Origin of the sequence: Bradyrhizobium jicamae (genome assembly GCF_018130215.1) — a bacterium.
GTDB classification, from domain to species: domain Bacteria; phylum Pseudomonadota; class Alphaproteobacteria; order Rhizobiales; family Xanthobacteraceae; genus Bradyrhizobium; species Bradyrhizobium jicamae_A.
In genome coordinates this window covers 1-115,343 of sequence record NZ_JAFCKQ010000021.1, presented here as the reverse complement: position 1 = coordinate 115,343, position 115,343 = coordinate 1, and the positions used below count along the sequence as shown (strand labels likewise).

The window sequence follows — 115,343 nt, the reverse complement described above, 5'->3', positions numbered from 1 at the left end:
GCGATGCTCGATCACGTGATCATCAATGCGCGTGACGACCTGGATCACGCCGCCGACACTTATCGACGGCTGGGCTTCACTCTCACCCCGCGTGGCTACCATTCGCTTGGCTCGATGAACCACCTGGCGATGTTCGGCAACGACTTTCTCGAACTGATCGCCGTGCCCAAAGGCGCGACCATTCGCCGGGACCTCCTTAGCTACTCCCTCGGACTCAATGGACTCGCGTTCGGCACCGAAGATTCCACAACTACCTACGACGCACTTTCCAAGGCGGGCCTCCCAGTTGAGCCACCTCTCGAATTCATCCGTCCGGTGGAAGTCGACGGCGCGGCGCGCGACGCCCGCTTCCGAGCGGTACGCATGAAAGAAGGCGGGGTGCCTTATGGCCGGGTCTTTTTCATTCACCACTTCACGCGCGATCTGCTGTGGCGCGATGAATGGCGTCACCACGCCAACGGCGTCGTCGCGGTCGTCCGCGCGATGATCGTCGACGCCAATCCGGTCGCCGGCACCAAGCTCTATGCCGATATGTTCGGGCCGGAGGTGGTGCGCGACATCAAGGGAGGCAAGAACGTGGTCGCGGGAAATGCGAACATCGAAGTCATTACCGAAACGACGCTAAAGGATCAGTTCGGTCCGTCAGTACCGAACGCAGAAGGACGCGGAGCCTATATGGCGGGGCTCACTTTCCGCACGGTGTCGCTAACGAAGGTGGCGCAGGCCCTGCAAGCTGGAGAAATCGAGTTCGTCCAACGTCCGGGGCAACTTGTCGTGCCGGCGAGGGTGGCGTTGAACGCTCTCCTGGAGTTCGTCGAATAGGCGCTAGGGGCGCGCGAGGGCATGCAGACTATCGCGCTCGATGTCCGGAAAGGGTATTTGCGTCGATATCGCCGCGCGTCGACTATGTCGGGCTTACGCCCTGATGCAGGCAGGTGTTGGGGTCGGTCGGAAAGGGCCATGAACCGACAACGCTCCAATCAAGCGGCGATACTTGTCAGGCTCCTCAGCGGCCGTAGGGGAAGCAGCGGTTGCGATCGAGTGTGAGACCGAAATGCACTCCCAGTGCAGCGATGGCCGTGTCCTGCTGAGGATAAGGATCGGCATTGAATGCGGCGACGATGATGATCCGGAACCCGCTGCAATTCTTGCCACCGGGGGGCAGCATCGCTGTAGTCAGTGCATTGCCCTCGCTGTCGCGCAGTGTGAGGAAAAGCGGCATCTCTCGCTGTACATGGGCCTCGAGGCCGATGTCGCGCTCGATCGCGTTAGGCCGCTCGGGACGCCAGGACTGGACCGCCTTCTCCCGCTCGCGGCGGAAATATTTCTCAACTGTGTGGCCCATCAGGCGCGACTCATGCATCGCTTCGCCTTCCGTCTCGATACGGAACCAGGTCTTGCCCTTCGGCGCGTCGCAAACATACTGCATTTCGCCTGTCCTGCGATGCCGCAATTCTAGGGCGGCGGGCCTGCAGAGCCAATATGAGACTCGCTCCCGTGTATAGCGCTGCATGATCAGAGGGGCTAGAAGTTCTTGATTGGGCGTTGAAGTTCTAGTGAGCCCAAACAATACTAGGTCGACCGGAATAAATCCTCTTCAAGGAGCGTCCCGATGCCTGACGTAAGGGAGAAGCGACGCGAAGCGCGCCGGGATCATTCGCCAATGGGCGAAGCTTCCGAAGAATAAACGGCAGTCTATGGAGGGGATTTCTGAATTCGCCAGGACCGCCGCTCAGCAGAACAAGAACGCATTCGTCGGCAGTCGTCGCGATCCCCATCAGAAGATCATGGGATGGCTATTGCCGCGTGCTCATCTCTGAACGACTGAGTCCTCTGCACATCCTTCGAAGGCGACACCGGGTTCTTCAGCTTGACACTAAGGCGGCGAACGGGCCCGCGCGATTAAGGGAACAAACCACGCAACTTGTTGCAAACCGCATTGAGCGAGATCTTGTGAATCTGGTCAGGCGGACGCCCGATTTCCTTTTAGGGTCGCTCGCGCCGCTCTTCCAGTCGCCCGGCTACTTCCGGGATGCGCGGCGAAAGCGTTGCCTTCCCGCCCGGCGGCTGCGCCACCAGGGACCGGGATTCCTGCCTGATCGAGGGCGGGATCCGCATCGACACCGCGGGCCGATCGACGTCGTATGGGCCGGGCGGCGCATGGTATGAGTCCGGCCCGGCCCCGTATTCGCCCAGGCGGTGGCCGTCCGGCCGAGCCGCTTCATCCGCGTGTTAATCTTGCCGCGCAAGCTCCGGGGAAAGGGCTCGATCCTATACGTCAACGAGGACGACAAGGCGAAGCCCAAGTCGCAACAGTACGCGGCTTCGTCGACACGCCCATTACATGCGATCCGGCCGATTGAGCGTTTCCAAATGGATGAACGAACGAGCCGTTTGCGGAACGACAGCTCAGGGCCCACAAGCCGCCCATCGCAGTCAAACCGAGGCTTTCCGCATCAGTCCAGTGAGCCGACCAAGCAATGGTCGAGGTCACGAACGTGAAGCAGAAAGTCATCTGGTGGATCCGTAGGTCATTCTGGAAGTCCCGCTTTCCGTAGTCCCTCTTGGTATCTTGCGAGGTCTTCGGCTCGGCGAAACGGGAACATCTGCTTGATCTCGCCAACCCGCAGCCCCGGAAAAATCTGGCGGTGTCGCGACATGGCCCTCTTAGCTTGATCCAGCCGCCCAGCCAGCGCATGGCTCGCCGCGGCAACACGCGCTGCGCCAGCCCAATTTGCCTGCTCACGGAGTCCCTTCTCTGCCCATGACGAAGCCTCGTCGTAGCGGCCGGCGAAGAAATGACCTGTAGCAACCAGTGTAGACGCCATAAATGAAAATGGATCGAGCGGGCTAAGCCGAATCGCGCGCGTTGAATGCTCCACCGTCAAATCCGGTTCGCCCAGATACGTTCTTATCCAGCCACTGAACAACCATCCTGCGGCCATGTTAGGATTGAGAACGAGAGCCCGATCGACCAAAGCGGCGCCGTCTTCGACCTCACCCACGACCAGTGCGAGAGCAAATCCACCCATCCCCAAAGCAATCGCATCGTCTCTGCCCAGTTCTACCGCTTGCAACGCGAGCCGCGCAGTTTCATCATTCTCTTGTTGATCGTCCATCCAGCCATTCATCTTGCGCCAAGCGTAGCACAAAGCGGCCATGCCGTATGCTGAAGCAAATTTGGAATCCAATTCAGTGGCTTTCTCGAACAGCGCCAGCGCCTCGGCCGTACTCTCCTTGGTCCAGAGGTAAATGTTTGCAACTCCGCGCAAATAGTAGTCGTAGGCATCGAGGTTTGCCGTCGGCTTGCGCTTGGCGCGCTCAATCTCCGCCTTTTCCACCGCTGGTGCGATTGCCCCGACAACCTTCGCGGCTACACGGTCCTGAAGATCGAAGATGTCGTCGAGCCCACCGTCAAATCGATCGGCCCAAAGGTGCGCACCAATGGTGCTGTCAACAAGTTGCCCCGTGATCCGCACTCGATTTCCCGCCTTGCGGATGCTGCCTTCCAGTACGTAACGCACCCCAAGCTCTCGCCCGACCTGCTTTACGTCGACAGAGCGCCCCTTGTAGACGAAGCTTGAGTTGCGTGCGATGACGAACAGCTCCTTAAAACGAGCCAGCGTAGTAATGATGTCCTCCACCATGCCGTCTGCAAAATAGTCCTGCTCGGGATCGCCGCTCAGGTTGGAGAACGGCAGCACCGCGATCGACGGTTTGTCGGGCAAGGGCAATGATCTGCCAACCTCGGGAATAAGCGCGGCGGGTGCCTTCGCCGAACGTGCAACCGAGCGCACGACATAAATCCGCAACGGCCGATCGATGTTCTTCAGCGATCTCTCGCCGAGATCATCGAAAGCAAATGTCATCTTCCCTCGTACTTGCCGATAGGCGTCGTCCGACAGGCAAACGCAGCCCGGCTCGCATTCATTTTCAATACGTGCAGCGATATTGACGCCATCGCCAAATATGTCGCCGCCATCGATGATGATATCTCCAATGTTTATTCCAACCCGGAACTGAATGCGCAGTTGGGCCGGCTCGGCGGTTCGTTCGGCCATTTTCTCTTGAATCGCAACTCCGCAAGTCACCGCATCGACGGCGCTCGCGAACTCGACCAGCATTCCGTCGCCGGTGGTCTTGACGATCCGACCGTTATGAGCGGCGATCGCGGGATCGATAATCTCGCGCCGGAGCGCTTTCAGGGCCGCGAGCGTGCTGACCTCGTCTGCACCCATTAGGCGCGAATAGCCCACGACATCGGCTGCGAGGATGGCAGCTAGCCGGCGTTCGACGCGCTCCTCGGCCACTACAATCGTCCCTGTTTGCTGACGATTGCGTTAGCTTAAGCGCCAGAATCGAAGGTGTCCATGCAGTCGACAGCGTCCGAGGTGCAAAATCCCAACCGAATGTTCGCTCGGGTCAAAAGCCGTCGATGACGATCTCGCTGAGCAATGTCCTCTATCCCGACGAGCCGACGTCCCAGATGGTCGAAGGACCGTCAGCGATGGGCTTTTAGCTAAGATTAGCCGAGCCGAAAACATACCGACAATCGCAGCGTGTCACCTTGTGGCTGCTGCGCTGGCCACTCAGCTACTATCTGCTTCGGGTCAAACCCGTCCGCGGCTTCTGAGCGACAGATGTGGCCGGCAAAGCTGGGATTGCAGATTGACGTATTTAACGTGCCGAGGCGGATGCGCACCGCGGCGTCTGGATTTCCGAGGCGCTTGGCCGTCATTGCTGCGCCGCAAGTCCCGCACAACCTCCGGACCTTGCCGGGCGACGATTCGTGGCTCTTGAGCCGCTGTTCCCCCCGCAGCCAACTCGCTGCTTCGGCCCAGAAGCCGTCATGATGTGCGGTCGACACAAGGCGCTGCGATCGCGACCGGGGGCTTCTTTTTTGCCGGTGGCCAGTGTTTGCTTCTCGCCGTGGGAGGACAGGCGATGTGCGGAGTCCTGGGAGAGAAGGTCGGCGAGGGCGTCTTTGCGGACATCCACGCCTGGGCGCCCGGTCAGGTAGTTAAGCTGTTCAAGGCTGGCATCCCGCGGCGGGTGAGCCGGTGGGAGGCGCGCATGACCCGCGCCGTCTTCGCTGCCGGCGGTCCTGCGCCGGAGGTGCTGGGTGAGGTGTCCCTGGATGGCCGTTGCGGTATTGTGCTGCCTCGCCTCGAAGGACCGACCCTGCTGCAGCTGACGAAAAGCGGCGCCATCACCTTTGAGCGGGCTGGCGCGATCCTCGCCTCGCTCTTCCTGACCGTTCACAACACGCCCCCGCCGCCGGACGTCCTCCCCCTGCGCGACCTAATGAACGGCTCATCGCTGCTCTCCGGCGGCGCTGTTCCCAGGCACATTGCCACGGGCATCCTTGCCCTGATCGAGCGCCTGAGGCCAGGCGACGGCCTGTGTCACGGCGACCTCCATCCCGACAACGTAATGATCACAGCGGATGGTCCGCGAATTATCGACTGGAGCGTTGCGGTCCGCGCGCCCGCCGCCCTGGACCTTGCACGGTGCCACGTCATGCTGTCGGAGGTCGCCGTGCAGGTCGCCGACAATCCGCAGCGGCCGCGCGCTGTCAATACAGCCGCGCAGTCGGAATACGCGCGGTTGACCGGAATGTCCGAGGCCGCGCTGACGGCCGCGATAGAGCCCTACCTGCCGATCGCACGCGTCCAGGCCCTCTTCGGACGGCCGTCGCCAACCTTGCGGGACATGCTGGTCCGGCTTCTCGAAGCGAGCCTGCGCTCGCAGGGCTGAAGCGCTGCGCGCGCGTTGCGCAGGCATCGAAGGCGTCTCTTGTTGGGCGGACGTAGGTGTCCGCGATGGTCGTTTGCGTCAATATCGCCGCCTCGACCATGCCGACATGTTGGGGTCGGTCGGTAAGGGCCAATAGCTGCTTGTTCGACTACTTTGTTGGCTTAAAAAGATCGCGACGTCGTGGCGACTTCCTGGGGAAATTGATCACGCCGCAACCGGCACGGACCATTTAGCCGTTGCTCCTACGATATCGAGGGCGGCCTCTATTGTGGCCTGATTGCTGGTCACCACTGGTACGCCGAAACGTCGCATGAGCAGCGGTCGAGCTTCGACTGCACGGAAATTGGTGCAGGACACGAACAAGAGATCATGGACCCGGCCCGCCAACTCCCGTTCCGCGAAGGCAACAATTTCTTCAGGCGTCACGCTACTGATAGCAAAGTTCTCTGTTATGCCGAGGCCCGCCATATGCACTACTGTTAGCCCACGCCTCTCCAATCCGGCCCGGATGGCCTGGTTTAGCTCGTCGACATAAGGCGTGAGCACGGCGACACGCTTTCTCCCAAGTCGCTCGATGGCGCTGCCTACCGCGTCATTGGTGCTGACGACGGGCGCTCCCGTCTCACGTGAGATGCGATCAATGAGACTCGTCTCTCCGTCTGCCCCCAGTACGGCCCCGCCGCTCGTACAGGCGAAGACGACGACGTGCGGGCGCAACGTGGCGAGGTCAGTCACGGCAACCGGAACGTGGTCGTAGATCATGCGTCGCTCGGCCTCCGCTGTGGTTTCGGCGAGGTACATGCGAGCGGCGTGAACCATTACATCAGCCGGTAGTCCCAAGATGAAGTCGGCCTCAACCGTCGTATTGGACGAGGGCACGATAACGCCGATGCGCGGCCATTCGGTACGATCACTCATCGATAGCCTCCGAAACAAACGATGTCTGAATGGCAGGCGTCGTTTGGAGTGGGCCAGACGCTGCGAGAATATCCTAATCCGCTTTGACGAGCAAAGCGAGGCGCCCCACGCAGGGCCCTGACCCCCCGAACGAGCCGTGTACGGTCCGAGAAAAACGCGACCTCGTTGGATGCCTAATGCGTGTTCGCAACGCCGCTCGAAAGCGGAAAATCTGCATGATGAGGGAAGATGTCGCTTTGGGGCCAATTCCGGACTCGTGCAGCGCGGCAATAGGCTTGGCTGTGGTACATTATGTTTGTTCGATCACGTGTTCGGCGCAGACGTGCAGCGTGGCCGCCTAGCCAGCACGTCAACTGATTGAATACGCCATTATGATCCGCCTTGGTTACGCGTCGATCATTGTGCAGTTTACCGCCTAGATGTTTCGCGTGCGGCCCGCCCAGTATTTTTCACGCAGCGGGTTCTTCGTGATTTTTCCTGATGCATTTCGCGGGATGGCCTCGATGAAGTCCACGCTCTTCGGGATCTTGAAGCCCCCCAGCTTGCCGCGGCAAAATTCGATGATTGCGTCGGGCGCCGGCGACGTTCCTGTGCGCGCGACCACGACGGCCTTGACGGCCTCGCCCCAACGATCATCGGGAACACCGATCACAGCCACGTCCAGGACATCGGGATGCCCAGAGATGACGTTCTCCACTTCTATTGGATAGACGTTCTCGCCGCCCGAGATGATCAAGTCGGTCTTGCGGTCGACAATGAAGAAGTGGCCGCTGGGTGCTCGGTAAGCGAGATCGCCCGTGTGCAGCCATCCGCCTTTCAGAGACTTTGCAGTGGCATCAGGCCGCTTCCAATAACCGGTCATCAGACTCTCTGATTTGATCGCGACTTCGCCAACCTGCCCGTCGGGGCAGGTCGAACTCTCGTCATCCACAACACGAAGCTCGTACCCGACCATTTGTCTGCCACAGGAGCGCAAGAGCGCTCGCTCAGTTGTCAGGCCACGTCTGTGATCAGCTTCGTCGAGCACACTGACGAGTACGCCGGATTCGGTCTGGCCATATGTCTGCTGAAAGCCTGCTCCTGTGAGCTCCATGGCGAGTGCAAGCCGGTCTTCTGGAATCGGCGCCGCGCCGTATACAACGCGTTGCAGGCTGCGAAAATCTGTCTTTCGGATTCGCGGCTCCTCGAGGAGCATTAGAAGCATCGAAGGTACGAAGCTTCCGATGGTGACTCGCTCACGTTCGATCAGATCGAATACGGCGCCGGCCTCCCATCGGGGCAGAATAACAATCGTCGAACCGGTCGCAAAATAGGTGAGCTGGTAAATCTGGCCACCCGCGTGAAACTGAGGGACGGCTTGGAGCTTGACGTCGGACTCGACGGCCTTGAGAGCAAGTGAGCTGTAGATGGTGCCCAAAAAGAAGCTACGATGGGGCAGCATCACACCTTTGGGGCGGCCGGTCGTGCCGCTCGTATACATCACTGTAAACAAATCGTCGGGCGACACCAGTGCTTCGGCGGGCTTGTCGGCAGCCTGCTGCACAAGCCTCTCATAGGCCTCGCCGATCGCCGGCTTATCCCCTATCGATATCCACCAGCGGACGTTCCCTACCTTTCGATCAATCTGTTCGACGGTTGGCAGTAGATCCTCGCTGTAGACGACTGCGACAGCCTCCGAGTTCTCGATGATGAACGAAAGCTCCGATGCGGACAGCCGTGTATTAAGCGGAACCCATGTCGCTCCCATCGAAGCGATGGCGAAGACCATCTCGACGTGCTCGATGGAGTTGGAGGAAAGTATCGCGACCCGATCCCGCGGGCGTATGCCAAGACCGCTCAAGGCATTGGCCATGCGCCGGACACGGCTGGCTAGCTGACCGTACGTCTGCCTTTGATCGCGGCAGATCAGCGCCAATTTTTCGCCGCGCCGCAGCTCGTTGTTCCAGAGAAAGTCCGGCATCAACATGTCAGCGCAACTCCAGGTCGTCGACAGTATTTTCTTCCGTTCGAGCCTGCCGCACGGGTACCACAACATTGGCCAGGTGGTCACCGGTGCTCTGGGTCAATACGACGTCCCAGCCCGCAACCGTCGGCGCGTCAGTGTGCGACCAGCGCGCCGGTGTCGTGAACCGCCTTTCCGCCGAACAGAGTCTGCAGCACGCGCGTCTTCTTGAGATCGTCGACCGGACAGGTGACCGGATCCTGATCGACAACTACGAGATCGGCCTGCATATCGGGCGCCAGATACCCGATATCGTCCCAACGCATCACGCGGGCTGCATCACGTGTCATCATGGCAAGCGCTTCGAGGCGGCTGATCGTCTGGTTCGGGCCGGCATTGCGATAGCCGGATTCCCCGAACTCGTGCGTCAAGGATAGCTGGAGTTGCTCCCACGCATTCTTCGGCCCCCAGTCCGTCCCGCCGCCAACCGGCATTTTCGCATCGAAGAACCGGCGCAGAGGAATAATGTCGGGAAGCACCTTGGATCCCATCGACCGCCGCATCAGTTCACCCTCGCCCCAGCAAAAGGCCATTGAGGTGGTGTGGCAGAAGTTCAGGTTCTTGAAGCGCTTAACTTGCTCGGCCTCGATCGTGGTTGCGTGTACCAGAACCCAATTCAGGGGCGGGATGTCATATTCACCGGCCACGCGCTCGACCATATCGAGGATTTCGTCGTGCGACTGCGTGCCCATGGAAAGGATATTGAGCCGCAGTTTGCGCGCGGCTGCGAAGCGCATCACATACTCGGCTTTTTCCGGCGAGATATGGCGCTGGCCATGAGTAATGCAGCCATAGACGTTCAGATACGGAGCGCGCATCATCTGCGCGCCGCCATAGCAGTAACCATCCCACATCAAACTGACGCCGTTAAACCGAAAGAGTGGGTCCTCGAGCTCGATCGACGCGGCAGCATTCTCGAGCCGATGGATGAAGTCCTGCATTTCCCGTGGCTTGCTCCATGGCATGCCGTAGGATTCGGCCTCCTGTGAGGCGAGCACCCGCATTGTGAGCCTTCCCTCCTTGCGCAGCGTTCGGTAGGCGTCGATCAACACCCGGTCCATCATGTGGTTTTCGTAGACGCCGGTGACGCCCTGCCGATGAAACAGCTCGATCGCGGTCTCCGTCCCAGGCACGAGGCATTCCCTTTTGAGAAAAGGTATATCGCGCCACAGCAGTTCGCCGTATGGGTCATAGCAGTAGTAGTTGGTGACCGATCCCGTGATGCGGCCGGTTGGCTCGCCGTTTGTGTTCTTTTCGATCCAGACATTGCCAATCCTGTCGGGCGATTGTCGATCGATGCCGAGCTTGCTGAGAGCAAGCGAGTTGAACGACATGCAGCTTGGACGCACGGGCCCCCAAGCCTGGATGACGATCGGATGCTTGGTGCTGGCTTTGTCCAGCGACCAGCGGTCCGGGAGCAGCCCCTCCGCGAGGTCCTTGTAGGAGCGGCGGTGGAAAAAGTGTGGTTCGCCGACCGGCGTCGCCTGAATCCACGCGCCCTCGGCTTCGACCGTTACCCTTTGCGCAATGCGGTCGACTATTTCGTCGTGGTTACGGCAATCCCAGATCTTCACCAGCGGCTCTTCGAGTGACCCGTAGTGCAAGAGATGCGGATGCGTGTCGAGCAGGCCCGGCACGATCGAGGCCCCCTGCGCGTCAAGGCGGCGTGTCGCCCGGGACGCCAGCGGCTCCACCTCCTTCCTGGAACCAATGGCCGCAATCTTGCCAGTGCTGACCAGGAGCGCCTCTGCGATCGAATCGTGCGGGTCCATCGCATAGATACGGGCGCCATAGATGAGTAGATCCTGGTCGTTGCCTGTGTCCACACTGTCCTCCAATTGTGAAGCGTTCGTTCGGCGGAGTTCCAGAGTCGCCAGCGTGAACGCACGTACTTGGGCTCCCGCGCGGCGATCTCGGCCGCATTGACGTAACTTGCTCGTCCGGACCGCGTGGGCGCTGAACTCGATCCAAGGGCCAGGTGAACCGCCGTTGTGCGCCACAGCAAAAACGGGCGCAAACAACCGCTCGGAGTCATTCGTGACGGACCAATCCCGGCCAGGCAGATTTGCGCTTGGTCGGATAGCAATGTTGATCTGCGTCAATGCCGCCTGTCCCACGTGCCCACGCTCCGATCACGCGGACATGACCGGAATACACTTCACGACGAATGGATGATTAGGATCAGAGAGCCAGCAATTGTTCTAACCTGTTGCTCCTAGCGATGTCTGGCCCTCGAGCGCAATCTGATCTCCCAGCTCCTCTCGTGAAAGTTGCGGGTTCAGTTGTTGATTTGTCGCGCGAGCACGGCTTCTGGGTGCTTCACTCTACGCGCCTTGTTCATGAGACGGCCGACCCGGACTTAATCGGTGACCTGCCGGTCCTATAAGCCAGGAGTCCTCTCGTAGGTAACCCAAGCGGATCATTTTCATCCCGTCGCGCGTACGGCTTTTTTTGCTTGGTTCTGAAATAGCTCTTGCCGGTCGCAGAGGGCGTAAACATCTATCATCCAGAGGCAACTCACTATCTTAGCGGTTACAAGATGGACCTGACCGAAATCCAGGACTATGCGATACAGGCAAGAATGGCGTTCATCGTGGGCGCGGGAACGTTTGACCGCGTGTTTGCTGGCATCCGCTTCGCGGAGGTCGACGGGTACCTTCTGTATGTCTACGCGAGAGACGAGTCCACCGCAGCAGAGATCGAGGACAAGTTCGCCCTGCACATCGCGATCGTCGCATCGCAGATCATTGGCCGCGAAATCGATGTTGTTGTCGTGTTGCCAAAGGTCCTTCAATGATGATGCCCCGCCGGGCGCCCGCTAATGCGGGCGACGCCCCAGTGGTTGCAGAGGAGCCTGCCGCATATCGCGGCTGTTGCCGAGTCGTGGCTCGATCCGGATTTCGGGAGAGATAGGATGGCCACAACATAATCCCTGCCGAGTCACCGTAAGTTGCGAAGCAGTTTCCACCGTTGAGGTCTTACAGGGATATTGCCTACGGACGAAAAGGACCGCCCTTCGGACGGTCCTTCTCTATTCCAAAGCAACTCGCTCGCGACGCCGCAGAGATATTTCGACTGCTGCGAGCTTTCCGCTCGATTGGGGACTGCGCACCGCGGCGGGAAGTTGTCGAGGTTGTCGAGGCAATGGCCGAAGGCGGCGCAGCCGATCAGGTACTCGACGAAAAGGGCGGAAAGCCTCATGTCTGAGCAACAGGCAACCAGGCGACGGTCCTCAAACCACCACCGTGGGATGACGAAAAGTCGATTCTAAGGTCAGTCGCCGCGTTAAACTGAGCTGAACGCCGAAGAAGGCAGTGACAGAGACGTCGCCCGGCCGGTAACAGGCGCCACCACTCCGCGATATCGAAGGTTGTGCCGAGTGTCACCTGCCATCTGTCAGGCGAGCCGTCGCTGCCCGCGCAACTGCGGGCTTGATGTTTGCCGCCCTCAGACTCATCGGGGTGTCACCAGCCGGTATTGCCATGGTCTGCGGAATCTGCTCCACAACGATCATTGGTTGCACGAGCCGGCAGCCTGGTAGGTCGACAAGGAGTTTACGGCAACCATGAAAACGGTGCGGTCATCCCTGCGTTCCGGTGACCGGTCCGGCGTAAGGTCGGCGGTGCAACGGCCGAAAGCCCCCGCCGCAAGCCGAGGGCGCAAAACCGAGCCCGACAAAGGCTCTGCTGCAGCAACACCCAAGTCCGAGCGGTCGCGAGACCTCATCCTGCATTCCGCGGCCGAGCTGTTCCGCCGTCAGGGATTTTCGGCCACGACACTGCGTCAGATCGCAGCAAGGGCCAGGATCAAGGCCGGCAGCATCTATTACCACTTCGACTCCAAGGAGCAGATTCTCGACGAAGTGCTGGACCGCGGACTCCGCCACGTGTTCGAGACCGTGAAGAACTCGGTCGAACGAGCCGGAAAAGTATCGCACCGGCGTAAGATTGGTCTTGCGATCGAGGCCCATCTCGTCGCTCTCCTCGAGACGAGCGACTTCACTTCAGCCAACATTCGAATCTACGGACAATTGCCGGAGCAACTGAAGAAGCCGCACCGGCCGCTGCGACGCGCATACGCAGAATATTGGGACCAGCTCTTCATCGATGCACGGCGCGACGGCGAGATCCGCGCCGATATGGAGGTGGTGCCACTGCGTATGTTCGTGATCGGCGCCCTCAACTGGACAATCGAATGGTTCAGGTTGGAAAACAGGGATGCCGTGCTCGAATTGGCCCGTCGCACGGAGACGCTGATCTTCGAAGGCGTCAACAAGCCCTGATCCCAATCTATCGGCCCTGCCAGACGGGCTTTCGCTTCTCTGCGAACGCCTTCGGCCCTTCGATCGCATCGAGACTGGCATAGACCTCCTTATGCAAACGCTCTGCCTCAACGAGGCCCCGTCCAAGCCCCAGGTCCATTGCGGCAAGCACGCTTGCTTTAGCCGCCTTGACCGACAGTGGAGCGCCCTCGACGATCTTCCGCGCCAGTTCAAGCGCTCGTTCGCGCACGGCCCCTGGCGTGTCCTCAAGCGAGTTCGTGAAACCCCGCTCCGCGAGCCGTTCGATCGGGATCGTCTCGCCGGTCAGAACCATCTCCATCAGGAGTGGTTGCGGCACCATCCAAAGCATCGGGACCGCCCACGGGGACCCCCTCCCCATCTTCACCTCGGTTATCCCCGCACGAGAGCCGCGTAACCCGATCCTCAAGTCGCACTTCAGCGCAAGCATCATCCCGCCGGCCATCAGAGACCCCGTCATGGCCGCAATGATGGGCTTGGAGACCTTCTGCATCGCGTGCTGCATGGGATCGCGCATCAACGTCAGAATATCCACCCCATCCCTCGCCCGGATCTCTGCGGCCTGCTTCAGATCCAGCCCAGCGCAGAATACCCCGCAATCCGCTGAGGTGAGGATGATCGCGCGGACGGAGGCATCAGCTTCGACCCTGCTCCAGGCGTCGGTCAGGCCGTTCATCGCCTCAACCGAGAGCGCGTTTTTGCGTTCGGGCCGGTCGATGGTCACGGTTGCGATGCCTTCATCGACCGAATAGCGAACTTGCTCTTTATCAGCCACGATATCTTCTTTCTTGAATTCTAACAGTTGTTAGAATACATCGCCGCACGCCAGATGCAAGAACTTGGCGCAGCTCTTGAGGCAGGAGGAAGCAAGATGGCGTATCTCTGGACGCCCCCCGCGGAACTGGTGGAGAAGAGCAACCTGAGCGCGTTCCTTCGCTCCACGAAGCAGCCGAACTACGACACGCTGGCGGCCAAGGCCGACATTGACCCCGCCTGGCTCGCGCAGGAAGTTTTCAAGTTCTGTGATGTTCGCTTCTATCGCACGCCCGGGAAGATCCTGGATCTTGCACGGGGCGAACCGTGGGCGCGCTGGTGCGTTGGGGGAACCACGAACATCACCCTCAATTGCATCGACAAGCACCGCGGAACTGAAGTCTGGGACAGGACATTCCTGGTCTGGGAAGGTGAAGACCGGCGCGAGCAGCGACGACTGAGCTACGCTGAATTTGCGTCCGCCGTCGGGCGGCTAGCCTCGGCCCTGCGCAAGCTCGGAATCGCCAAGGGTGACGTTGTTGCGATCTACATGCCGAACCTGCCCGAAACCTTCGTGGCCTTCTTTGCAACCCTGAAGATCGGGGCGATCGTGATGCCACTGTTTTCCGGCTTCGGTCCCGACCCGATCCGGACGCGACTTAACCACGGTGAAGCGAAGGCCGTCATTACCGCGAACGGCACCTGGCGCCGGGGCGCTCCTGCTCCGCTGAAATCAGTTCTTGATGAGGCACTGGAGACCGCCCCAACCGTGCAGCATGTGATCGTGGCCGACCGTGGTGGGCTTGGCATCGACACCCCCATGCGGAAGGGTCGCGACCACTGGTGGGATGAGTTTGCCCAGGAGGAAGCAAACCTTCCGACCGTCGAGATGGACGCGGAAGATCCCGCCATCCTTCTCTACACGTCGGGAACGACCGGCGAACCAAAAGGCTGCGTGTGGACGCATATCAGCTTCATTGGCTCAATGGTGACACGGGACATGATCATTTGCGGTGACTTCAAGCCAACGGACCTATTTTTCTTCTTCAGTGACATGGGGTGGATGGTGGGCGCGATGTGCGCCTGCATTCCAAGCTTCGCTGGTGGCAGGCTCCTCGTGGCCGAGGGGACTCCCGATTATCCCGATAAGGGACGCTTCTGGCGCCTGATCGCCGATCACCAGGTCACCTATCTCGGTGTTTCACCGACCATCGTGCGCGGCATGATGCGCTATGGCGAGGAAGTCGAGCGGTACGACTTCTCCAGCCTGCGGATAACTGCTTCTGGCGGCGAGGCCTGGATGGAGACGCCGTGGCGATGGTTCTTCGAACACGTCTGCAAGTCGAAGATCCCGATCATCAACATTTCCGGTGGAACGGAAGTCGGCGGTTGCATCTTCACCGGCACTCCGAACCATCCGATGAACCCATGTTCGTTCTCCCGGCCGGCCCTTGGAGTCGGCGCAGATATCGTCGACATGGCGGGTAATGCTGTCGCCGACGGCGAGGTTGGCGAGCTGGTGCTGCGTCATGCATCCATCGGACTCACCAAGAGCCTGTGGAAGGGCGACCAGCGCTATCTCGATAGCTACTGGAACACGATCCCGGGTATCTGGGTGCACGGCGACTTTGCCATGCGCGGCAAGGACGGTCTCTACTACATTCTGGGCCGCTCGGACGACACTCTCAAGATCTCGGGGAAGCGCGTTGGTCCGGCGGAGCTCGAGGGCGTGCTGACCGCAACCGGCAAGGTCGCGGAAGCTGCAGTCTTCAGCGTCCCCCATCCGGTCAAAGGCTCCACTATTGTGTGTGCTTGCGTGCCGAGCTCCGGTACGAAGGATTCCCGCGCGCTGTCGGAAGAGCTCGCCCAAGCCCTGGTGCACGGAATGGGCACCTCTTACCGCCCGGAAAGAGTGTTGCTGGTCGATGACCTCCCGAAGACGCGCAACATGAAGATCATGCGCCGGGTGCTGCGTGCAGTCCTCGAAGACAAGGACCCCGGCGATCTGTCGGCACTCGCCAACCCCGAGGCCATCGAGCATATCCGACAGAAGCTCAAGGGGTAACAGTGAGCCCGGACCGGGCGACGTCGCAATAGTGTGAAGCGCAAGACGTCAAGGCCATCACAGGTCAGTTGCCTTGACGAGAAACAGGCAAATCCAGAGCGCGTACGCTATGTCGGCTCTACCCTTAAAGCCGCACATTGTCAGGCGACCACGGCATGTCAGTTTGGGGCCATGAGCGGCCCCTTAGTACCGGAACCAAATTGGCCTATGTTAGTTTTCTTGTATTACCCAAGACCCGGTTACGCTAATCGCGCGTGCCGATGCTGCTATCTCAGAGGCGAAGCGGCTTACGGAGATTAATGCAGGTTGGCAGGATCGGGTCGCGCGGACTATGACCTATATGTTTCGCCATGGTCAGTTTTTGGGTCAAGAGCGACAGTTTGGCCGAGTCTCATTAAGGTCCGGTCTACGCCTCGCAGCGGACAGGTGGTTGGTCGGGCGCATTGCAGTGCTATTCGATCACCTCATCGGCGCGGGTGAGAACAGTCTCGGAGATACTCAAACCGAGAGCCTTGGCTGCCTTGAGATTGATGATGAGATCGTACCTTACCGGCTGCTGCAGGGGCAAGTCAGCCGGTTTCGCTCCTCGCAAGATTTTATCAGTGAATTCTGCCGCACGTACGAAAAGATCGATGAAGTTCGGCCCGTACGAAATCAGGCCGCCTGCGTCCACGAACTCTCTAAAACCGAAGATTGTTGGGATCTTTGCGGCGGTGGCCGCTTCGATGATTTTGTCCTTATTGGCATTTGTCAGGGGCTCGCTGAACACATAAAGAGCGTCTGTTCGGCCTGCCAGCGTTGCCATCGCTGCTTCAATATCCTCAGCGGTTTGGACGTCGAATACATTGGCATCTATGTTTAATTTGACAGATGCCGTCCGGATGGCGACCACTTCTTGTTGACCTAAGATATGGGTGTTTACCAAAGCAGCGAGACGGCGAACATTCGGAATGATGTCCCTCACCAATTCAAGACGCTTGCTGCTGAGTTCAACAGGCTCGATGGATAGCCCGGTCACATTCCCGCCTGGCCGAGCCAAACTTTTGGCGAACCCTTTGGCGACAATATCGCCGAAAGCGGCGGATACGATTGGAATGGTTGACGTTGCCTCCTTTGCGGCATCAACACCGAATGCCGATGTAACGATTGCGTCCACCTTTTGCTGAACGAACTCGTTGGCGTATTTCTTGGTTTGTGGAATATCTCCCGCTGCCCACCGATATTCGATCTTTATATTGCGTCCATCCGTCCAACCAAGCTCGGATAGTCGTTGCGCGAACGCAGCTACCCATGCCCCATGAGAAGCCGGCGAGCCCGCCACGAGGAAACCGATTATTGGCGGTTTCGCCGATTGTTGACCGTAGGCCGCTGTCGACGCGGCAACGCTGCTCATCAACAGCATGAACTCGCGTCGCCTCATCTATTCACCCTACATCAGCTCATTTTTGTTGATCAAACCACATGGACGGCTATTCCGCCAGTATGGCTATCCACGGACCGGCTATCCCGAGATTTCCGCAGCGGGTCATTTGCGCCGTGACGAACTTTCGTTCCGGATGACTAGCTAGATCGGGCAATCTCTGGGGAAAGCGGGCCTGCGCTTCTCGAGGTGCGATGCCAGCCCTTCGCGTGCCTCATTGCCCGCAAAGCCGAGGATTTCGAGGGCGGTCGACGTGTCGAACAGCGGCCCATTGACGCGAAGCCAGTTGTTCAACGCATACTTGGTCCAGCGGATCGCACTCTGCGCCCCGGTTGCGAGATCCTGCGCCGTTTCCAATGCAATGCTTTGCAGCTCCGCATCTTCGACGCACAGCGAAACCAAACCGATCCGTTCGGCTTCCTCACCGGACAGCGGCTTGCATGTGAGCAGATAGTATTTTGCCTTCGCCAGCCCACAGAGCAGCGGCCAAATGATGCAGGCGACATCGCCAGCGGCGACACCGAGCCTGGTGTGCCCGTCAACGATCCGCGCCGATTTGCCACAGATCGACACGTCGGCAAGGATCCCGACGACGAGGCCGGCTCCCACGGCGACACCGTTGATCGCCGAGATAATGGGCTTGTTGCAGTTGATGACGTTATAGACGAGGTCCTTAGCCTCTTTCCAGGTCGCCATCCGTGCGGCCGGATTGTCGAGCAGCGACTTGATCAACTCGAAATCGCCGCCAGCCGAGAATGCCTTGCCGGCCCCTGTGACAATGACGGCGTTGATGTCGGGGTCGCCGTCGATGTCTCTCCAAATGTGAGTGAGCTGTGTATGGGTCTCGGCGTCGACGGAGTTGTAGGTCTCCGGTCGATCGAAGGTGATCCGAAGTATCCGTTCAGCCGGATAGTCCAGCTTCAACCTCGTGTAAGCCGCGTATCGATTGGACATATTGATCTTCCCGCATTTGGCGCATAAGAAGCGCTACCAATTATTTCTAACAGATGTTAGAATTTGTGGTCGACCGGCGCAAGCATTGGTTCGAAACAAGAATGTCGAAAGACAGCGCTCGAGGAAACGCGGAATGGAAACCGGGTTCAGTATTCAGGCAGACGGAGGATCGGGCATCGGAACCGTCGGTGCGCTGTTCCATGCCTGTGCGGAGCTTCATGCCAACAGGCGTGCGATCGAATATCGCGGCCGGCACGTGACCTATGGTGAGTTACGCGACCGGGTCCGTCGGTTAACTGTCCTGCTTGCCGCGCGGGGCCTGCATCGGGGCGACCGGCTCGGCTTGCTCTCGCGCAACCGCCCCGAGTATCTCGAGATCGAGTTGGCGGCCGCCAATCTCGGAATCATCACGGCCTGTCTTAACTGGCGGTTGTCGGAGCGCGAGCTCTCCTATTGCATCGAACTGGTGTCGCCCAAGCTGCTCCTGGTCGAGGCCGACCTCGCAGCAAACCTCCTGCCGGCCGCCAGGGCGAATCCAGTCCTGGAAATCGGACCTCAATACGAAAGCGAGCTCGCGAGACAAGATGGGCGGGCACCGCCGTCTGTCGCCCAACCGGAAGACGGGCTCGTCATTCTCTACACCAGCGGAACGACCGGCCTACCGAAAGGTGCCGTGATTTCGCACCGCGCGATGGTAATGCGCGCGCTGGTGTTTTCCTCCGAGCTCGGTATCGCACCACACGACACATTCGTCGCATGGGCCCCGCTGTTCCACATGGCATCGACCGATCATGCGTTGGCCACTCTGCTGCGCGGTGGAACTGTCGTTGTGATCGACGGCTTCCAGCTGGAACCGCTGCTGGCGGCCGTCTCCCAACACTCCATCGGTTGGCTGGTCCTCATTCCCGGTATGGTGGAGGCCCTCGTAGAGGGTCTGAAGGCGCAACGTACCAATGTAAAGGGAGTGCGGGTATGCGGGGCCATGGCGGATCTTGTCGCCCCGCACGCCATTGCCGAGGTCACCCAGCTGCTCGCCGCCCCTTATCTCAACAGCTTCGGTTCGACCGAGACCGGCCTGCCGCCAGCGACGCGGGCGCTGATTGCGCCAGGCGATGTGCCAACCAGGCTGTCCAAGCGGCAAAACGCGTTCTGCCAGATCAAGCTGGTAGATGCCTCCGAGAACGAGGTCGCGCCAGGCGAGCCGGGCGAGTTGGCCATCCGCAGCCCGACACTATTCTCCGGGTATTGGTGCGCGGATGAGACCAATGCGCGTGACTTCCGCGGCGGCTGGTTTCACATGGGCGACGTGTTCAGGCGCAACGCCGACGGATCGCTCGATTTTGTCGACCGCGCCAAATACCTGATCAAGTCAGGCGGCGAGAATATCTATCCCGCCGAAATCGAGCGTGTCCTGCTTGGCGATGACCGGATCGCGGAAGTCGCAGTTGTCCGCGCTGCGGACCCAAGATGGGGAGAAGCACCTGTGGCCTTCGTTGCGTGCCGCGAAGGGGTTGTAATGACAGAGGCTGAGCTCACCGAGCTGTGCCGCCGGGAACTCGCAAGCTACAAGCGGCCGCGCGAATTCCGCTTCATTGCCTTTGGTGAATTCCCTCGCTCGACGAGCGGCAAGGTCCAGCGGCACGAACTCGAGCGCCTGTTGAAGGCTTCCACATGAGCGAGACCAGCCTCAGGGGAAAGGTTGCCGTCATCGGCATCGGATTGTCGGCGGTCGGCAAGGTGCCAGGCCGCAGTCCGTTGTCGCTTGCTGCGGAGGCCGCCAGCAACGCGCTCGCTGATGCCGGGCTCACCAAGAGCCAGGTGGACGGCGTCCTGTCGAGCCATGCCTTCGCCTCCCCCTTCCATCGCTTCAGCGTTGCCTTCAGCGAATATTTTGGAATCCGTCCGACCTTCTCGAACACGTTGCAGGTGTCCGGCGCCACGGCGGCGACGATGTTCAGCATTGGTGCGGCCGCCATCCAAGGCGGCCTCGCCAAGGTTGTGCTGTTGGTCGCAGCCGACAGTCTCATGACTGGGCTGACGCCGGATCTGGCGCTGCGCTCGCTTACCGAAAGCCGGGATCAGCAATACGAGATGCCGTTCGGCATTCCGGTTGCCAACACCTTCGCTATGACCGCACACCGGCATATGAGGGAGTACGGCACCACGCCCGAGCAGTTGGCGGAGGTCGCCGTCGTGCACAGGCGTCACGCGGCACGGACCCCCGGCGCGCAGCAGGCGACACCGATCACAACAGCGGACGTGCTGAATTCGCCGATGGTCACAACGCCCTATCACAAGCTCGACTGCTCGCTGATCTCGGACGGCGGCGCGGCATTTGTCCTCACGTCGGCCGAACATGCAAAGGCCCTCGGGATCGGGAAGCCGATTTACGTCCTCGGTTGCGGCGAATGTTACACCCACGAGCACATCTTCCTGATGCCATCCCTCACCACGACCGGCGCCGTGGAATCCAGCCGGAGGGCGTATGCAATGGCCCGCTACCAGCCCAGCGATATGGATGTCGCCGGCATCTATGATTGCTTCACAGGCACTGTAGTCATGATGCTCGAAGACCTCGGCTTCTGCCGGAAGGGTGAAGGCGGCCCGTTCGTCGCGGACGGACAGATGAGCTACGGCGGCCGGATACCTTCCAATACCCATGGCGGCTTGCTGTCATTCGCGCATTCCGGAATGCCTGGCGCCCTGTTTCACTTCCATGAGGTCATCGCGCAGCTGCGCGGCCAATGCGGGCAGCGACAGGTCGAAACCGCCGGGCTCGGGCTGGTTCACAGCCTCGGAGCGGGATTCGCCACCAACGCCACGATCATTCTGGGCACGGAGGGAACGTTGTGATGGCATCCGACGATTCCACTCGAAAGCCCCTGCCCGCACCGGATGCCGATACGGCCGCATTCTGGCGGGGTTTGCGACACGGCGAGCTCCTTCTGCAACACTGCCGCCGATGCCGGAACGTTCAGTACTACCAGCAAGCCACATGTCGCGAATGCGGCAGCGATGAGCTCGAACACAAGCCGGCAACCGGCCGCGGCAAGGTGCACTCCTTCAGCGTGGTCTATCGGGCTCCCGGCCCCGCATTCAAGACGGATGTCCCCTATGCGGTGTTGCTCGTCGAACTCGCGGAAGGGCCGCGCATGATCAGCACCCTGACCGGGAGTGATCCGGAGGACGTCACCTTCGACATGGAAGTCGAGCTAGCATTCGACCAGGTCTCTGACGACGTAACCCTGCCGCGCTTCCGGAAAGCCTGAGGAGCCGCATGAGTTCTGCTTGCATCCGCGCGCGATCAATTCTAACAATTGTTAGAATTTTGCAGTTCGATTTTGCGACACTCGCATCGCCAATCCACCGGTCGAATTACACCAGCGGCAATCCACCGAAGGGCTTGCCGCGCAGCCGCCAGGACCACCCGCAATGGCAATCATGAAATCGGACGTCGTCACCTCGACCGAGGAATACGCCCGCAACCGCAGCGCCTATGCCGAGCGCGTTGCGGATCTCAGGCGGCGCCGCGCTGCGGCAGCGCTCGGCGGCCCTGAGCGGGCGCGCAAGCTGCACAAGGAACGCGATCAGCTGCTGCCGCGCGAGCGGATCGCGGCGCTGATCGATCCCGGATCCCCGTTCCTCGAATTCTGTCAACTGGCCGGCGAAGGCCTGTACGAAAGCGTGCCGCCCGGCGGCAGCATCATTACCGGCGTCGGAATGATCTCCGATCGTCCCTGCATGATCATCGCCAACGAGCCCACCGTAAAGGGCGGCACATACTACGGTATCACCTGCAAGAAGCATGTGCGCGCTCAGCGTTTCGCCTGGCAGCACCGCCTGCCCTGCGTGACCCTGGTCCAGTCCGGCGGCGCCAACCTACCCGACCAGCCCAATATCTTCCCCGACGATGGTCAGTTTGGCTCGATCTTCTACAACCAGGTCAGGATGTCAGCTGAAGGCATCCCGCAAATTGCGGTGGTGCACGGTCCTTCTACGGCGGGGGGAGCCTACATTCCCGCTTTGAGCGATGAGACCGTGATCATCCGAAACCAGGGCGCCATGTTCCTGGGCGGGCCGCAACTGGTCTATGCGGCGACGCGCGAAGAGGTCGGCATCGAGGCGCTCGGCGGCGGCGAGATGCATAGCCGGGTGAGCGGCGTCACTGATCATCTCGCCGAGAACGATGCCCATGCAATTGCCATCACGCGCGAGATCGTCGCCAGTCTTGGCGAGATTCCGCGGCAAAGCCGGACCGTCGCCCCGGTGCGCGCGCCACAATTCGATCCCAACGAAATCTACGGCCTGATCAGTTCGGATCCGCGCATTCCCACCAATAATCGTGATGTCCTCGCGCGTCTCGTCGATGGCAGTGAATTCCATGAGTTCAAGCCTCTCTATGGCGATACGTTGCTGACCGGCTTTGCGCGGATCATGGGCTTCGAGATCGGCATCCTGTGCAACAACGGCGTGCTGTTCTCCGAAAGTGCACTGAAGGCCACGCACTTCATCGAATTGTGCTGCAAGCGCGACATTCCATTGCTGTTCATGGCGGACGTCACGGGCTTCATGGTTGGCCGTGAAGCCGAGGAAGGCGGCATTACAAAGAACGGCGCGAAGATGATTACGGCAATGGCAAGCGCCAACGTTCCAAAATACACGCTGATCATGGGCAATGCCTACGGCGCGGGCTACCTCGCCATGTGCGGCCGGGCGTTCCGGCCGAACGCCATGATGATGTGGCCAAATGCCCGTTCCGCCATCATGGGTCCCGACCAGGCCGCGACCACGCTCGCGATGGTTCGTGACGAGGTGCACAAGCGCGAGGGCACGAGTTGGACGGACGCCGAGCGCGAGGCCTACATGGCCCCGACCCGGCGAACATTCGAGGATTTCGCCAATGCTTACAACTTCGCGCGCAATACTTGGTGCGACATGGTGATCGACCCACTCGAAACCCGCAGCGTGATGGCGCTGTTGCTTGACCTCGCCGGGCGCGTCCCGCGTCAGCACACCGATTTCGGCGTGTTCCGGATGTAGAGGGAGAGACCCGCCATGTTCAGGAAGATTCTGATTGCCAATCGAGGCGAAATCGCCTGCCGCATCGCCCGCACCTGCCAACGTCTCGGCGTTGCGGCGTCCACCGTGCACTCCATCGCTGATGCCGACGCCCTGCACGTCAAGGCCATTGGTGAATCCATCGAGATCGGCGGCGCGCTGGCCTCGGAAAGCTATTTGCGGATCGATGCCGTCATCGCCGCCGCAAAAACCACCGGCGCGGAGGCGATCCATCCCGGGTTCGGCTTCCTGGCCGAAAATACGGCCTTTGCCCGCGCGGTCGAAGCAGCCGGTCTGGTATTCATCGGACCGACGCCGGAAACCATCGGGCGGCTTGGCGACAAAGCGTCGGCAAAACGGGAAGCTGTCGCCGCCGGCCTCCCCACGGTACCCGGCAGCGAAGCTCCAAGCGAGGATCGCCTCGAAGTCGAACGTATCGTCCGCAAGCTCGAACTGCCGGTCATGCTCAAGGCCGCGGCCGGCGGCGGTGGCAAGGGAATGCGGGCAATCTCGACCTACAACGCAATTGGCGACGAAATCGAGTCCGCGATGCGCGAGGCAAGGAATGCTTTCGGCGACGCAGGACTGATCGTCGAGAAGCTGATCCTGCAGGGCCGGCACATCGAGGTGCAGATCGCCGGTGACGGCAACGGTAACGTGATCCACCTGTTCGAACGTGAATGCACTCTGCAGCGTCGCCACCAGAAGCTGATCGAGGAAGCGCCAGCCGCCAACCTGCCTCCCGCCCTTCGCCAACGCATCCTCGACGACGCAGTCCGGCTCGGACGGCGGCTCGGATATCGTGGTGTCGGCACGGTCGAATTCATTGTCAGTGGCTCCGACTACTACTTTCTGGAGGTCAATCCCCGCCTCCAGGTCGAGCATCCCGTAACCGAAATGGTCACCGGCATCGACATCGTCGAGGCCATGCTCCGCATTGCCGCCGGCGAGGGACTACCCGTGAAACAGGGTGAGGTGGTGTGCCAGGGCCATGCGGTGGAGGCGCGCCTCTGCGCCGAAGATCCGAATGACAGCTTCATGCCGTCCACCGGAAAGCTTGCCCACGTCAGCTTCGCGTCTGGCGACATTCGCGTCGAGACTGGTGTCGAAAGCGGGTCGACCGTTACGCCCTATTACGACTCGATGCTCGCCAAGCTTATCGCCCACGCCACCACTCGCGATCAGGCGCTCGATCAACTTGATCGCGCGCTCGGCGAGACCTCGATCTTCGGCGTCATCACCAACCGGGAGTTTCTCCGCCGGTTGATCGCTCTGCCCGCGACCCGGGCCGCGACGTTTCATACCCGTCTGATCGACGAACGGATCGATGCACTCGCGACCACCGCCGGCGGCATTGATCCGGAAGCGCTGGCGGTTGGTGCGTATTTCTGGATGATGCGCCAGCGCGCAGCCGGTTGCAGCAACCCCTGGCAGTCCAGTAGTCTGACCGGCTGGCAGATGGCGGCGGCCGATGACGGCTTGTCACCGATCCCCATTCTGCACCTCGAGGCCGCAGGCGACAGCGCAGAGATCCGCTTTGCGCCCTCGCAACCAGACGGCTCGATGCTGATCGGTGTCGACGATGCCAGAATTCGGGTGCAGCTTTCGCCGCTTGCCAATGACATGTTCGCCGCAGCAGTCAACGCTCGTTGCGAAACCGTGCGGATCGTACAGCAAGACCAAGCAATCTTCGTGCACGATCCGCGTCGCGCCCATACCATGACCGCGATCCCCTACCTCAGATACATCAGCGCCAGCGCTGAGATCAGCGGCGAATTACGGGCCCCGATGACCGGCGTGGTGTTGAAGATCAACTTCACGGTCGGCAGTCGCGTAAAGGCAGGCGATCCGACCGTCGTCATGGAGTCCATGAAGATGGAACTGCGCATTGCCAGCGAGGTGGACGGTGTTGTGACTGCAATCCACTTCAAACCCGGCGATACCGTCGAGCGAAACGCCGTCGTCGCCATTGTCGAGCCCGAACGAGTCCCGCAGTAGCCGCCTGATGAACTATTCAGGACAACATATGTTGCGATTTGGAAGCGTGAACTACGACGTCCGGGGCAAGATCGCGACCTTGACGCTCGACGAACCGAACAAGCTGAACGCACAGACCGCCGGCATCGAATGACTGCAGCAACTATCAGGAAAGCTTCCCGGCAGGGAAGCACAGAGGCACTGGGGCTTACCGGCCTGCAGGAATAAATTCCGAATGGGTACCGTCACCACGCGCATCGCAATTATTGTGAATCCAGCCTTGCCGCTTGGGTTCATTGCGAACACAGTTGCGGCCTTGAGCATCGGTCTTGGTGCCGCAGAGCCGGACCTTGGAGGAAACCTCTTGACCGACGGCAACGGGCTCACTGTCCGGACCAGTGCGAACCGTCCGGTCCCAATTCTGCAAGCCACGCCCGATGCGCTGTCCGCGCTACTGACGCGCGCGCAGCCGTTGGCCAGCGGCGCCGTTTTGGTGCCCTTTCCGCAGTTTGCCAGGGCTCTCCACCGATTTGAGGATTATCTGGCAGAATTTCCGCTGCGCGTGCTCGCGAACGAGACTATTGACGGCCTGGGCTTCTACGGGCCTGAAAAATGGGTTCGATCGCTGACCGGCAATTTGAAGCTGTTGCGCTGAGGATGGCGGTCCGTCACGAACTTAAAGACTGACGTCGGCATGAGATGGTCGTGCCCCCTTGCACCACGACGCCATCCCCCGGACGACCACGGCATGTCAGTTTCGGGCCAACAACTGACATCAGCATGGATGGGCATCCAACTTGAGCCGTTGTACAATAGCACCCAGGTTGGATAGCCAGGCCATGGTGCAAGAGCGGCCAGTCCGGGTCGAGCGTAGGTTATCGGCGATATTGGCCGCCGACGTGGCTGGCTATTCGCGGCTTATGCACAGCGATGAAGAGCCTACGCATGCCAAGCTGACCTCACTCCTGATGGACGCCGTCAACCCAGCAATTTCTGAGCACCGTGGCCGCATCGTGAAGAACACTGGGGACGGGTTCTTGGCGGAGTTTCCGAGTGCGGTCGATGCGGTTCGGGCTGCAATGCGTTTCCAGACCCGTGTTCATGAACTTACTGCCGGAGACGCTGAAGACAGGCGTATTGCTTTCCGTGTCGGAATCAATATCGGGGATGTAATTGTTGAACCGCAAGACATTTTTGGCGACGGTGTAAATATTGCGGCACGGCTTGAGGGCGTCGCAGAACCCGGCGGTATCTGCATCTCGGCATCAGCCTACGATCAGGTCCTGGGAAAGATCGCGGCCGAATTCATCGACGTGGGCGATCAGCACCTTAAGAATATTGCGCGGCCGATCCGCGCTTTCAAGGTTATGGATCGGGCCGCAGCAGCAAGACAAACACCGACTTTAGCCCTCCCGGAAAAACCGTCGATTGCGGTGCTCCCCTTCCAAAACCTCAGTGCAGAACCGGAGCAGGAGTATTTTGCAGACGGCGTGGTGGAGGACATCACAATGGCGCTGTCGCGCTTTCCTTGGCTGTTCGTAATCGCCCGGAATTCGAGTTTCACCTACAAGGGCCGCGCTGTGGACGTGAAGCAAATCGGCCGCGAGCTTGGGGTACGCTACGTGCTTGAAGGAAGCGTGCGCAAGGCTGGAAGCCGAATTCGTATCGCGGGCCAGCTTATCGACGCTGGAACGGGGGCACATCTCTGGGCGGATCGATTTGAGGGTGCGCTCCAGGACATGTTCGAGCTACAGGATGATGTGACCTCTAGCGTGGTAGGTGCCATCGCCCCGAAGCTGCAGTATGCGGAGATCAAGCGAGCCAACCGCAAACCAACTGAAAACCTCGATGCATACGACTATTACCTGCGTGGGCTGGCCAGGGCTGGACGATGGACCATCGGGGGGAACAGCGAGGCGCTCCAGCTCTTTTGCAAGGCTATCGAACTGGACCGCGGTTTGGCCTGCGCTTACGGAATGGCAGGATGGTGCTACATGCAGCGCAAGGCGCGTGGTTGGATGACTGACCATGTGCAAGAGAGTGCCGAAGCTATTCGACTGGCCCGGAAGGCGGTGCATTTGGGCGGAGATGACCCAGTCGCGCTTTGCATGGGTGGATATGTACTCGCTTTTGTAGCCCACGAGTTCGATGATGCTGTGGCCTTTATGGATCGGGGATTGGCGGTAAATCCCAACTTGGCGCAGGGTTGGGCGCTCAGCAGCTGGTTGAGAGTTTGGAGAGGTGAGCCCGATCTCGCACTTGACCACGTTACGCAGGCGATGCGCCTGAGCCCGGTCGATCCGTCCTTGTACGCCATGCAAGGAGCGGCGGCCTATGCCCATTTTCTAGCGGGCCGCTATGAAGCTGCGTCGTCATACGCCGAAAAGGCGATGCGCGCTAATCCGAATTTCTCGCTGACGATCTATATTTTCGCAGCCAGCACTGCACTCGCCGGGCAGCTTGAGCAAGCGCAGAGAGGCATGGGGCGGGCGCTCGAATGCAATCCCGATCTGAGCGCTTCCAACCTCAAAGATCTAACACCATTTCGCCGAGCGGAGGACCTAGCCACGTTCACCGGGGCGCTCCGCAAAGCAGGACTTCCGGACTGAACACCGGTCTCTCGCCGAAGCAAACGGCATGGCTGCACACCACGTCGTTGTCCGAATGGGTCATTCTCGACCGATTTCAAGGTGGCTTCGTCATGTCGGCGTTTTCTCCGGAAGCGGACACCGGACCGCTCGCGTTTATGAGTACCCAACGTCCCGAACCCCTCAAGGGACAGCGAGCTTACATTAGCCTGCATTTCCTCAATAGCTTCGGCTCTGCGTAGAGGCGCCGTCTGGCGCCGGTGCGAGTCTATCGCGGCCGAAATGGTCGATACCGCCGTTTGGAACCGACGGTCCGAAAGCGCCGGCGGCCGCCTTCATGCGCGGCGCCGAAGTGATCGCCTGTCGAGCTTGAGGGGGTTACGGTGAGAGGCGCCAGCCGGCCGCAGCCGGCCCGATCGGGGGTTTCCGCGGAATTGCCCAATTGAGGTGCTTTGGCTCGCATGGGATCTACATTGAGGATAGCAATGAAGCCGTTAGATGAACTCGCTTTCGGCTCGGATGGTTCTCGTCACGAGCAGGACGTTTTGCGTTCGGCGACAATCGGCGAGGCTAACACGCGACTTCCGACGTCGCAATTCAAGCGGTTGATAGCGTCGCCCTGGCTCGCCCTGCTGTGCTTCGCTTTCCTGACCTTGCCCGGATCGAGCTTCCGATTGGTTCACGCTCAAGAGAGGGTTGCGCCTGATCGAGAATGGGTTGTGGCGACCAAAGCCGCGCCGCCTTTCGCAATCAAGCGATCGGATGGAGAGTGGGGAGGTATCAGCATTGCTCTTTGGAAGAGGATCGCCGACAAAGAGCACCTACATTATCGCCTGGTTGAGACCCAAAGCATCCCGGAATTGCTCGATGGCGTGGCCAATGGCACATTCGATGCCGGCGTAGCCGCTGTTACGGTCACCGCGGCTCGTGCACACAGGGTCGACTTCACCCAGCCCTTCTACAATACCGGCCTCGGAATCGCCGTCCCGATCAATGAAAATCCGTGGATCTCGATCGGACGGGCGCTCCTTTCCTTCAACTTCTTCCAGGCCGTGGGAGTACTGCTGTGCATCGCAATGACTGTCGGCTTTCTCATTTGGATGCTGGAGCGGCACAAAACGGAGCATTTTGCCGGTGGCGCCAAAGGACTTGCCTCCAGTTTCTGGTGGTCAACGATCGCTATGACCCAGGCCGGAGCCTCCCAAAACGCGCCCACTACGCTCCCGGGCCGGATCGTCGCAATGGGGTGGATGATCGCCTCGGTAATCGCCATTGCTGTTTTCACCGCCGGCATCACTTCCACGCTTACGCGGAGAGGGCTGGAGGGCGCAGTTCACGGCTTCAATGACCTGCGCTCCGTGCGTGTGGGCGCGGTCGAGAACTCTGCGACAACGGACTACCTCAATCATCAAAGGCTGTCATTTCGAGCATTTCCCGATATTCAGAGCGGCTTCTCGGCTTTGGCGCAGGGTCAAATAGATGCGTTCGTCCACGACAAGCCGCTCCTGACTTGGATGGTCCACAATGACTATTCAAGCCTAGTTCGTATTGTCGATACGAGTTTCAGCAACGAGAGTTATGCGATCGCATTGCCGAAAAACAGCGCGATGCGGTCAACGCTGGATCTCGCCGTGCTCGATCAGGTTGAAAGCGATTGGTGGCAGCAAAAGCTGTACGAGACGCTAGGAACCGCGCGATCCCCGTAGCGCGGCCGGATCAAGTGCGAAACACGCGGACGATGACAGCTCATGAGACGAAGCGGACAGCGTCTTATCCCCGCAATGGGGTGGTTTGGCTGACCCGCGAGGGACTCCGTAGACGCTGGGAGTGAGGGCTCTGGCAAAGGGCCCTCTAAGACGGCTAGGTCGCTGCGGCGTTGGTTGGCTCAGTCGCGCGCTGGCTCAGCTCTTCGACACGCGCGTCATTGCCGCTTCCAAAAGGCCAAACGGACCACCCGCTGAGGGCCAGTCGAGATGAGTGTCGTCAAGCGTCCTCGGGATGGCGTAGCGAGGTTTGGACGCCCCCTTTTCCGTGTCCATACGTCTAGGTTGCGGTCACCGGTTTAACGTGCGCGAGCGATCTAACGGGAAAGCCTCCAGGGGCATGCCGGAGGCTCTCTTCCGCATCAGCAACGAACCGCCCAACATTATAGTCGAGCACAATGCCGTGTCCGCCAAGAATTTCGCGTGCCAAGCCTACGGCCTCGCGCATTCGATAAGTGCAGACCGCCTTCGCCAATGCCGAATGTTCGTCACGATAGACGCCTTCATCCTGCGCCTGCGCCAGTCGGACGACAAGTTCGAGTGAGGTGGTGAGGTCTGTCCGCACCGGTAGATCCTGAACGAACTGAAATCCGGCAATGGGCTCTCCAAACTGTTTCCAAGTCGTTGCATATTGGAGGGCGTTCTCTTAGGCTCCCAACTTGACGCCTACTGATTGCCAGGCGACGCCGGCACGCGTGCGGCGGAGTACTTCGGCCGTATCGCGGAAACCCTCTGGTCTTCTGCAGACGGTTGGCGTCCGCAACACGGCAATCAGCGAGAACGATATCCGCGGTCTGACGCGCGCTCGTGCCAGAGCTTGACACCGATACGACTTCCGAGATGGCGCTCATGAAAACGCGGAGGGGGGCCCGAAAGTCTTAAGAATGTAACGGCACTATTCGCTTCCGACGCCTGCGCCTTCATCACCGGCCAGACGCTCGCGGTCGACGACGGGGTCACCGCGATTTGAAGCCTTAGTAGCCAAGAAGGGAGGGAGACCTTATGAACGACATGCCTTGGATCAAATCTTACCCGCCAGGAGTCAGGTGGGATGCCGAAATCCCACTGACGCCCGTTCAGCAGATTCTCGAGGAATCCGCGTCGAAATGGCCGAACAATCCAGCGGTCGATTTCATGGGTAGGAAGATATCTTACAGCGAGCTCGACGGTCTCGCCAATCGCGTGGCCAGCGGTCTCCAGAAGCTCGGGATTGGGCCTGGGGTTCATGTTGGTCTCTATCTGCCCAACTCGCCTCACTACCTTGTCAGCCTGTTCGGGATTCTCAGGGCCGGCGGCACAGTCGTCAACTACTCGCCGCTCGACGCCGCCAAGGTACTGGAGCACAAGATCGAGGACAGCCGGACCGATTTCCTCATCACGCTGGATATGGCGTCACTCTATCAGCCGATGGGCGCGTTGCTAGGCAAAACCAGGTTGAAAAAACTTATCGTCGGCAATCTCGGCGAAATGTCAGCGCAACCAGATGCCGTCAACGCGCAGATGCAGGCGGCCAAGCAGCTTTCGAGCGTCCCCAATGACGACAGGCATATCACGTTCCAGGCACTGCTGGATAACGACGCCATCTATCGCAGCTATCCGATCGCAGATCTGACGGATGCCATTGCGGTTCTCCAATATACCGGCGGCACGACCGGCTTGCCGAAAGGCGCGATGTTGACCCATGCCAATCTGACGGCCGCGACCGGTCAATGCGTCGAAACCACGCGCACCGATCCGCCAACGCTCGTTGAAGGCAAGGAGCGTGTGCTCGCTGTGCTTCCGCCCTTTCATATCTACGCGCTCACCGTCAACATGCTGCTGGGAATCCGCATCGGCGCGGAACTCGTTCTGCATACGCGGTTTGACGTCGATGCAGTCGTCAAGGATCTGACGGAAAAAAAGATCACCGCATTTCCTGGCGTCCCGACCATGTTCGTCGCGGTGATCAATCACCCCGGAGCGGCGAATGCTGATCTAAGCTCGCTCAAATGGTGCAACTCCGGAGGTGCGCCATTGCCGCTCGAAGTCCAGCAGAGTTTCGAGAAGCTGACAGGCTGCAGGTTGGCCGAGGGCTGGGGCATGACCGAGACGTCCCCGACCGGCACCTTTACGCCTGTGACCAACGAGCCGCGTGCTGGTTCGTGCGGTGTGCCGAGCCCCGGGATCACCATCAAGTTTCTCGATGTGGACGACAACAAGACTTACGTGCCGCTGGGGAAATCAGGTGAACTGTGCATCCGAGGCCCGAATGTCATGAAGGGCTATTGGAAAAATCCGGAAGCCACGGCCGAGATCATGACACCCGACGGCTTCATGCGGACCGGCGATGTCGCCTACATGGACGAGGATGGCTACGTCTACATCGTCGATCGTACCAAGGACATGCTGCTGTGCGGCGGCTTCAATGTCTATCCGCGCGTACTTGAGGAAGCCGTCTACAGGCATCCTTCTGTTGAGGAAGTTGCGGTGATCGGGATCAGGGATGAATACCGCGGACAGTCACCCAAGGCCTTCGTCAAGCTGAAGGCAGGCGCCGCCTCCCTCACGTTAAAGGAGCTTCAGGAGTTTCTAAAGGACAAACTCGGCAAGCACGAGATGGTGCAGGCTCTCGAGATTCGCGACGCATTGCCAAAGACTCCAGTCGGCAAGATGTCGAAAAAGGATTTGTACGAATAAGCCGAACGCAAGATGGCCGTGCACCGTTCTGTGCGCGGGGTTCCGTAGAGACCAAGTGCTCGTTTGCTTGGGAGGGGTACGCACAGGTGCTACGTCCGCTTTCGGCGCTGGAGCGGACGCGCAGCAGGGCCGTTCCGATTTCCGCTTTTGACTGATATTGTTGAAAAAGTCCTGTGTGGCGCGGATGCCTATTTTCTAAGGGCATCCGGTGCAGTCGTTGCCATCAGATGCGGGGGACCACGTCAATCTACGCAGGATCGCTGTGTGATCTCCCTAGGTCTACCGTGAAGGCTTTGCTTGTCGGGATTCAATCCGAGCTGATTTCAACGAGATATTTGAACCAGTATTATTTTCGACTTTTTCAACAATATCGACCCGGAGCGGACATTGACAAGTCGCCGAATGATCTATGTCGCGTCTAGCGCTCATTCCTGCGATGTCGGCATGCGCCTCTTCGATGATGTTAAAGAAAGGGTGTTCGCGCAGTTCACAAACATTCGCGAAGGCCGCAAATACTCGCATTCAGTGGCGTCGTTGGCAGGATCACTTCTGTGCCCGCATGGTCGATGCGGCGCGCACACCTGAGGGCGTGTCGCCGAAGTGCCGGCGGAACATGCGATTGAAATAAGAAACGTCACCAAAGCCGGCCTCAAACGCGATATCGATGATGGCCAAATGCGGATGGTGCGGGTCAGTCAACATCGCGAAGGCACGATCAAGCCGGCATGCTGCGAGGTGCTCGGTGAACGACTTTCCGGTCCCCTCGTCGAGCAATTGTTGCACGTATCGCCGCGACATACCGATCGCCCCAGCGACTTTGTTCAGATCGAAATTGGGATCGCTGGAGCGCCGCGCGACCTCCGCAAGGATCTCCTGAAGCTTTGCTGCCTTCACACCGCGCTCCGTAACGATGTCTGCTGCTTGGTCGGTCGGCCCGAGCGTCGCGGCTACAAGGTCGAGGAGATGTACACTGACGGTGGCGGCCAGTTTTGATGACGGCGGTTCTTTGAAGGATGTGAGCGACCGCAGGTAGCGGTTGAGGAGTTTCAGCGCCGGTCCGGAACGCACTGGCCGACCTGCCAGATCTTCCGGGTTGGCAACCAGAGACCTAAGTGCGGCAGCCTGCACGGTTACGAAAATAACGCTCCCATCACGTGGTGCAATTACTCGTAGCGGCCTTCCCCGATCAACCAAACAAGCAGAGCCAACATCATAGGCGTGCTCTTGGCCAGCATTGGCAAATTGGACCGGTCCAGCCTCGACGATGTTCAGTCCAAACTGTTCACGGCTATCCTTGAGGTGATGCTTGTGACGAATAAACTCCACTGGCGTCGCGACAAGGCGACAAACGCCAACCGCGCCGAGCGACAAGTAGGTGACGTCGATACGCGGGCGGCCGCCGCTGTGATCTATCACGTCCAAGGCGAGGTTCAGTCGCGTAAACTCCTCACGGAACGTGGTGAACCGCACACGCTCCGGCAGCATCTCGGTCGACCATTGCAAACGCTGAGACGACGTTGGCAATCTGATCTCCGTTCCGGGCGCTGCTTCTCACGTTCCGGGGGCAGCCCCTTAAGAAATCTTATCGCGCTTCGCCGCTGTGTGAAACAAACTACAAAGTGTAGACAGGCTGCACGACATGATCGAGCGGTGCTCGACGCGTTGCGCGCCACATGCGAGTCATGCCACCCGAGCAGATTGTGTCGATTTCGTAAGGGCAGCGCCGGCTTACCGAGCTATATCCTTCATCTTGGCTATAGCTTTGTCTACCTTGCTCTTGGCTTCGCCGAAAAAATCAATGGCCAAAAGCTGGCCGCCGCGAACGTTCTGCTTACCAGATCCACTAACTCGGAATCGATTGGGAGCCACCTCCTCGATGCTCAGGGAGCACGACACTCCGCTCCAGGACCCAAAGCTCATTCTGGTCTCGAAAGTCACAAGTCCGATTGCTTCGTTAGCCGCGGTGAGCTTCCACCCTAATCGCATCACAGCGCTCATCGCCACTTTGGTCATAAGCGCCATGGTTCCAGTGAAGGTGTCGGTTGAGCTATCGTAATGTGCGGCAACCCGTGCCGTCGGCGCCGCTTCGCTTGAAGGTGATCCGTTCGCCGGCGCCCCGCACAATGGACAAGCCATCGCTTTGTCAGAAATTGCGCGAGCGCATTCCCAACATTTAATCAATGCCATGTGTCTACCCCTCTGAAATGCTCTTCTCGCGGGGTATCGGTGGCGCGCGCCAGCCCTCGCGGGCCCCCTGCCTGTGCTTCCGAGGTAGGTGGCCCGCTTCCGAGGGCTGGACTAGAGGAAGTCTACTCCAGCTTTGCTCGCCATGTGCGATTAGACGGCCAAAGCAATGGGCCCGCAATTGAGAAACAGGATTACTTTTCTCGATTGCCTGGGATCGGGCGCACGCTTAGGGCGGTACTTCTCGCTAGCAGGCGAAGGGCCGCCAACCGCCGTCGTCCGTGCGGACTTCAATCGCAATGTCCCGCTCTCCGGTCTGTATTCCTGGCAAGGTCAATCAGCGAAGTCGCCGCTTCGACCCTAGCATCGGGGAGGTTTTTAAGCTCAAGCCCCTCTTCGTCGGGGTAGAGGTCGGCACCAATCCCGGATGTCGAAAAAATGCGGGTCAGCCGCGCCTTCAGTTTCTCGGCAACGGTTGGGACGAGGATACCGGTTCTGAGGGCTATGCAGTTTGTGCCAGTGGCAGATGGCCCAAATGGTTGCCCGGAGTTCTCCGCCACCGGTTGTCTCTTAAGACAGCCATGCGGGGCCGCGCGGCGCTCGACTATTGAAATGTCGTATAGGTCTGAAAGTGGTCACGCCCTCAGAACACCGGAGGCCCATTTGAGCCATGTGTGGTGGGCACAAACTGTGTGGCCGCCGAGCTCGGGCTGAAACATCCTGGAATGAAAGAACCGGTCAAACCGAAAATGAGACGAAGCATCCCACGCGCCTAGAAGAGGCACGGCGGATCATCGAAGAGTACGCCAACGACCTTCGAGAGATCATCAAGAAGCCTCGCGAGCGCAGGCCATCACGGCTCAGACCGTCCTCTTTTGCCTTGTCCTCTCCGTCGCCGCCTCTCCCAGAATCGGATTGCTGTGTTTGATTCGCGACTTGTGATGCGCATGGAAGGGCGAAGTGAAACGGCTAGACACAGGTGATCTGCCCTGGCGCGTCGCCGATTTATTTCAACGGGGTGCTGATCGCGCTGAAGGTGCTGTCGACGGATTGTGGTCTCTGGCTAAGGACGTCTTTCAGGCTCGTCGCCAGCGCCGGTTCGAAGGAGAAAAATTGAAACAAACTACGAAATCGGCGGGAAGCGGTGGACCGCCAAACACCCTATCCACACCCACGACACGCGGTAATCTCGCGCATGCCACCGAGACAGCGCTGAGGGCTTCCGTCGGACTGCCGCGGTTAGCAAATTTCGATTGACGCCGGTCGGAACCGATGTTGCGATCAGCGCAAATTCAAGTTGTAGTGCGAAAGTGACGCGACCGAAAAGTGTTAAACGAATAATTAGCTGACGTAGGGGGGGGACTATGATCTTCCTTGGTGTCCGCACCGTTGTTGTGGCGATGTCCGTTCTCGGTACTGCGTCGGCTTACGCGGCTTCGCGAGAGCCGGTAGATTTGGGCCGGCTCACAGGTCGCGTCGGCGACCAAACAATCTCGGTGACGATTACCTTGAAGCTACGGGACCTAGCCGGGGCTGAGGACATGATGCGCCGGGTCTCCACACCGAACGTTCCGATGTACATGCGCTTCATGCTTCCGGCTCAAGTTCAGGCCCGGTTCGGCCCGACCGAGGAGACCGTGACAGCCGTCATCGCGTCGCTGCGTGGACACGGACTGACCGTCGAGCGAACAACGGCGACAACCTTGCGAGCCACCGGCACGCCGACGATTATGGAGCAGGCGTTCCAGACGAGCCTGCATCAGTTCCAGCAGCCCGCGACCGACAAGGCGCCAGCCGTGACCTTCCGCGCCCCTAACACCCGACCGGTGGTGCCAGTCGAGATCGCGTCCGCGGTCGGGACCGTGGTCGGTCTCTCGACCAAGCCTGTCTTCCATTCGAATGTGCACCGAGCACGGGCCAGCCTTGCTAACGCGCACGTCCAGTGGAGCGCGGTCGCCGGCGCCGACAGTGCGCCGGTGGGTAATCCTGGGTTTCTGACCGTCCTTGATGTCGCCGCCCGCTACAATATCAACCCGCTCTATCAGCGAGGCATCATGGGCCATGGCCGGACCATCGGCATCGTCACTCTGGCGAGTTTCACTCCGAGCGATGCGTTCGGCTATTGGAACTCCCTCAATCTGAAGGTCGATCCCAATCGGCTCATCGTGGTCAATATCGATGGCGGACCGGGGGCACCAAGCGATGCATCCGGCTCAGTCGAAACTACGCTCGATGTCGAGCAATCCGGCGGCGTCGCCCCGGACGCAAAAATAATTGTCTATCAGGCGCCGAACAACTTTCAGGGCTGGGTGGACGCTTTCGCGGAGGCAATTCAAAGCAACAACGCGGATTCAATATCCAGCAGTTGGGATGCCTGGGAGGCATTTGCCAATGGCGTGTTAGCCTCAGACGTCGCAGATCCGTTCTCGGGCCAAGTCGTCACCTTTGCACAAGCGGCGCATGAACTCTTCGTGGCGGCGGCGTTGCAGGGCCAGAGCCTGTTCGCCGACAGCGGCGACTACGGTGCCTACTACTTGGCCGGCGCTATCGGGAGAGGGACATTAGGCATCGGCACGTTCACGACGCCGTTGAGCGTCGACTTTCCTGCCGCCGATACGGCCATCACTGCGGCTGGGGGGACAACCCTCCCCGTCACTATTGTCGCCGCGCTGCCGAGCGGCCCGTTGTCCATTAACGTCCGGACGGAACGCGTCTGGAGCTGGGATTATTTGCAACCGCTCTGCGGTTGCACTTCGAGTTGATCCAATCACCCGCGGCATCTTTCCGGTTGGCGGAGGCGGAGGCGTTAGCGTCTTTGCACCGGTGCCATTCTATCAGCTGGTAACCGCGGGCGTGCGGTCCAGCCAACCGGACCAGGTGCTCAGTGAGGTGGACACGGCGCCGCCGCAAACCCTGTTCGTCTTTCCCGCGCATTTCCGTGGACGCAACTTGCCCGATGTCTCCCTCAACGCCGATCCACTTACGGGATACGTCGTGTTCTATACGTCCGATACGACCGGGTTAGCAGTCCTGTCGAGAGAAGGAGGTACGAGCTTCGTGGCACCGCAGCTCGCCGGCATTACGGCTCTGCTATCGCAGAGCGCCGGACGCCGGCTCGGCCTTCTCAATCCGCTGCTCTATGGGTTGGCAGCGCTCGACGGTACTCGGGGGCCCGGCGCCGTACTGAACACCATTTCGACCGGTGACAACTGGTTCTATTCGGGACGCGATGGCTACAGCCCTGCGGCCGGCCTCGGCACGCTGAACGTAGGGAACCTGGCTTCGAGGATGAAACAACTCGTCCCGCCTGGATTGGTCGCTGTGCAGAACCGGACGAACTGAGCGGGAGCAGCGGGCAATTGGCCTGCACGGCCGGAGAGAACGGCAGCGGAAGGCTGTAACGCAACGTTGCCGCGTAGCTTCCGATGCACAAAGCGCTGGGTCACCGCGCCAGGAGTTTTGTTTGAGGGATGTCCGGATGTGGCCCTTACCGACCGACCCCAACACCTGTCTGAATATCGGCCATCGGGGGGTAGACCGGACAGGGTCGACGCGCGGCCATATCGACGCAAATGACACAAGTCGGACATTGCCGGGTGACTAACCATCACGTAACAATTTGCCATGTCCCAAGACGGCGGCCAAAAGATCCGTTTCTGCACGAGCCGCGATGGCGTCCGCCTCGGCTTTGCGACATGTGGCACGGGGCCGACCGTCATCACGGCAGCGCATTGGATCAGTCATCTACGGCTCGATTGGGACAACCCCGTTCGTCGCAGCTGGTTGTCGATGCTGTCGCGACGAAACACCCTCATCCGGTACGACCCACGTGGCACTGGCTTGTCAGATCGCGATTGCGCTGATTTCACTCTGCCGCGGCAGATCGAGGATCTGGAGGCCGTCGTCGAAGCAGCAAAGTGTGACCGGTTTGCTCTGCTGGGCCTGTGGACCGGAGGTGCAGTTGCAGTCAACTACACTGTGCGCCACCCTGAGCGGGTGACCCATCTCGTCCTTCACGCTTGCGCCACACGGGGGCGACTAGCGCGCGACCCGACTCCCGAGCAATTGCAGGAGGCCGAGGCCCAACTCAAGTTGATTGAGCTCGGCTGGGGTAACGAGAACTCTGCATTTCGTCAGCTCCACACGTCCCAGCTGATACCTGATGCAACACCCGAGCAAGCTCGCGCTTTCAACGACCTAATGCGGCAAACGACAACTCCCGCGAACGCCGCTAAGCTGCTCAGGGCACATTGGGCTGGGACAGACAATCGTTCCCTCGGTCCCAGGATCAAGTGCCCCACGCTGGTGTTGCACGCGCGAGAGGATGCGAGAATACCGTTCGAAGAAGGACGATTCCTTGCCGCACTCATTCCAGATGCTCGCTTCGTGCCCCTCGAGAGCCGCAATCACGTCCTAATCGAGAACGAGCCTGCCTGGCAGCAATTGGCCGCCGAACTGGACAGCTTCCTGCCTGCGACTGCGTCAGTGCCGATCGATGCGGGGGCAACGTTCGTCGACGACCTCACACCCCGCGAGGCCCAGGTGCTGGAGCTGATAGCGCTGGGGCTCGACAACGCCACGATCGGCTCGCGGCTCGGCATCAGCGAACGCACGGCGCGTAATCACGTGTCCGCCGTGTTCAGCAAGCTCGGCGTCAAGACGCGTGCAAAGGCCATCGTTCTGGCGCGTGACATCGGCTTCGGCACCCGGCAGCGCTGAGGGCACTCGTCGCGATCGGTTCTGCACTGCCTTCATTATGACAAACCGTGACATTTGTCCCAGCCGATGGCCGCCGAGCCTCGTTTCAGCGCATCTGTCACGATCAGAGGTAGTACCGCCGTCTCTTGGAGCTGGCGTGGCACGCTGGTATCTCTCAGTTAGGCTGACAGTGCCGAAACTGTCGTCAGCAAGACCGGGAGCAACCCATGAACGTCGTGACGGATACGTCCAAGCTGTTCGAAGCCGAGCGCCGCGTACATCACTTGGTACGGCCTAATTTCCGTATCACCGAGATGCAGATCAGCCCTACCCAGGAGGTGCCGTGGCACTATCACAATCATGTTCAGGACACCCTCCACGTTGTGTCCGGGACCATTCGCATTGAGCTGCGCGGCCCAATCGAGGAGGCGCGCCTGTCCCCTGGGCAGACGTTTTCTATTGCGCCGAAACGGCCACACCGCGTGACCAACATCGGCGATACATCCGCCAACTTCATCGTCTTGCAAGGTAACGGAGAGTTCGATTTCGCTCCTATTGCGCGCGACAAGTAATGGTGCCCGGCGGCCAGCAAGTGGAGGTGCGCGGCACCCAGCGATAGCAGTTCGCTTAGTAGCACCAATGACCACTTCTGGCACGGAGGCGAAGAGGCGGCATAGCTCGATGGAGTCCGCTCGTCGGGGTATACCGGACCAGATTTGCTGGGGTGGCGTCCTTCGCGTTTTGGACCCGATGCGGACATTAGCCGCCGACTCGGCGATCCTCCTCCTTGGCAGGTGAGGAAAGGATTTCAAGTTGACATGCTAGACCGTAGTAACCTCGTGAAATGTTAGTTAGAACGGTGCACCGTCTTGGTGTAAGATCAGCTCTAGCGGCCTCAATTCTGTATTGCTCCGCAAATCGAAGGCAATCTGTAAAGGTAAGTTCTGGTCTCCGAAGGGGCGAGGAAGATTGTTCCTAAACCAGCCATCGGAGATCAGATTGACTTGGTTCAGGGATGCCCGCCAGCGAGGGCGTTTCCGTAGTATTACGGGATAATCCCATGAGGCAAAGTCAAGAATTAAGGCCGAGATCGATCTCGCACGGAAGCGGGCCTTGTATCGCGAAGAAACATTTGCAAGCCTAGCCTCCGATCTCCAGCCCGCTTTTGTGTATATGCACCGCCTCTCAAGCTCTGTCAGAGTTGTCCTTTTTCTGCTGGCGATATCTACTGGACCGGTGGCGCTGGCCGCCGATAGCAAGCAGGTTTTGCTGCTACATTCGTTTGGTACAGAGATGAGGCCTTGGAGCGATTATGCTCGAGGCATTCGCGAGGAACTGAACCGCCAGTCGCCTTGGCCGCTGACTATTACCGACCAATCGGTGATCTCGGCTCGCTACAGCAATAGCAAATTAGAAAAACCCTTCGTCGAGTACCTCGCTGCTCTATTTGCCGAACAAACTCCCGATGTGATCGTAAGCGTAGGCGCGCCGGCTGCAGCGTTTGTGCAACGAAACCGGGGGCAGCTCTTCTTGTCCACTCCGATGGTCCTCACCACTCTTGAGTCACGTCGCATCCAATATTCCAGTCTTACGCGGAACGACGCGGTCGTACCCATTCAGATCGACTACAAGGCCGTGATCGCGAATATCCTGAAGGTGTTGCCCGACACCCGACATATCGCAGTCGTCAATGGCACATCTCCCAATGAGAAATTCTGGTCGAACCTCATTCACGAGGAAGCTGCGCGTTTATCGCACCACGTTGAATTTGTATTCTGGGACAGTTTGTCATTCGACGACATTTCGAAAGAAGCTGCTCGGCTGCCACCGCATTCCGCGATTATCTGGGAAGGAATGAGTGTGGATGCGGCAGGCGTTGTGCACGATGGCAATGACGCGTTCAAAAAACTTCATGCGGTCGCCAATGCTCCCATTTTTGGTTATACTGAGCCACTCATCGGGCAAGGCATTGTTGGTGGCCCGTTCAATGCGGTGTACGACACAAGCCGAACGGCAGCCGCCGTTGTGGTTCGAATCCTCGGGGGTGAGACTCCCAGCGACATTAGAGTACCTCCTCTACCGTTTTCGACGCCAAGATTTGATTGGCGTGAAATTAAGCGGTGGGGGATTAGCGAAAGCCGGCTACCGTTGGGGAGCGAGATCGTCTTTCGCGATCGCACCGCATGGCAGCAATATCGTTGGCAGATTGCAATGATTTCCACGGTCGTGCTGCTTCAGGCAGTGCTGATTTGTGTCTTGCTGTTTGAGCGGCGCCGTCGTCAAGTTGCCGAAGTGCAGGCTCGGCAACGCTCTGCTGAACTTGCGCATATCAACCGATACTCCATGGCGGGCGAACTTACGACAACAATCGCGCACGAACTTAATCAACCGCTCGGGGCGATTTTGACCAACGCTGAAGCGGCGGAAGTGCTTATCAAGTCGACCTCTCCCGACCTTGACGAGGTTGCAGAAATCCTTGCGGATATTCGCCGAGACGACCAGCGAGCCAATGATGTCATCGGTCGATTGCGCAGCCTGCTCCGGAGAGAGCCACTTGAGTTTAAGCGAATCGATTTCAACGATGTTGCGCGCGACACCCTCCAATTTCTCGCTGCATTGGCGATTGCTCGAAAAGCGGATCTTGCAAATCTTATCGGGCTGACGCCTCTTCCCATCAGGGGTGATGTGGTTCAACTACAGCAGGTCATCCTTAATCTAATTGTCAACGCGATGGATGCGATGTCAGACGTGTCGATTGCTGACCGTAGAATTACCATCTCAAGCGCGCGTGACGGCAACGTCGCCGAGGTCTCGGTATCGGACTTGGGGCCTGGCATCCCCAAGGAAAAACTCAAGGATGTGTTCGAACCGTTCTTCACCACAAAGCCTCACGGCATGGGTATGGGGTTATCCATCGCACGAACTATTGTCGAGGCGCATGGCGGGCGGTTATTCGCGGAGAATAGAGCAAAGGGCGGTGTGACGTTTTACGTCAGGATACCGCTCGCGGAATGACCGCAGTTGGTACGTGGCGACCGTTTGCGCGGTACGGGGAAATGTAGCGCGGTTATACCGGAAGGCGCCCTCTAGTCTAACGCTCAGTAAAACCAGCAGGCAATCTTCCAGACCAGAGGCTGGAACGATGTGACGAGAGGGAGCGTTTTACAAAGGATGCACCACTGTCCAACGCGTTGCAGAGATCAACACAAACCTCACTATCGCAAGGCTCAGCCGGCCACCGGCCACGCGATGAGAGCTGCTCGAGGTACTCGAGTGTCACAAGAGGCATTTCGGCGCTAATTGAGGAAAGCAGCGGGCGTCCATGACTCCAGATGCGTCATCTCTGCAGACGCCGGCTGCCGTACATCCCTCATGGTGAGCAACGGGTCCCTCACTTTTTCATCTTAATGCCATTTTGATCTCGATATTGATTGAATACGACATCAATGGCTTGGATGACTTTCTTGTCCTTGTTCGCTTTGCAATAAACGATGATCTCGTGCTCTAGATCCTTGGCGCGATCAACTTTCATCATGTGCTTCTTTGCAAGCCCATTATACCACCCGCTGTACCAGGCTGTGAGATGATCAGCATCCTCCTGATAAGTGTTGGCAAGCTGGGCACACGTTAGAGCCTGAACATCAATGTAGCCGTCTGGGTTTGCATACGTCTTCAACTCAACCTGCGCCTCACAAGGCGTAACGGCCGCGATCGCGAGTGCTGCCGAAACAAGGACCAATTTCATTATGCGCTACCTTTCTGACGTTGAGGACCATGCTCCTTGACGTCGGGCCAAATGTGGAGACGCGCACTATCGTGGGCTTGATATAAATCAAGGACTCAGATCGGATCTGCCGGTTGAGGCTGGCGTGTGTCAACTTCACCCGCTCCCAGCCTTCCTTCACGACCGGGTCAGGGCGTTCGCCAACGACAAGGGAGGCCAGCGGGTCTTCGAGATTTGTATCCTTTGCATAGACCGCAGAACTGGTCGTCCCTCCCCTCTCAGAACGGATCGGCCGAGCGTGGTGCTGCGTAGACGGCGCTCAGGGGCGTTTGACCGGAACAATCACGAGCTGGGCGATCGCATCGCCCGCGAGCGTGAAGTAGGAGCGGAGCTCCAGCGGATCGGGCAGACCGGTCTTGTCGTAGTCACCGGTCACCTTGGCGAGAACGTGCAAACCCCGCCCGGCTCTGCAATCCCTTCAAGACGGGCGGCAATATTGACGCCATCGCCAAAGATATCGTTGTCATCGACAATGATGTCGCCGACATGGATGCCGACGCGAAATTCGATGCGCGTGGCCTGGGGCACTGTGGCTTTTTGCTCAACCATGCCGCGCTGCACCTCGATGGCGCCTCTGGCGGCACCAACGACGCTGGCCGCCCGCGATGCGCGGCGATGGTGGGGTCCAGGAGGGACCTTCTGGTAGCCTTGAGCCGAGCCAAGACGCCTTCTTCGTCCGCGCTCATCAGGCGGCTGTAGCCGGCGACATCCGCCACCAGAATTGCCGCAAGCCGCCGTTCCACGCGATTATGGGCAACAACAGCACCCGAGATCGGTCGATTCCGTTCCAAGGATCAAAGCACAGGGCCTTGCTCTTGGGCTAGGGCCAATGCCCGAGTTGGGTCAAAGACGGCGTTCGCGGCCCGTTCGCTTGATGTTCGCTGTGCCCCTGACAGCGGCGGGAAAGCGGTCATCCTCTAACCGCCGCTTAGGGCCAGAAGCGGTAGCACGCGGCTTGTTTAACTCACGTGTCAAACCGTACGACGCCTCGCAAGTTCTTGCCCGCTTGGAGATCAGCGTAACCGAGATTAATGTCCTCAAGACGATAGGTCTGCGTGATAAGCTCGCGCAGCTTCAATGTGCCCTGACGATAAAGCGACAAAAGCTCCGGGATTTGGACCCTTGGGCTGGCAAAACCATACACCGCGCCCATAATCGCCTTTTGTGAAACGCATAGTTCGAGCGGCGGAATGCTTATTTCGGAAACGGTGTCGGGCGTCAGCGCCGTAACAACCACATTGCCCGCCTTGGCGGTCGCGCGGAAGGCCGGTAACAGCGTCGCTGGTGGGTCGATGCATACGAAAGCGTGGTTCACGCCAATACCATCGGTGAGTGCGAGCACGGCCTTGGTGAGTTCCTCGCCCTGTTGCTCGAGCGTGTCGGTCGCACCAAACTCTCGAGCCCAAACCAGCTTGGCGGGAACGATATCCGCAGCAATGATCTGTGAGGCGCCACATAGCTGCGCGCCTTGAATGACGTTCATGCCGTCACCGCCGCAGCCGACAACAAGCACGGTGTCGTTCCTCTTCACTCGGGCGCGATAGCGCGCCGCTCCTACGCCTGCCGGCACGCCGCACGCGACCAAACTTGCGAGATCGAGCGGAACGTCTTTGTCAATGACAACGACCGAACCTCTATCGACCACGGCATACTCAGCAAAGCCGCCAATCATGCAAAAACTGCCGACTGCAACTCCTTCACGGTCGCGTCTCCGATACGTTCCGTCGAGCTGCGGGCCTTGAGTTATCCGGGGACCTTGCGCGCAGAGGTGATGCAGACCTTGGCGACACCAACGGCAAACGCCGCAGCCCGGAATGAATGTCAAAACCACATGATCACCGGGATTGATCCCGACAACCTGTCGGCCCGTCCTTTCGACGATGCCGGCCGCCTCGTGACCAAGTACCATTGGTTTCATCGCGACGCGGCGTTCACCGCGCATGACGTGATAGTCGGTGCGGCAGAGTCCGACCGCCGCGATGCGCACGAGCAGCTCGGTTGCTCCCGGTTCATCGATTACAATGGGTTCGATCGATAGCGGGAGGTCAATGTCGCGAAATACGGCGGCAAGGCAATCCATATTCAGCAAGCCTACTGGTCCGGTGATCAAAGCTATCGGCGAAAGAGAGGAACTGCAACTTTCGCTTCGGGTATCAATCGCTACAGTGGCCCGGCTTCAGAGCGGACAGATGGGTGGTCGGGTGCATTGGTCGCGATGGGCCAGATGTGGTCATTCGATCACCTCGTCGGCGCGGGCAAGCAGTGATGACGGAATGCGGACTCCGATCGCCATTGCGGTGGTGCGGTTGACGACCAATTCAAATTTGGTGGGCTGCTCGACAGGCAAATCGGCAGGCTTGGCACCACACTCGAGTTTAGAGGGAAGATAACTAGAGAGATCGTGCGAAATTGGCGAAAAACTCGTCCGCGAGCTTCTTGGCCGTCCCATTGATCAATCGTTGGCCCAGCTGCGCCAGTTTGCCCCCGATCTGCGCGTCAACGTGGTAACTCAACAGCGTGCCGCCCTCACGTTCGACAAGAATAACCTTGGCGGCTCCCTTCGCAAAGCCTGCCACGCCACCCTCACCTTCACCCGAGATCTTGTATCCGCTGGGGGGATCGAGATCGCTCAATGTGACTTTCCCTCGAAACCGGGCGGACACCGGGCCGACCTTCATCTTGGCAACGGCGCGAAAACCCTGCCCGTCGGTTTTCTCCAACTCTTCACATCCGGGGATACAAGCCTTCAGGACATCGCTGTCGTTCAGCTTCTCCCAAACCACCTCCCTTGGCGCGGCAAGTTGGATCTCCCCGCTCATCGTCATCGCCATTGCACTTTCTCCGATTTCTTGACCTTACGCTTCCCGATTCAATTGCGGACCGGCGCGAACACGCGCTCCATGTAGGTGGAAACGTCGCATGAGATTTCTTCGCGCGACGCATCAGTCACGCCGGCCAGCACCTTTGCCAGCTCCTTCTTGAACTCGATTTGCATCGAGCGGGCGATCTGAATCCTCTGCGCTTGTGGTGAGCCCGCACCGTGCATGGATTCCGTGAGATATCCCACCGCATTCCTGCCGAGCGTCATGTTCTCGACCAGGCGCAGAACCCGGATCCGGTCCTCGGTCGCAACCTCCGGACGGCCTTTCAGGTACTTCTCGACCAGGGGCCCGATCGTCTCGTGCCGCAAGTCCCGTTCCGAGGGGAGTGTAACCATCAAGCCGCCCGCCAGATCCTGCGCCAGGCGGCCGATCTCGTATGGAAAACGCGTGACATGATGCTTGCAGACGTTCGCCAACATCTCATCGGGCAGGTACGCCCCCGAATTCATGGCAATCCCCTGGTGGCTCGCGGCGATACCGGTCCCGTAGATCGTCTCGTTGAGATGGGTCATTTCGACGAGCTTGTCCCGAACATGCGAGACCCGTTCCACGCCATTGTAGTCGGCGACGGTGGCCGCGGCGCCGATCAGTACATCGCCGACCCCCGACTTGCAGACATAGCTGCGACGGTGGTAGCAGGTGAATCGCTCGACCAGCGTTGAGGCGAACTCGACTTCTCCATCCAGGAAGACAAACTCCATTGGGATAAAGACTCCGTCGAAGATAATCATCGCCTCCTGACCCGAGAATTGCGTGTTGCCGGCGTCGATGTCTCCCTCTTCAGCGCTGCGAGTGTCGCAGGACTGCCTACCGTAGATGTAGGTTATGCCCTCAGCGTCAACCGGAATCGCACCGATGATGGCATAGTCCTTGTCGGCGGCCTCCAGCCTCATCGTCGGCATCACAATCAGCCAGTGCGAGTTCAAGCAGCCGGTTTGGTGCGCCTTCGCGCCGCTAACGTAGACGCCATCGGGGGTACGCCGCACGACGTGCAGGAAGAGATCCGGATCCGCCTGTTGTGACGGCGGTTTGCCGCGATCGCCTTTCACGTCGGTCATCGCACCGCCGATGACCACGTTTGCACTCTGCACGCGTGCGAGGAACTTCGTGAATCGCGCGTGGTAAGCGGTTTGGTGTTTGAGATCGAGATCGTATGTTACCGAATGCAGGGAATTGAGGGCATCCATGCCGACGCAACGTTGAAAGCAGGTGCCCGTTAGCTGCCCGAGACGGCGCTGCATCTTGTTCTGCATAACAAGATCGCTGGAACTAGCGGAGATGTGGAGGAAGCGGTTCACGCGATCGCCGGTCAGAGGCGAGACGGCAGAGGCAAGTTCCGGGTCCTCGTTGGCAAGGTCGTAGGTTCTTGCGACCGCATTAATCGACGGTCTGATGATGGGGTGGTCGACCGGCTCCTCTACCCGCTCGCCCATCAGATAAACCTTCAACCTCCGCCCCCTGAGGCTCTCGACGTACTCGGCACCAGACCGGATCTGCTTCCCGGATCCGGTAGAACTCGCGGCGATAACTTCCTGATCCATCACGAGGCCTCCTTCGGTTCGGGCTCGGATGCGACCACACCCCGGGCCCATGTTGTCGCTCTGTTTCAGTCCTTCTTCACCAACGGGCAGGCGCTGTCCTTCAGTGGACGGAATGCCTGGTCGCCGGGAATCACCTCTCGCAATTTGTAGAAGTCCCAGTCCGCCTTCGACTCGGACGGCCTCTTGACTTCGTAGACGTACATGTCGTGCACCATGCGACCGTCCTCTCGGATCCGACCGTTCTTGGCGAAGAAATCGTTGATCGGGATTTCGCGCATCTTGCTCATGACGGCCTGCGCTTCATCCGTGCCGGCGGCCTGGATTGCCTGCAGGTAGTGCAGTGTCGACGAATAGTCTCCAGCGTCGCCCATATGCGGCATACGCTTCATGCGTTCATAGAAGCGCCTGGACCAGGCTCGGGTTTCATCATCACGGTCCCAATAGAACGCGTTGGTGAGAACCAGTCCTTGCGCGGCCGAGAGGCCCATGCTCTTGATGTCGGTGATCCAGACCAAGAGGCCCGCAAGCGTCTGACCTCCAGCCGGAATACCAAATTCCTGCGCCGACTTGATCGAATTCACCAGGACATTGCCGGACCCAGCCAGCGCCACGACCTGCGCTTTCGACGATTGCGCTTGCAGCAGGAACGAGGACTGGTCGAAGGAGTCGGGTGGATAGCGGGTCGATCCGACGACCTGGCCACCCAGCGCCTTCACGACGGCAGAAGTGTCGGCTTCGAGCGCGTGTCCGAACGCGTAGTCAGCCGTTAGGAAATACCACGACTTCTTGCCGTCCTTAGCGAGTGCGCTGCCGGTACCACGCGCCAGCGCGTAAGTGTCGTAAGCATAGTGGACGCTGTTCGGCGTACAGGCGTCCCCTGTCAGGCGGGACGACCCGGAGCCGTTAATGATAGCGATCCTGTTCTTTTCCTTCGCGAGGCCGGAAACGGTGAGCGCAATAGAGGAATTGATCAGGTTGCCGATCATGTCGACGTGATCGACATCGAACCACCTTCGTGCCAGCGCCGAAGCTGTGTCCGGCTTATTCTGGTGATCGGCAACGAGCACCTCGATAGGCTTGCCAAGCACTTTGCCGCCGAAGTCTTCGACGGCCATCTTCACCGCCGTTACCGCGCCCTCGCCCGACTCATGCGAGAACTGCCCCGACATGTCGGTCAGCACCCCGATCTTCACGACACCGTCTGAGATAGCCGTCGTTTGGGCTCCGGCACTGCCATTAACCGTCAAGATCATCGCCGTCGCGATCAGGACGCTTCCGATTCTCAGCTTCATGACACTCCTCCCCAGGCGTTCGTATGCTGCTGACTTCAGATTGATCACTAGCATAACTAGACTAATGTAACATGCGTAACTAGACTGATTTTTACGACGAGTCAATCGCGCCGATGTGCTAGAGGTGCGCAGTTCTCGAGGGCCACCGCAGTCGCGGTGTCTGCATGGATGGACGTTCCGGAATGCCAGCTACCGCCAAGACCCTGACAGCCAAAGCCTCGGCCAAACCAAGGTCACCCGCGGCGCTCCGGACATCGGTCGGTCGAACCGAACGCAATTGCTCAGTCGCGCGTACGCTCGACATCGTCTCCGACGCCTGGGCGTTCCTGATCATCCGCGAGGCCTTCTTCGGAACGCAGACGTTCGAAGCATTCCGCTCGGCGCTCGGGCTCCCACGCGCGACGTTGACGGACCGCCTGAAGAAGCTGACCCAGCTCGCCATCTTTCGTCAGGTCGCGCCCGGATCCTCCCAGCGCAAGGAGTACCGGCTGACGAAGATGGGGTTCGATCTCTATCCGAGCTTCATCGCCCTCATGCAGTTCGGAGATCGATGGCTGTCCAAGGGTAAGCCTCCGCCGCTGACGCTCATTCACAACAACTGCGGCTGCGACAGCCATCCCATCGTTACGTGCTCCCATTGCGGAGAAAGTGTTGGGGCTCGGGACGCGAAATATCGCGATGGTCCCGGCGCAGGACGCAGTCCTGCCAAGTCAGGCCGTAATACGAGGCGACCTTCCGATGGAAGCCGGTTTGTTCTTGGTCGTCCGAGCTCCGTGTCGCGCGCACTAGAGATCATCGGTGATAAATGGAGCTTCATGGTGGTCCGCGAGGGCTTCTTCGGTAACCGTCGGTATGACAAGATACTGACCGAGCTTGCGATCGCGCCGAACATCCTAACCGATCGACTAAACCGCCTGGTCGCAAGCGGCGTGTTCTACCGAAGGCAATATCAGAGTTCCCCGGATCGATACGAATATCTTCTCACCGACATGGGGCGTGACCTCTATGGTCCATTCATCGCGATGCTGCGATGGGGCGACCGTTGGCTCTCGAAGGGGAAGCCTCCGCTGATACTCACTCACCTCAAATGCGGACATGACTTCCAGCCTTCGGTGGACTGCGACCGCTGCAAGCAACCGATCGTTGCCGCCGACATGCGGTACCGGCTGGCGTACGATCCCAGGTCATTTGGTGCACTCGGCCCGCGCTCCGTCGAATGAGTCGATCGCCGGTCAAGCCTGGTTCAACGCTTCAACCAGCTTGAAGCGCATGATCTTCCCGGAGCCCGTCCTCGGAATTTCGCCAACAATATGGGTCGCCTCGGGGATCTTGTAGGCTGACAGATGCGCGCGACAGTGATCCATCAATGCGGCGACGTCGAACTCGCTTTCCTTCGCAACTACGAAGAGGCAAGGAACCTCTCCCAACGTCGCATGCTTGACGCCGACGACCGCGCAGTCCTTGACCTGGGCATACCGCACCACGACCTCCTCGATCTCGGCGGGCGCGATGTTCTGGCCGCCACGGATGATTAGCTCCTTGATCCGGCCCGTGATAGTTAGGTAGCCGGATGGGTCTGACTTCGCGAGGTCACCTGTGTGGTACCAGCCTTTGCGCAGCGCGGAAGCCGTCTCCGTCGGCTTGTTATGATAGCCCAACATCAGGTTTGGGCCACGGACGATCAATTCGCCCTCCTCACCGATCGGAACGTCCTCGGCCGAGAACGGATCGACGATGCGCACGGCCAGACCAGGCAAAGGTAAGCCACACGACCCCATCGGTCGGGCGCCATGCAACCAGTTCATCGTTACCATGGTCGAGGTTTCGGTGATGCCGTACCCATCCAGCAGGCGGGTTCTGAACCTTTCTTCGAACGCGCGGTTGAGGGTCGCCGGCATGATGGCGCCAGCGGAAATGCAGAGGCGGATTGTACCAAGACGCTCGACGCCCGTCTCCTGCGCGCGATGCAAGAGATAGTGAAACATCGTAGGCACGCCAGGAAGGACCGAATACTTTCCTGTTTGGAGCAGATCAAGTGTCTGCTGCGGCGAGAATTTCTCCATGATGTGCTCGCTCGCACCGATGGAGAGCACGCTCAGTACCGATAGATTCAAGCCGTACGAGTGGAAGAGCGGCAGCGGCGACAGGACGACGTCCTGCTCGGTCAGTTCGGCGATCGGTGCCCAGCACGACGCCGCGATCCACAACATGCCGCGCAAAGACAGCAGGACGCCCTTAGCCCGTCCGGTCGTCCCGGACGTGTAAATGATGAAGGACGAACGATCGATGTTCTCGGGATCGGCCGGTGGTGCATCACCGCCTACCGCAAGCCCAGCAAGCGAGATCCCTGAATTTTCCGCGCCTGGCCCCGCGAAAACAGACATCGGCGCAATAGCGGCATCGCTGAAGATCTTGCCGGTCAGTTCCTTCCTGGCGACCGTCGTGACGATGAACCCGCACTCGGCATCGGTCAGTCGATAGCTGATCTCGCCTTCCGCCGCGTCGTAGCTGATCGGGACAATGATCGCGCCGGCCCGCAGCGCGGCGAAGCATGCCTCGATCCAATCGACCCCGTTTGGCAGGTAGATCGCGATCTTGTCGCCGTCGCGCAGACCGACCTTTGCCAGATTAGCTGCAATTGACGCGGTCCGGCTGGCGAGCTGCCCGTAGGTAACGGATCGAGTCGAATCCCAGTACGCGACCTGGTTCGGCCGTTGCTTCGCGTGACGTTCGAGAAGCGTCGCGATAGGCGCGATAAGATCGACGTGAAGCATGCCCTCCTCCCTCAGACCATGCTGTATCCGCCGTTGACGCTGATCACCTGGCCGGTGATCCAGCTTCCGGCATCGGACGCGAGAAGGGTGACGAGAGGCGCGACATCGGACGGCAGTCCGAGGCGCCGGATCGCATAGGCCTTGACCAACTTGTCACGATTTGCATCAACCCAGGACTTGTCGTGGGCCGTCTCGATCAGACCCAGCGAGATCGAGTTTGCGGTTACACCCGATCGGCCCCATTCCCTGGCCAGCGACTTCATCAGAGCGATCGTGCCAGCGCGGGCGGCTGCACCCAGTGCGAGCCCGGATTCGCCGACCCTGGAGGAGTCGCCCATAATCGAGATGATGCGCCCGTGGCCAGAAGCTTCGAGCAAAGGTCCCGCACTGTGGGAGCAGTTCAACGCACCGTAAAGACAGGTATCGATCTGCTTCTTCCAATCGTCCGGAGCACTTTCGCTGAAGCGTTTGCGGAACACCAGGCCGGCGTTGTTGACCAGGATGTCCAGCCCGCCCAAATCATCCTTGATGTCAGAGATCATCTTCTTGACGACGTCTGCATTCGCGATGTCGGCCTGATAGGCCTTCGCCTTACCGCCAGCCTTCTCGATCTCGGCAACCACTGCCTCGGCCTCAGTCTTCGAACTGTGGTAATTAACCGCGACGCTTGCTCCGTGTTCGGCAAGCATCCTGGAGATGGCCGCACCCACATCGCGTCCGCCGCCCGTCACAAGGGCGACACGTCCTTTCAAGTTATTCATCAGCGTTTCCTTTCGATTTAGGCTTGGCTTTTTCCATCAGTTGGAAAACGCGTTCTGGCGTCATTGGAAGGATGGAGATGTCGATATTCAGCGGCGAGAGCGCATCGGCGATCGCATTCGCAATCGCCGCCGGCGCGCCGATCGTGCCGCCCTCGCCCATGCCTCGGAAGCCGCCCGTAACAGCAGACTCGCTCTCGACATGGACCACGTTCATGACCGGCACCTCGGGCGCGGACGGGATGACGTAGTCCACGAGGCTGGCGGTCAGAAGCTGGCCATCTTCGTCGTAGATCAATTCCTCGAGCAGCGCGGCACCGATGCCTTGCGCCACTCCACCGTGCACCTGCCCGTCGACGATCATCGGGTTGATGATCCGGCCGCAATCTTCGGCGACGACGAACTTCAGGATTTGCACGAAGCAGGTCGCTGGATCGATCTCTACCGCGGCAATGTGGGTGGCGGCCGCGGTCGTCCCATTAATTGGATCGTAGGTGTAGGTCGCGCTCAATTCGTCGCGGGCATCGACCGGCAGCGTCTTCATGTCGGAATAGACGGCCTTGGCGATCTGTTTGAACGTCACCATGCGATCGGTACCGAGTACGATGGCCTTACCGTCGGTCACCTCGATGTCGTCAGCGTTGGCTTCCAGGAGGTGCGAGGCGACGCGCTGGATTTTCTCCTGAAGGATTTTCGCCGCGTGCTTCGCCGCGCCGCCTCCAAGCACTGCGCTGCGGCTCGCGTAGGTTCCGGTCGACATCGGCACCTCGTCGCTATCTCCCTGGATGACCCGAACATCCTCGAACCGGGCTCCGAGGTCGTCGGCCACGATCTGGGCCAACGTGGTCTCAAGGCCTTGGCCGTGGGAAGCGACACCAAATGCGGCGGTGATGGCGCCCGTCGAGTCGATCGTAATCTTCGCCGTTTCTGAGCCCGTATTGATCGGCATGCCTGGCGCCACGGCGATCCGCGAGCCGATACCCGTCAATTCCGCGTAGGAAGCGATGCCAATACCGAACAGACGTCCCTGGTTGCGTGCCTCGGCCTGCTCTCTCCGGAGTTGGTCATAACCAGCCGCTTCGGCCGCTGCTTCCAGACACTCGATAAAGCCAGTTTTGTCCCAGATGATTCCGGAGGCGATCCGATATGGAAACTCCTCGGCTCGAACCAGATTGCGACGTCTGATCTCGAGCGGATCGATCCCGAGCGCCCTGGCCCCGAGGTCCATCAGACGCTCGGCGACGAAAGTCGCGATCGGCCGACCGACCCCCCGGTAGGGGCCGGTCGGAGGCTTGCAGGTCGCAACGCCGCGCACCGCGCCCCTGTACGACCCGATCTTGTACGGGCCCGGCAGGAAGCTCACGACCTGGACAGGCTCCAGACCGCAGGTCCAGGGATAGATCGAGTAAGCGCCCACGTCTCCGATTACGTCCGCTTGCAGCGAGGTGGCGACGCCATTCTTGTCGAACCCCATCTCCGCATCGACGACCTCGGCGAAGGCCTGGCTGCTACTGCTGACGTCTTCGAGCCTGTCCGCGGTCCATTTGACCGATCGGCGAAGCTTGCGCGCCGTGATGCAGATCAGGAGTTCCTCCGGATAGAGCGACCCTTTGGACCCAAAGCTCCCACCGACGTCGGGCGCAACCACCCGCAGGCGGTGCCCCGGAAGATCAAGCGATTCCGAGACCGCATCGCGAACGATCCCGGGAATGTTCGAGGACGTGTAGAGCGTGATGGCGTCGCGACGCTTGTCGTACTCGGCGGTGTAGCTCCGCGGCTCCATCGCGAGCGGCGCCTTGCGCGTCATTTCGAAGCGGCCGCCTACCCTAACTGCAGCGGCCTTCAGATCAGCCGCAACATCGCCCTTCTTGAATTCACGAGCAATCAGCACGTTGGTGCCGGCAGCCTCATGAAGAAGCGGCGCGTCGTCGACGACGGCCGATTCCGCGCGGGAAATCGCGCCAAGCGGTTCGTACTCGACATCGATCAATTCAAGTGCGTCTTCGGCAAGGTAACGTGAGGTCGCGACGACCGCGACGACGGCCTCGCCGACATATCGGACCTTGCCGGAAGCTAGTGGCACGATTGGGGTCGCGTAGTAACTCGGCATCCGCGAGAACGGGATCACCGGCTTGAAATCGTCGGCAATGTCCTCAGCTGTGAGAACGGCCGACACACCCGGCGCCGCCTGCGCTGCGGCGGTATCGATGCGGGCGATCCGCGCATGCGGCTGACCGCTACGAAGGAATGCAAGATGGAGGGGTCGGTCAGGCTTCCGGTCCGCAGTGTATTCGCCGTTCCCGGTCAGAAGACGCGGGTCTTCTGTGCGCTTGATCGGCGCACCCACATTTCGAGGTCTCAGGACGTCGGAGGGGCCTGCGCGTCGATCGCTATTCATAGCCTTCTGATCCTTTGCGCAAGCCCTGCCACTGCTGGTCGTCATGGCCACAGATGACGGTGGCCCCGCTCTTCTCGATTCGCCTGATCTCCTCGAAGGTCCGCAACTGTTGCTCGACGTTCCAAGTGTTCCGCGGAGCGGCGTCGGCATCGAGATTCTGCCGCAGGCTGACTGCGTCGGAGGCGAGCAGGAACTGGCCTTCACGGTCGAGCCCAACGAGCGCTCCGAGCATCCCCGGCGTGTGGCCTGGTAGCGGCACCAGTACGAGGCTGGAGTCCCCGAACAAATCCTTCTCCCCGCTCACGGGCTCGATCGCCTGTCCGTAGTCCCAGTCGGCTTTCAGGTAGCCCACCGCCTCGGCACCCGGAGCCCTGGCAGCTTCGATCTCCTTCGCGTGAGCGAATATTGTTGCCTTCTTGAAGAACTGATTGCAGCCGCAGTGGTCGGGGTGGAAATGGGAATTCACGACGATATCAATATCGCCGGGCTTGAGCCCGGTACAAGCGAGGCTCGGCAGCAAGGTCTCGCTTGCGTTCATCATCGGTCTCATGACCTTGGCGAGTGGTCCCCAGCGGCCCTCGGCGTCATCGACCACAGAGGGATGACAACCGGTATCGAACAGCACGTTGCCCTGCTTGTGCCGAATCAGCGTGCAGCTGACGGGAAGATCGATAGTTTCGCTGCGGTCCGCACCCGGCACGTAGATGCTCTTCTTCATGCGGAGGCGGCCCGCGGGCAGGAAATTCAACTTCATGACGCCTTCTCCGAGCGCTTTGCGGCGGCACTTCTGATCGCCGCCACGATGTTCTGATAACCGGTGCAGCGGCATAGATTGCCGGAGAGCCCTTCCCGGATATCTTCGTCGGTTGCGAGCGGATACTTCCGCAGCAGATCTTCGCCGGTCATCAACATGCCCGGCGTGCAGAAACCGCACTGCAGCCCGTGATGCTCGCGGAACTGAGCCTGCAGCTCATTGAGATGCTCCGGTGAGCCAAGTCCTTCGACCGTGACGATCTCCTTGCCGTTACTCTGGACGGCCAACATCAGGCAGGACCGCACGCTGTCACCATTCACCAGGATCGTGCAGGCCCCGCACACCCCGTGCTCGCATCCGACGTGCGTACCCGTCAAACCCAACCGATCCCGCAGGAAGTCGGAAAGCAGCATGCGCGGCTCGACGTCCGGTACATCGTACCTCTCGCCGTTCACAGTCACTGATACGTTGGTCGTCATCTGATCAGCCCTTCGTCGCCAATGCCGTCTGCAACGCGCGCTTCGCCAGCTGTCCCAGGAGATGCCTGCGATAGTCGGCCGACGCATGGAGATCGCCATTCGGCGAGACCTGGGACACGACGACCTCGGAGAATCGATCGGGAGTCCGGTCGTCGAGTTCCATCGCGACGAGTGCCTGCTCCGCCTCTTTCAGTCGTCGCGGCGTGTCCGCTACGCCCATCACCGCGACGTGCGCGGCCTCTAATCCAGATGGCCCATGCAGGACGGAGACGGCGATGCTGGCGAGCGCGAAGTCGCCGAAGCGGTGCGCGACCTCCTCGAACGCCCAGCCGCTCTGCTTCAGGACCGGAAACTCGACTTCCACCACAATCTCTTCCGGCTCAAGGCAGTTCGTCAGAGCATCGACGAAGAATTCCTCCGGACCGATCGTGCGGCGGCCCGAAGGCCCCTGGACCAGGATTTTGGCATCATAGAATGTCGCGAGCATCGGCAGTTCGGCGGCGGGATCCGCATGGGACAGACTGCCACCGATGGTGCCGCGGTTGCGGATCGCAAGGTGCGCGACATGCCGCATCGCTGCCGACATCACCGGCAGCTTCGAGGCGATCAGCGGCGAATGTTCGAGCTCTCGGTGGCGCGTCAGTGCGCCGATGGCGATGCGGTCACCGCGATCTTCGATGTACGATAATCCCTCGATGCCGTTGAGGTCGACCAGTATGGTCGGACGAGCCATCCGGAAGTTGAGGAGCGGCAGCAGGCTCTGACCGCCCGCCAGCACCTTTCCCTCACCATTCGAAGCGACAAGTGCCTCTACGGCAGCCTCCACCGTCGATGGTGATACATAATCGAATTTGGCAGGCTTCATCGACGCCCTCCAACTCCCTTCAAAGGTTCTTCTCTAACTATCCGGCCCTACTCACCGCGAAACCGGGGCGATCGCTTCTCCGCGAAAGCCCGCCGGCCCTCTTTGAAATCCTCGCTGTCGGAGGCTGCATCGATGAGCCCCTGCGCTGCCGTCAGATCGAGCGCGCCGGCCCCCATCGAAAGGCCGTGCAGCATGTACTTGGCGCCCGCGATCGAAAGCGGTGCGTTGATCGCAAGCCGGTCCAGGAATGTTTCAGCCGCAGCATTCACGTCGTCGTGCAACTCGTCGAGTAGGCCCATCGACATCGCCTGCTCGGCCATGTAGCGGTCCGCCGAATAGAGCACCCGCTTTGCATTGGACACGCCCGTTAAGGCGAGCAGACGCTGCACGCTGTGCACACCATACACGATCGACAATTTCGCCGAGGGTATGCCGATCGTAGCGGTGCGATCGCCAAAGCGGAAATCGCACGCGAGCGCGAGATGACAACCGCCCCCGAGGCAGTAGCCGGAGATTGCGGCCACCACGGGTTTTCCGAGCGCAGCGATCGCGCCCGAGCAGCCGTCGACGGCGACCTCGTAAGCAGCAGCCTGATGACGATCTTCTCTGATTGTCTCGAACTCGGAAATATCAGCCCCAACGGAAAAGTCCTTGCCCACTCCCCGGAGGACGACGCCGCGGACCTCACGGTCTTCGGCGAAGTCCGCAAAAATCGCGGCCAATTCGCGCCACATCGCGAGCGTGACGGCATTCTTTACCAAGGGCCGGTTCAGAATGACGTGGACGGTACTTCCACGTCGCTCGATACGAATTTCCTCCAATGTATCCTCTCTGGCGCACAGCCGGCGAGTTCTGCGGATTTTCCCACGCGTAACCGGCATCCATTTGTTACTTGCATAAATAGACTAATATACTTGGGCGCGTCAAGTTGCATCAGGCGTCGCAACCTTAACTTTCACGTAGAGCATTGATTAGGCGGTACAAATTGCCGGCAGAACTGGCGCAGCTCGATTGAGGCCCATCGACCGACAAAGACATCAAGAGGCAAGCGGGAGACGCCAGATTTCTATCGAGCGCTCGCCAAGAGGTTCTCCGAATGCACCGTCTTCGGTGTGTGCGGTGGTGCAATCCATCGTCGCCCCGCGGCTTTGCACATGGCGGCTACGCTGCCGACAAGCTGGGAGTCAGACGGGCGACGAGGCGGATCGGCGAAAAGCCCCTAACCTCAATCGACACGGATTTGACCGATGACCTCTACGAGAAGCTGTTGGTATGAAGGTAAAAGACCGCAACGGTAATCTCGTCGAGCGAGAGCGGCGTACCACAGTCAACCACGCCATGATGTCATGCCGTCGCGCCTGGAACGTCTGCGCGCGCCGGAACCCACGGCCGGCTGCCCCTGTCAATCCATTTGCCAAAATAGGGCTGCGCTCGTCTGATCGCGAAACGCCGACGGCAACCTTCGAGGAATTGATCGCGTTCAGACGCAAGGCCGCCGAGATGGACCTTCGCTCACCCGCCACCGCCTCCCTGATCGCTTGGGAACGGTTGCGGCGTGAGACCGACATGACGGCGAAGTTCGCCCGTCAAACCGAAAGGCTTGCGGGTTCTGGAGAGGACGCTCTGACGGGCCCCCTCTTTCCTTTTTTTCGTTTACAGCCGCCCCGAGAAATTCACTGGAAGAAATTGGCTTGCGGGCCCTATGTGGGTTTATTTACGACACTCCATTGATAAAAATATCTATAATTCAGTTACTTACATTTATATTTGCATGATTTTTCAATGATAAAGCTTGCAAAAAGGGTCGTTTTTGGCCTATATTGTCGAGCGTGACGAAGCTCGACGAACTCAAACGCCATCTGAAACCGGGCCACGCCTACCGACGCGCCGATCTCGCTCGGTGGTCGAAGTCTGTCGACCGGCATCTTAGGCAACTGGTTGAGCAGGGCGTTCTGAGAAAACTGTCAGGCGGTCTCTACGTCTTCCCGAAGGAGACCGCTTTCGGTCCCGCACCCGCCTCCGACAAGGACGTTGTCGGCGCATTCCTGAAGGACGACCGATTTCTGCTAGCGTCGCCCAACGCGCACAACAGTCTCGGATTGGGAACGACGCAACTCTATGACAAGACAGTCGTCTACAACCACAAGCGTCATGGTGACTTTCAACTGGGCAGCCGCAAGTTTGCCTTCAGGGTGAAGCCGCGCTTTCCGAAGAATCTCACCAAAGAATTTCTTCTGGTCGATCTCGTCAACAACCTTGATCAACTCGCTGAAGCGAAGGATGAGGTCCTGAAGCGCGTGACCGAGCGCGTGGCGGTATCGAATAGCCCGCGCTTGCGTCGTGCCGTGCGTGACTATGGCAGTGAACGGACCAAGCAGCTGTTCCGGCGCACGCTCGAGCCGGCCGGGCTGCATCATGCCGCGTGAGTACCTTCACAACCATCCTGAGTTCGCGGACCTAATCCGGATCGTGGCGGAGGAGAAGAGCATTGATCCAGCACTCGTCGAAAAAGACTACTGGATCATGCATTGCCTGCGTGGACTCCAGCAGCTCGACCATACCTTTCAGTTGAAGGGCGGCACGTCCCCGCATCGCTGGTACCTCTCATCCAAAGAGGTCGGATGCAGCCCTCCGATGTGAGCATCGAACGCAACGACACGGGCGGCTTCTCAAACAGCGGCCATTCCGAGGCTCGTCGTAGCAATGGTGTACTCAATTGCTTTTCGAATCGCTGTTTGTCGTCTTGCAATTGATCTCCGGTTAGAAGCGGGACTTCTTCCCATCGTCTCGTCCTTTCCGGGCGGCTGCCTCAGCAGGACGTCATGAACTTGCTGAATGAACAACCGGATGATTGGTTCGACAGTGCCGAAATCGCTGACCGGCGCCGAGATAAAGACCGTAAACGGCTTGCGCCGCAGATCGCATATCTCAGGACAAGTCTGGAAAGTATGGATGAGGTATCGTCTCGGATCGCGTTCGGCGTTCCGCACTATCGGCTAGTCGATCGTACTCTTTTGCCAACTTCAAGAAACCTTCGCGGTATCCAGCGTGACCGATCCACTCTGCTTTCGTCCGCGCGACTTCGGCCCGTGCTCGCCAGTGATCGGCATCAAACATCATCGTCTCCATATCGGATGTTGCACCGCGCCGCCAAACGGTACCGCAATCAATAGCCGCAGCGAGTGAGCTGCCTCACATCTCGATACGTTTCTGCCCCGGGCCAACAGGCAATATTGGGATACGTGCTGTCCTTGACGATGCTCGCTACTTCGAAGCCATTATCCTTACGCCGCCCAGCTTGCACTCCTGAATGAGGTCAACGAAACGGATGTAAGATTCGTGGAATGCATCGTGCCCCATCGGGGTACCAGCCTGTCGGGCTTCTTCACGCAGCAATTGATACATTGCCAGTCGTTCCTTCAGAATGGGCCTCCACTCTTCCGTCAAATCCTTTGTCGAAAGCACCCTAAAGCCAACGCTTTCGACCAGACTGCGATATTGCGCAATCGACCGAAGAGGTTGAATAGCCATTCCTTCCCACATCAGTTGCGCATCAGCAGCGTCAAGTGGCTGATTGGCTATCCAATCCGTGAACGCCAGTCGGCCGCCTGTCTTCAGAATACGAAAAGCTTCGGCAACTGCGCTCGTCACGTCAGGAACGTGACAAAATGCTTCCTGGCTGAGGACAGCGTCGATGCTTGCGTCAGGAAGAGGAACCTCCATCACGTTGCCTTCGACGATGCGCGCAGTGTTGTGAAGGTTGACGCGCCTGGTGAGTTCTTGCGCACCCGCGGCGCGCGCTGGTGTCAATTCGATACCCGTGACGTCCGCTCCATATTTGTGAGCCAGATAACGCACCGTGCCGCCGAGTCCCGCACAGAAATCGGCTACGCGCGATCCATCGCAAATCTGTGCTCCTCGCGCCAGTTCATCTGTAGCGGCGAGCCCGCCGTAATGATCCTGATCGTGGGGAAACAGCTCTTCCGGACGCAATCCGTCGAGATGGCCACGGCTTGTGCGCAGTTTCGCAAGGATGAGTTCATGTGAGATGGGATGACGATCATAGAAATAGACGGTCTGAGAAGTTGCATCGCTCATGAAAGCTGCCTCGTGCCTGGGTAGCCGTGACGCAAACTGCCAAATCGATCGTGCGCGCCTCACGTCTTGAGGGACGCCTGGCCAATTTCCAGACCATAACTGCGTCCTTCCGCAATGCCCTGCGCAATCGCTCTTATGACCGACTCGGCGTCGCTCGGAGAGAGTTGGTCCAGAAGGTTCCATGAACGCGCGATTTCGCGAGCTCTTGGAAGGTCTCTTTCCATCATTGGCGGCGGTTTGACCGGCATTCCCAGCTCCACATTCGAACCCTTCGGTTCTACCATCTCAAGCCATGCATTGCGGTCGCTAAACTCGACACTTTGACCACGCAAATGCAAGACTCTCTGCGGCCGAATTGGTAGGCTGGAGCTTCCGCTATCGGTCATGTGTGACGACGCCGCAAACGGCGTGACCTACTTCGCGCGCCGAAAGATATTCGCGGCAACTCCACCGCCAGACGCATGCGGGTCTGTGAAGCGTAGCTCGTCCCCGACGATGACAAACGAGCGCTTGTTGTTCTTTCCCTGCCAATTCGGAAATGTCGCGCGCTCAATCTGAAACGTGAAGCTCTTGCCCGGCTCATCGACGACATAAGTGCCGAAATGAGCCAGGCTTCCTGCTACAACTGCTGCATTTTCATCTGCGGTGCCCGCGGAACGGTTGCCCGACACGAATTTGGGTAGGCCAGCCGCAATGAAAATGATTGAATATCGTCCGTTCGCATCGAACACCAGCGAGCCCTTTGCACCTGGGCCGTAGGCGTCGAACTGTTTGCCATCCCGCTCGGTTAGAACGGAAATGAGGGTCCATGTGCCGACCAATTGTGCGTCTTGACTGATCGAGAGGCTGGACTCGGGCGTGACCACGATCGCTATTCTCCTATTCGTCCGCTGGAAGCCTCTCGAGAACAGAACCTCTCGCGGAAGCGATGGCGCGGATGATTTGAGGCGTCAGATAGATTGGTAACTGAGCGAGAGCGAAGTAGAGCCATGTCAACTCCGGCAGAGATGACCCGTACTGGGCGGCAGCCATAAGTCCGACGTTACGATGACCTGTGGCAAAACCTGCGATGAAAGCCTCGTCCCGGCCCATGGCACGAGGCATGGCCATGGCAATGCCCAGACTGCCAAGCGCGACGATGAAGGCGACCGCGGAGAGGCCAAGCAACAGCAGCGGTTCGCTGAACATCCTGATGACGACACCATCGAACATGGCGAGGCCAAACAGTGCAAAAACGATCAGATTGATGCCGGCAAGTTCGTGGCGGTACGTCTCAAGACGCGAGCGTCCGAGCCACAGTCTTAGAGCGGCCGCGGCTAGCGCTGATCCGCCAACCATGACGAACAGGTTGCGTCCGAGGATGAAGCTATCGATGGGAATTGCTGTCCCGGCAACCCAGCTGACAAGAAAGGGCGCGGTGAACGGTTGGATAGACATCGTGGTCAGCAACAACAGAACTGGAAAGGTCACCTCTAGGCCGAGCACCAAAGCCACCGCTGGGGTGGCCATGATCGGCGCAGCTCCGGCTTGCAAGCTCAACGCAAGAACGAAACCGGGATCGAACCGCTCTCGACCGACCACGTTCAATGTGGCCCAGAACAGGGTCGGAACGGCCAGCATTACCCAACCCGTTGCGGTCAGCAATCTGAGAGGTCGTGCGAACTCTTGCCTTGCATGGCGCAGGTCGAGCTGGGCAAATGCGTTAACGAGGAATACCGCGATCATCAACGGCAAGCCCGGTCTGAGCGCTACACCCAATCCCGGAATAAACACAGGAACGAACGCACCCACGCACAGTGCAATGCTCATCCCTCTCGCGCCTTGCACCCCCACAATTGACAGCAGGGTTCGCAGTCTGCGCATCCACCATCTCCCTTGGCGGTGTGTTAATGCTAATCGGCCACACCATGTCAGTTCTGTTAATCCCGTCGCTTGGTGGCGCTGCTTGAGACGGGGTTGCACTAAGGGCGCATAGTCATAAATCGTGTCCGCGTCGCTTCGATTCCAACCGTATTGTGCAAACGCTACAACTGTCGCGATGGGCTAAACTGTGACCTCGCGGGAATGGCTGCTTGGGCGCACAGCGGACCGTTCTCGTAAATTCGAACAGCCCGTTGCGCGAGAACTCCTGGCCTACTGTCCGTCCACGGAGAAGGCGAGCAGCACGTTGCCGGGCGCGGTACCATAATTGGTGTAGCCCGAGTTGACGTAGAGGATGCCCCCGGCGATCACCGGTCCCGGTCCATCGAGCGAGCCGCCATGCGCCGACACGCCGTTTACGGTCGCATAGTCCCGCATGGTGTCGACGTCCCAGATGATCTCGCCGCTTTTGACGGCATAGGCCCGCAGGTGGCCGTCCAGTCCGCCGGAGAACACCACACCAGGAATCGCGGTTACCGCAGCCGACTGGGCAGGGCTGCATCCGGGCCGATCTCCGCAGCCCGGATGTGCCGTGTGCCAGACAATCTCGCCCGTGGCCTGTTTCATCGCGTACAGCCCGCCGCCCTGACCTGGATCGAGCTTCATGGGTATCCCGAAGAGCGATTTCTGCGCGCCGACGGTGGCCGGCTGCACGGCCTTCATGCCGACATCCGACACCGCGACATAGACGTTCGTGCCATCCGCAGCCGAGCCCCATTGCACGCCGCCGAGTGTGCTGCCGAGTCCCACCCGGCGCTGCCAGATGATGGCACCATCGCGGTCCGGATCGAGCGCGTACACCACGCCGGATTTCTGGCCGGCAATGAGCGCACGACCTCCGTCAGGTAGATCGACCAGGATCGCAGAGGAGCCGAAATCGAAATCCGGACCCTTGGTGCCGGGGCAGTTAGCGCGATACTGGCTGCTGCACGCGACGTTGTAGGCATCACCCTCGGTCAGCTGCCGCGACCAGGCGAGCCTTCCGGTGCCCAGATCGAAGGCCACAAACGCATCGGAGGTCGTGGAAGCCGGGTCCAGATAACTGTCGCCCGTCGTCGCATAGATCCGACTAGTCTTGAGGTCGATGGTCGGCGACGACCAGATCGCGCCGCCAGAGGGTCCGAAGAGTTGGACACCCATCGCGTTGAGGCGGATTGGCTGGGCCGGCGGGCTGACATAGCCGCGCCACAGCACCTCGCCGGTCCTGGCGTCGAGGGCGGCGATCAGACCGCGGAAGGTGCAGCAAGAATAGCGTGGATCGATCGCCAACACCTCTTCGACGGAGGAGACTGGCACATAAAGCACATTATTGGCCAATGTCGGCGCGCCCGTGATCACAGCCCCCGCATGCGCATCGACACGTCGTCTCCACAGCAGCTTTCCGCTCTCGGCATCGAGCGCATAAGCTTCACCGCGTTGATCGCCGAAATAGGCGGTCGTGCCCCGCTCATCCTCGCCGATGGTGATCGCGGTGCGTACGCCGAAGTCTACGTCGAACACCCAGCGCTGGCAGCCAAGTTTGGCATCCAGCGCATAGACCTTGCCCCCCGCACTGCCCACGAAGACCCGGCCGCCCCAAACCGTCGGCTGCGCGTAGGCCCTGGTATCGCCGGGAAAGCCGAACGCCCATTTGAGCGTCAGGCGCGGAACATCGTCCGGCGAAAGCTGGGCCATGCCAGCGGGTTGAAACCGGTGTTGAGCGATGTCGACGCCCCAGCCGTTCCAGCGCGGCAACGAAGCGTCCGCAAGCGCGGGGCCGCGCTCACTGCACGTGGAATCCGGCAGTGGCTGCTGCTGCTCCGGCGGTGTCCCGACGAGATAGCGAGCGATTTCCTGAATTTGGCGTTGGCTTAGGTCGCGCCCCTGCTGGCTCATCATGCCGAACATCAAGGCAAAGCCTATCCGCTCAGGCCTCAATTGCCGCAGCGCGTTGGCGTCAGGCGCCCGTGCCACGCCACCCTCGTGGCACGATGAGCAGCGCGCGCGGTAGAGCGCCTCGCCACCCGAGTTTAGCGCCTCCTCCGCATGATCCGGAAGCACGCCAGTGAGCAATATGCCCACTCCAAGCAGGAGGCGTGCCGAGAGCGTGCATCCAGAGCGGCGCCTGGCGGTACTCGTCATTCTCGCCTCCCTCGCGTAACGGAAGCGTGCTTCGGTAACAGAAGATCAGCGCGCGCGGTCGTCAACGCGTACCACGAATAGGCCACCAAAGCGAGCTTGAGGGATGCAGGTTTACCGGTGGCAGTCATCTCCCGATACGGTCCTGTCACGGGCCGCTTGCGCTGCGGCTTATACGCTCGCAGCGGCGTCTGCCTCGTGGGCGTTTCCATCCCGCCGAAAAGCAATCGGAGCGATCCGATCTGCTTCAGCCCATATCTCTACCGCGCTCGCAATCAGGTCGAGCGGTTCTTCAACAGGATCAAGCGATGTCGTCGGGTTGCGGCGCGCTATGACAGGCTCGCCGCCAACTATCTTGCCTTCGTTCAACTCGCAGCAATCAGGCTACGGCTGCGCCTTAATGAGTCCCCCCGTCCCTACAGAGGAGCTCATGCGTTTCGCAATTTCTTACTGTTCCCGAACCCCCGCCTTGCGAAGACCGTCGAGGAAAACGTCGAGTTGCCTCCTATACTGGTCGTTGGTTGACAGCGGAAGGATGGTCCGCTTGTAAAACTGCACGGAGAAATCCGGGCGAATGCGATCCATTTCGGCGAGCGCCAGCCGCGCCTCTCCGACACGACCGGTCGAGCCGTAAATTGAAAGCAACGTTGCCAAGCCCCAAAAATAGGTTGGATTGAGATCCATCGACCGGCGGCATTCCGGAACGGCCGCATCGACGTCCTGCAGTTGGAAAAAGGCGCGACACAAATAAGAATGCCAGACGTAGCCAAGTGGGTCTTTTGGGCTCAATCGCAGGGCAATCCGTACTTCAGGAATCGCCTCCTTCGCTCGGGCGACCAGGATCAGCGCGTAGCCCTTCGAGCTGTGCGCTTGCGCGTAGTTCGGATCAATTTCGAGCGCAGCATCATATTCCCGCAATGCTTGATCAGATTGTCCAGTATTGCGCAGAATCTGTGCTTTCACGACCCGCGCCAACGCACTCTTTGGGCGCGTAGCGAGAGCTGCGTCGATCAATTTCATGGCCGCCCCAAGATCATCGGTGCGCGCCTCCGACCAGCCATTCAGAGCTTCCGTCGCGAGGCACCACGCCTTTCCTATCAAGGCGTCAACGTTCGTCGGATCGAACTTGAGAGCATCGTCAAAATAAGCTCTCGACTGCGCCGTTGTCGCTTTTGTCGCTGGCTCGTAGCGTTTGGCGTAGCCACGCATGACGAAATCCATGGCGTCCGAATTGTTCGCCCGCTCCGCCGCGCTGCGCCAACTTTCAGCGTTCATCAGTTCGATATTGAGCTCGTGCGCGAGCCGTGATGTGATCTGGTCCTGTATAATGGCGAGATTGACGCGGTCACCATCGAAGCGATCCGACCAAACGTCGCCTCCGGTTGAGAGATCGATTAGCGCCACATTGATACGGACTTGTTCGCCGGTGCGTTGCACCGAACCCTGCACTGCCCAACGCACGCGAAGCTCGCCACCAAGCGCCTTCGCGTCTATTGGCTTGTTTTTGTAAGTGAAAGCCGTGCCGCGTCCGATGACGAAAGTGCCGGGTATTTGCGCGAGATCGGTGGTGAGATCGGTCGTAACGCCATCGGCAAAGTAGTCCTGCTCGGGATCGCGGTTGAGGTTGGTGAGGGGCATCACGACAAGTGACAGCCGCGGTGCGATGTCCGGTTTACTGACGGCTTCTCGCTGGACCGCCTGTGAGTTGTGAAAGATGTCGCTTCGGACCGTCTTCCAAGCACTCCAGTAGCCGGTCAGGCCGCTCAGTAGAGCGCCGACAGCAGCAAGTGCGGCGATGCCGCCCCCGATCCTCTTTGCAAGTGGTTGCCAGCCAGGCAGCGCAAGAGCGAGCCGTGCCAGCGGCGATTTCGGCTGCTCGACTTTTGGAGCAGTTATCTCATCCGAGGAATGAGGCTCTTGGATACTCACCTTCGCCAATCGGCGAACTCGAATGCGACTTTGCCTTAAACCTGGTCATGGGCGGAAGACGAAATGCAGATGTCACCCGGCTCACAAGTTCATCCTTCTCTCAGCAATTGTGGCACCGACCTTTGGCTGGGCCACCGCGATGCTGGCCCAAACCGCCGTCAGCGCGTGCGCGGACTCATCGACCCTGCCGGTTCAATCGGGGCGCTTGCGATCGCCGTGATCGCGCTTGGTATCGTCGCGACCATCGAGGTCTATTTATCCACGCGCACGCCGCGCACGATACTATTGCGGTCCGCCTTCTTTCTGCCTTGAACCATGGCCGCGCTTGGGGTGTGCATCACGGCCGCGCCTTGCGCCTACGTTCTGGCCCGCCAGCAGGGACGCGGCTGGCGGGTGCTCACCTTCTATTTCATGGCGACAATCACCGTTCCCGTGCAGCTCTATCTCTATCCCCTGTACTTCATCTTCGCGAAGCTCGGCCTGGTCAATTCGATTCCGGCGGTAGCGCTGATCTACACAGCGATGTTTTCGCCATTCTCGATTTTCCTGCTTCGCACCTACGTCCTCTCAATCCCCTATGCGCTCGAGGAGGCTTCCGAGGTCGATGGTGCGACGGCGTGGCAGAAATTCTACTATGTTATCTTGCCGATGATGCGGCCGGGGCTCCTGACGGTCGCGATCATCGTCGGCCTGAACGCCTGGAATGAATTCGTCATCGCAGTCACGTTCCTACAGAACAACGACAATGTCACGGCGATCGTTAAATTCTTTAGTTTGACCGGACAATATTCCACGGATTGGGGGGAGATGCTGGCGGCAGCTGTGATTATCGTGTTGCCGGTCGTGCTGATCTTTGTGCTGCTGCAACGCCGCTTCATCGATGGCATGACAGCCGGCGCAGTGAAATCTTGAACTCCGGCTCTCGCGGTTCAGCTCGAAATAATTCGTCTCCGTCGCCTCATCGGGAATGGCGTCAGCACTTCGCCGGCAGGCTGCTCGTCTTGCACGACAATACGTATAGCCCGGTGGGCAAAGCCGAACTAAGCCGCCCCTTCGCCCGAAGCACGTTTCGTCTATTCGCACGAAGCTTAGGCAGAGGGGCGTATCCGTGGTCTGGCGCTGTTCGGCATCGGCTGCGACGTGGTCGCATTGAAAGTCGATGACGTTGCAACAGGCGGTTACGCATTTCCAACAGGGCGTCGCCCCGTTTCAGACAAAGTCGGTCCAAGCCACCGCTGCGATCTAGTACCTGTCCAACTAAGTGATCAGCACTTGCGCCGGAGCCCCCCGAAGATTGCAGCTTCGAGGCAGTGACCGGTAAAGTGTTAGCAGGCGTATTGAGCCAGCTTTGAGTTGTGTTCGCTACACGACGGGCCAGCGAACTTCAACTTACGGACGTCCCAGATGGATGACGCGATCGGAACTTGCCACGCGACTGACTCCACGCACAAGCGGTTAACACCCGACGCGCAAGGTTCAGTTCTGTTCGCCTTGTTATTCTAGCGCAGCTACAGGCACGACGCGGAGGATCCTCGGCAGGACCGTCAGTGGGCTAAGTGAATGCGGATACGCTCGATGATCTTCGCTCCTGCGGTCGCATCAGGGAAATGATCGAGATAGTTGCCGTTTCGGTCGAGAAGGTAGGCAATGGCCGTATGCGCAATCTGATAGCCGTCCGGATCGGCGGGATTGGACTTGCGCTGCGCAAAGACCCGGAAGTGTCGCTTCGCGTCTTCGATGGCTGCTTCGGGACCGGTCAGACCCAGGAAGCGAGGGTAGTCCGCCTGCAGATATGCCTTCATTGTTTCCGGCTTGTCGCGGGCCGGATCAACGGTGATGTAAAGCGGCTTGATCCACCTGGCGCTTTCGTCACCCAGCTCCTCGAGAACTCCGGACAGTTTTGCCAGGGCTCGCGGGCAAACCACGCGGCATGAGGTGAACCCGAAATAGACCAGTTGGAACCAGCCGTGAAAATCCTTCTCCGTGATCTGGTTGCCGAAATGGTCGGTCAGGGTGAAAACCGGATGGTCTGGCGCTCCTACCATGCAAGGACCAGGCTCGTGCGGCGAGACATGCTGAAGCGCATTTCCAACTGGTCTCCTTCGACGCTCAGACGCGGCGCATCAGTGCCATCGTGGATCACCTCGGGCATACCCTTCTCAGCCGAATTATCGAAGGTGAGGCAGGCGTCGACCCGACTTGCGCCGGGTTCAAGCGTGAGGGCCAGCATGCGCCGCTCCGCATCATAGGTCGCACGGCGCACATTAATGCCCTTCGAGAGCGAAGCCAGCGCGGGTGCCGCGAAATGGGCGTCGGTCAGCGGGCCATCAAACAGCTTGCGCAGTCCGTCCTTCACATTGAGGCGCGCATAGCCAAGCAGCACATTGCCGGTATGCGGGTCCATCACGGAAAGGCGGCCTTGCGCGTCGAAATGCTCGTCGCGTCGCGGATAGTAATAGGCGCCATTCTCGCGCACCGGACTCATGAACCGGTCAGCGTAACCCAGCAGACGGACCAGCGTGTTCTCGTCGCCGACCTCGGCGGCTGCGACCGCGGCCCAGCCATGATCGCGCGCGGAGATGATCGGCGACGTGTCGAGCTTGTGCTGAACAGCGGGTCGAATCCACAACGTGTCGTGCGGCGCTTCGACGGCCCAGCGGGCGATGTGCGCGGGGAAGTGCTCGGCGACCAGCTCGGGCTTCCAGGCGTGCATGAGCGCCGCGAGCCAGAAGTCGACCCAGGGTGCATCGGGCGGTGTCACTACCACGCGTTCCTGTTCCATGACCATCATGTTGAAGTGGCCATTCTCGGTGAGCACGCCGAAGTCCGCCCAGGCCTTGTCGTAGCCGTCCATCACTTCCTGGGCCTGGGAGGTGCCGTAGACGAGGTCATGCATGCGGAATCCGATGATGGCCGGCTGATTGCAGATCTGGAAAACGCAATTCGGCTCGCAGGCAATGCCCAGGAAGCCTCGCTCGACCATGCTCCAATAGAGATGTTCGTTGAGCGAGCGCTCGTCGTAGGGAAAACGCAGGCTGCCATCGCCCCAGAACATCGACGCCACCGCGAAGGTCAAGGCACCTTCCTTCGCATAGCGGGCGTCGCGGAAGAGGTAGTGGTACATCAGCGCCATTGACTGGATGTAGGCGCTGTACATGATGTTATCCTTGCCGACCGGATTCCATTGCGCCGGCAGTTCACCCTGGCTGCGATTGATTGGCCCGTTGCCGGTGCTGACATAGTGCCAATAGGCCCAGACATCGGGCGACAGCATCTTTTCGATCAACTGCTCGAATGGTTTCTTGAACAGTCCCGGCGCCCCCGGCAGGCGATGCACGTGGGCAAGCGCCAGCGCGTAGCTCATATAAGCGAGCTGGAAGCGCAGACCGCCGAAATCCTCCTGCATTGTGGTCGGCCCATGCATACCCGACCAGTCATCCGGAAGTTGACCAGCCAGATTCAACATCCGGCGCAGCGCGCCAATCTGTAGGTCATCGAGCTCGGGAAGTGACTCGGCCCATTGTAGCGGAGCGGCGGCAGCAGCGACGTTGATCGCAGACAAGGGCGTCTCCTCTCGATGGCGAGCGTCGCAAAGCCATGTGCTCGGCAAGCTGAGCGGCTTTTCCTCAGTTCAAATTATACATATTGTGTCATTTTGGACATCGCTTGTCAAATCGAATCAGAAGTGTTTCCAATGGAGGTCAACTTCCCAAGGAGCCGGCATGAACAGGCGGCAGGAGATCGGAGCCGAGCGCCGCGAGCGCACGCGGCATAAATTACTAGCAGCCAGCGCGCGCGTAGTTGCGGAGCTCGGCGAGAACAGGGCCAGTATCGACGATTTCATCCGCGCCGCAGGAGTCTCGCGAGGAACCTTCTACAACCATTATTCTACCAGGAAGGAGTTGCTCGACGATCTCTGGACATCGATCGGCCGGGCCCCGTTCTTCCAGATTCAAAGAGCGTGCGAAGGCTTGAAGGATCCCGCCGAGCGGCTGGCGACCCAAGCGCGACTGGTGTTCGCGTGCGCGGTCCGGAACGAGGCGTGGGGATGGCTGGTCTATTCCATGTCGGGCGACAGCGAGGCCATCGCGGAGGATCTTCTGCAATATCCCAGGCCCGATCTCGAGATCGGCCGCGAGCAAGGCCGCTTCCGCTTTGATAATCTCTTCGCAGCGCGCGATCTCGTCGTCGGCTCGGTCCGCTCGGGTTTGCGCGCCGTTCTGCAGGAGGCCCGTCCGACGCGCTATGGCGACGCGTTGTGTGTGATGCTGCTCAAGGCACTCTCGATCGATGACGAAGAAGCACATGAGATCGTTGCTCGCCCAATACCTGAACTCATCGAGCTGGTGCCCGAGGGTTGACATCTCGCCAGCCGGACGAGTGTGAACTTCTTCGCCGCAACAGGATGCCGGCGAACCGAAGTTGGGCTTGCCGGCAGCGCGTGCTCGTCAAGGCCCGTATTTAGGGGCCCGGTTTCTGGTTAAAGTCGTTCTCGTCGGTGACGCAGGTGAAGTTCGCCGCAGCGTTGGTGCCGCCGGTGCGGTTGTACTTCGCGACCCTGGGGAAGACGCAAAGTGGCCGCGTCATTTGCACCGCGGGCGGTGTGTCATCCACGAACTTCGTGGCGGTGATCGTTTCCGGGCGACCCCGGCCGCGACCCATTTGACGAGCGGCGCGCTTCGAACGTGTTGGGCCCGGGTTCGCCCTGGCAATGATTCATCCCGGGCAGCATGAACAACTGCGCGTACGACTGGGTCCGCAGAACGTTCAAAGCAATTCGGCGATCATGCGCGCGGCGCGCTCGGCGCCTTTGTGCTCCACCGCCTCAAAGTGCGACGCTCTTCGGAGCGCCTCGACCATCGCCTCTGCAATCATATCCGGGCTTGAAGTCGCAAATTCCATCCGGCGGCCAGCGTGGTAGCGATCGAGGCGATGGGCAACGTGAAAATTCTGTTCAAAGTGATTGCGTAGCGGGAAATAGATGAAGGGCGTGCCGGCTGCCGTCAGCTCCATGCAGGTTGTTAGGCCGCCCTGAACCAGAGCGAGATCACAGGCGGCGAGTTGGCGATCGAGGTTCGGTACGAAGGCCGCGACCTCGACGCCATCAGGCGCATTCAACGACTTTGGCTCGATGCGGGGACCGGCGACTACGATCATGCGCAATTCCGGGATTTTTGCCTTTGCGGCCGGCCAGGCCTGAAGGATACGCTTGATCAAGTGGGAGCCGACACCAGAGCCACCGACGGTGACGATGCAGACCTTCTCGTCCGGCGCATATCCCAGAGCCTGTCGCAACTGCGGCCGATCGCCGAAAAACGTGGGATGCTCGCCCATCACATAGCCCGCGAAATCGAAGTGCCGCGGCACCCATTCGCGCATTGCCGGCAAGTCCTTGCCAAAGGTGAGGGGAACGATGTCCGCCGGCTCGCCAACAAAGATGGAGCGGTCGCGCACAGTCGGATGCCGCTCGATGTGCTCGATCATCTCGGCATTGTAGTCGGTCGTCAGGAGCGCCTCGCGTTCGCCGCCCGACGGCATGGGAACATAGCCAACGAAATCGGTGAACCAGACCAGACCGGCCTTCTTCAGCTCGGGATGCTCGTGCCAGTAGTGGTCGATGTCCCAGGCTTCGTCCGCGATCACGAGGTCGTAGCGCTGCTCCTCGACCGCGTCCTGAAAGGTCATGAAGTTCGCGATCAGCACCTCATCCATGCGGCGAATGGCCTGAAACGCGTGCAGATCATGTTCGCCGGATTCGAGCTCGATGTGGCGGGTTTCACTGGCCAGACGGTGGCTTAGTGGATGAACGGTTTCGCCATGGGCTTCAAGAAGCCGCGTGACTGGATCCTGCGCCAGCCATTCGACTTGAAAATCGGGAATGATCTTGCGCAATTCTCTGGTGATGGCGATGTCCCGACGAGCGTGGCCGAGCCCGATCGGCGAAGACAGGTAGAGCGCGCGCTTCGGCCTTTGATACGATTGAATAGCCTTCGTTCGGGTGGATAGGCCGAGCTTTCGCTCCAGAAATTCCGCGATCAGGATGTTGCACTTGGCCGGAATACGACCGAGCGGATTGTGACCGCCGCCCTCGATGGTCACGAGTTCCGCGCCGGTCAGTTCCGCGACGAGTTGTCCGCGAGCGTAAGGCTGTATGCGATCGTCGTCGCCGTGAATCATCAAGACTGGGCATTTAATCTTGCGATACATCGCCTCGCCGACGTCAAAAGCCGGCCGCGTCGCCCGTGCCTCCACCGTCTTCGCCAGGATGGGCCCCGTCGTGTCGCAGGCCCAGGCCACGCCATCCTCGATCTGCTTGGTCGAATGTGGCTCGATAAATATGTTACCGACAAAGTGTGTGGCAAAGTCGGGATAGTTCGAGATCCAGTAGTCGTAGTTGTACTTATCCCAGTCATCGAATTCCGAGAGCTTGCGATGAAAATGGGCGTTTCCCATGTAGGGATAGCCGGGCCCGATGGCCGCCGCCGTGCCGGCCAGGATGGCGGCTTTCACCCGTTCCGTATGATAGGCGGCGAGGATGCAGGCGATCATGGCGCCGAATGAGAGGCCGACGAGGATGGCCGCGCTGGTCTGCGTTGCATCCATGACGGCGAGCGCATCGGCGACATAGTTGTCGAGCGTATAGGCCGAGACATCATCGGGCCGGTCGGATTGGCCATTGCCCCGGCCGTCATAGGTCACGCAACGAAAGCGCTCGCTGAAATAGGGCAGTTGCGCCTTGTAGATGCGCGAGTGGACGAGGCTCCATGGCGGCACAAATACCAGCGTCTCCGCGCCATTGCCGTAGACCTCGTAATGGAGTTTGACACCGTCTCGCTCGACAAACCCCTCTTCGACCGGCAATTTGGCACGCATGACGTCACCTCATTTGCGGTGAGCTGCTTCCATCATTCGGATGAGATCGCCAAAACGGCGGAGAGACTGCCGGACGGGCATGCCTTTTTTCTCGAGACCGAGAAGGTAATGGCTTTCGGCGCCGATGAATGCGCCCGCAACCAAGGCAGCGACCTCGTTGGCCGTAAACGGACCCAGACCGCCGAACTCGCGCTCGGCGCGCTGGGCCAATTCGACAAGAAGCTTGACCCATCCCATGAGACCGACCTGGATCACCTTCGCCACCGGGCTATCCGCCCAGCTCGCCGCAATTAGCTCCTGGAGCACGCGAACATAGCCCGACGCGATGTCCTCATCGAGATAGTCGCAGGCCCGGTCCCACTGCTGGGATAGTGTCAGCGAGCTGTCGTGAAACATCGCATTTTGACGATCGAGCAGCTGCGAATTCAAGTGCTCGAACAGCGCCAGCACCATCCCCTGCTTGGAGCCGAAATGATAGTGGATCTGGCTGAGCGGAACGCCAGCAGCCGCGGCAACATCCCGGGTGGAGAGCCTCGAGTAGCCGTTTTGCCGAAGCACCTTCTTGGCTGCCTCCAGGACCACGACCGAGGTCTCCACTTTCGCCGCCGAGCTCCGCGCCATTCCTACCTCATCAGCCCGTCCCAAAGCCTAGGCGATTCATAATTCGGTCGATCGACCGAAGTCAAGCACCATATCAGTGCCCTTCAAGAAACGGTGAGCATCTTGACTCGCAGCCTCGCTAAGAGAATACTTCGGTCGACCGACCGAATTGGTCGGTCGACCGATATCGCTTGCAGGATACAACTTCCGGTCCCACCGTCTTTCAGGAGGATTGAATCATGACTGCTATCGATAATGACAAGCTGAATGCATTGATCGGAAAGATGCTGGGTGATCTCGGCGGCGCGTTCAGCGCGCCCACAGCCGGCATCGGGTTCCGGCTCGGATTGTTTGACGCGCTGCATCGTGACGGTCCGGCCAGCGTGTCCGAGCTGGCAAAGCGGACCAGCCTTTCCGAGCGATGCGTGCGCGAATGGGCGCTAGCACAGGCCTCCAACGGCTATGTCGCCTTCGACAGCAAGGAGCAACGGTTCAGCCTCACGCCGGAACAGGCGATGGTGTTCGCGATAAAGGACAGTCCCGTCTATCTCGAGGGCGCATTCGACTTGGTTGCGGCGATGGTCGAGGGCCGGTCCAAGGTCGAAGCGGCGTTCAAGCACGGCAAGGGCGTGGCCTGGGGCGAAAGCTCCGGCTGCCTGTTCTGCGCGGTCGGCTCATTCTTCCGGCCCGGCTACGTCAACAACGTCGTGCAATCCTGGCTTCCCGCGCTGGAAGACATGCCGGCGAAGCTCAACGACGGCATCAAGGTCGCGGATATCGGCTGCGGCGTTGGCTTCTCGACGTTGTTGATGGCGAAGGCGTTCCCCAAGAGCTCGTTCATCGGTTACGACTTCCACGCCCCCTCGATCGAGCAAGCCAATGCGCATGCCAAGGCCCACGATCTGGCCGATCGCGTGCGTTTCGTGACAGCGCCCGCCAAGGACATCGTCGAGCGCGACTTCGACCTCGTCACCATGTTCGACTGCCTGCACGACATGGGCGATCCCAAGGGTTGCGCCAGGCACGTGCGTGGCTTGCTGAAGCCGGGCGGCTCCTGGATGATCGTCGAGCCAATCGCTGCCGACGATCCGGCCGACAATGTCGCCAATCCGGTGAGCCGTCTCTACTACAACGCATCGACGATGATCTGCGTACCCACCTCGATGGCCCAGGAGGTCGGTGAGGCGCTCGGTGCGCAGGCCGGCCAGGCGAAGCTGACCGAGGTGCTGAAGGAGGGCGGCTTCCGTCAGGTTAGGAGAGCCACCGAGGGTCCCTTCAACATGGTGCTCGAGGCGCGACCATAAAATCTGATTCTAGTTCTTTGCGAATGATCGCGCATGGCCGCGTCTGCACCCGGGCGCTGGCCATGTGCGAGAGTCGAAAATGTCCGGGGGAGACATCCTGCCTCGAATAATCCAGAAAAAAAGGGTGTGGCTAGGCTTTCAAGCGATGGATTTCAGTCATGATGACGATTCTCAATTTTCTCTATCGCAAATACTGTTTTGGTCGCTTGCAGGAAATGCGAAGATTTGAGCTCAACCACTGGAGGCTAAAGCTCGGAAATCGTACCTGCGTCGAAAAGCCGGCACGGGGCTGAACGGGCGCGTTTGCGCCATAGCTGCTGATGTCCGGATTGGCCCTTCTGCGCCCCTCCAACCAATCCGCCGGACGGGCTGACAGACTCGGGTGTTGCTAGTTCTGCGGACGAGGCCGAGCCCCCAGTACGAGTTGACTTAGATCAACGAGAGACGCGCTAACCCGTCCTACGCCAAGCTGGGGTCGTGTGAAAGGCCACTCGAACAGACCAGTTTGGTGACAATTCCGCGTCCGATCGAAAGGGTTCCGGTAGCCGCTGGCCAATTAATTGGAGAGTTTAATGAGAACTGTCAATCCATTGCTGCTGTTGATACTTATCGTTGCGTCGTCAGCCTCGACGCAGGCTGCGGATTTGAACGGAGCGTGGACGATTGACGCTTCGGCGTGCGGTCAGATCTTTACCAAAGAGAATAACAAGCTTGCATTCAAGCAAGATGCTGATCTCCATGCGGGCGGCTTTATCGTGCAGGGAAAGCAAATTACCGGCACACTTCAAAAATGCACCGTTAAATCGTGGCACGATGACGGGCAGAATGTGCGAGTGACTGCGTCGTGCTCGGACGGTGTCGCGATTTCAGACGTAGCATTCGAAGTGAAAATCTCTGGCGAGAATAGCATCACACTCAGCTCCAAGGAGCCGGTGCCAGTGGAAATGCTGTATGTTCGCTGCACGATGTGAGGTCGGGGTCTGGCATCGAAGAAATGTGGATTGATCGTCCGGCCGTGGCGCGTCTACGCGTGCCTGCAGGCGATCGGCGCCAGGATCGGCGCTTGGCCGGATAACATGAGGCGAAGTGCAAGCTCTAGACGAGAAGCACCGTCGATCCCGTTGTCTTGCGCGCGGCAAGGTCGGCATGGGCCTTGGCGGCATCCTTTAACGGATATGTCTGATTGATCTCGATTTTGACCGCGCCCGACTTCACGACCTCAAATAACTCGTTCGCCATGGCGACTAGGTTCTCCCGCTTCGCACCATAGGTGTTGAGCGTCGGCCGCGTCACATACAGAGACCCCTTCTGCGCCAGCAGACCGAGATTGAGCGGATCGATGGCTCCTGAGGACTGTCCGAACAGCACCGCAAATCCGAGCGGAGCGAGGCAATCCAGCGACTTCAGGAAGGTGTCCTTGCCAACGGAGTCATATACGACGGGCACCAGATGACCGGCGGTGAGTTCCTTGACGCGTGCCACGAAGTCCTCACGGGTATAGACAATGGCGTGCGTGGTCCCGTGCTGTTTCGCAAGCGCGGCCTTCTCGTCATTGCTGACGGTTCCGATGACGGTCGCTCCCAAATGCTTGGCCCATTGGCCAAGGATCAGCCCGACTCCGCCGGCGGCCGCATGCAACAGGATCGTGTCGCCGCTCTTGACCCGATAGGTCTGGCGGATGAGGTATTGCGCGGTAAGGCCCTTGAGCATCATGGCCGCCGCAGTCTTGTCGTCGATGCCGTCAGGCAGCTTGAGCAGACGATCGACAGGTATCAGCCGCTCCTCGGCGTAGGCGCCAAGTGGCGAGCTGCCATAGGCGACGCGATCGCCCGGCTTCAGGTCCGCCACCCCGGGGCCGACCTCCTCGACCACGCCGGCCCCCTCACTTCCGAGGCCACTCGGCAACGGCACACCGTACACACCGGCACGATTGTAGATATCCACAAAGTTGAGACCGACCGCCGTGTGCCGGATCCGCGCCTCGCCAGCGCCGGGCTTGCCGAGCTTGACCTCTTCCCATTTCAGAACTTCGGGCCCGCCGGTCTGATGAAAGCGAAATGCGCAGGTCATGGATGGCTCCCGTGCTGTTGAGAGGCGGCCCGGACGGTCCGCCGGCCCGCGCCGAACATATCAGCGTGACGCCGCCCGGCAATCGATCCCCGGGTCATCTTGCCGTGAGCGCTATGGGGCCCCGAGCTGTTGTGAAGCCGCACTTAGCGATACGCCAAGCTTGTTCGCCATCCTCTCCGTCGAAGCCACGCTGCGCTTCAAGGTCCGAACGATCTTGCTGAGCGGGGCATTCGCCTTCGCCAATCCGCGCAGCTTGTGCTCCTCGGCGGCTGTCCAGGCCCGATCATCGATCTGCGAGGATGATGCGCCGTCATCGGCGGAATGATTGGAAATCGAATGGGTATCAAAAAGACAAAGCAACACTGTCCAGCGATGCCGCCAACTGACGCGACCAACTCTCCGAAAAAAATGAACAATTGCTGTCTGGTGTTGGCTTTGGGCCAGCTGAGTGGAGCCTGCCGCAAGGTTTTGCCAACCATGTAGGCCTTCCGCCGTGGCCGATAACGGATCGAAAACAGTTCTGCGGCAATTTCTCGCCGCGATCGGAAGTGGGGAGATCCAGGCATGACCGGACTGGCCGTTATGGAGAATGTGCGCCGCTATCGCGCGATAGCTTCGCTATGCCGCCAGGCCGCGGCATTCCGGCCTGTGCAACGATGCTCATTGCTTACGCAGGCTGAGGCATGGGAGCAGCGGGCGATTGTAGAGCTCGAAGGATACTTCGCAGCCTCAATAACCTCCTTCTGTGGTTCCATCGGCCCGTCCGTCCAGCCTGGAGTCGCATGATAGCCAGAACGGTTGGGGCGCCCTGGCGGGTGGAGTTCTTCCCAAGAACATACGGCTCGCGCGCAGCGCGCACGTTACCCAGAGCCATACTAGCGACAGAGTCTAAAGCGCAATCTCTCGGCAGGAGTGAGCGTGAAAGCGTTTGCCGCTGCAGATCCGGTCAGTAGCTACTGCCACTCCCGGGCCCTTGCGACGGCAGAGGGGTTCATAGAATTCCCCAGGCGCGATTCCGCCCCTCTCCCGTTCGCTTCGCGCAATCCGAGGCCGGCGACGAGGGTTTGGGCGGCAGGGGGCGTGATCCCGAGCTCCGCCTCAGAGCGCCGTCACGAGGTCCGCGCCTTCATCCAGCATGGGCAAGATTTCGTCTCGAGACTTGGGTGGAAGCATCAGGACGACCCGATCAACGCCGGAGTCACGGTAGCGCTTGAGCACCTCCAGGTTTCGGGGCGCCCCGAAGACGTCGAAGGAGAGCGAGGCGGGATCGCGGCCAGCGTCCTTTGCCATTTGACGGAATTGAGGGAGCACATCGAGTGGATCCAGCGCGCGCCCGCCGATCGGAATCCAGCCGTCGCCGTAAGCGATCGCTCGTTTCGCTGCGTGGGGGAATGCGCCCCCCACAACGATCGGCGGATGGGGTTTTTGAACCGGTTTGGGCCACTGCATCATGGGTTCGAACTTGACGAATTCGCCGTCAAATGCCGCCGTCGACTGCGTCCAGATTTGCTTCATCGCCTCGATCCGCTCACGCATCAGCTTGAAGCGCGTTGCAAACGCCGTGCCGTGATTGGCCATCTCCTCCTCATTCCAGCCCGCGCCAATGCCGAAAATGAACCGGCCCGAGGAAAGCCGGTCGACGGTCGACACCTCCTTGGCGAGGTGAATTGGATCACGCTCGACGACAAGGCAGATCCCCGTCGCAAGCTTGATGGTCTTCGTCACCGCCGCGGCAGCGGCCAGCGAGGCGAACGGATCGTAGCTATCGTAATAGTATTTCGGCAGCTCAGCGCCGCCGGGCCACGGCGATTTGCGACTGGTGGGAATGTGACTGTGCTCCGGCAACCACAATGACTCGTAACCTCGCGCCTCCGCCGCCACGGCAAGCTCGTGCGGTGGAATCGCGTAATCCGTGGGAAACATCGTCAGCCCGACATGCATGTTCAGTGCTCCTCGGTCGGCCAGTGCGCGATGGTCGCACACATCGCTGGCGTGAACCAGCCTCTAAACTTGACCATCATCATCGGCTTCGTCCGCGCCCTCAGACAGGTTGCCCCAGCTCGTCACCCGCTCCAGGCGGACCGCAATGACAATCTGTTCGGCGATCTGCATCGCCACCAACTGGCGGTACCGAGAGCGCAGCAGCTCCTGCGCGCGATCGTGCTCTGTCCCGGCGCGCAGGATCTCGGCCCGTCCACGCAACATCACCCAGCCAAGCCTGGTCCAGTCCTCGTCGTAGCGATCGACCACGATAGCGACCATCGGGTTGCGCTCGATGTTGCGGACGCGCTTGAGTGCTGGTCCAGCCACCCGCTTCGGCTTCTCGTCGATGGTGAAGTAGAGATTGCCTTGCAATATCGCAAAGCATACCGGCACGACGTGCGGAACGGCCCGGCTATCGGCCGTGGCAAGGTGCCCGACCCGTCGCGTCAACAGAAACCTGCGTTCGTGGTCTGACAACACGTGACGTCCGCCGGGCAATGACTTCAAATCGCGCCGATACTGCACGGCTTGGCTCGCCTTCGCCACCCGGGAATCGGTGTTCGTGCCCAGCCGCGGCGACGAGACGGCAAATAGAACGATTTGTTGCGGTGCATGAGTCCGGAATTGGCCAAAGCCGAAATGCCGTGGTCGCCCGGCGATGTCCGGTTTTAGGGGGTAGAGCCGACATGGCGGACGTGCGCTAGTATTGTACGGCTCACGGCTGACGTAGATCTTTCGGCGGGTTGAGCGCCTGCCCCAACTGGAAGTCGGCCTTAAACTCCAAACGAAAGCCGCATTTGGGCCACCATGCGGCTGACCGAAAGGGTGTATTGGCCCTGTTCGTATTTCTGGTCCCGGGCATACAGAATTGTGATCACGCCCGCAGCTATCAGCAGTCCCTTCATCAAAATCCTCCGAGTGAACGAAGCATTTATCGGGCGTCATCTACGGTCTGGGCCGCTTCGGGCGCCGTGAGGAATCCGGCGTTCTGTTTGGAGTTTCGGTCCGCGTTGGCTCTGGCTGTCGGCCCGGCTCCGACACCCGATTACCGCGCACTATCCAACCAGCAAGGCGGGCCTAGCCACGTCTGAGCGCCGGCAAGAGCCGATCGGTCGATTTCGTCTTGATCCACATCCGCGAGCGTACAGGAGCAAGCTGACACCAACCTTTCAGTGAGTCGCCCGCATGCAAGTCCGAACGTAGCCCAAATGGAACCGATTCACGACTCTCGGAGCGCACGCGGGGCACTATGCGCTGGAGCCTTCGTACGCTTAACTCGTCCAAGGGTGTCTCCTTGGCCCCCAGCCCCCTGACACCCCAGCGGCCTCAGCACAACCCTCCAAGGGTGCTGGGGCCGCTCCTGTTTTCGCTATCCGGACACAAGCAAAAACGCCGTCCGCTTAAATCTATCGCGGACGGCGGTTACTAGCCCCAGGAAGGAAATTGGCAAAATCCTGATGGGAATTGGTCCGCACAAGCCAGGCCAAGGTTCATTAAAAATTTGAGCCCCGTGGAACTCCTGTACAATCCTTAGGAACGGAGAAAAGCACGGGCCGCTCTCCATGACTCGCGGTCTCGGGGAAGTCTCACACGTGGACCGCCGGCCCGTCAGCTTTGCCGAGATTCATGAGCGGTTCTTCCTCGCTCAGGGTTATCAAACCCGGTAGTCCGATCGAGGACTGTCGCGTTGCGTCCCGTCCTTCCACATCTCGGCGTATTCGGCGGCTGGCAGGATCAAGCAGCCAACCCGAACGTTCTCGAAGCTCTACGACGCCGCATAGGCCGTTTTCACAGAAGTGTAGAACTCCGCGGCATATCTGCCCTGCTCGCGCGGACCATAGCTCGATCCCTTCCGGCCACCGAACGGCACGTGATAGTCGACGCCCGCCGTCGGCAGGTTGACCATCACCATGCCAGCCTCGGCATTGCGCTTAAAGTGGGTGGAGAATTTCAGACTGGTGGTGCAGATGCCGGAGGCGAGACCGAATTCGGTGTCGTTGGCGATCGCCAGCGCCTCATCGTAGTTCTTGACGCGGATCACCGCGGCAACTGGACCGAAGATCTCTTCCCGCGCGATGCGCATGCTGTTGGTCGCCTCGGTGAACAGGGCCGGCGCCATGTAGAAGCCCGGCTTCTCGCGGTCGATCCGCTCGCCGCCCAGCGCAATCCTGGCGCCGTCGTCGAGGCCGATCTTCAGGTAGGACAGATCTTGGTCGAGCTGTGACTGATCGACCACCGGGCCGATATGGGTGCCCGCCTTCAGCGCGTCGTCGACCACCAGGCCCTTCATGCGCTCAACCATTGCATCGACGAAGCGATCGTGGATGCCCTGCGTGACGATCAACCGCGAAGAGGCTGTGCAGCGCTGGCCCGTTGAGAAGAAGGCACCGTTGACTGCGCATTCGACCGCGACCTTGACGTCTGCGTCGTCAAGCACCACCAACGGATTCTTGCCGCCCATCTCGAGCTGGAATTTCGCCATCCGCGCCACGCAGGCGCGCGCGACCTTGCGGCCGGTCGAGACCGAGCCGGTGAAGCTGATCGCATCCACGTCGTGGTTGACCAGAAACGCCTCGCCGACGACGGAGCCACGGCCCATCACCAGATTGAACACACCCGTCGGCAGTCCGGAGCGCGCGATGATCTCGGCGAGCGCATGCGCCGAACCCGGCACCAGATCGGCCGGTTTGAACACGACGGCATTGCCATAGCACAGCGCCGGCGCGATCTTCCAAGCCGGGATCGCGATCGGGAAATTCCACGGCGAGATAATGCCGACGACGCCGACGGCTTCGCGCGTCACTTCGACCTCGACGCCCGGACGCACGCTCGGCACCTTTTCGCCGCCCAGCCGCAGCGCCTCGCCGGCGAAGAAATCGAAGATCTGGCCGGCGCGCGTGACCTCGCCGATGCCTTCCGGCCACGTCTTGCCCTCCTCGCGCGCGAGCAGCGCGCCGAGTTCCGCCTTGCGCGCCAAAATCTCGTCGGAGACGATCTTCAGCGCGTCGTGGCGCTCCTGAGGCGTGGAGCGTGCCCAAGACGTCGCGGCGGCCTTGGCCGCGTCGATGGCTTGCGCCGCCTGCACCGGATCGGCCTGGGCGTATTCGCCCACAACGTCATTGGTATCAGACGGGTTGATGTTGCGCGTGATTTTGCTGCCGGCGACCCATTCGCCGCCGATGAAATTCTTGTGCACGTCAGGCATGTCCAGTTCCTAGCGGGATCAATGGCCCCAGCGCAGCACGATGGGATCAAGCTGGCGGGCGATTTCGATGAGTCCGGTGCGGGTCGCCGGGTGCAGGGGTTGCAGCGGGTGGCGCACCGCAACCGAACGGATCACGCCGCCCTCATGCATCAGAACTTTGCACGCGTGCAGGCCGCACTGGCGATTTTCGTAATTGATCAGCGGCAGCCAGTGCGCATACGCCGCCATGGCCTCCTCGCGCCGCCCGGCAAGATAGGGATCGACAATCTGGCGGATGCCGTCGGGATAGCCACCGCCGGTCATGGCCCCGGTTGTCCCGGCATCGAGATCGGCCATCAGCGTGATCGCTTCTTCGCCGTCCCATGGTCCCTCGATGGCGCTGCCGCCCGCGGCGACGAGGCTGCGGAGCTTGGCTGCAGCCATCGGCACCTCGATCTTGAAGTAACTGATATTGGCGAGTTCCTTTGCCATCCGCGCCAGCAGATCGACGGAGAGCGGCGTGCCAGCTACCGGCGCATCCTGGATCATGATCGGAATCCCGATCGCGTCCGACACGTTGCGATAGAATTCGTAGATGCCTGCCTCGGCGACGCGGAACGTCGCCCCATGATACGGTGGCATCACCATCACCATGGCGGCGCCTGCCTTCTCCGCCTGGCGACTGCGGGCAGCGCATACCGCCGAGCTGAAATGCGTCGTCGTGACGATGACCGGCACACGACCAGCGACGTGATCGAGGACGGCATGCATCACATCGTCGCGCTCGGCATCAGTCAGCACGAACTGCTCGGAGAAATTGGCGAGGATGCAGATGCCGTGCGAGCCGGCATCGATCATGAAATCGATGCACCGGCGCTGACCGTCGAGATCGAGAATGCCGCGCTCGTCGAAGATGGTCGGAGCAACGGGAAAGACGCCGCGGTAGGGTCGTCGAGGCAGAGTCATGCTGCGTGTCCTGCGAAAATGTGGCGTTGCGTTCAACTAATGATTGTCGCGCGGCACTGGCGAGCCGGATTTGCCAACAAGGAAGTCCAGGTCGGCGCCGCGGTCGGCCTGCAGCACGTGATCGATGTACAGCTTGGCGTAACCGCGCTCGGCGTGGGGCGCCGGCGGCGTCCAGGCCTCGCGGCGGGCGCGCAGCGTTGCCTCGTCCACGTGCAGATGCAGTTGCCGCGCGGCGACGTCGAGCGTGATCAGATCGCCGTTCCGGACCATGGCCAGTGGGCCGCCGGCCGACGCCTCCGGCGCGACGTGTAGCACGACCGTGCCGTAGGCGGTGCCGGACATGCGCGCGTCGGAGATCCGGACCATGTCGCGCACGCCCTGGCGCAGCAGCTTGCGGGGCAGCGGCATGTTGCCGACTTCCGCCATGCCGGGATAGCCCTTCGGCCCGCAATGCTTGAGCACCATCATGCAGCTCGCATCGATGTCGAGCTCGTCATCGTCGATGCGGTGGTGCAGATCCTCGATCGATTCGAACACCACCGCGCGGCCGGTATGCTTCATCAGCTCTGGCGACGCCGCCGACGGCTTGATCACGGCGCCGTCGGGCGCAAGGTTGCCACGCAGGATGGCGATGCCGGCATCGGACTTGAACGGCTCCTCGAACGGAGTGATGACGTCGCTGTTCCAGCACGGCGCGTCCTTGACATTCTCCCAGATCGCAGCCCCGTTTACCGTCGGCGCGTCCTTGTGCAGCAGCCCCTTCTCGCCGAGCGTGCGCAGCACCGCGGGCAGGCCGCCAGCGTAGTAGAAGTCCTCCATCAGGAAGCGTCCTGACGGCATCAAATCGACGAGGCAGTGCACGTCTCGTCCAAGGCGATCGAAATCGTCCAGCGTGAGTTCGACCCCGATGCGGCCGGCAATGGCGAGTAGATGCACCACCGCATTGGTCGATCCGCCGATCGCGGCCAGTGTGCGGATGGCGTTCTCGAACGCCGGCCGCGTCAGGATGCTGGATAATACGAGGTCTTCCTCGACCATGCTGACGATGCGTCGCCCGGCCATGCGGGCGAGGTTGTTGCGCCGCGCATCGACCGCGGGGATCGCGGCATTGCCCGGCAGCCCGACACCGAGCGCCTCGACCATCGAGGCCATGCTGGATGCGGTGCCCATGGTCATGCAGTGGCCGCTCGAGCGGTTCATCGCGCTCTCGGCTTCATGAAACTCCTCGAGCGTGATCTCCCCGGCGCGCAGCTGCTCGCTCATGGAGATGATGTTGGTGCCGGAGCCGATGGCACGGCCCTGATACATGCCGCGCAATTGCGGGCCGCCCGACACGCCGATGGTCGGCAAATCGGCGCTTGCCGCTCCCATCAGCAATGCCGGCGTGGTCTTGTCGCAGCCCATCAGCAGCACCACCCCATCCAGCGGATGCGCACGGATCGCTTCTTCGACATCCATGGAGGCGAGATTGCGGAACAGCATGGCGGTTGGCCGCATCGTGACTTCGCCGAGCGAGGAGACCGGAAATTCGAGTGGAAAACCACCGGCATCGAGCACACCGATGCGGACGTGCTCGGCGATGGTGCGGAAATGCGCGTTACACGGATTGAGCTCGGACCATGTGTTGCAGATGCCGATCACGGGGCGGCCATCGAACTGGTCCTGCGGCGCACCGCCGTTCTTCAGGAACGAGCGATAGTAGAAGCCCATCTTGTCCTGCCGGCCAAACCAGGCCTGGCTGCGACGGGTGGTTTTCGAGGTCATCATCGTCTCCAGCGAGGCGGCAGGCAATCAGGCGGCGATGCCGTTGCGTCGTTCGAGCTCGACGATCAGGCCGCTATGATCGAGATCGCCGGCATTGGCCAACAGGCCGCGGAACAGATCGGCCGTCAGCGCGGTAAAGGGTACGGTTGGGATCTCGAGGCGTCTCGCCGCATCAAGCGCATTGTCGAGGTCCTTCAGATGCGTCACCGATCGACCCTTGGTGACGAAATCACGGTCGATCATGCGCTGTGCATGCAGATCGAGAATGCGGCTCTCGGCAAAGCCGCCGCGCAAGGCTTCGCGCACTTTGCCGGGATCAGCGCCTCCCTGCTGCGCCAGCATCAGCGCTTCAGCGACGGCGCCGATGGTGACGCCGACGATCACCTGGTTCGCCAGTTTGGCGAACTGGCCGGCGCCGGCAGGCCCCACATGGACAGGGCGGCCCATGGCACGCAGCACGGGTTCAGCCTTTGCAAAGGCGCCTGCATCGCCGCCGGCCATGATCGCAAGCGTGCCCTGCTCGGCACCGATGGTGCCGCCCGACACGGGCGCATCGAGATGCGTAACACCCCGCTCGGCAAGCTTGAACGCATGCTCCTTGGCCTCTGCCGGCTTGATCGAGCTCATGTCGACCACGATCGATCCCGGTTTCAGTGCCTGCGCGACGCCTTGCCGAAACAGCACGTCCGCGACGACCAGGCCGTTCTCCAGCATGAGGACGACCATATCGGCTTCACGCACCGCATCCGCCGCCGATGCCGATACCCGCGCACCGAGCGGGATCAGCGTCTCAGCCTTCGCGATCGAGCGGTTCCAGGCCGTGACCGCAAAGCCGGCCTTCAGCAAGTTGCGCGCCTGCGGCCCTCCCATCAGCCCAATGCCGAGAAAGGCGACCGCCGGTTTGGCTTCGGTCATGGTTAGATGTCCCCTTGGGCTTGCAACGGAGTCAGACAGCGACATGAGCCGCCGTTGCGCGTCAGGCGGCGAGGCGCCGGCGTTGAGCGCCCATGCGCGCGGCGAGCAACAGCGCGGCGCGGCTCGCGCCGGGATCGGCGACCCCCTTGCCGGCGATGTCGTAGGCCGAACCATGCGCCGGCGTGAGCAGCGGAAACGGGAAGCCGCCAAGCAGCGTGACGCCTTGATCGAAGCCGATCAGCTTCATCGCGATCTGCCCCTGGTCGTGGTACATGGTCAGGACCGCGTCGAATTCACCCTTGCGGGCCCGCACAAAGACCGTATCGGGCGGCACCGGTCCATGGCAATTGATGCCTTCGCTGCGCGCGACGGCCAGGATCGGCTCGATAATGTCGATCTCCTCACGGCCGAAATTGCCGCCATCCCCTGCATGCGGGTTGAGACCGGCGACCGCAATTCGCGGCACGGCAAAACCACCTTCCTTCATCGCCTCGTTCGTCAGGCGCAGTCCACGCAGAATGCCGTCACCGGTGATCAGCGACGCAACGCCTGAGATTGGGACGTGGGAGGTGACGCGGGCATTCCAGAGTTGCGGAAGGATGTTGAATTCGCTGGCCACGCCCTTGAAGTCCAGCATCTCGGTGACGAACACGATCTCGTCTTCGTAGCTCGGATGCACCAGCCGCATAGCGGCCTTGTTGAAGGGCGTGAAGGTGACGACGTCAACGCGCCCCGCGTTCGCCAGGTTGAGCGCGCTCTTGAAATTCTGGAGAGCGAAACTTCCGCCCGCCAGGGATATCTGCCCCACCGGAACGTTCTTTGGATCGAGGTGGCCGAGATCGAGCAATACGGGCCGCTCGTGCACCGTCGGGACGCTGTCCTCGCTCATGGCATGGACGATGTCGAGGGTCACGCCAGCGACGCGCGCCCCTTCGTCCAGAACGCGACGATCGCCGATGACGAGGAGCTGCGCCGAGGACGTGACCTCGCGATCCGCAAGCAACCGCGCCGTCAGTTCCGGTGCGATACCGGCCGGATCGCCCATCGCAAGCGCGATACGGGGGCGAAGCGGGCTCGGAGTGGTGGCGACGTCCATTTGAGTCCTCACAATCGAAAGTAACTTCGACTTGTAGCCAGGCACACCCCGTCCGTCAAGTATGCTACATGCAGTATACAGTTGAACAGAACGGAGTTCGAGACGCATCGCCGGAAGGAGCGCCCCGGATGGAATCCAGGGCGCTCCTCTCTCTTACTTCATACCCCAGATCGCCTTGTAGTGGTCGCGATAGCCGTTGTCGGGATCGAAGACATTCTTCGGCCCGCCGTCGTAGGCGATGTTGTTCGCCGTCACCAGATGGATACCGGAGATGAACCCCGACCACGGCTGCTTGTTGAACGCGCGGTTGAGTTCGTCGACCAGTTGCCAGCCCTGCTCGTTGAGCGGCTCGGGCACGGTGCCGGCCTGATACTGCTTGGCACGAATACGCTGGAACGCCGATTCCGAACCGTCGCCCGCAGAGATCGCCTTCGGCGTGCCGTCTCCCTTCATGCCTGCTGCTGCGAGTGAGGGTCCCATGAAGTCAAAATACAGATCGTTGATCGCGAGCGAGTAGGTCCATTTCGCGCCGTACTTCTGCAGCAGCGTCGTCGTCAGTTGCGGCATGCGCTGCGAGCTTTCGCCGATCGGCGAATCTACGAATTCGAGCACGGTGCAGCCGCCGCATTTCTTGATGGCCGCTTCCATGGCGCGCGCCTTGAACACGGCAATCTCGTACTGGGTATCAGTGAAGATGATGACACCGGCCTTGCCGCCGGAATCGGCAATCGCCTGATAGGCCGCAGTCTCGGAGACGTCCTGCGGCGATGTCGTCACATTGGCGTAGATACCGGCCTCCGGCTCCGGTCCCGGCTTGGTGCCGGAATGCCAGCCGACGACGATGGCGCCGGCTTTCGCCGCCGCGTCGAATGCGACCTGCTGTTCCTTGGTGTCGAAGCCGCCGACGACGATGCCGTCGGGCTTGAGCGTCAGCGCCTGGTTCATCGCGGCGGTGCGCGCGGACACTGTTCCCTGCCCGTCGATCACCGTGACTTTCCAGCCCGCGGCCTTTGCCGCTTCCTTGACGCCTTCGGAGGCGCCGAGAATGCCGCCGTTCTTCAGATCGCCGGCGACGAACACGATGCTCTTCCCGGGCGCAGCCTTCGGACCCGTCGTCGGCCCGTCCCATTTGTCGGCGCGTCCCGTCGCGGCGGTCGCCTTCTTGGTCGCCATGTCGATGTAGTCATCGGCCCGCGCCGCTGTGGTCGCAAAAGCCAGCGCGCAGACGCTTGCCAGTAGTATCGCCTTCGTCATGTTTCAATCTCCCTTGGTCGTTGTTGCGAATTGCGTGGATGTTGGTTGTGCTGGCGTCGTCGGTGCGCGTGAGGAAGCGGCGCCGCGCCGCCGCTGCGCGTAACCGGCTATGCCGATGGCCACAAGCAAGGTGACGCCGTTGAACAGCGGCTCGACAAAGAACGACGCGCCAAACTGCTGGATGCCTGAAATGCCGATGGCGAGGATGGCGACCCCGACGATGGTGCCCCAGACATTGACGCGACCGGGCTTGATCGTGGTCGAGCCGAGGAAGGCGCCGACCAGCGCTGGCAGCAGATATTCAAGGCCGACGCTCGCCTGTCCGATGCGCAGCCGCGACGCCAGCAGCACGCCGGCAAACGCGGTGAGCAGCCCCGACGACACGAAGGCGATGATGGTGAAGCGACGCACCGGAATGCCGTTCAGCGCCGCCGCCTTCGGATTGGCGCCGATGGCATAGAAGTAGCGCCCGATCGGCAGGTATTCGAGCACGATCCACAGCGTGAGCGCGAGACCGAGTACGTAATAGCCGGTGATCGGCAGATCGAGGAAGAACAACCCGGCGATGGCATAGAAGCCGTCGGGCGCGACCCCGACAACCTGATGGCCCTGCGAATGCCACATCGCGATCGCGTACAGGATCGTGCCGGTGCCGAGCGTTGCGATAAACGAATCGATCTGGGCGATTTCGACCAGCACACCGTTGAGGAAGCCCACGAAGCCGCCGAGCAGCAGCACCGTCAGCACCGCAAGCGGCCAGGGAAAGCCCAGCTGCGTCTGCAGCGAGATCGCCAGGATGTGCCAGAGCACGATACCGTAGCCGACCGTGAGGTCGATCTTGCCGGTGACCATCGGGATCATCACAGCGAGCGACAGCATGGCGATGATCGCCTTGTCGCCGATGATCGAACGCAGGTTGATCATGGTCGGGAACGTTTCGGGCAACAGCACCGAGAACAGGAGCCCAAGCAGCGCCGCCAGGATAACGAGGCCGTAGACCGGCGCGAGGCGCTTGACCTGCTCGAGCCGGGTGGCCTTCGCCAGTTCGAAACGGGTCGGCTCCAGGGCCGTGGATTTGATCGATGACGCCACTTCTTCCTCCCTCAAGCTGCGCGCGTTGAAACCGAGGCGGCGTGAATCAGCCGCTCGATGGTGATGTCGTCGTCCGCAAGCTCGGCAACGATCTGGCCGCGCGAGAACACCAGTGCGCGATGGCAGATCCGCGCGACCTCCTCGAAATCGGTGGAGACGACGACGACGCACAGCCCGGTCGCGAGCGCCTCGTCGAGCAGCCGGTAGATCTCCGCCTTGGCGCCCACATCGACGCCGGCGGTCGGATCCTCGGCGATCAGCACCTTGCCACCGATGGTGAGCCAGCGCCCCACCACGACCTTCTGCTGATTGCCGCCCGACAGGGCCTCGATCGGGAGATCCGGCGCGTTCGGTCGCAGGCCAACGCGCACGCCAATCTCATAGGCCTTGTGAGCCTCCTTGCGTGGCGACAGCAGCGACGACAGCCTCCGGCCCATCGCCAGCGGATTGAGGAAGGTGTTCTCGCGGATCGAGAGCCCGGCGGCAGTCGATTCGTCGACACGGTCGCGTGCGATCAGGCCGATGCCGGCGCACATCGCGTCCGCGGGTTCAGTCAGCGTCAGGTGTTCACCGTCGAGCAGAATGTCACCGCTATGCGCCATGGCGCCAAACAGCGCGCGGCCGATCCGCTCGTGCCCGGCACCGCGCAGACCGACGAGACCGACGATTTCCGACGTCGCAACAGCAAAATCGACGGGGCCTGCACCCTCGACCGCAAGGCTACGCGCCGCAAGGCGCGTCACGCGCTCGCCGGAGCGCGGCGACCCCTCGAAGCGCTCGAGCGTCTTGCCGACGATCAGCGAGACGAGTTCCTCCGGCGTGGTCTCCGCAACGTTGCGCTCGCCGACCAGAGACCCATCACGCAGCACCGCGATGCGATCGGCAATCTCGAACACTTCATCGAGCCGGTGCGAGACGTAGATCATACCGACGCCGCGCGCCTTCAGCGGGCGCAGCGCCGCGAACAAACGATGCACCTCGTCGGCCGGAAGCGATGCCGACGGCTCGTCCAGCACCAGCACATCGGATTTCACGGCAAGGGCGCGCGCGATCGCCACCAGCGATTTTTCCGTGCGCGTCAGATCGCGCACGCGCATGGTCGGATCGAGCGGGCAATCCACCTGCGCCAGCGCCTCGGCGGTCGCCTGCTCCGCCGCGCGCCAGTCGATGCAGCCGCGGCGCCTCGGATAGCCGAGCGCAAGCGAGATGTTCTCGGCGATGGTCATCCAGTCGATCAGCCCGAGATCCTGATGGATGAACGCGACCGGCTGGCGCTCGCCGAATTTCGGTGGCCGGTGCCGATAGGGTGCACCGCGATATTGGATGGCGCCTTCGGTCGGCTCGACAATGCCGGCCAGCGTCTTGATCAGGGTCGACTTGCCGGCGCCGTTTTCGCCGAGCAACGCTAGGATCTCGCCCGGACGGAGATCAAGCGTCACGCCGCGCAGCGCCAGCGTGCCACCGAACCGCTTGACGATGCTGTCGAAACGTATGAGCGCGGTGTCCGCGCCGCTGCCGCGGCCTGACATTTCCTCATCCTCCCGAAGTATATACTGTATGCAGTCCTTTCTATGTAGAATAATCATAAGACGATAAGTAAGGCAATATGCTTGGCGGCAAATCCCTGTCCTGCACCCTGAGCACAGTATATAGTGGACTAAATGCGTGTTTCTCTTGAGGTATTCTGCATAACGCGGTCTAACGCGGGACCGCAGAATGAAATCCGTCGAGTCTAGCCATGGCCCAACAGACCCCCGATCACGTGGAGCCGATTCACAAGCGCACGCTGCACGGCGAAGTGCTCCCACGCCTGCGCGACATGATCATCGAGGGTGTGCTCGAGGCCGGTACGCGGATCAACGAGACCGAGATCGGAGCGCGCCTCGGCGTCTCGCGCACGCCACTGCGCGAAGCGATCAAGACGCTCGCCGGCGAAGGACTGATCGAGCTTGTCACGAGCAAGGGCGCGGTGGTCCGGCGCTTCACCCGCAACGACGTCGCGAACATGCTGGAGACCATCAAGCTGTTCGAGATGTCCGCCGCCAAGGCGGCGTGCGTGAACGCGACCGATGCGGAGATCAAGGCCCTCGTAAAGGTGCACAAGACGATGGTGCAGGAATACAGGAAGCGCGATCGTCTCAGCTACTACAAGCTCAATCAGGAGATCCATTCCGAGTTAGTGCGACTTGGTGGCAATCCGGTGATTGCGGATCTGCACGGGCTGATCCAGGCAAGATTGAAGCGCATCCGTTATCTCGGTAATCAGGAGCCGACGAAATGGGCCGGCGCCCTTGCCGAGCACGAGGAGATGATGAAGGCGCTCACGGAACGCGACGGTAATGCGCTTGCTGAGGTGATGGGCCGTCACATGGATCAGACGCTGCTGCGGGTCAAAGACACGCTGTAGCGTGGCGGCTCGCCCGCCCTGCATCCGAGCCGCACGTCAGCATCGGACCAGCACCGACAGATCCGGTTCGCGCCCCGTGGTAAAGCGGCCGATCTCTGCGCAGGTGACGAGATCGACGCGAACGAGCTGATCGTTCTCCAACGACACGTAAGCTTCACATCGGTCGGGATGTAGCGACGCCGCCGTAGCGCGGCCGCCGAGGCGCAAATAGCCGATCTCACCCAACGTCGCCCGCTCGAGGAGCGAGATGCTCTCGTCGACATAGCTCGCAAGCAATAGCCGCTCGGCGCCGTTGCAATAGATTCGGGTACCCTCCCCACGAATGGAGGTTTTCCGCACGATCTTGCACGTTGCGGTGTCGATCTCGGCCAGAGTGCCGTCGCCGCGGTTGAGCACGTAGAGCCGCTTTTCGTCAGCAGACAGGCACAATCCTTCCGGCCTCACACCCGGCTCGATCACCACCGGTATGGTCGCCGCGCGGAATGGCGCCACCTTTGTGATCGAATGCGACAGCAGGTTGGAACAGAAAGCCGTTTCGCCGTCTCGCGTCACCGCGACCAGATGACCCTTCACGCCGCCGGTTCGAACCGAGTGAGCGGGCCGCTCATCGGTTTGGGGATTCTCCACGACACACAGCATATCATCGGCTTCGGCCAAAACGAACAGGCGACCACGGGCATCGCATTGCAGTCCGTGCAGCCGACGAAATGGGCGCAGATCGATGATATGAGACAGCCGCCGCTCGTGCAGGTCGATCACAAACACTTCGGAGCCGCCTGGACGTGGATCAGCGGAGTTGATGGCGCCGTAGTGGCCGATATAGGCGATGCGGCCCTCCGGACTGAGCGCGATCTCGTGCGGGAATTCAGGCAGGTCGATCTTGTCGACGAGTCGACCGTGCGCAAGATCATAAAACGCCAGCCGATGCGCGCTCTTTTCGACGATAGCGAGGATTTCGGACATCACACTGCCCCTCGCACCTTCAGATAGATGGCGTACAGCGAGGTCTGGCCACAGATGTATAGCCGATTGCGTTTCGGCCCGCCGAAGCAAACGTTGGCGACGATCTCGCCGACAGGAATCGTGCCCAGATGGGCACCATCGGGCCCATAGCAGAACACATTGATACCAGCGGAGGTCCAGATATTGCCCGTCATATCGACCCGCAGACCGTCGAAAAACCCTTCAGGACAGGTCGCGAACCGATGTGGCGTCCCCAAGGCGCGACCGTCGCTGCCGACGGGGTAAGCCTCGATCGTCACCGGCAGGTCCGGCACGTGGGAGGCGCCGGTGTCGACGACATAGAGTAGCTGCTCGTCCGGCGAGAAAGCCAAGCCGTTCGGTCGCACCCGATCGCGGATGACGATATCGATCGCACCACTTCGCGGATCGATGCGGTAGACGAAGCAGCCGTCCTGTTCCGCCTCCGCCGCCTCGCCTTCATAGTCGCTCTCGATCCCGTAGCTCGGATCGGTGAACCATATCGAGCCATCGGACTTCACCACCACGTCGTTGGGAGAGTTCAGCGGCCTGCCCTCCCATTGATCCGCGAGCACCGTGATGGATCCGTCGTGCTCGGTGCGCGTCACACGTCGCGTCAGATGCTCGCAGGTGACAAGCCGCCCTTCCCGATCCGTCGTGTTGCCGTTGGAATTATTGGAGGGCTGCCGGAAGGTGGAGACCGAGCCATCGGTCTCGTCGAAGCGCATCATTCGGTTGTTCGGGATATCGGACCAGACGAGGTAGCGGCCGGCCGGGAAGTAGGCGGGGCCTTCTGCCCAGCGACAGCCCGTCCACAGTTTCTCCAGCTTCGCATGGCCGATCACAAGCGCGCTGAAGCGCGGATCATGGGAGATGAAATCGAGCATCAGCCTTCTTTCTCCGGTCGATTGGCTGAGCAAGGTTGCCGGGATGGCCGAGATCCGGGCCCCAGATCATATCGATGATCAGGCGTTCGATCACGGAAGGCGCCCGGAAGCGACGCTTCGAAGGCCCTTGATTTGGATGCTCCGCATTTCATCGATCCCTGAGTTCGCCCGCAAAAGACGGCGCCTTCGTCTCGCAGTTTATAATACTGCATACAGTGCTCAGAGATGCCATGCAAGAGGCTGTGAATTCGACATGGGCGGAGGCGAAGTCTTGCCACCGTCCCGCTTCGTTGCTGCGCTAATTCCCCAGTTCAACAATTCCATCTCAGCGAGACGGCGCAGACGCAAGCGATGCGCAATTCGTGCTGGTCCTCGCAAGGGGGGATTACGGTCGGATCGCATTGCTTTGCAAAGGCATCCGCGGCGAGAAGTCCGTCAGTGCGAGTTTGCGCGAAGAAATTCGAATAAATGCGATGTTCAAGTCAAGTGGCGATTGTCGGCGAGGGATATCGCTCCGAAAGGATCTTGAGGAAATGCGCCAACGCCGGATTTTCGTTATCCGGTCTCCAATGGGCGAAATAGCTCATGCGAGTTGGTTCTCCAGTGTCGCGTAATTCCCTGTAGACCAGGCCTCCGAAATTGGTACTGACACTGGCTTCGATCACCAGCGTGATTCCGAAACCGGCGCTGACCAGATTCCGAAGACTTCCTCGGGACACGTCATGGAGGACGATCTTGGGTCGATCGGTGGGCGACGGGAGTTTCGAAACCAGGAGATCTTGAAACTGCGAGCCTGGATCTCTACGAGTTAGGAGGAGCCTTTCTTCTCGAAGATCGGTCCAACAAAGGGGATCTTTGTCCGCGAGCCGGTGCCCTTCCGAGAGTGCGACCACGACCCTCTCGCTCCAAAGCGATTGCGCATTGCAGTCGGGCAGAGGGTCCGCGCCGATGACAATTGCAACGTCTACGATGCCGTTCCGTAGAGCCGCGACCAAACGTGCACGCGAACTCTCGACCATTTCGATTTCTATCTGCGGAAATCGTTGCCCAATATCCAAAAGCGAGGCCCGAAGGTTTCCGGCTGACAAAGACGTATAGAAGCCGATTGCCAGCCGACCGGCCTCGCCGCGGCCCGTGCTATGCGCTGTCGTCAGCAATGCATCTAACTGCTCCAATATCGACCGCGCGGCGCGCAGAAATTCACGACCGGTTCGCGTTGCTCGCACGCCACCGCTCGATCGGACGAAAACCGTCATCCCAATCGAGTGCTCGAGTTCGCGAATACGACGGCTCAATGTCGATTGCTGAAGGAACAGGGCATTGGCAGTTCGCCGGAAACTCCCGTGGTCCGCCGCTGATACCGCGTAACGGAGATGCTCGAGTGTGAGAGCCGAAGATCGCCCTCGAACTGGTCCATCGGTGTTCTTGAGGTCATTTCCCATGGACCCTCCGTGCAGTCGTGACCGCAAGATCGATCAAAGCGTACTCGACAAGCCGGATATCCGCCCGCGGCGACGACGCCCGCCGCGAGCCAGCCTGAGTGTTCCGACGGTCAGCGGGATTAACCTTTCAGGGATTGGCTCCGCCCGCGAGCGATTCGCCTCCATCTACAACGAGTGCATGACCCGTAACGTAGGACGAGCGCTCAGACACGAGGAACAGAATCGATTCAGCAATCTCATCTGGGGTCGCAAACCGGCCCATGGGCACCACCTTCGTGATGGCATTCTCGAGCGCCGCGCGGCCGCCCACTTGCGCGGTGTAGGGAGCATTAAAGGGTGTGTCCACCCAGCCTGGACACAGGGCGTTTACTCTGATTCCCCAACGCGCCACGTCGAGGGCGATCTGCTTCGTCATTGTGATTAGCGCCGCTTTGCTTGTGATATAGGCGACCATTCCGCGGTCGAGGAACACGCCGGAATTGGATGAGGTGTTGAGGATCACGCCGCCACCCTGCGCCTTCATCACGGGAATCACGGCTTGGCATCCCGCGAATTGGGCATGGACGTTAATTGCCCACGACTGGTCAAAGCCGGCCGCATCCACCTCCTCTATGCTACCCGCGACCTGGATGCCGGCGTGGTTGTGCAAGATGTCGATACGGCCACGTTCGATCGCTACGTCGGTCACCAAAGCGCGGATCGCCTCGTCGTCAGAGACGTCGAGCGCCCGGACCTCAGCGTTCCCACCCGTAGCGGCAATAATCGCCAAAGTGGCCTCAGCGGCTGCGAGATTGCGGTCGGTGACCGTGACATGCGCGCCTTCACGGGCCATTGCGATGGCTCCGGCCCGGCCGATTCCAGAGCCCGCAGCGGTCACAATGGCGGTCTTGCCACTAAGTATCATGGCGAAAGTCCTCTCATGTGGATCAGTAGCGGCGGCGAAAGAGACCTCGGCGGGTATAGACTGCGACCGCTTCGTCAATAAGCGCGGCAATATTCGTCGCGCCGTACTTTCGGCGCATCATTTCCGCGCGCGCGGTCAGCACCACGGGATCCGTAACGCGGCCAGGACGCATCATCTCGTAGGTCTCGAGAATAATCTCCTGCGGCACAGTGACGAGTTCGGCCGCGCGTTCGATGTTGCGGGCGAGCGTCTCGCGCCCTGCGGCACGGGCAATCTGCGCCTGAAGCCGTAGCACCTGGGATGAGATGGTGATGTCTCTTGCGCCGATTCGGCCCGCCACCACCTCTTCTAGAGTGAGTTGTTCCAACGGCAGGCCGGAAGCTGAGACGGCGCGCTCCGGTGCGCGTTCAGACACGGGGTAGAGTTCGAGTGGGTTCTTCACGGGCGGCCCTCCTGTCCGAGCGCCAGGAGAAGCTCAATTGGCTCGGCATTGGGATCGACGAGTGCCGTCTCGATCGCGTAGAGCAACGCGACACGAACGTGGTAACGGGCGCCCAGCGCCTGCCCGTCTACCGGCACCACTATTGGCTCAGGTGCTTCACCGGAAGCATAGAGCGCCGCGTTGCGACCCATCGCGCGGTAATGCTCAAGGCTCGTAACCGGCGTATTGGAGAAGAGTTCAATGTTCAGATGCGGCGCGCGGTCGGCGCGATGGATCACTGCCGTCCCCTTGGCCTGGATGCCGATGCCGTAACCCGAACCGGATAGCCGCGCGGCTGTGAGCCCGAGAAAGGAGGTGTCCGCCGTGTGGTGGATGCGGACGACCCGGGGCTTGCCACCACCGTCACGCACCCCTTGCGTCAGCGCCATCAGCACGTCAATGAGGTCGTGCCCCGCCGTGGTTTGGTTGATCTGGATCCCGAAAGCAGGGCTCACGCCAATGACCACTTCGTGAGAATCTACGCCCTTTGCTGCGATTCGCTGCGGCACCAGCCAAGGCGCCGCGGTTGGGTCATGACGGCATTCGTTCGCCAGCACGCTGTCGCGGGTCTGGATGTTACGGATCTCGCGTACTTCTGACCAACGGGCCTCCGACATGCGGTAGCCACTGCCCGGCCCATGATAGTCGTTTGGGTCATTCAACGCGCTCAGCACCCGCCCGTTTCGCAGGATTGCGGAGGTTTGGAGGTAGTCCCCCGAGACGCGCTGGCGCAGCATAAGCAGAAGGTTTTCCGCCTCATGTATAAAGCCCCTCCGCGCCAGCGCCTGGACCACATCCACCGCTGTCAGGCCGCGGTCGCGGATAGCGTAACTGATGCGAGTGACCTCGCCAACGGTGAAACTCTCTGTCTCCCGCGAGCCGGAGGCGACGGCAACTGACAGAAGGCGCGCCTCGCTCACCTCCGCCAGTCCCAGTTCTTCGAAGACCGCGCGGATCGCAGTCAGCGCGCGCATTCGCACCGCCGCCACTTGCTCCTCGGTCACGGGGGTGAGGCCACCGTCCGCCTCGAAGTCGCGCTGGAGGACGAGGTAGTCTTCGATCTCCTCGCCATTGAAAAGCGAGGCGTTGAACGTGTTGTCGTATTTGCGGATCGAGCCGAACCCCGAGCAGACGAGATCTGACCCCGCGAGCAGATAAGGCGTTATCTTCGCTCCCACGCGGATCTCGGATTCGCTGATTCGTGTGTCGTTGCCCGATGCGCATTCGAGTCCGAGCCAAACGGCGATGAGATTTTCTGCCATCAATTCACGTAGCCCGCCGGCCATGGAGGCCGTGAGCGGCGCGCCGTCGATGCCGCCGTTCTGAGTGCCCTGCACCCCCATCGCCCGTTGCAAGCAGAGACAGCGGGCCTCAAGATAGAGAACGGACTGGCGTTGATGGAAGCCCATGAGCAGCTCTGATGAGGCACCAGACGTGCAGCGCGCCTTGATTCCACGCGAGGCGTAGGCGGCGGTCAGGAACGTTTTGGACCAGGGCGTGTCGTCGCCATCGACGAAGGCCTGTTCCGTGCCGTAGACGGAGACCGTCTCGGCGTAGGAGGAGAGCCCAGCCAAGCCTATGCGGAGTTCCTCCGCCTCTTCGATAGAGCACTGGAAGAGCACGCCTCCTCGGCCGACAGCGGCCCCTACCGTGCAGGCTAACGCATTGGCCCAAGCGTTGGAGGCAACCCGCATCGTCGTCTCGATCTCGTCGAAGCCAAGTGCTACGGCGGTAGCACTGTCGGCCGCGAGTTGCAGGGGATCGTCCTTGGCATTTGTTACATGTGCCTGATTTCCGGGGGTCCTTCTTTGCCGCATCTTCGAATATGCGAACGTGATCTCAAGGGCCGACATCGTCGCGACGACAGAGACGAGTTTGGCAGGCGTCATCCCGCGAGCCAGATGCTCAAGCCGATCCCTCGACACGTTGATGTCGACAAGCATTCGCGCGACCGCAGCGGGATCCATCGCCATCGCCTCCTGCAACACGTCGGGGTCAAGGTGGTGGCGAGCAATGAAGGTATCGAGGATATCAAACTCAGCCTCCGGTTTGCCATCGATCTCCACAATGCGGCCACCCTCAAGCCGCGCGGACGGCGATGGATCCCACGGACTGGAAAAGGTGGCGAAGCCCGCCTCCGGATCGTCCCTCGCGAATTGATCGTTGCGCAGAGGACGCGCGTCCCATTCGGTGAAGCGGCGCCAGCCGGGAGCATCGTTCATCGATCGGTTCTCCTCTCGATTATCGCGCGGCCAGAACCTCGCCGAGCGTACCAACGAGCAAATCCACATGCTCCTCTGTCACCACCAGGGGCGGGCGGATCTTCAGGATGTTGTGATTGCGACCACATGAACTGATCAGCACTCCGCGGTTGCGCATCCCGTTGACGATGCGCGCGGTCTCGATCGCGTCCGGTTCAGTTCCGTCTACAATTTCGACCCCGCACAGGAGCCCCGCCCCACGCACTGAGCCGAGCGCCTGATGACGAACTGCCAACGCGCGTAGCTGTTTGCGCATACGCTCCCCCATGCGGGCGACATTTTCCATTAGCCCCGTCTGCGCGATAGTGTCGACCACAGCTAGAGCGGCCGCGCAGGACACGGGATTCCCGCCGAATGTGTTGAAGTATCGTGCGCGACGTCCAAAATCCTGAACCAATTCTGGCTGTACTATCAATCCCGCTACCGGCTGGCCGTTGCCCATCGGCTTGCCCATGGTGACAATGTCAGGCACCACACTGTGGCGTTGGAACCCCCACATCTGACCGCCAGTGCGAGCGAAGCCAGATTGCACCTCGTCGGCCACGAACAACCCGCCCGCGCGACGGATCACCTCCGCCGCAGGAGACAGGAAGCCCGACGGGTCAGCCAAGATCCCATCGCTTGTAAACATGGAATCAACTATCAACATTGCGGGTCGGACGCCGTGGCGTTGCAACTTCGCGGCGGCCGCCTCGACAGCACGCGGGAAACTCTCGCACGGATCGCCGGTGCGCCCGTCGGGCGCGGGAACTAGCGCGACATGTGATCCTAGCTCAACCGCTGAGCCGAGCGAAGGCGAGAACTTCGCGACGGCATCAGTGATGCCATGATAGGCGGTCTCCGTCACAATCACACCGGTGCCACCCGTAGCCGACCGGGCGATGCGCCAGGCGAGATCGTTTGCCTCACTGCCAGAGCAGGTCAACATCAAATGACCTGCACCATTAGGCATCGTCGCGATCAGGCGGTCAGCAAGCTCCAGGATCGCTTCATGCAGGTAACGCGTATTGGTGGCCAGCGTCGCCACTTGTTTTGTGATCGCCTCGACTACCGCAGGGTGACAATGGCCCAGCGAAGTGACGTTGTTGTAGGCGTCGAGATAGCGCCGCCCTGCGGCATCAATCAGCCAGACACCCTCACCTTTCACGAAGTGCAGAGGAGAGTTATACATTAGGCGGTACGCAGGTCCGAGCAAACGCGCTCGCGCTTCTACCAGCGCTTGCTCCTCCGACGCGAGCACTGTCCGGCCAGCGACAAAGGCATTGGCCATTGCGGTATCGATGACGGTCACAGTCTCTCCTTGTCCATCAGAGCGTCTTTGAGCCAACCACCATCTTGGTGCCATTCCGGCGCGCGCAAGACTTTTAGCGCTGTCCAGGCGGCAGACGCATTGCGCAGAATGTAGAGGCTGTTTTGGGGATAGCACTGTGCGCGATAGCTAGTGATCAGAACTGTAGTCGCTAGACGTGCGGCGATCAGCGCAGGGAGTATTGCAACTTCGCTTACGGTAAGGGGCAGCGCGGCGTGATAAGCGGCCACAAAGTCGGCTACGGCTCCACGATCGCCCGCTGAACCGAATTGGTATGAGGCTGCCACGGCTACGTCATTAACCAGGGGTGCCGCGACTATGTCCCCGAAGTCAATTATTCCTGTAATGTGGTCGGGGTCGGCTTCGTCAACCAACACATTGTAGAAGTTCAAGTCGTTGTAGATCACCTGCCTCCGAAGTTCGCCAAACGCAGGCTGCACCCGATCGTGGAATTCCTCCAACACGCCTTCCAGCAGCTCGCGGCCAATCGGGTCCTTGATGTTTGGCAGCAGCGGCTCCAGGCGGTCGAGATGGGTGATGTCCCACTGCAAATAATGTCCTTGTCCCGGGTGCGAGAAACCCTGAAGCGCGCGATCGAGCCTCGCCAGACAGCGGGCAAGGTTTGCTCTTTGGCGCGCAGAACCGGGGGCGGCAACGAGCGGTCGGCCTGGAAGAAAGGTGACTACCCGAGTTACACTCTGCCGTCCGTCGGCAAGCACGATGGGCGCTTCTGTTGCACCAGAAAGCGTTCGCCGGATGCGCGGCACCGGCAGGTGACGATCAGAGCACTCGACATGGCACAAGGCAGCGGTCTGGAAATCAGTGACCGCGCGTACCTCGCCGGGATTGGATATCTTCATAACAAAACGGCTGCAGCCGTCGACTTCAAGCAATAGGTTCTGGTCGCGCTCGGCCGTCAGCATGTGGGCCCGGCACTCGATCCCGTACAAGTCGCGAGCCAGTTTCTCCGCCTCGCTGGTGGTCAGCTTGGGGCTGGGTGACGCGAGCGTCTCTCCCCCGACAAAGGCTGGCTGGGTCTCAGTCATTGCTCCCCCTCAACCAACGTAGACGGCCACGCGGATGACATGCTTGTTACGTTGATATACGATGTCACGCGCGCGATCATGATGTGGAAGATGATGCCAAGCTACGGAAACCCCTAGCTTCGACGGCGTCGAATAGTCGGAGAGAAGATGGAAAAGATAGAATACAAGCCGCTGAATGACCGCGCCTACGATGCGATCAGAGGCGGATTGATCGCCGGGCAATTCAAACCCCGGCAAGTTCTGGTAATCCGTACGCTGGCGCAGACGTACGGAATCTCCACCACTCCGGTGCGCGAAGCGCTGAACAGGCTCGTGGGTGAGGGGCAGCTTGTTATGCTCGCCAATCGCTCCATCGCGGTTCCCGACTGGGATCCAGAGAAGTTCACTGAGTTGTTCCGCATCCGCCGTGAGCTTGAAGGGCTCGCAGGTGAAATGTCCGCGAACTATCTGCCTCCAGAGGCGCTTGCTGAACTTACCAAGCTGACCGATCGCACCGACGTGGCGCTGCGTGAGCGACGCTACACGGATTATGTCACGATGAACCAGCAGTTTCATTTTGCCATTTACAGTCATTCGAGGTCCCCGCGCCTTGTTCGCATCATCCAGAACTTGTGGGGCGAGGTCGGGGTTTACATGAATGAGCTTTTCGCTCGACCCGGCTACGAACCCCACGCGACCGAGGAACATCGCCTTATCCTGGAAGCGCTCGCTCGCGCTGACGGAGCGGACGTACGCCGCCATCTGGTCGCCGACATCACAAAGGCCGCTGAGTTCCTGCTGCCTCGGATCGAGGAGCTTGCAAGGACACCGCAGACGCTCGAGTGAGCGCGCTGACTCCGGGAATATGCCCGATCCAGGGCGCGGCAACCTCTGTCTGACGGGCGAGTTGCAGTAGCGTCGCCTCATCACTACGCGCGCCTACATACTGTATCCCGATTGGCAGTCCAGAGGTGGAGGGTTTGCCCGGCACCGAGATGGCAGGGTGGCCGGAAATATTGAATGCGAACATGTAGACCGCATCCGACCAGCGAGCGAGGTACGTCCGCCAATCTCTTTCTTCCATTGACCAGTAATTCACGGGACGCGGCAATTGCGTCAGAGTAGGCGTGACAAGGACATCATATGCCGAAAGTTCTATCGCGAGTTGTTGGCCCGCTTTCCGGATTGCAGCGATGCTGGCCGAATACGCCCCGGCTGACAGAGATTTAGCGTGCTGCACCATCGCCCAGTTAAATGGGCAAAAGTCGTCCTCTTTTAAGGGACGACCAATCATCCCGCCCAAGTCCTCAAACTCGCGGGCGTATTCGACTGATACGATGTCACTATAGCGCCACCAAGCAGCTTCGAGATCGGTAGCGACACGATGCTCTTCCAACCTGTGGCCAAAGCTCTCCAAAAGACGCAGGTTATCCTCGAACGAGGCGCACACCTCGGGATCTAAAGAGCCGCCCCAAGGTGCGACCATAACGTAGCCGATCCGTAGACTACGTGGCGGCTGGTCGAGCAGCGAGAGCCAGCTTTTGGCCGAGCGCTGCGGAACGTATGGATCGCCCGGCATGTTACCCGCTGTCACGTCGAGGAAGGCGGCAGTGTCGCGAACTGTAAGGCTGTTGCAGAGCGTGCTGACGCAACCAAACCAGTTATCTACGCCCTCCGGGCCATACGTGATCCGCCCTCGGGCCGGCTTCAGACCAACGACGCCGCAGCACGAAGCGGGGACCCGAATCGAGCCCGCCCCGTCCGAGGCCTCAGCCAGAGGCACGAGTCGTGCCGCCACCGCCGCCGCTGCGCCCCCCGATGAGCCCCCGGCGGTTCGACTTGTGTCATGAGGGTTGCGAGTCGTACCGTAAAGTCGGTTCTCGGTACCAAGCGACCAGCCGCACTCCGGCGCATTGCTGCGCCCAATGATCGACAAAGCTGCCGACCGGATGCGACGCACCATCTCGGTTTCCTTGGACCAGTTGCGGCCTTGGAGCGCTTTGAGCCCCAGGTCGAGCGGCAACCCATTGCAGGCCGAGCCGACGTTCTTCAGCAGGAGTGGCACGCCCGCGAGAACTCCTCTCTCGCCGACTCCGTGAGCGCACTCCCGAGCAGAGTCGTAGCTTTTGATCGCGACCGAATTGATCGACGGGTCCACCCGCTCAATGACGCTCACCGCGGCTTCGACAAGTTCGGCGGCGGTCACGTCACGCTTCTTGACGTGCTGAGCAAGACCCACCGCGTCGGTGGTCGTGTAGAGATTTAAGATGTCTTGAGTGGGTGATTGAGTCACGGTCGTTCTCGCCTTTTCCGAAATTTGGAGAAGTTGACGCGATTAGCGTGCGGCGTTCTGGGATTTTAGGCTGTCAACGGCGACGGCAATGATGAGAATCATCCCGATCGCGATGGTCTGGTAAAAGGGTGGAAAGTTTAATATCACGAGGCCTGACTGCAGAATGAGCCCCAGCATCGCACCGAGCACGGCTCCGAAAAAGTAGGGCTGTCCCCCGAAAAGGCTCGTTCCCCCGATCACTGCCCCCGAGATCGACGCGAGCGCGTCGTTAGTATGGCCCCCGATGTCGGTAGTTGTGAAACGGGCAAGATCGAACGCCCCCGCAATCCCGCAAAGCGCTCCGGCTACAGTGTAGAGCAGCACCAGATGCTTTGTCCGTGAGATGCCGTTTCGCACGGCGGCACGCTCCGACGAACCGATTGCAATCGTATGGATTCCGAAACGGCCTTGTCGAAAGTGCAGCCACAGGAGGCCGACGATCGCGGCCGACGTCACCGTCGGCATCGGAATTCCAAAAAGCGAGGCCATCCCAAAGTGCGACTGAATCGACAGCGGAACGCCAAAGAGATTATCCCCCTTTGTGATGACTTGGGCTGCGCCGAGAAGGATGCCCAGCATCCCAAGCGTAGCAACCAGCGAATTGATTCTCAGCCAGCCAACCAAAAGCCCGTTGATCAGCCCGACCGCGGCACCGACCGCGATCACCACGGCGATCAAGATTGGTAAAGTCATCGCCGCTCCGGGATCGCCGCCTTGTGAGACGGAAATGAGCGTCATGCCCGAAACCACCGAAGACAAGACCACAGTCGATCCTTGTGAAAGATCGATCTGCCCGGCGCCTAGAAGCATTGTCTGCGCAAAGACCAGAAGTAGGACCTGCGAGTAGGAGATGAGGATCGAATTGACGTTTGCGGGATTGAGGAACGCCCCATTGCGTGACAGAACCTGGAAAACTCCGACGAGCCCGACGTTGAGGAGGAGCACCCAGAGCGCGTTTCCGCCCAACAAGGCTGGCGTGAAGTGTCTGATCCCCTCCACCTTGGTCAAGCCAGGCTGCTCCATCTTGGTAACTTCTGAGGTGGTCACGGCTGATATTCCTGTTTGGGTAAGACAGTCGGGGAAGCCATCTCAGACATCGATCGCGCTTTCATCACCGACCATCAAAGCGACGACATCCATGACGGAGCGCCCTTTGGCCTGCATTGACTTCACGACCTTCCCGCGACGAAGGATGACGAGCCGATCAGCCACCTGAAGAATGTGGGGTATGTCGTGGGCAATGATACAAACCGACAAGCCTCTCTCGGCGATCGACCGAATTGCATCCAGGACGAGCGAAACCTGCTTGGGCCCTAGCGCGGCAGTAGGCTCATCGAGCAGGATGGTAACCTTAGTCCACATGAGCGCACGAGCAATCGCCGCCACCTGTCGCTGGCCTCCCGAAAGAAGTTGGACCGGCATCCGGACGTCTTGAAGGGTTCTGATCCCTAGCCGAGTAATTTCCTCGCTTGCGCGCCGGTCCATTTCTCGTCGGTCGACCCATTGCAATATGCCTGCGATGCCAGGCATCATCGTTTCGCGCCCGAGGAACATATTCTCGGCCACGGTCAAGTGTGGGGCCAACGCGAGGTCCTGATAGACCATACCGACGCCCAGTTCCTGCGCGTGCTGCGGCGAGTGGATTGCCTGCCCCTGCACAAGAACTTCGCCGCTCGATGCCTCCATGGCGCCACACATGATGTTCATCAATGTGGACTTGCCGGCACCGTTGTCGCCTAGCAGCGCGACGATCTCGCCCGCGTTCAATTCAAGGCTGATATCGTCCAAAGCAACGATCTGGCCGAAGCGCTTGTTGACGTTTCTAACTTCAAGAACAACAGACATTCGCGAACACAATCCTTATCCGACCCCTGAGAAGGCGGAGCTTGCGAGCGATGAATTGAGAATCTCCCGACGCCCGCAAGCGACCGCTTATTTGCAGTCGGGAGAATAGATGTAGCCCTTGCTGTCCTCGGTGTTGACATTTTCGCGAGTGAGGAACTTGAACTTCGCATGGACTTGATAAGGCAGCGCTGCCTTCTCTTTGCCGTCCTTCAGCTCTTTGTAGATGGACTCGATCATCTGCGTCCCAATGTCTCGCGGGCTCTGGGCAACGAGCGCGTCGAATTCACCAGCCTTGAGCAATTCAACCTGTCGTAACGTTGCGTCGTAGGCGATGACGCGTACCTGCCCTCGTTTGCCCGCAGCGCGTAACGCATTGGCTGCACCTTCCGCGCCAGCGTCCTGAGTGGTGTATATCGCGGCGAGGTCAGCGTTCGCGACCAGGGACGCTGACGTGACAGCGGCCGCCTTGCCTGCATCGGATCCAACGTATTGGACGTCGAGCAGTTTAATGTCCTTGTAATGGGTATCTAAAACTTGCTTGAACCCAGTCCACCGCTCGTTCTGCACAGCATTGCCCGGAGCCGCAGTCAGGATCAGTACGGATCCTTTGTGCCCAATCAGTTGGGCTACGTCTCGCGCCGCTTGTTTGCCGGCATCGAGATTCGAAGTGCGGATGTTCTGCAAATCCGCAGGCTCAACGAGGCTACCGTCCACCGTGATGACAGGCGTGCCGCCCTCGATGAGCTTGCGCGTCGGAGCCACGAACGCAGTCGAATCCCACGGCACAAGAATGATGCCGTCAGGTTTCTGCGCCGCGACCGCTTCAAGCACCTGCATTTCGTCGCGCGGTGCGATGGACTGCGAACCTTGCCAGATGAGGTTGATGTTGTGGGCACCCGCAGCCTTATCGGCTGCGCATTTCATGGCTTGGTAGAAGGGTAGACCGATGGCCGCGCTCACGAAGCCGACGGTATAGCCGCCTTTGGGTTCGGGCTTGGCTTCTTGCGCGGCGAGCATCGAACTCGCGCCGGCGCAGAACGCGATAGTCAGTCCTGCGATCGTTGGATGGCGAAGGCTCATCTTTTTCTCCTCCTGGAACTGGAATGGCTTTTGGGCTCTCCGAAATGAGCCTTCTGCTCTGTTTGAGACATGATATCACATATATCATGTCACAATACAAGAGCTATCAAGCGTATGGGAACGGTGCGGTTGCTTCGGGATACCGAGAGGCGAACTCGCACCGAAACGGCGCCTTGTGTCCGAAATCTATCAATGGCTTAGGTGCGAGTCGGCGCTGGCGGCCCACCGAGTGTCACCTTGGGGGCGACGTCCACGGCGTCGGTGCTGGAAATTTTCGGACGGCGTGGTTCGGCCTGGATCGGGCTATGCAAATTTCAAATGGAGAGCGAACATCCAGCGCCTCTTGAACTCGCTAAAGCGAGGTTATTGCTTGTGCTCGACTCGATTCTTACGCCTAGCTTTTGCAAACGCCCGGTCGGTCGTCATGAAGCGCGTCAGCATCGGCGACACCAGCTTTGAGGGATCGGTGATCGCTTGCCCGGTTTCGCGGGCCAGCGCCTCGGCGTAGGCAAGCAAATCGCGGTGAACATTTGCGGGGAGTTCGATGGCAAGCTTTACCGGCTTATCGTCCGCAATGGCGCCTAGCTTCAGTTTTGACATCTCGGTGTCTCCTAACCTTTGTACGGCTCCAGTACCAAATCGCGGTTCACGATCACCCTCACGGGGAAGCCGGGCCGGACCGTAAGCGTTGGCTGTATGTTGAGATTGCGCTGAACGACTTTTTGCCCGGTCTGGTTCAGGCTATCGCTTGTTCCGAGCCGGAGGGCCTGAATGAGACCCCCGTTGTTACCGATACCGCTATCAGAACCGGCGCCGAGTTCACTTCCAACACCAAGCAGTGTCGACAGCAGCGCCGCCTTGAATAACGCACCCCAGTGATTATCGACCTCGTCTTCGAGACCTGCATAACCAGCGGCGTCAGTGCCTGACTGCCGCTCGAGAACGATAGAACGTCCGTTCGGCATGATCAGCCGAGTCCAGACCAGCAGGACGCGGGACTGGCCGAATGTGACCTGGCTATCATAGATGCCGATCAGACGCGCTCCTTGAGGCACAAGCAGAAAGCGACCGGTCGGCGTGTCGAAAACATTCTCGGTGATCTGCGCGGTAATTTGGCCCGGCAGGTCCGATCGGATCCCGGTGATCAGCGCTCCCGGAATAACCGTTCCAGCCTGCACGATGTAGGGTGAAGCCGGCCTTGTGATGCGGTCAGGGCTTACCGTGCGACGATCCACAGTAGCGTTTACGAAGGCAAGCTTGAGGTCTTGACCGTTCTGCGCAGATCCAACGTCGCCGGTGCTCGCTGCGCTTGCCGGCACGACACGGTCGCTTCCAACCGCCGTAGCGGCGGATGGACGCACTCCTCGTCCGTTGGTTGAAGCGAACAAATGACTGGTGCGGGCTGCTTCGGTTTCCTGATCCCTACGCTGCTGGTCCGGATCAGCGCCGATCGTCGGAGACTGGCCTTGAGCGGCAAGGATCGGTCGACCGAGGTCCCCAGGAAGCGGCGGACCGAGTTGCGGGATTGGCTGGCGCGGAACTCCAGCATAGTCCTTCGGCAGTGTCGCAATGCCGTCGGCAACATTGTGATGATCGGTACTGTAAAGCTCGTCGGTCGTCGAGTATCGGGGACGATTGTTCTGTAGCGACCACAACACAGTTCCACCGATGACGAGCAATGCAACGGCGCTCCCTCCGGCCAGGACTTTCCGGGACAGTCGTGTCACGCGCGGATGCTCTGCTCTCAAGCGGAAGCTTTCGGACGGCTCCCCCTGTGTCTCAGGCGGAGCCGCTTGCTCGTGAGCGTTTCCATTTTGGGTGTTCATGACGACGGCCTCCCGTCGGTTCTGACGATCCTGACCTTCTGCTGATGCTCACCGCCGAGCCGGAGCTCTGCGGCTGCAAACAGCCGATCTACGATCAGCACGTTGCCGTAGGCGCGATAGTTGACGAGTTCGGTCTTACCGTCCGGGCCGATGACAAAGAGCGGCGGCATCTCGCCCTGTACGATGCCTTGCGGGAATTCGACATAGACCTTGCGGCCGTCGTCATATACGGAGAGCGGCCGCCAGGGAGGGCTGTCGCCTTCGATCGAATAGCGGGAGATGCGCTCCGTCGGATCCGGAAGAACGGGTTTCAGGGCGACTGAACGTAATCGCTCGCGTACCGTTTCAGGATAGTACCAGGCAACGGATGGCATGTATGGCCGCTCGCGGGAGCGGAGCTCGATCAGGTAGGTTCGGCGGTCGGTATTGACGACGAGATTGGTCTCGATCGATGCGCGGGTCGGCTTGACCAGGATATGGACTCGTCGCGTGTCGCCGCTTCCGCTCTCGGTATCGCCTACGACCCAGCGTACGGTATCTCCGGCCGCGATGGGCCCTGATCCCGTCAGCTGCTCTCCCTCCTCGAGTGCGATATCCGTGATCTGCCCGGGTGCAGCGTAAATCTGATAGAGCGCTCCGGGACTGTAAGCGTAGATTTGCGCCGCGTTGAAATACCCGCGTCTGCGTGGTTCGACCCGCGCTGCGCTGTTTGCCGTCTCAACCCGGCTCACGGGTTCAGGCTCTTCTTTCCCTCCCGACTTGCCGCCGAGAACCGGCTTCCAGAGCGGTGGAACGTGAAGCGGTCGCAAGTTTTCGTCGACAGGCGCTGGAGGCGCCGGCAGCGGCGGGACTTCCGCATCATAGCTAATCTCCGGAGGAATGTAGGTTGCGCACCCACCGAGGGTCGACGAACAAAGCAAGATCGCGGACAGAAATGCTCGCTTTGCGGTCACGAACTCGGACCAAGCCGAACTGAGCTTGCGATGTTGCATGCGACGCTTCGCAAATGCTTCTGACGTCATATCGGTCACTGGTTCAACTCCTTCGACCAGTTGATGGCGCGGACATAGACGCCAAGCGGGTTTTTGCGCAGGCGTTCGGCGTCGCGCGGAGTCTCGATCACGATCGTGAGGATTGCGGTCCAACGTTCGGTCGAACTCAGCGAGCCGTTGTCGTAACTGCGTTGAGTCCATGCCACCCGGAAGCTCTCCGAAGACGCGCGAATGACGCTCGAGACGTCCACGGAGATTTGGGCCGTGCCCAGCTTGGCAAAGGGGTCATTGTTGCGCGCATAGTCGTTCAGCGCAGCCGCGCCACGATCCGTCGTAAAATCATAGGCCCGGAGCCAATTTTGGCGCAGAACGATGCCGTCGGCCGGCAGGCCCCTGACGTCCTCAATGAAGCGCGCCAGATGGTAGGCGATCTGAGCGTCAGTAGGTTGATAGTCGATGTTGGCCGGCGCAACCCTTTGGGCTTGGCCGAGATGATCCACTTCAACCACCCAGGGCGTGATCGAGCCTTGGCTCGATTGCCAGACAAGGCTACCTGCGAGACCGGCCGACAGCATCAGGCAGCCGAATGCCATCAGGCGCCAGTTTTTGGCTTGAACGCGGGCCGATCCAATGCGTTCGTCCCAGACCTGCGCTGCTTTCTGATACGGTGTGACTGGTTCAGGCATGCGCCCATAGTGAACGGATGGTCGTTTGAACATCGATAATTGCCCCTGAGATCAAATGATCGGTTTGAGTCGTGCGGTGTCCGGGTTTGAGGTGCTGCCGCGCGGCGGGTGGCGAAGGCGCAGTGGCTGCGTGTCAGCGCTCTCCTTCAGACAAATCGACGGAAGAGCCGCTACCACCGTGATCGCCTGAGCGGATCGCGTGGCTGGCTGCCGACGCTCCGTGCCGAATAGTCTCGGCACGCTTCATGCGCCGCGCCCAATCGGGCTGTCCTTCGGTCGAAGTGCTCGCGCCCTGCGCGCTGGCTTCCCCACCTCCGCCGAGGGCAGCGGCTGCGCGACGCAACGGGCTCATCGCAGCGGAAGTGCCGACCTCCGCGACGCCGGCAAGGCCGCCGCTCCGGTAGGCGGCTGATGCTCCGCTCATGGCAGCGCCGCCACTACGCGCGGCGCCCGCAATCGCGCCGCCAGCGAAACCCGCACCGCCGGCGGCAAGACCTGCACCCGCCGCAACAATGCCGCCGGCGGCAAGGCCTGTTCCAATTGCGGCGCCGGCTCCGAGTTGGGGTCCGCCGGACACCAGCCCGTTCGCGATTCCGGGACCAAAAATACCGAGGCCAAGCAAAGACAGTGCCGCAAGGACCAGGGTCATCGCGTCTTCAATGGTAGGCTGTGCACCACCGAGGCCTGCGGTGAATTGCGAAAACAAAGTCGACCCAATGCCGACGATGACGGCCAGGACCAGGACCTTGATCCCTGAAGAGATGACGTTGCCCAAGACCCGCTCTGCCGCGAACGCAGTCTTGCCAAATAGGCCGAAGGGAATGAGCACGAAACCGGCAAGGGTCGTGAGCTTGAATTCGATCAAGGTGACAAAGAGCTGGATCGCCAGAATGAAAAAAGCGAGCAACACTACGACCCAAGCGAACAGGAGGACGACGATCTGGACGAAATTCTCGAAGAAGCTGATGTAGCCCATCAGGTTGGAGATCGAATCGAGCAGCGGTCGGCCGGCGTCGAGGCCGACTTGAGCTATCTTTCCCGGTCGCAGGAAATCTGCGGCGGAGAGGCTTGCGCCTGATGCCTTCAGCCCAAGGCCGGCAAAGCTTTCGAAGACGATGCGCGCCAGGCTGTTCCAGTTTCCGATGAGGTAGGCAAAGACGCCCACGAACAGCGTCTTCTTGACGAGGCGCGCGATGATGTCGTCATCCGTTCCCCAACTCCAGAACAATGCAGCGAGCGTAACATCGATCGTGGCCAGGGTTGTTGCGAGATATCCGACATCGCTCCCCAGCAGCCCGAAGCCGTTGTCGATATAACGCGTGAACGTTTCCAGGAACTGGTCGATGATCCCGGTACCCGTCATGGCTTGCTCGCCTCAGGTGTCCCTGGTTGCGGATAGCCTTGCGGGATCCGGCTCTGGTCCTTTGGGGCGGACGCCACGCCCGCGGGGGAACCGTCTGGGCCGGGATCCACGGGACCGTTCTTCTTGCCAAAGAAGCGACGCCGGTTTTCGGACCAAACCTGCTGGCAATGCCGATAACCTGCGGTTTCCTCCGCAGTGACACTGCGGCAGCGCGCGAGGTCAGAGCTAATTGGATCTGGCACCTGCTCCGCCTTCGGCGGCCGCGGAGCATCTTCCCTACCGCGAAGCTGAATCGTGCAGGCAGCGATGACCAATACGCCGATTGTCGTGAGCACAGACAACGCCTTGAATGCCCTTACGTCGGTCATCAGTGGAACATCTGCACATTGGAGGACTGATAGCCCTGCCCTGGTGTCAGGAACCGACGAAGCTGTTCTCGTCCCTGATCCTGGGCCGAGACGCGCTGAGCCGCTTCAAGGCTCTGCGCCCTGCCCTGTGCCGCCACGACAGCAGTGAGGTCCGCGAGTTGCTGCGCGTTCAACGCGAGAATCTGATTGCCAGCCTGCATTGCCTGCAGGGCGCCGCTAGCGTCCTGGCTTGACGTTACGAGCGCGGACGACTGGATGCGATTGGTATCCAGGTTACCAACGATGCCAGCCTGGACGCGAAGTGCGTCTTGCGTTGCGGCATAGGAATTCTGCCAACGCGATTGAGCGTTCGAGATCAGCAACTGGTTCGACTGGCTGCTGGTGGCCGGCGCGTAGCTTGTCGAGAACGCGCGATCGATCTGCTGGACGTCGTAGGCGATGCGCTGGGCCTGTGCCAGCAATTGCTGGGTCCGCTGTATCGAGGATTGCAGTTGCCGCAGCGATGAATATGGCAGGTTTGCCAGGTTCTTTGCCTGGTTGATCAGCATCTGCGCCTCGTTCTGCAACGAGGTGATCTGGTTATTGATCTGCTGCAGTTCCCGCGCGGCCGTCAGGACATTCTGAACGTAGTTGCTGGGATCAAAGACGATCAGTGCCCGTGCGGGGACCGAGGCGCCAAGCACCAGCGCAGTGGTGCCAGTGGCCGCCAATAGACCAAGACGCTTCATAGCGATTTCTCCAGATTGACGAGATTGGGGATCAGATCGGTCGCCCAGGCGACGCCACGATGCTGGAGCCAGGCAGGCACGAAGCCGTCGGGTCCATGTTCGGCGATGAGTTGCGTGATGGCGGCCTGGTCTGTCTTGGAAGAGGCCGCGACAAATGCGAGCGCAACCTCACCAAGGCCAAGTTCGAACATCCGATTGCCCCGACGCGACTGGCAATAGTAGTCGCGCTTTGGCGTTGCCCGGCTCAGAAGCTCGATCTGGCGGTCATTGAGGCCGAAGCGGCGGTAGATGGCAGTGATCTGCGGTTCGATCGCCCGTTCGTTCGGCAGCAACAAGCGCGTTGGGCAGCTTTCGATGATCGCGGGCGCGATCGCGGATCCATCGATGTCCGAAAGCGATTGGGTCGCGAAAATGACAGAGGCGTTCTTTTTCCGAAGCGTCTTCAACCATTCGCGGAGCTGACCAGCAAAATCCTCATCGTCGAGCGCCAACCACCCCTCATCGACCATCAGGAGTGTCGGCCTCCCGTCGAGACGATCAGCAATACGATGGAAGAGATACGCCAGCACTGCCGGCGCAGCACTCGTTCCGATCAAGCCTTCGGTCTCAAACGCCTGGACCGACGCCTCGCCAAGGCGCTCAAAGTCGGCATCGAGCAGGCGCCCGGATGGACCGCCGAGGCAATAGGGTTGCAAGGCGCGTTTCAGGGAGTTCGATTGGAGCAGGACTGACAGGCCCGTCAGGGTGCGCTCCTCCCTCGGCGCCGAAGCGAGTGACGTCAGCGCCGACCAAAGATAATCCTTGACCTCCGGGGTGATCTCGATCTTTTCCCGAGCGAGGATCGCCCCGACCCATTCCGTGGCCCATCCTCGCTCCGAAGGATCGTCGATCCAGGCCAGCGGCTGCAACGCGACGGGTCGATCGCTTCCGTCAGACAAGGCACCGCCGAGATCGTGCCAATCTCCGCCCATCGCGAGCGCAGTCGCCCGGATCGAGCTGCCAAAATCGAACGCAAAGACCTGAGAATTCGGGTAGCGACGGAACTGCAACGCCATCAGCGCCAGCAACACCGACTTGCCAGCACCCGTCGGTCCTACCACGAGGGCATGGCCGACATCGCCGACATGGAGTGAAAATCGGAACGGTGTTGATCCCTCGGTCTTGCCGAACAGGAGCGGTGGCCCCTTGAAGTGCGGATCCCTCGCCTCGCCCGCCCACACGGCCGACATCGGAATCATATGCGCAAGGTTGAGCGTCGAGACCGGCGGTTGCCGCACATTGGCGTAGACATGCCCGGGCAGGCTGCCGAGCCAGGCCTCGACGGCGTTCACCGTCTCGATCATGCAGGTGAAATCGCGTCCCTGAATGACCTTCTCAACCAGCCTGAGCTTTTCATCGGCCGCGTTGGGATCGCCGTCCCACACGGTAATGGTCGCCGTGACAAAGGCTTGCCCGATCTGATCCGAACCCAGTTCCTGCAGGGCGGCGTCGGTGTCAATCGCCTTGTTGTGGGCGTCGGTATCGAGCAGCGTCGACGCCTCGTTGGTCATGACCTCCTTGAGGATGGCGCCGATGGATTTTCTCTTCGCGAACCACTGGCGGCGGATTTTTGTCAGCAGCTTGGTGGCATCGGTCTTGTCGAGCATGATCGCGCGGGTCGACCAGCGATACGAGAACGCCAGGCGATTCAGATCATCCAGAATTCCCGGGGCCGTCGCCCCCGGAAAGCCGACAATCGTCAGGACCCGAAGATTGGCTGTACCCAACATCGGCTCGAGCCCCCCGGTCAACGGCTGGTCGGCCAACAACGCATCGACGTACATGGGAATTTCTGGCACGCGAACGCGATGACGCTTGGTCGAAATCGTCGAGTGCAGGTAGGTCAGCGTGTCCTGATCATCGAGCCAGATGCATTCCGGCATGAACCCTTCGACGAGTTGAAGCACGCGGCTTGTTTGGTCGAGAAACCCGCGGAGGACCTCGCGCGCGTCGGCTCCGACGGCGCGATCGCGCCCCTCGTAAAGCAGTTGCTCTGCCCTGGCGGCCCCTTCCTCCGGCGGCAAATAGAGGAAGGTCAGGAAGTAACTGGACTCATAATGGGCACCCGCTTCCTCGAACTGAGCCCTGCGTTCCGCGTCAACCAGCGCAGACGCGACATCCGGAAAGGAGTCGGGCGGGTAGGTCCCCGCAAAATGACGCTGCGCCTCGACGAATACGGCCCAGCCTGATCCCAGGCGCCGTAAGGCGTTGTTCAAGCGACCCGCGACGGCGACGAGTTCAGCCGGCACTGCGCTATCCAGGTCGGGTCCCCTGAACCTTGCTGTCCGCTGCAAGGACCCATCCTTGTTCAGGATGACCCCTTCGTCGACGAGGGCTGCCCAAGGCAGGAAGTCGGCGAGGCGCGCGTTAGAATGGCGATATTCGGCAAGGTTCATCATAATGGAGAGCTCAGGCGTTGAGATGACCGGGAATGCGCAGATGTCGGCGCACCACATCAACGAAGGCGGGATCCCGCTTGGCGGCCCAGACGGCGGTCATGTGCCCGATGAACCAGAGGACGAGACCCGCGATCCAGAGTCGAAGTCCGAGCCCAAGGGCTGCCGCAAGGGTGCCGTTGACG

Annotated in this window: 99 protein-coding genes and 4 pseudogenes (1 of these 103 running past the window's edge); 32 read left to right on the top strand and 71 right to left on the bottom strand. The window is 60.3% G+C overall.

What is annotated here, in order from left to right; genetic code table 11:
- On the top strand, positions 1–822 hold the 3' portion of the coding sequence (locus tag JQ586_RS22455) for a VOC family protein (protein ID WP_212396781.1). 15 nt of this gene lie to the left of the window's left edge; 822 of the gene's 837 nt are visible here — the last part of the coding sequence; its start codon lies beyond the left edge, outside the window; the stop codon is at positions 820–822.
- Positions 823–1,006: 184 nt separating this feature from the next.
- Here JQ586_RS22455 and JQ586_RS22450 read toward each other — a convergent pair whose 3' ends face one another.
- Positions 1,007–1,429: a hypothetical protein gene (locus JQ586_RS22450; protein WP_212396780.1), complete on the bottom strand. Its 423-nt coding sequence runs from the start codon at positions 1,427–1,429 to the stop codon at positions 1,007–1,009.
- Between the two features lie 1,102 nt (positions 1,430–2,531).
- Positions 2,532–4,310 carry an adenylate/guanylate cyclase domain-containing protein gene (locus JQ586_RS22445; RefSeq protein WP_312016997.1) on the bottom strand — a complete coding sequence of 593 codons (1,779 nt, stop codon included), beginning with the start codon at positions 4,308–4,310 and terminating at the stop codon, positions 2,532–2,534.
- A gap of 634 nt (positions 4,311–4,944) precedes the next feature.
- Between JQ586_RS22445 and JQ586_RS22440 the strand changes: the two genes are divergently transcribed.
- Complete coding sequence (locus JQ586_RS22440) at positions 4,945–5,757, top strand: aminoglycoside phosphotransferase family protein (protein ID WP_212396779.1); 813 nt, start codon at positions 4,945–4,947, stop codon at positions 5,755–5,757.
- Positions 5,758–5,961: 204 nt separating this feature from the next.
- On the opposite strand, the gene JQ586_RS22435 is transcribed toward JQ586_RS22440, so the two are convergent.
- The 3 genes from JQ586_RS22435 to JQ586_RS22425 form a co-directional block, all read right to left on the bottom strand.
- The gene (locus JQ586_RS22435; RefSeq protein ID WP_212396778.1) at positions 5,962–6,675 is read right to left on the bottom strand and encodes an aspartate/glutamate racemase family protein; all 714 of its coding nucleotides are present in this window, start codon (positions 6,673–6,675) and stop codon (positions 5,962–5,964) included.
- A 415-nt stretch (positions 6,676–7,090) separates the two neighbouring features.
- The gene (locus tag JQ586_RS22430; protein ID WP_212396777.1) at positions 7,091–8,641 is read right to left on the bottom strand and encodes a long-chain-fatty-acid--CoA ligase; all 1,551 of its coding nucleotides are present in this window, start codon (positions 8,639–8,641) and stop codon (positions 7,091–7,093) included.
- A gap of 131 nt (positions 8,642–8,772) precedes the next feature.
- A complete protein-coding gene (locus JQ586_RS22425) occupies positions 8,773–10,779 on the bottom strand; it encodes an amidohydrolase (RefSeq protein ID WP_212396776.1) in 2,007 nt (668 codons plus the stop codon).
- A gap of 437 nt (positions 10,780–11,216) precedes the next feature.
- On the opposite strand from JQ586_RS22425, the gene JQ586_RS22420 reads away from it, so the two are divergent.
- Together JQ586_RS22420 and JQ586_RS22415 are read left to right on the top strand one after the other, a co-directional pair.
- Positions 11,217–11,474, top strand: coding sequence for a hypothetical protein (locus JQ586_RS22420; protein WP_212396775.1), 258 nt, complete (start codon positions 11,217–11,219; stop codon positions 11,472–11,474).
- A 768-nt stretch (positions 11,475–12,242) separates the two neighbouring features.
- Positions 12,243–12,959 (top strand): TetR/AcrR family transcriptional regulator, encoded by a 717-nt coding sequence (locus JQ586_RS22415; protein ID WP_212396774.1) that lies wholly within the window; start codon positions 12,243–12,245, stop codon positions 12,957–12,959.
- Between the two features lie 7 nt (positions 12,960–12,966).
- Here JQ586_RS22415 and JQ586_RS22410 read toward each other — a convergent pair whose 3' ends face one another.
- Positions 12,967–13,752: an enoyl-CoA hydratase-related protein gene (locus JQ586_RS22410; RefSeq protein WP_312016996.1), complete on the bottom strand. Its 786-nt coding sequence runs from the start codon at positions 13,750–13,752 to the stop codon at positions 12,967–12,969.
- Positions 13,753–13,848: 96 nt separating this feature from the next.
- On the opposite strand from JQ586_RS22410, the gene JQ586_RS22405 reads away from it, so the two are divergent.
- On the top strand, positions 13,849–15,795 hold the full coding sequence (locus tag JQ586_RS22405) for an AMP-binding protein (protein ID WP_212396773.1): 1,947 nt from the start codon (positions 13,849–13,851) through the stop codon (positions 15,793–15,795).
- A gap of 451 nt (positions 15,796–16,246) precedes the next feature.
- Here JQ586_RS22405 and JQ586_RS22400 read toward each other — a convergent pair whose 3' ends face one another.
- Together JQ586_RS22400 and JQ586_RS22395 are read right to left on the bottom strand one after the other, a co-directional pair.
- Positions 16,247–17,197, bottom strand: coding sequence for an ABC transporter substrate-binding protein (locus JQ586_RS22400; RefSeq protein ID WP_212396772.1), 951 nt, complete (start codon positions 17,195–17,197; stop codon positions 16,247–16,249).
- A 162-nt stretch (positions 17,198–17,359) separates the two neighbouring features.
- Positions 17,360–18,169 carry an enoyl-CoA hydratase/isomerase family protein gene (locus tag JQ586_RS22395; protein WP_212396771.1) on the bottom strand — a complete coding sequence of 270 codons (810 nt, stop codon included), beginning with the start codon at positions 18,167–18,169 and terminating at the stop codon, positions 17,360–17,362.
- A 133-nt stretch (positions 18,170–18,302) separates the two neighbouring features.
- Here JQ586_RS22395 and JQ586_RS22390 point away from each other — a divergent pair, with 133 nt between their 5' ends.
- From JQ586_RS22390 to JQ586_RS22350, 8 genes are all read left to right on the top strand, one after another.
- Positions 18,303–19,844 (top strand): class I adenylate-forming enzyme family protein, encoded by a 1,542-nt coding sequence (locus JQ586_RS22390; protein ID WP_212396770.1) that lies wholly within the window; start codon positions 18,303–18,305, stop codon positions 19,842–19,844.
- A complete protein-coding gene (locus JQ586_RS22385) occupies positions 19,841–21,022 on the top strand; it encodes a thiolase C-terminal domain-containing protein (protein ID WP_212396769.1) in 1,182 nt (393 codons plus the stop codon). Before JQ586_RS22390 ends, JQ586_RS22385 begins: the two co-directional genes overlap by 4 nt.
- Positions 21,022–21,438, top strand: coding sequence for a Zn-ribbon domain-containing OB-fold protein (locus JQ586_RS22380; protein ID WP_212396768.1), 417 nt, complete (start codon positions 21,022–21,024; stop codon positions 21,436–21,438). Before JQ586_RS22385 ends, JQ586_RS22380 begins: the two co-directional genes overlap by 1 nt.
- A gap of 163 nt (positions 21,439–21,601) precedes the next feature.
- Positions 21,602–23,209 carry a carboxyl transferase domain-containing protein gene (locus JQ586_RS22375; RefSeq protein WP_212396767.1) on the top strand — a complete coding sequence of 536 codons (1,608 nt, stop codon included), beginning with the start codon at positions 21,602–21,604 and terminating at the stop codon, positions 23,207–23,209.
- Positions 23,210–23,224: 15 nt separating this feature from the next.
- Positions 23,225–25,225, top strand: coding sequence for a biotin carboxylase N-terminal domain-containing protein (locus JQ586_RS22370; RefSeq protein WP_212396766.1), 2,001 nt, complete (start codon positions 23,225–23,227; stop codon positions 25,223–25,225).
- 214 nt (positions 25,226–25,439) lie between these two features.
- Positions 25,440–25,859, top strand: a complete 420-nt coding sequence (locus JQ586_RS22360; RefSeq protein WP_212396765.1) for a DUF2000 domain-containing protein — start codon at positions 25,440–25,442, stop codon at positions 25,857–25,859.
- A 184-nt stretch (positions 25,860–26,043) separates the two neighbouring features.
- Positions 26,044–27,813 carry an adenylate/guanylate cyclase domain-containing protein gene (locus tag JQ586_RS22355; protein ID WP_212396764.1) on the top strand — a complete coding sequence of 590 codons (1,770 nt, stop codon included), beginning with the start codon at positions 26,044–26,046 and terminating at the stop codon, positions 27,811–27,813.
- A gap of 464 nt (positions 27,814–28,277) precedes the next feature.
- Positions 28,278–29,498 carry a transporter substrate-binding domain-containing protein gene (locus JQ586_RS22350; protein ID WP_249147935.1) on the top strand — a complete coding sequence of 407 codons (1,221 nt, stop codon included), beginning with the start codon at positions 28,278–28,280 and terminating at the stop codon, positions 29,496–29,498.
- A gap of 337 nt (positions 29,499–29,835) precedes the next feature.
- Here JQ586_RS22350 and JQ586_RS40590 read toward each other — a convergent pair whose 3' ends face one another.
- Entirely contained in the window at positions 29,836–30,153 is a 318-nt protein-coding gene (locus JQ586_RS40590) for an acyl-CoA dehydrogenase family protein (RefSeq protein WP_312017000.1), read from the bottom strand.
- Between the two features lie 306 nt (positions 30,154–30,459).
- On the opposite strand from JQ586_RS40590, the pseudogene JQ586_RS41335 reads away from it, so the two are divergent.
- Positions 30,460–30,525 (top strand): annotated as a pseudogene (locus JQ586_RS41335) (hypothetical protein); the annotation flags it as partial.
- Positions 30,526–30,557: 32 nt separating this feature from the next.
- On the top strand, positions 30,558–32,231 hold the full coding sequence (locus tag JQ586_RS22340; protein ID WP_212396763.1) for a long-chain fatty acid--CoA ligase: 1,674 nt from the start codon (positions 30,558–30,560) through the stop codon (positions 32,229–32,231).
- A gap of 543 nt (positions 32,232–32,774) precedes the next feature.
- Here JQ586_RS22340 and JQ586_RS22335 read toward each other — a convergent pair.
- From JQ586_RS22335 to JQ586_RS41585, 3 genes are all read right to left on the bottom strand, one after another.
- Positions 32,775–33,755 carry a helix-turn-helix transcriptional regulator gene (locus JQ586_RS22335; RefSeq protein WP_212396762.1) on the bottom strand — a complete coding sequence of 327 codons (981 nt, stop codon included), beginning with the start codon at positions 33,753–33,755 and terminating at the stop codon, positions 32,775–32,777.
- A gap of 204 nt (positions 33,756–33,959) precedes the next feature.
- Complete coding sequence (locus JQ586_RS22330; protein ID WP_212396761.1) at positions 33,960–34,418, bottom strand: hypothetical protein; 459 nt, start codon at positions 34,416–34,418, stop codon at positions 33,960–33,962.
- A gap of 287 nt (positions 34,419–34,705) precedes the next feature.
- The gene (locus tag JQ586_RS41585) at positions 34,706–34,975 is read right to left on the bottom strand and encodes a DUF6894 family protein (protein ID WP_409411006.1); all 270 of its coding nucleotides are present in this window, start codon (positions 34,973–34,975) and stop codon (positions 34,706–34,708) included.
- Between the two features lie 804 nt (positions 34,976–35,779).
- Here JQ586_RS41585 and JQ586_RS22325 point away from each other — a divergent pair.
- The 5 genes from JQ586_RS22325 to JQ586_RS22305 all read left to right on the top strand — a co-directional run bounded on the left by JQ586_RS22325 (position 35,780) and on the right by JQ586_RS22305 (position 42,128).
- Positions 35,780–37,177, top strand: a complete 1,398-nt coding sequence (locus JQ586_RS22325) for a protease pro-enzyme activation domain-containing protein (protein WP_212396760.1) — start codon at positions 35,780–35,782, stop codon at positions 37,175–37,177.
- A 127-nt stretch (positions 37,178–37,304) separates the two neighbouring features.
- Positions 37,305–37,757 (top strand): hypothetical protein, encoded by a 453-nt coding sequence (locus tag JQ586_RS22320; protein ID WP_212396759.1) that lies wholly within the window; start codon positions 37,305–37,307, stop codon positions 37,755–37,757.
- 282 nt (positions 37,758–38,039) lie between these two features.
- On the top strand, positions 38,040–39,134 hold the full coding sequence (locus JQ586_RS22315) for an alpha/beta fold hydrolase (RefSeq protein ID WP_212396758.1): 1,095 nt from the start codon (positions 38,040–38,042) through the stop codon (positions 39,132–39,134).
- Between the two features lie 206 nt (positions 39,135–39,340).
- Positions 39,341–39,685 (top strand): cupin domain-containing protein, encoded by a 345-nt coding sequence (locus tag JQ586_RS22310; protein ID WP_212396757.1) that lies wholly within the window; start codon positions 39,341–39,343, stop codon positions 39,683–39,685.
- 541 nt (positions 39,686–40,226) lie between these two features.
- Positions 40,227–42,128 carry an ATP-binding protein gene (locus tag JQ586_RS22305; protein ID WP_249147928.1) on the top strand — a complete coding sequence of 634 codons (1,902 nt, stop codon included), beginning with the start codon at positions 40,227–40,229 and terminating at the stop codon, positions 42,126–42,128.
- Between the two features lie 376 nt (positions 42,129–42,504).
- On the opposite strand, the gene JQ586_RS22300 is transcribed toward JQ586_RS22305, so the two are convergent.
- From JQ586_RS22300 to JQ586_RS22270, 6 genes and pseudogenes are all read right to left on the bottom strand, one after another.
- Positions 42,505–42,858, bottom strand: a complete 354-nt coding sequence (locus tag JQ586_RS22300) for an HdeA/HdeB family chaperone (RefSeq protein WP_212396756.1) — start codon at positions 42,856–42,858, stop codon at positions 42,505–42,507.
- A 429-nt stretch (positions 42,859–43,287) separates the two neighbouring features.
- Positions 43,288–43,583: pseudogene (locus JQ586_RS22295) on the bottom strand (adenylate/guanylate cyclase domain-containing protein); the annotation flags it as partial.
- A gap of 278 nt (positions 43,584–43,861) precedes the next feature.
- On the bottom strand, positions 43,862–44,977 hold the full coding sequence (locus tag JQ586_RS22290; protein ID WP_212396793.1) for a Zn-dependent alcohol dehydrogenase: 1,116 nt from the start codon (positions 44,975–44,977) through the stop codon (positions 43,862–43,864).
- 310 nt (positions 44,978–45,287) lie between these two features.
- The gene (locus JQ586_RS22280) at positions 45,288–45,728 is read right to left on the bottom strand and encodes a carbon monoxide dehydrogenase subunit G (RefSeq protein WP_212396754.1); all 441 of its coding nucleotides are present in this window, start codon (positions 45,726–45,728) and stop codon (positions 45,288–45,290) included.
- Between the two features lie 38 nt (positions 45,729–45,766).
- Positions 45,767–47,320, bottom strand: coding sequence for a 4-hydroxyphenylacetate 3-hydroxylase family protein (locus tag JQ586_RS22275; RefSeq protein WP_212396753.1), 1,554 nt, complete (start codon positions 47,318–47,320; stop codon positions 45,767–45,769).
- Between the two features lie 65 nt (positions 47,321–47,385).
- The gene (locus tag JQ586_RS22270; protein WP_212396752.1) at positions 47,386–48,612 is read right to left on the bottom strand and encodes an ABC transporter substrate-binding protein; all 1,227 of its coding nucleotides are present in this window, start codon (positions 48,610–48,612) and stop codon (positions 47,386–47,388) included.
- Positions 48,613–48,776: 164 nt separating this feature from the next.
- Between JQ586_RS22270 and JQ586_RS22265 the strand changes: the two genes are divergently transcribed.
- Complete coding sequence (locus JQ586_RS22265) at positions 48,777–49,832, top strand: winged helix-turn-helix transcriptional regulator (protein ID WP_249147927.1); 1,056 nt, start codon at positions 48,777–48,779, stop codon at positions 49,830–49,832.
- Between the two features lie 12 nt (positions 49,833–49,844).
- On the opposite strand, the gene JQ586_RS22260 is transcribed toward JQ586_RS22265, so the two are convergent.
- Genes JQ586_RS22260 through JQ586_RS22230 form a run of 7 tightly spaced genes read right to left on the bottom strand, consistent with a single transcriptional unit; the run spans position 49,845 to position 57,461 of the window.
- A complete protein-coding gene (locus JQ586_RS22260) occupies positions 49,845–51,386 on the bottom strand; it encodes a class I adenylate-forming enzyme family protein (RefSeq protein ID WP_212396751.1) in 1,542 nt (513 codons plus the stop codon).
- Positions 51,387–51,397: 11 nt separating this feature from the next.
- The gene (locus JQ586_RS22255) at positions 51,398–52,147 is read right to left on the bottom strand and encodes an SDR family NAD(P)-dependent oxidoreductase (protein ID WP_249147926.1); all 750 of its coding nucleotides are present in this window, start codon (positions 52,145–52,147) and stop codon (positions 51,398–51,400) included.
- Positions 52,140–54,491, bottom strand: coding sequence for a xanthine dehydrogenase family protein molybdopterin-binding subunit (locus tag JQ586_RS22250; protein WP_312016995.1), 2,352 nt, complete (start codon positions 54,489–54,491; stop codon positions 52,140–52,142). The genes JQ586_RS22255 and JQ586_RS22250 overlap by 8 nt, the downstream gene beginning before the upstream one ends.
- Positions 54,492–54,534: 43 nt before the next feature.
- Complete coding sequence (locus JQ586_RS22245) at positions 54,535–55,296, bottom strand: N-acyl homoserine lactonase family protein (protein ID WP_212396789.1); 762 nt, start codon at positions 55,294–55,296, stop codon at positions 54,535–54,537.
- Positions 55,293–55,775 carry a (2Fe-2S)-binding protein gene (locus JQ586_RS22240; protein WP_212396750.1) on the bottom strand — a complete coding sequence of 161 codons (483 nt, stop codon included), beginning with the start codon at positions 55,773–55,775 and terminating at the stop codon, positions 55,293–55,295. The genes JQ586_RS22245 and JQ586_RS22240 overlap by 4 nt, the downstream gene beginning before the upstream one ends.
- 4 nt (positions 55,776–55,779) lie before the next feature.
- On the bottom strand, positions 55,780–56,640 hold the full coding sequence (locus JQ586_RS22235; RefSeq protein ID WP_212396749.1) for a xanthine dehydrogenase family protein subunit M: 861 nt from the start codon (positions 56,638–56,640) through the stop codon (positions 55,780–55,782).
- A 47-nt stretch (positions 56,641–56,687) separates the two neighbouring features.
- Positions 56,688–57,461, bottom strand: a complete 774-nt coding sequence (locus tag JQ586_RS22230) for an enoyl-CoA hydratase-related protein (RefSeq protein WP_249147924.1) — start codon at positions 57,459–57,461, stop codon at positions 56,688–56,690.
- A 451-nt stretch (positions 57,462–57,912) separates the two neighbouring features.
- Between JQ586_RS22230 and JQ586_RS22225 the strand changes: the two genes are divergently transcribed.
- Both JQ586_RS22225 and JQ586_RS22220 read left to right on the top strand, forming a co-directional pair.
- Positions 57,913–58,371, top strand: coding sequence for a hypothetical protein (locus JQ586_RS22225; protein ID WP_212396747.1), 459 nt, complete (start codon positions 57,913–57,915; stop codon positions 58,369–58,371).
- A gap of 98 nt (positions 58,372–58,469) precedes the next feature.
- Positions 58,470–59,066 carry a DUF6088 family protein gene (locus JQ586_RS22220; protein ID WP_212396746.1) on the top strand — a complete coding sequence of 199 codons (597 nt, stop codon included), beginning with the start codon at positions 58,470–58,472 and terminating at the stop codon, positions 59,064–59,066.
- Positions 59,067–59,309: 243 nt separating this feature from the next.
- Here JQ586_RS22220 and JQ586_RS22215 read toward each other — a convergent pair whose 3' ends face one another.
- The 6 genes from JQ586_RS22215 to JQ586_RS22190 all read right to left on the bottom strand — a co-directional run bounded on the left by JQ586_RS22215 (position 59,310) and on the right by JQ586_RS22190 (position 64,779).
- Entirely contained in the window at positions 59,310–59,630 is a 321-nt protein-coding gene (locus JQ586_RS22215) for a type IV secretory system conjugative DNA transfer family protein (RefSeq protein ID WP_312016994.1), read from the bottom strand.
- 274 nt (positions 59,631–59,904) lie between these two features.
- Positions 59,905–60,738, bottom strand: a complete 834-nt coding sequence (locus tag JQ586_RS22210) for a class I SAM-dependent methyltransferase (RefSeq protein WP_212396745.1) — start codon at positions 60,736–60,738, stop codon at positions 59,905–59,907.
- Between the two features lie 59 nt (positions 60,739–60,797).
- A complete protein-coding gene (locus tag JQ586_RS22205; RefSeq protein WP_212396744.1) occupies positions 60,798–60,986 on the bottom strand; it encodes a hypothetical protein in 189 nt (62 codons plus the stop codon).
- Between the two features lie 165 nt (positions 60,987–61,151).
- On the bottom strand, positions 61,152–61,604 hold the full coding sequence (locus tag JQ586_RS22200; protein WP_212396743.1) for a lipocalin-like domain-containing protein: 453 nt from the start codon (positions 61,602–61,604) through the stop codon (positions 61,152–61,154).
- A 13-nt stretch (positions 61,605–61,617) separates the two neighbouring features.
- Positions 61,618–62,547, bottom strand: a complete 930-nt coding sequence (locus JQ586_RS22195; protein WP_212396742.1) for a hypothetical protein — start codon at positions 62,545–62,547, stop codon at positions 61,618–61,620.
- Positions 62,548–62,871: 324 nt separating this feature from the next.
- Positions 62,872–64,779 (bottom strand): PQQ-binding-like beta-propeller repeat protein, encoded by a 1,908-nt coding sequence (locus tag JQ586_RS22190; RefSeq protein ID WP_212396741.1) that lies wholly within the window; start codon positions 64,777–64,779, stop codon positions 62,872–62,874.
- Positions 64,780–64,983: 204 nt separating this feature from the next.
- Here JQ586_RS22190 and JQ586_RS22185 point away from each other — a divergent pair.
- A pseudogene (locus tag JQ586_RS22185) lies at positions 64,984–65,154 on the top strand (transposase); the annotation flags it as partial.
- Between the two features lie 69 nt (positions 65,155–65,223).
- Here JQ586_RS22185 and JQ586_RS22180 read toward each other — a convergent pair.
- Positions 65,224–66,705 carry a tetratricopeptide repeat protein gene (locus JQ586_RS22180; RefSeq protein ID WP_312016999.1) on the bottom strand — a complete coding sequence of 494 codons (1,482 nt, stop codon included), beginning with the start codon at positions 66,703–66,705 and terminating at the stop codon, positions 65,224–65,226.
- Positions 66,706–66,768: 63 nt separating this feature from the next.
- Between JQ586_RS22180 and JQ586_RS22175 the strand changes: the two genes are divergently transcribed.
- Together JQ586_RS22175 and JQ586_RS22170 are read left to right on the top strand one after the other, a co-directional pair.
- Positions 66,769–67,017, top strand: coding sequence for a hypothetical protein (locus JQ586_RS22175; protein ID WP_212396740.1), 249 nt, complete (start codon positions 66,769–66,771; stop codon positions 67,015–67,017).
- Positions 67,018–67,020: 3 nt separating this feature from the next.
- Positions 67,021–67,617, top strand: coding sequence for a carbohydrate ABC transporter permease (locus tag JQ586_RS22170; protein ID WP_249147916.1), 597 nt, complete (start codon positions 67,021–67,023; stop codon positions 67,615–67,617).
- A 632-nt stretch (positions 67,618–68,249) separates the two neighbouring features.
- On the opposite strand, the gene JQ586_RS22165 is transcribed toward JQ586_RS22170, so the two are convergent.
- Both JQ586_RS22165 and JQ586_RS22160 read right to left on the bottom strand, forming a co-directional pair.
- The gene (locus JQ586_RS22165) at positions 68,250–68,750 is read right to left on the bottom strand and encodes an SCO family protein (protein WP_212396739.1); all 501 of its coding nucleotides are present in this window, start codon (positions 68,748–68,750) and stop codon (positions 68,250–68,252) included.
- On the bottom strand, positions 68,744–70,267 hold the full coding sequence (locus JQ586_RS22160; protein ID WP_249147914.1) for a hypothetical protein: 1,524 nt from the start codon (positions 70,265–70,267) through the stop codon (positions 68,744–68,746). Before JQ586_RS22160 ends, JQ586_RS22165 begins: the two co-directional genes overlap by 7 nt.
- Here JQ586_RS22160 and JQ586_RS22155 point away from each other — a divergent pair.
- The gene (locus JQ586_RS22155) at positions 70,254–71,066 is read left to right on the top strand and encodes a TetR/AcrR family transcriptional regulator (protein WP_249147912.1); all 813 of its coding nucleotides are present in this window, start codon (positions 70,254–70,256) and stop codon (positions 71,064–71,066) included. The two genes, JQ586_RS22160 and JQ586_RS22155, sit on opposite strands and share 14 nt — an antisense overlap.
- 100 nt (positions 71,067–71,166) lie before the next feature.
- Here the strand turns inward: JQ586_RS22155 and JQ586_RS40585 are convergent, their stop codons facing one another.
- The 3 genes from JQ586_RS40585 to JQ586_RS22145 all read right to left on the bottom strand — a co-directional run bounded on the left by JQ586_RS40585 (position 71,167) and on the right by JQ586_RS22145 (position 74,199).
- A complete protein-coding gene (locus tag JQ586_RS40585; protein WP_249147910.1) occupies positions 71,167–71,292 on the bottom strand; it encodes a tannase/feruloyl esterase family alpha/beta hydrolase in 126 nt (41 codons plus the stop codon).
- Between the two features lie 180 nt (positions 71,293–71,472).
- Positions 71,473–73,566, bottom strand: a complete 2,094-nt coding sequence (locus JQ586_RS22150; protein ID WP_212396738.1) for an alpha/beta hydrolase — start codon at positions 73,564–73,566, stop codon at positions 71,473–71,475.
- A 21-nt stretch (positions 73,567–73,587) separates the two neighbouring features.
- The gene (locus tag JQ586_RS22145) at positions 73,588–74,199 is read right to left on the bottom strand and encodes a TetR/AcrR family transcriptional regulator (protein WP_212396737.1); all 612 of its coding nucleotides are present in this window, start codon (positions 74,197–74,199) and stop codon (positions 73,588–73,590) included.
- A gap of 218 nt (positions 74,200–74,417) precedes the next feature.
- On the opposite strand from JQ586_RS22145, the gene JQ586_RS22140 reads away from it, so the two are divergent.
- Both JQ586_RS22140 and JQ586_RS22135 read left to right on the top strand, forming a co-directional pair.
- The gene (locus tag JQ586_RS22140; RefSeq protein WP_212396736.1) at positions 74,418–75,482 is read left to right on the top strand and encodes a methyltransferase domain-containing protein; all 1,065 of its coding nucleotides are present in this window, start codon (positions 74,418–74,420) and stop codon (positions 75,480–75,482) included.
- Between the two features lie 572 nt (positions 75,483–76,054).
- The gene (locus JQ586_RS22135) at positions 76,055–76,453 is read left to right on the top strand and encodes a hypothetical protein (protein WP_212396735.1); all 399 of its coding nucleotides are present in this window, start codon (positions 76,055–76,057) and stop codon (positions 76,451–76,453) included.
- A 124-nt stretch (positions 76,454–76,577) separates the two neighbouring features.
- Here the strand turns inward: JQ586_RS22135 and JQ586_RS22130 are convergent, their stop codons facing one another.
- Positions 76,578–77,552, bottom strand: coding sequence for a quinone oxidoreductase (locus tag JQ586_RS22130; RefSeq protein WP_212396734.1), 975 nt, complete (start codon positions 77,550–77,552; stop codon positions 76,578–76,580).
- A gap of 564 nt (positions 77,553–78,116) precedes the next feature.
- On the opposite strand from JQ586_RS22130, the gene JQ586_RS40580 reads away from it, so the two are divergent.
- A complete protein-coding gene (locus JQ586_RS40580) occupies positions 78,117–78,338 on the top strand; it encodes a hypothetical protein (protein WP_249147908.1) in 222 nt (73 codons plus the stop codon).
- A gap of 167 nt (positions 78,339–78,505) precedes the next feature.
- Here the strand turns inward: JQ586_RS40580 and JQ586_RS22125 are convergent, their stop codons facing one another.
- The 12 genes from JQ586_RS22125 to JQ586_RS22075 all read right to left on the bottom strand — a co-directional run bounded on the left by JQ586_RS22125 (position 78,506) and on the right by JQ586_RS22075 (position 91,335).
- Positions 78,506–78,637, bottom strand: coding sequence for a hypothetical protein (locus tag JQ586_RS22125; RefSeq protein WP_312016998.1), 132 nt, complete (start codon positions 78,635–78,637; stop codon positions 78,506–78,508).
- Between the two features lie 13 nt (positions 78,638–78,650).
- Positions 78,651–79,493, bottom strand: coding sequence for an LLM class F420-dependent oxidoreductase (locus tag JQ586_RS22120; RefSeq protein ID WP_212396733.1), 843 nt, complete (start codon positions 79,491–79,493; stop codon positions 78,651–78,653).
- A 63-nt stretch (positions 79,494–79,556) separates the two neighbouring features.
- Positions 79,557–80,081: a TIGR03668 family PPOX class F420-dependent oxidoreductase gene (locus JQ586_RS22115; protein ID WP_212396732.1), complete on the bottom strand. Its 525-nt coding sequence runs from the start codon at positions 80,079–80,081 to the stop codon at positions 79,557–79,559.
- A 227-nt stretch (positions 80,082–80,308) separates the two neighbouring features.
- On the bottom strand, positions 80,309–80,440 hold the full coding sequence (locus tag JQ586_RS41160) for a hypothetical protein (RefSeq protein ID WP_283815469.1): 132 nt from the start codon (positions 80,438–80,440) through the stop codon (positions 80,309–80,311).
- Between the two features lie 860 nt (positions 80,441–81,300).
- Positions 81,301–82,740: an aldehyde dehydrogenase family protein gene (locus JQ586_RS22110; protein WP_212396731.1), complete on the bottom strand. Its 1,440-nt coding sequence runs from the start codon at positions 82,738–82,740 to the stop codon at positions 81,301–81,303.
- 18 nt (positions 82,741–82,758) lie between these two features.
- Positions 82,759–83,685 carry a dihydrodipicolinate synthase family protein gene (locus JQ586_RS22105; protein WP_212396730.1) on the bottom strand — a complete coding sequence of 309 codons (927 nt, stop codon included), beginning with the start codon at positions 83,683–83,685 and terminating at the stop codon, positions 82,759–82,761.
- Positions 83,686–83,721: 36 nt separating this feature from the next.
- The gene (locus JQ586_RS22100) at positions 83,722–85,452 is read right to left on the bottom strand and encodes an IlvD/Edd family dehydratase (RefSeq protein WP_212396729.1); all 1,731 of its coding nucleotides are present in this window, start codon (positions 85,450–85,452) and stop codon (positions 83,722–83,724) included.
- A gap of 24 nt (positions 85,453–85,476) precedes the next feature.
- On the bottom strand, positions 85,477–86,364 hold the full coding sequence (locus tag JQ586_RS22095; RefSeq protein ID WP_212396728.1) for an NAD(P)-dependent oxidoreductase: 888 nt from the start codon (positions 86,362–86,364) through the stop codon (positions 85,477–85,479).
- A 61-nt stretch (positions 86,365–86,425) separates the two neighbouring features.
- Positions 86,426–87,460, bottom strand: a complete 1,035-nt coding sequence (locus tag JQ586_RS22090) for a 4-hydroxythreonine-4-phosphate dehydrogenase PdxA (RefSeq protein WP_212396727.1) — start codon at positions 87,458–87,460, stop codon at positions 86,426–86,428.
- A gap of 153 nt (positions 87,461–87,613) precedes the next feature.
- Positions 87,614–88,714: a substrate-binding domain-containing protein gene (locus JQ586_RS22085; RefSeq protein WP_212396726.1), complete on the bottom strand. Its 1,101-nt coding sequence runs from the start codon at positions 88,712–88,714 to the stop codon at positions 87,614–87,616.
- 3 nt (positions 88,715–88,717) lie between these two features.
- Positions 88,718–89,806, bottom strand: coding sequence for an ABC transporter permease (locus tag JQ586_RS22080; RefSeq protein ID WP_212396725.1), 1,089 nt, complete (start codon positions 89,804–89,806; stop codon positions 88,718–88,720).
- Positions 89,807–89,817: 11 nt separating this feature from the next.
- The gene (locus JQ586_RS22075) at positions 89,818–91,335 is read right to left on the bottom strand and encodes a sugar ABC transporter ATP-binding protein (RefSeq protein WP_212396724.1); all 1,518 of its coding nucleotides are present in this window, start codon (positions 91,333–91,335) and stop codon (positions 89,818–89,820) included.
- A gap of 209 nt (positions 91,336–91,544) precedes the next feature.
- On the opposite strand from JQ586_RS22075, the gene JQ586_RS22070 reads away from it, so the two are divergent.
- On the top strand, positions 91,545–92,213 hold the full coding sequence (locus tag JQ586_RS22070) for a GntR family transcriptional regulator (protein WP_212396723.1): 669 nt from the start codon (positions 91,545–91,547) through the stop codon (positions 92,211–92,213).
- 36 nt (positions 92,214–92,249) lie between these two features.
- On the opposite strand, the gene JQ586_RS22065 is transcribed toward JQ586_RS22070, so the two are convergent.
- The 8 genes from JQ586_RS22065 to JQ586_RS22030 form a co-directional block, all read right to left on the bottom strand.
- On the bottom strand, positions 92,250–93,176 hold the full coding sequence (locus JQ586_RS22065) for a YncE family protein (RefSeq protein ID WP_212396722.1): 927 nt from the start codon (positions 93,174–93,176) through the stop codon (positions 92,250–92,252).
- On the bottom strand, positions 93,176–94,081 hold the full coding sequence (locus tag JQ586_RS22060; RefSeq protein ID WP_212396721.1) for an SMP-30/gluconolactonase/LRE family protein: 906 nt from the start codon (positions 94,079–94,081) through the stop codon (positions 93,176–93,178). The genes JQ586_RS22065 and JQ586_RS22060 overlap by 1 nt, the downstream gene beginning before the upstream one ends.
- Before the next feature lie 482 nt (positions 94,082–94,563).
- Positions 94,564–95,523: a LysR family transcriptional regulator gene (locus JQ586_RS22055; protein WP_212396720.1), complete on the bottom strand. Its 960-nt coding sequence runs from the start codon at positions 95,521–95,523 to the stop codon at positions 94,564–94,566.
- A gap of 127 nt (positions 95,524–95,650) precedes the next feature.
- Positions 95,651–96,427: an SDR family NAD(P)-dependent oxidoreductase gene (locus JQ586_RS22050; protein WP_212396719.1), complete on the bottom strand. Its 777-nt coding sequence runs from the start codon at positions 96,425–96,427 to the stop codon at positions 95,651–95,653.
- 22 nt (positions 96,428–96,449) lie between these two features.
- A complete protein-coding gene (locus JQ586_RS22045) occupies positions 96,450–96,869 on the bottom strand; it encodes a diol dehydratase small subunit (protein ID WP_212396718.1) in 420 nt (139 codons plus the stop codon).
- Positions 96,866–99,130, bottom strand: a complete 2,265-nt coding sequence (locus JQ586_RS22040) for a propanediol/glycerol family dehydratase large subunit (RefSeq protein ID WP_212396717.1) — start codon at positions 99,128–99,130, stop codon at positions 96,866–96,868. Before JQ586_RS22040 ends, JQ586_RS22045 begins: the two co-directional genes overlap by 4 nt.
- A gap of 19 nt (positions 99,131–99,149) precedes the next feature.
- Positions 99,150–100,439: an aspartate aminotransferase family protein gene (locus JQ586_RS22035; protein ID WP_212396784.1), complete on the bottom strand. Its 1,290-nt coding sequence runs from the start codon at positions 100,437–100,439 to the stop codon at positions 99,150–99,152.
- A 17-nt stretch (positions 100,440–100,456) separates the two neighbouring features.
- Positions 100,457–101,524 carry a phosphotransferase gene (locus JQ586_RS22030; protein WP_212396716.1) on the bottom strand — a complete coding sequence of 356 codons (1,068 nt, stop codon included), beginning with the start codon at positions 101,522–101,524 and terminating at the stop codon, positions 100,457–100,459.
- Between the two features lie 147 nt (positions 101,525–101,671).
- Between JQ586_RS22030 and JQ586_RS22025 the strand changes: the two genes are divergently transcribed.
- Complete coding sequence (locus JQ586_RS22025) at positions 101,672–102,349, top strand: GntR family transcriptional regulator (protein WP_212396715.1); 678 nt, start codon at positions 101,672–101,674, stop codon at positions 102,347–102,349.
- Here JQ586_RS22025 and JQ586_RS22020 read toward each other — a convergent pair.
- The 13 genes and pseudogenes from JQ586_RS22020 to JQ586_RS40575 form a co-directional block, all read right to left on the bottom strand.
- The gene (locus JQ586_RS22020; RefSeq protein WP_212396714.1) at positions 102,279–103,796 is read right to left on the bottom strand and encodes an amidase; all 1,518 of its coding nucleotides are present in this window, start codon (positions 103,794–103,796) and stop codon (positions 102,279–102,281) included. The genes JQ586_RS22025 and JQ586_RS22020 overlap by 71 nt on opposite strands.
- A gap of 42 nt (positions 103,797–103,838) precedes the next feature.
- Positions 103,839–104,882 carry an ABC transporter permease gene (locus tag JQ586_RS22015; RefSeq protein ID WP_212396713.1) on the bottom strand — a complete coding sequence of 348 codons (1,044 nt, stop codon included), beginning with the start codon at positions 104,880–104,882 and terminating at the stop codon, positions 103,839–103,841.
- Positions 104,883–104,924: 42 nt separating this feature from the next.
- Positions 104,925–105,680 (bottom strand): ATP-binding cassette domain-containing protein, encoded by a 756-nt coding sequence (locus JQ586_RS22010; protein WP_212396712.1) that lies wholly within the window; start codon positions 105,678–105,680, stop codon positions 104,925–104,927.
- 87 nt (positions 105,681–105,767) lie between these two features.
- A complete protein-coding gene (locus JQ586_RS22005; protein ID WP_212396711.1) occupies positions 105,768–106,760 on the bottom strand; it encodes a substrate-binding domain-containing protein in 993 nt (330 codons plus the stop codon).
- A 363-nt stretch (positions 106,761–107,123) separates the two neighbouring features.
- Positions 107,124–107,360, bottom strand: a complete 237-nt coding sequence (locus JQ586_RS22000; protein ID WP_212396710.1) for a DUF2274 domain-containing protein — start codon at positions 107,358–107,360, stop codon at positions 107,124–107,126.
- An 11-nt stretch (positions 107,361–107,371) separates the two neighbouring features.
- Positions 107,372–108,586 carry a TrbI/VirB10 family protein gene (locus JQ586_RS21995; protein WP_212396709.1) on the bottom strand — a complete coding sequence of 405 codons (1,215 nt, stop codon included), beginning with the start codon at positions 108,584–108,586 and terminating at the stop codon, positions 107,372–107,374.
- Positions 108,583–109,578, bottom strand: a complete 996-nt coding sequence (gene trbG, locus JQ586_RS21990; protein ID WP_212396783.1) for a P-type conjugative transfer protein TrbG — start codon at positions 109,576–109,578, stop codon at positions 108,583–108,585. The genes JQ586_RS21995 and trbG overlap by 4 nt, the downstream gene beginning before the upstream one ends.
- Positions 109,579–109,613: 35 nt before the next feature.
- Complete coding sequence (trbF, locus tag JQ586_RS21985; RefSeq protein WP_212396708.1) at positions 109,614–110,297, bottom strand: conjugal transfer protein TrbF; 684 nt, start codon at positions 110,295–110,297, stop codon at positions 109,614–109,616.
- Positions 110,298–110,397: 100 nt separating this feature from the next.
- The gene (trbL, locus tag JQ586_RS21980) at positions 110,398–111,627 is read right to left on the bottom strand and encodes a P-type conjugative transfer protein TrbL (RefSeq protein ID WP_212396707.1); all 1,230 of its coding nucleotides are present in this window, start codon (positions 111,625–111,627) and stop codon (positions 110,398–110,400) included.
- Positions 111,624–111,995: a putative entry exclusion protein TrbK-alt gene (trbK-alt, locus tag JQ586_RS21975; RefSeq protein ID WP_212396706.1), complete on the bottom strand. Its 372-nt coding sequence runs from the start codon at positions 111,993–111,995 to the stop codon at positions 111,624–111,626. The genes trbL and trbK-alt overlap by 4 nt, the downstream gene beginning before the upstream one ends.
- On the bottom strand, positions 111,995–112,723 hold the full coding sequence (gene trbJ / locus JQ586_RS21970) for a P-type conjugative transfer protein TrbJ (RefSeq protein WP_212396705.1): 729 nt from the start codon (positions 112,721–112,723) through the stop codon (positions 111,995–111,997). Before trbJ ends, trbK-alt begins: the two co-directional genes overlap by 1 nt.
- Positions 112,720–115,161, bottom strand: a complete 2,442-nt coding sequence (gene trbE / locus JQ586_RS21965) for a conjugal transfer protein TrbE (RefSeq protein WP_212396704.1) — start codon at positions 115,159–115,161, stop codon at positions 112,720–112,722. The genes trbJ and trbE overlap by 4 nt, the downstream gene beginning before the upstream one ends.
- 10 nt (positions 115,162–115,171) lie before the next feature.
- Positions 115,172–115,343, bottom strand: a pseudogene (locus tag JQ586_RS40575) (conjugal transfer protein); the annotation flags it as partial.

Bases quoted from the DNA above. Each gene is read 5' to 3' on its own strand.
- JQ586_RS22450 (WP_212396780.1), bottom strand. From the start codon at position 1,429: ATGCAGTATGTTTGCGACGCGCCGAAGGGCAAGACCTGGTTCCGTATC.
- JQ586_RS22440 (WP_212396779.1), top strand. From the start codon at position 4,945: ATGTGCGGAGTCCTGGGAGAGAAGGTCGGCGAGGGCGTCTTTGCGGAC.
- JQ586_RS22435 (WP_212396778.1), bottom strand. From the start codon at position 6,675: ATGAGTGATCGTACCGAATGGCCGCGCATCGGCGTTATCGTGCCCTCG.
- JQ586_RS22430 (WP_212396777.1), bottom strand. From the start codon at position 8,641: ATGTTGATGCCGGACTTTCTCTGGAACAACGAGCTGCGGCGCGGCGAA.
- JQ586_RS22420 (WP_212396775.1), top strand. From the start codon at position 11,217: ATGGACCTGACCGAAATCCAGGACTATGCGATACAGGCAAGAATGGCG.
- JQ586_RS22415 (WP_212396774.1), top strand. From the start codon at position 12,243: ATGAAAACGGTGCGGTCATCCCTGCGTTCCGGTGACCGGTCCGGCGTA.
- JQ586_RS22405 (WP_212396773.1), top strand. From the start codon at position 13,849: ATGGCGTATCTCTGGACGCCCCCCGCGGAACTGGTGGAGAAGAGCAAC.
- JQ586_RS22400 (WP_212396772.1), bottom strand. From the start codon at position 17,197: ATGCTGTTGATGAGCAGCGTTGCCGCGTCGACAGCGGCCTACGGTCAA.
- JQ586_RS22395 (WP_212396771.1), bottom strand. From the start codon at position 18,169: ATGTCCAATCGATACGCGGCTTACACGAGGTTGAAGCTGGACTATCCG.
- JQ586_RS22390 (WP_212396770.1), top strand. From the start codon at position 18,303: ATGGAAACCGGGTTCAGTATTCAGGCAGACGGAGGATCGGGCATCGGA.
- JQ586_RS22385 (WP_212396769.1), top strand. From the start codon at position 19,841: ATGAGCGAGACCAGCCTCAGGGGAAAGGTTGCCGTCATCGGCATCGGA.
- JQ586_RS22380 (WP_212396768.1), top strand. From the start codon at position 21,022: ATGGCATCCGACGATTCCACTCGAAAGCCCCTGCCCGCACCGGATGCC.
- JQ586_RS22375 (WP_212396767.1), top strand. From the start codon at position 21,602: ATGGCAATCATGAAATCGGACGTCGTCACCTCGACCGAGGAATACGCC.
- JQ586_RS22370 (WP_212396766.1), top strand. From the start codon at position 23,225: ATGTTCAGGAAGATTCTGATTGCCAATCGAGGCGAAATCGCCTGCCGC.
- JQ586_RS22360 (WP_212396765.1), top strand. From the start codon at position 25,440: ATGGGTACCGTCACCACGCGCATCGCAATTATTGTGAATCCAGCCTTG.
- JQ586_RS22355 (WP_212396764.1), top strand. From the start codon at position 26,044: ATGGTGCAAGAGCGGCCAGTCCGGGTCGAGCGTAGGTTATCGGCGATA.
- JQ586_RS22350 (WP_249147935.1), top strand. From the start codon at position 28,278: ATGAAGCCGTTAGATGAACTCGCTTTCGGCTCGGATGGTTCTCGTCAC.
- JQ586_RS22340 (WP_212396763.1), top strand. From the start codon at position 30,558: ATGAACGACATGCCTTGGATCAAATCTTACCCGCCAGGAGTCAGGTGG.
- JQ586_RS22330 (WP_212396761.1), bottom strand. From the start codon at position 34,418: ATGGCATTGATTAAATGTTGGGAATGCGCTCGCGCAATTTCTGACAAA.
- JQ586_RS22325 (WP_212396760.1), top strand. From the start codon at position 35,780: ATGATCTTCCTTGGTGTCCGCACCGTTGTTGTGGCGATGTCCGTTCTC.
- JQ586_RS22315 (WP_212396758.1), top strand. From the start codon at position 38,040: ATGTCCCAAGACGGCGGCCAAAAGATCCGTTTCTGCACGAGCCGCGAT.
- JQ586_RS22310 (WP_212396757.1), top strand. From the start codon at position 39,341: ATGAACGTCGTGACGGATACGTCCAAGCTGTTCGAAGCCGAGCGCCGC.
- JQ586_RS22300 (WP_212396756.1), bottom strand. From the start codon at position 42,858: ATGAAATTGGTCCTTGTTTCGGCAGCACTCGCGATCGCGGCCGTTACG.
- JQ586_RS22290 (WP_212396793.1), bottom strand. From the start codon at position 44,977: ATGGATTGCCTTGCCGCCGTATTTCGCGACATTGACCTCCCGCTATCG.
- JQ586_RS22280 (WP_212396754.1), bottom strand. From the start codon at position 45,728: ATGGCGATGACGATGAGCGGGGAGATCCAACTTGCCGCGCCAAGGGAG.
- JQ586_RS22275 (WP_212396753.1), bottom strand. From the start codon at position 47,320: ATGGATCAGGAAGTTATCGCCGCGAGTTCTACCGGATCCGGGAAGCAG.
- JQ586_RS22270 (WP_212396752.1), bottom strand. From the start codon at position 48,612: ATGAAGCTGAGAATCGGAAGCGTCCTGATCGCGACGGCGATGATCTTG.
- JQ586_RS22265 (WP_249147927.1), top strand. From the start codon at position 48,777: ATGGATGGACGTTCCGGAATGCCAGCTACCGCCAAGACCCTGACAGCC.
- JQ586_RS22260 (WP_212396751.1), bottom strand. From the start codon at position 51,386: ATGCTTCACGTCGATCTTATCGCGCCTATCGCGACGCTTCTCGAACGT.
- JQ586_RS22255 (WP_249147926.1), bottom strand. From the start codon at position 52,147: ATGAATAACTTGAAAGGACGTGTCGCCCTTGTGACGGGCGGCGGACGC.
- JQ586_RS22245 (WP_212396789.1), bottom strand. From the start codon at position 55,296: ATGAAGTTGAATTTCCTGCCCGCGGGCCGCCTCCGCATGAAGAAGAGC.
- JQ586_RS22240 (WP_212396750.1), bottom strand. From the start codon at position 55,775: ATGACGACCAACGTATCAGTGACTGTGAACGGCGAGAGGTACGATGTA.
- JQ586_RS22235 (WP_212396749.1), bottom strand. From the start codon at position 56,640: ATGAAGCCTGCCAAATTCGATTATGTATCACCATCGACGGTGGAGGCT.
- JQ586_RS22225 (WP_212396747.1), top strand. From the start codon at position 57,913: ATGAAGGTAAAAGACCGCAACGGTAATCTCGTCGAGCGAGAGCGGCGT.
- JQ586_RS22210 (WP_212396745.1), bottom strand. From the start codon at position 60,738: ATGAGCGATGCAACTTCTCAGACCGTCTATTTCTATGATCGTCATCCC.
- JQ586_RS22205 (WP_212396744.1), bottom strand. From the start codon at position 60,986: ATGCCGGTCAAACCGCCGCCAATGATGGAAAGAGACCTTCCAAGAGCT.
- JQ586_RS22195 (WP_212396742.1), bottom strand. From the start codon at position 62,547: ATGAGCATTGCACTGTGCGTGGGTGCGTTCGTTCCTGTGTTTATTCCG.
- JQ586_RS22190 (WP_212396741.1), bottom strand. From the start codon at position 64,779: ATGACGAGTACCGCCAGGCGCCGCTCTGGATGCACGCTCTCGGCACGC.
- JQ586_RS22175 (WP_212396740.1), top strand. From the start codon at position 66,769: ATGCAGATGTCACCCGGCTCACAAGTTCATCCTTCTCTCAGCAATTGT.
- JQ586_RS22170 (WP_249147916.1), top strand. From the start codon at position 67,021: ATGGCCGCGCTTGGGGTGTGCATCACGGCCGCGCCTTGCGCCTACGTT.
- JQ586_RS22165 (WP_212396739.1), bottom strand. From the start codon at position 68,750: ATGGTAGGAGCGCCAGACCATCCGGTTTTCACCCTGACCGACCATTTC.
- JQ586_RS40585 (WP_249147910.1), bottom strand. From the start codon at position 71,292: ATGACGCGGCCACTTTGCGTCTTCCCCAGGGTCGCGAAGTACAACCGC.
- JQ586_RS22145 (WP_212396737.1), bottom strand. From the start codon at position 74,199: ATGGCGCGGAGCTCGGCGGCGAAAGTGGAGACCTCGGTCGTGGTCCTG.
- JQ586_RS22140 (WP_212396736.1), top strand. From the start codon at position 74,418: ATGACTGCTATCGATAATGACAAGCTGAATGCATTGATCGGAAAGATG.
- JQ586_RS22135 (WP_212396735.1), top strand. From the start codon at position 76,055: ATGAGAACTGTCAATCCATTGCTGCTGTTGATACTTATCGTTGCGTCG.
- JQ586_RS22130 (WP_212396734.1), bottom strand. From the start codon at position 77,552: ATGACCTGCGCATTTCGCTTTCATCAGACCGGCGGGCCCGAAGTTCTG.
- JQ586_RS40580 (WP_249147908.1), top strand. From the start codon at position 78,117: ATGACCGGACTGGCCGTTATGGAGAATGTGCGCCGCTATCGCGCGATA.
- JQ586_RS22120 (WP_212396733.1), bottom strand. From the start codon at position 79,493: ATGCATGTCGGGCTGACGATGTTTCCCACGGATTACGCGATTCCACCG.
- JQ586_RS41160 (WP_283815469.1), bottom strand. From the start codon at position 80,440: ATGAAGGGACTGCTGATAGCTGCGGGCGTGATCACAATTCTGTATGCC.
- JQ586_RS22110 (WP_212396731.1), bottom strand. From the start codon at position 82,740: ATGCCTGACGTGCACAAGAATTTCATCGGCGGCGAATGGGTCGCCGGC.
- JQ586_RS22105 (WP_212396730.1), bottom strand. From the start codon at position 83,685: ATGACTCTGCCTCGACGACCCTACCGCGGCGTCTTTCCCGTTGCTCCG.
- JQ586_RS22100 (WP_212396729.1), bottom strand. From the start codon at position 85,452: ATGATGACCTCGAAAACCACCCGTCGCAGCCAGGCCTGGTTTGGCCGG.
- JQ586_RS22095 (WP_212396728.1), bottom strand. From the start codon at position 86,364: ATGACCGAAGCCAAACCGGCGGTCGCCTTTCTCGGCATTGGGCTGATG.
- JQ586_RS22090 (WP_212396727.1), bottom strand. From the start codon at position 87,460: ATGGACGTCGCCACCACTCCGAGCCCGCTTCGCCCCCGTATCGCGCTT.
- JQ586_RS22085 (WP_212396726.1), bottom strand. From the start codon at position 88,714: ATGACGAAGGCGATACTACTGGCAAGCGTCTGCGCGCTGGCTTTTGCG.
- JQ586_RS22075 (WP_212396724.1), bottom strand. From the start codon at position 91,335: ATGTCAGGCCGCGGCAGCGGCGCGGACACCGCGCTCATACGTTTCGAC.
- JQ586_RS22070 (WP_212396723.1), top strand. From the start codon at position 91,545: ATGGCCCAACAGACCCCCGATCACGTGGAGCCGATTCACAAGCGCACG.
- JQ586_RS22065 (WP_212396722.1), bottom strand. From the start codon at position 93,176: ATGTCCGAAATCCTCGCTATCGTCGAAAAGAGCGCGCATCGGCTGGCG.
- JQ586_RS22060 (WP_212396721.1), bottom strand. From the start codon at position 94,081: ATGCTCGATTTCATCTCCCATGATCCGCGCTTCAGCGCGCTTGTGATC.
- JQ586_RS22055 (WP_212396720.1), bottom strand. From the start codon at position 95,523: ATGGGAAATGACCTCAAGAACACCGATGGACCAGTTCGAGGGCGATCT.
- JQ586_RS22050 (WP_212396719.1), bottom strand. From the start codon at position 96,427: ATGATACTTAGTGGCAAGACCGCCATTGTGACCGCTGCGGGCTCTGGA.
- JQ586_RS22040 (WP_212396717.1), bottom strand. From the start codon at position 99,130: ATGAACGATGCTCCCGGCTGGCGCCGCTTCACCGAATGGGACGCGCGT.
- JQ586_RS22035 (WP_212396784.1), bottom strand. From the start codon at position 100,439: ATGGCCAATGCCTTTGTCGCTGGCCGGACAGTGCTCGCGTCGGAGGAG.
- JQ586_RS22030 (WP_212396716.1), bottom strand. From the start codon at position 101,524: ATGACTGAGACCCAGCCAGCCTTTGTCGGGGGAGAGACGCTCGCGTCA.
- JQ586_RS22025 (WP_212396715.1), top strand. From the start codon at position 101,672: ATGGAAAAGATAGAATACAAGCCGCTGAATGACCGCGCCTACGATGCG.
- JQ586_RS22010 (WP_212396712.1), bottom strand. From the start codon at position 105,680: ATGTCTGTTGTTCTTGAAGTTAGAAACGTCAACAAGCGCTTCGGCCAG.
- JQ586_RS22005 (WP_212396711.1), bottom strand. From the start codon at position 106,760: ATGAGCCTTCGCCATCCAACGATCGCAGGACTGACTATCGCGTTCTGC.
- JQ586_RS22000 (WP_212396710.1), bottom strand. From the start codon at position 107,360: ATGTCAAAACTGAAGCTAGGCGCCATTGCGGACGATAAGCCGGTAAAG.
- JQ586_RS21995 (WP_212396709.1), bottom strand. From the start codon at position 108,586: ATGAACACCCAAAATGGAAACGCTCACGAGCAAGCGGCTCCGCCTGAG.
- trbG (WP_212396783.1), bottom strand. From the start codon at position 109,578: ATGCAACATCGCAAGCTCAGTTCGGCTTGGTCCGAGTTCGTGACCGCA.
- trbF (WP_212396708.1), bottom strand. From the start codon at position 110,297: ATGTTCAAACGACCATCCGTTCACTATGGGCGCATGCCTGAACCAGTC.
- trbL (WP_212396707.1), bottom strand. From the start codon at position 111,627: ATGACGGGTACCGGGATCATCGACCAGTTCCTGGAAACGTTCACGCGT.
- trbK-alt (WP_212396706.1), bottom strand. From the start codon at position 111,995: ATGACCGACGTAAGGGCATTCAAGGCGTTGTCTGTGCTCACGACAATC.
- trbJ (WP_212396705.1), bottom strand. From the start codon at position 112,723: ATGAAGCGTCTTGGTCTATTGGCGGCCACTGGCACCACTGCGCTGGTG.
- trbE (WP_212396704.1), bottom strand. From the start codon at position 115,161: ATGATGAACCTTGCCGAATATCGCCATTCTAACGCGCGCCTCGCCGAC.